At 54.4% G+C, this 114999-nt stretch carries 107 protein-coding genes, 2 tRNA genes, 3 other RNA genes, 2 pseudogenes and 1 other annotated feature (1 of these 115 cut by a window edge); of the genes and pseudogenes, 55 read left to right on the top strand and 59 right to left on the bottom strand.

What is annotated here, in order from left to right; all coding sequences use genetic code 11:
- Positions 1–40: 40 nt before the first annotated feature.
- The 3 genes from betA to betI are packed head-to-tail and all read right to left on the bottom strand — an operon-like array spanning position 41 to position 3827.
- Positions 41–1723, bottom strand: coding sequence for a choline dehydrogenase (betA, locus tag AC0T7J_RS03055; protein WP_473792067.1), 1683 nt, complete (start codon positions 1721–1723; stop codon positions 41–43).
- Between the two features lie 23 nt (positions 1724–1746).
- On the bottom strand, positions 1747–3219 hold the full coding sequence (gene betB / locus AC0T7J_RS03050) for a betaine-aldehyde dehydrogenase (protein WP_473792066.1): 1473 nt from the start codon (positions 3217–3219) through the stop codon (positions 1747–1749).
- 14 nt (positions 3220–3233) lie between these two features.
- Entirely contained in the window at positions 3234–3827 is a 594-nt protein-coding gene (gene betI, locus AC0T7J_RS03045; RefSeq protein ID WP_473792064.1) for a transcriptional regulator BetI, read from the bottom strand.
- A gap of 255 nt (positions 3828–4082) precedes the next feature.
- Here betI and AC0T7J_RS03040 point away from each other — a divergent pair, with 255 nt between their 5' ends.
- The 4 genes from AC0T7J_RS03040 (at position 4083) to AC0T7J_RS03025 (ending at position 8865) form a co-directional block, all read left to right on the top strand.
- Entirely contained in the window at positions 4083–6113 is a 2031-nt protein-coding gene (locus AC0T7J_RS03040; RefSeq protein WP_473792062.1) for a choline transporter, read from the top strand.
- Between the two features lie 141 nt (positions 6114–6254).
- A complete protein-coding gene (locus AC0T7J_RS03035; RefSeq protein ID WP_473792060.1) occupies positions 6255–7604 on the top strand; it encodes an MFS transporter in 1350 nt (449 codons plus the stop codon).
- A gap of 147 nt (positions 7605–7751) precedes the next feature.
- Positions 7752–7964, top strand: coding sequence for a DUF1272 domain-containing protein (locus tag AC0T7J_RS03030; protein ID WP_473792058.1), 213 nt, complete (start codon positions 7752–7754; stop codon positions 7962–7964).
- A gap of 253 nt (positions 7965–8217) precedes the next feature.
- Complete coding sequence (locus tag AC0T7J_RS03025; protein ID WP_473792056.1) at positions 8218–8865, top strand: metallophosphoesterase; 648 nt, start codon at positions 8218–8220, stop codon at positions 8863–8865.
- Between the two features lies 1 nt (position 8866).
- On the opposite strand, the gene rsmF is transcribed toward AC0T7J_RS03025, so the two are convergent.
- From rsmF to yebS, 3 genes are all read right to left on the bottom strand, one after another.
- Positions 8867–10294, bottom strand: coding sequence for a 16S rRNA (cytosine(1407)-C(5))-methyltransferase RsmF (gene rsmF, locus AC0T7J_RS03020; protein WP_473792055.1), 1428 nt, complete (start codon positions 10292–10294; stop codon positions 8867–8869).
- 289 nt (positions 10295–10583) lie between these two features.
- Positions 10584–13217: a PqiB family protein gene (locus tag AC0T7J_RS03015; protein WP_473792053.1), complete on the bottom strand. Its 2634-nt coding sequence runs from the start codon at positions 13215–13217 to the stop codon at positions 10584–10586.
- Positions 13186–14430 (bottom strand): membrane integrity lipid transport subunit YebS, encoded by a 1245-nt coding sequence (gene yebS / locus AC0T7J_RS03010; protein ID WP_473792051.1) that lies wholly within the window; start codon positions 14428–14430, stop codon positions 13186–13188. The genes AC0T7J_RS03015 and yebS overlap by 32 nt, the downstream gene beginning before the upstream one ends.
- A 214-nt stretch (positions 14431–14644) precedes the next feature.
- Between yebS and AC0T7J_RS03005 the strand changes: the two genes are divergently transcribed.
- The 4 genes from AC0T7J_RS03005 (at position 14645) to htpX (ending at position 19128) form a co-directional block, all read left to right on the top strand.
- Positions 14645–15145, top strand: a complete 501-nt coding sequence (locus AC0T7J_RS03005) for a GAF domain-containing protein (protein ID WP_010258773.1) — start codon at positions 14645–14647, stop codon at positions 15143–15145.
- A gap of 96 nt (positions 15146–15241) precedes the next feature.
- Positions 15242–15943 carry an RNA chaperone ProQ gene (gene proQ, locus AC0T7J_RS03000; protein WP_010258776.1) on the top strand — a complete coding sequence of 234 codons (702 nt, stop codon included), beginning with the start codon at positions 15242–15244 and terminating at the stop codon, positions 15941–15943.
- 19 nt (positions 15944–15962) lie between these two features.
- Positions 15963–18002, top strand: a complete 2040-nt coding sequence (gene prc / locus AC0T7J_RS02995; RefSeq protein ID WP_473792050.1) for a carboxy terminal-processing peptidase — start codon at positions 15963–15965, stop codon at positions 18000–18002.
- A 244-nt stretch (positions 18003–18246) separates the two neighbouring features.
- The gene (gene htpX, locus AC0T7J_RS02990) at positions 18247–19128 is read left to right on the top strand and encodes a protease HtpX (protein WP_003852678.1); all 882 of its coding nucleotides are present in this window, start codon (positions 18247–18249) and stop codon (positions 19126–19128) included.
- A gap of 262 nt (positions 19129–19390) precedes the next feature.
- Here htpX and AC0T7J_RS02985 read toward each other — a convergent pair whose 3' ends face one another.
- Positions 19391–20761: an MFS transporter gene (locus tag AC0T7J_RS02985; RefSeq protein ID WP_473792047.1), complete on the bottom strand. Its 1371-nt coding sequence runs from the start codon at positions 20759–20761 to the stop codon at positions 19391–19393.
- A gap of 187 nt (positions 20762–20948) precedes the next feature.
- Here AC0T7J_RS02985 and kdgR point away from each other — a divergent pair, with 187 nt between their 5' ends.
- A complete protein-coding gene (gene kdgR, locus AC0T7J_RS02980; RefSeq protein WP_062757806.1) occupies positions 20949–21740 on the top strand; it encodes a DNA-binding transcriptional regulator KdgR in 792 nt (263 codons plus the stop codon).
- A 29-nt stretch (positions 21741–21769) separates the two neighbouring features.
- On the opposite strand, the gene AC0T7J_RS02975 is transcribed toward kdgR, so the two are convergent.
- The gene (locus AC0T7J_RS02975) at positions 21770–22006 is read right to left on the bottom strand and encodes a YobH family protein (protein WP_010258788.1); all 237 of its coding nucleotides are present in this window, start codon (positions 22004–22006) and stop codon (positions 21770–21772) included.
- A gap of 212 nt (positions 22007–22218) precedes the next feature.
- Here AC0T7J_RS02975 and AC0T7J_RS02970 point away from each other — a divergent pair, with 212 nt between their 5' ends.
- From AC0T7J_RS02970 to rlmA, 5 genes and pseudogenes are all read left to right on the top strand, one after another.
- Positions 22219–22491: a YebO family protein gene (locus AC0T7J_RS02970; RefSeq protein ID WP_010258793.1), complete on the top strand. Its 273-nt coding sequence runs from the start codon at positions 22219–22221 to the stop codon at positions 22489–22491.
- Positions 22492–22509: 18 nt separating this feature from the next.
- Complete coding sequence (locus AC0T7J_RS02965; protein WP_473792045.1) at positions 22510–23520, top strand: MBL fold metallo-hydrolase; 1011 nt, start codon at positions 22510–22512, stop codon at positions 23518–23520.
- A 518-nt stretch (positions 23521–24038) separates the two neighbouring features.
- Positions 24039–24083 (top strand): annotated as a pseudogene (locus tag AC0T7J_RS02960) (DUF2627 domain-containing protein); the annotation flags it as partial.
- 81 nt (positions 24084–24164) lie between these two features.
- On the top strand, positions 24165–24374 hold the full coding sequence (cspE, locus tag AC0T7J_RS02955) for a transcription antiterminator/RNA stability regulator CspE (protein WP_003852684.1): 210 nt from the start codon (positions 24165–24167) through the stop codon (positions 24372–24374).
- A gap of 137 nt (positions 24375–24511) precedes the next feature.
- The gene (rlmA, locus tag AC0T7J_RS02950; protein ID WP_473792043.1) at positions 24512–25321 is read left to right on the top strand and encodes a 23S rRNA (guanine(745)-N(1))-methyltransferase; all 810 of its coding nucleotides are present in this window, start codon (positions 24512–24514) and stop codon (positions 25319–25321) included.
- Here rlmA and AC0T7J_RS02945 read toward each other — a convergent pair.
- The 4 genes from AC0T7J_RS02945 to manX form a co-directional block, all read right to left on the bottom strand.
- Positions 25318–25776, bottom strand: a complete 459-nt coding sequence (locus tag AC0T7J_RS02945) for a DUF986 family protein (RefSeq protein ID WP_473793170.1) — start codon at positions 25774–25776, stop codon at positions 25318–25320. The two genes, rlmA and AC0T7J_RS02945, sit on opposite strands and share 4 nt — an antisense overlap.
- A gap of 91 nt (positions 25777–25867) precedes the next feature.
- Positions 25868–26713 (bottom strand): PTS mannose transporter subunit IID, encoded by an 846-nt coding sequence (locus AC0T7J_RS02940; protein ID WP_031591381.1) that lies wholly within the window; start codon positions 26711–26713, stop codon positions 25868–25870.
- A 15-nt stretch (positions 26714–26728) separates the two neighbouring features.
- On the bottom strand, positions 26729–27529 hold the full coding sequence (locus tag AC0T7J_RS02935; RefSeq protein WP_010670765.1) for a PTS mannose/fructose/sorbose transporter subunit IIC: 801 nt from the start codon (positions 27527–27529) through the stop codon (positions 26729–26731).
- Between the two features lie 66 nt (positions 27530–27595).
- Positions 27596–28558 carry a PTS mannose transporter subunit IIAB gene (gene manX / locus AC0T7J_RS02930; RefSeq protein WP_473792042.1) on the bottom strand — a complete coding sequence of 321 codons (963 nt, stop codon included), beginning with the start codon at positions 28556–28558 and terminating at the stop codon, positions 27596–27598.
- Between the two features lie 507 nt (positions 28559–29065).
- Between manX and AC0T7J_RS02925 the strand changes: the two genes are divergently transcribed.
- Positions 29066–30646, top strand: a complete 1581-nt coding sequence (locus tag AC0T7J_RS02925; protein WP_473792040.1) for a TerC family protein — start codon at positions 29066–29068, stop codon at positions 30644–30646.
- 139 nt (positions 30647–30785) lie between these two features.
- Here AC0T7J_RS02925 and AC0T7J_RS02920 read toward each other — a convergent pair whose 3' ends face one another.
- From AC0T7J_RS02920 to pabB, 4 genes are all read right to left on the bottom strand, one after another.
- On the bottom strand, positions 30786–32348 hold the full coding sequence (locus tag AC0T7J_RS02920) for an EAL domain-containing protein (RefSeq protein WP_473792039.1): 1563 nt from the start codon (positions 32346–32348) through the stop codon (positions 30786–30788).
- A gap of 225 nt (positions 32349–32573) precedes the next feature.
- Entirely contained in the window at positions 32574–33938 is a 1365-nt protein-coding gene (locus tag AC0T7J_RS02915; RefSeq protein WP_010260538.1) for an L-serine ammonia-lyase, read from the bottom strand.
- 182 nt (positions 33939–34120) lie between these two features.
- Positions 34121–34684 carry a CoA pyrophosphatase gene (locus AC0T7J_RS02910; protein WP_473792037.1) on the bottom strand — a complete coding sequence of 188 codons (564 nt, stop codon included), beginning with the start codon at positions 34682–34684 and terminating at the stop codon, positions 34121–34123.
- Positions 34668–36047 (bottom strand): aminodeoxychorismate synthase component 1, encoded by a 1380-nt coding sequence (gene pabB, locus AC0T7J_RS02905; protein ID WP_473792035.1) that lies wholly within the window; start codon positions 36045–36047, stop codon positions 34668–34670. The genes AC0T7J_RS02910 and pabB overlap by 17 nt, the downstream gene beginning before the upstream one ends.
- Positions 36048–36157: 110 nt before the next feature.
- Here pabB and AC0T7J_RS02900 point away from each other — a divergent pair, with 110 nt between their 5' ends.
- On the top strand, positions 36158–36352 hold the full coding sequence (locus tag AC0T7J_RS02900) for a YoaH family protein (RefSeq protein WP_473792033.1): 195 nt from the start codon (positions 36158–36160) through the stop codon (positions 36350–36352).
- A 12-nt stretch (positions 36353–36364) separates the two neighbouring features.
- Here the strand turns inward: AC0T7J_RS02900 and AC0T7J_RS02895 are convergent, their stop codons facing one another.
- Together AC0T7J_RS02895 and AC0T7J_RS02890 are read right to left on the bottom strand one after the other, a co-directional pair.
- A complete protein-coding gene (locus AC0T7J_RS02895) occupies positions 36365–36757 on the bottom strand; it encodes a RidA family protein (RefSeq protein ID WP_473792032.1) in 393 nt (130 codons plus the stop codon).
- A gap of 18 nt (positions 36758–36775) precedes the next feature.
- Complete coding sequence (locus AC0T7J_RS02890) at positions 36776–37135, bottom strand: hypothetical protein (RefSeq protein WP_473792030.1); 360 nt, start codon at positions 37133–37135, stop codon at positions 36776–36778.
- Positions 37136–37485: 350 nt separating this feature from the next.
- On the opposite strand from AC0T7J_RS02890, the gene AC0T7J_RS02885 reads away from it, so the two are divergent.
- The 7 genes from AC0T7J_RS02885 to rnd all read left to right on the top strand — a co-directional run bounded on the left by AC0T7J_RS02885 (position 37486) and on the right by rnd (position 45697).
- Positions 37486–37653: a hypothetical protein gene (locus AC0T7J_RS02885; RefSeq protein ID WP_166673020.1), complete on the top strand. Its 168-nt coding sequence runs from the start codon at positions 37486–37488 to the stop codon at positions 37651–37653.
- Positions 37654–38296: 643 nt separating this feature from the next.
- Positions 38297–39034 (top strand): carbonic anhydrase, encoded by a 738-nt coding sequence (locus AC0T7J_RS02880; RefSeq protein WP_473792028.1) that lies wholly within the window; start codon positions 38297–38299, stop codon positions 39032–39034.
- A 241-nt stretch (positions 39035–39275) separates the two neighbouring features.
- A complete protein-coding gene (locus AC0T7J_RS02875; RefSeq protein WP_473792026.1) occupies positions 39276–41192 on the top strand; it encodes an ATP-dependent DNA helicase in 1917 nt (638 codons plus the stop codon).
- A gap of 44 nt (positions 41193–41236) precedes the next feature.
- Entirely contained in the window at positions 41237–41935 is a 699-nt protein-coding gene (tsaB, locus tag AC0T7J_RS02870) for a tRNA (adenosine(37)-N6)-threonylcarbamoyltransferase complex dimerization subunit type 1 TsaB (RefSeq protein ID WP_473792024.1), read from the top strand.
- A gap of 60 nt (positions 41936–41995) precedes the next feature.
- Complete coding sequence (locus tag AC0T7J_RS02865) at positions 41996–42592, top strand: Slp family lipoprotein (RefSeq protein WP_473792022.1); 597 nt, start codon at positions 41996–41998, stop codon at positions 42590–42592.
- A 208-nt stretch (positions 42593–42800) separates the two neighbouring features.
- Positions 42801–44477, top strand: coding sequence for a long-chain-fatty-acid--CoA ligase FadD (gene fadD / locus AC0T7J_RS02860; protein WP_010670758.1), 1677 nt, complete (start codon positions 42801–42803; stop codon positions 44475–44477).
- Between the two features lie 98 nt (positions 44478–44575).
- Positions 44576–45697: a ribonuclease D gene (gene rnd / locus AC0T7J_RS02855; protein WP_473792020.1), complete on the top strand. Its 1122-nt coding sequence runs from the start codon at positions 44576–44578 to the stop codon at positions 45695–45697.
- 53 nt (positions 45698–45750) lie between these two features.
- Here rnd and minE read toward each other — a convergent pair whose 3' ends face one another.
- From minE to minC, 3 genes are read right to left on the bottom strand one after another with little or no spacing between them, the layout of a single operon-like run.
- Complete coding sequence (gene minE / locus AC0T7J_RS02850; protein ID WP_008925314.1) at positions 45751–46020, bottom strand: cell division topological specificity factor MinE; 270 nt, start codon at positions 46018–46020, stop codon at positions 45751–45753.
- Between the two features lie 3 nt (positions 46021–46023).
- Entirely contained in the window at positions 46024–46836 is an 813-nt protein-coding gene (gene minD, locus AC0T7J_RS02845; protein WP_010260569.1) for a septum site-determining protein MinD, read from the bottom strand.
- Between the two features lie 33 nt (positions 46837–46869).
- Entirely contained in the window at positions 46870–47577 is a 708-nt protein-coding gene (gene minC, locus AC0T7J_RS02840) for a septum site-determining protein MinC (protein ID WP_473792018.1), read from the bottom strand.
- Between the two features lie 155 nt (positions 47578–47732).
- Between minC and AC0T7J_RS02835 the strand changes: the two genes are divergently transcribed.
- The 3 genes from AC0T7J_RS02835 (at position 47733) to AC0T7J_RS02825 (ending at position 49496) form a co-directional block, all read left to right on the top strand.
- Positions 47733–48008, top strand: coding sequence for a YcgL domain-containing protein (locus AC0T7J_RS02835; RefSeq protein WP_473792016.1), 276 nt, complete (start codon positions 47733–47735; stop codon positions 48006–48008).
- A 316-nt stretch (positions 48009–48324) separates the two neighbouring features.
- A complete protein-coding gene (locus tag AC0T7J_RS02830) occupies positions 48325–48984 on the top strand; it encodes a fumarylacetoacetate hydrolase family protein (RefSeq protein ID WP_400369993.1) in 660 nt (219 codons plus the stop codon).
- Positions 48985–49049: 65 nt separating this feature from the next.
- Positions 49050–49496, top strand: coding sequence for a YcgN family cysteine cluster protein (locus tag AC0T7J_RS02825; RefSeq protein WP_010260578.1), 447 nt, complete (start codon positions 49050–49052; stop codon positions 49494–49496).
- Between the two features lie 57 nt (positions 49497–49553).
- Here the strand turns inward: AC0T7J_RS02825 and dsbB are convergent, their stop codons facing one another.
- Entirely contained in the window at positions 49554–50084 is a 531-nt protein-coding gene (gene dsbB / locus AC0T7J_RS02820) for a disulfide bond formation protein DsbB (RefSeq protein WP_473792014.1), read from the bottom strand.
- A gap of 390 nt (positions 50085–50474) precedes the next feature.
- Between dsbB and fadR the strand changes: the two genes are divergently transcribed.
- Positions 50475–51194, top strand: a complete 720-nt coding sequence (fadR, locus tag AC0T7J_RS02815; protein ID WP_010670276.1) for a fatty acid metabolism transcriptional regulator FadR — start codon at positions 50475–50477, stop codon at positions 51192–51194.
- A gap of 42 nt (positions 51195–51236) precedes the next feature.
- Here the strand turns inward: fadR and AC0T7J_RS02810 are convergent, their stop codons facing one another.
- Complete coding sequence (locus tag AC0T7J_RS02810; RefSeq protein WP_473792012.1) at positions 51237–52772, bottom strand: SpoVR family protein; 1536 nt, start codon at positions 52770–52772, stop codon at positions 51237–51239.
- 504 nt (positions 52773–53276) lie between these two features.
- Between AC0T7J_RS02810 and AC0T7J_RS02805 the strand changes: the two genes are divergently transcribed.
- Positions 53277–54578, top strand: a complete 1302-nt coding sequence (locus tag AC0T7J_RS02805) for a D-amino acid dehydrogenase (RefSeq protein WP_473792010.1) — start codon at positions 53277–53279, stop codon at positions 54576–54578.
- 19 nt (positions 54579–54597) lie between these two features.
- Positions 54598–55668 carry a catabolic alanine racemase DadX gene (gene dadX / locus AC0T7J_RS02800; RefSeq protein WP_473792008.1) on the top strand — a complete coding sequence of 357 codons (1071 nt, stop codon included), beginning with the start codon at positions 54598–54600 and terminating at the stop codon, positions 55666–55668.
- Here the strand turns inward: dadX and AC0T7J_RS02795 are convergent.
- From AC0T7J_RS02795 to yeaG, 6 genes are all read right to left on the bottom strand, one after another.
- Entirely contained in the window at positions 55661–56854 is a 1194-nt protein-coding gene (locus AC0T7J_RS02795) for a multidrug effflux MFS transporter (RefSeq protein WP_473792006.1), read from the bottom strand. The genes dadX and AC0T7J_RS02795 overlap by 8 nt on opposite strands.
- 126 nt (positions 56855–56980) lie before the next feature.
- A complete protein-coding gene (gene wbaP, locus AC0T7J_RS02790; protein WP_473792004.1) occupies positions 56981–58447 on the bottom strand; it encodes an undecaprenyl-phosphate galactose phosphotransferase WbaP in 1467 nt (488 codons plus the stop codon).
- 376 nt (positions 58448–58823) lie between these two features.
- Positions 58824–59057, bottom strand: coding sequence for a DUF1480 family protein (locus AC0T7J_RS02785; RefSeq protein ID WP_013358069.1), 234 nt, complete (start codon positions 59055–59057; stop codon positions 58824–58826).
- A gap of 78 nt (positions 59058–59135) precedes the next feature.
- Positions 59136–60863, bottom strand: a complete 1728-nt coding sequence (locus tag AC0T7J_RS02780; RefSeq protein WP_473792002.1) for a potassium/proton antiporter — start codon at positions 60861–60863, stop codon at positions 59136–59138.
- Positions 60864–61111: 248 nt separating this feature from the next.
- Positions 61112–62389 (bottom strand): YeaH/YhbH family protein, encoded by a 1278-nt coding sequence (locus tag AC0T7J_RS02775; RefSeq protein WP_473792000.1) that lies wholly within the window; start codon positions 62387–62389, stop codon positions 61112–61114.
- Positions 62390–62478: 89 nt separating this feature from the next.
- On the bottom strand, positions 62479–64413 hold the full coding sequence (gene yeaG, locus AC0T7J_RS02770; protein ID WP_003852739.1) for a protein kinase YeaG: 1935 nt from the start codon (positions 64411–64413) through the stop codon (positions 62479–62481).
- A gap of 420 nt (positions 64414–64833) precedes the next feature.
- On the opposite strand from yeaG, the gene AC0T7J_RS02765 reads away from it, so the two are divergent.
- Entirely contained in the window at positions 64834–65583 is a 750-nt protein-coding gene (locus tag AC0T7J_RS02765; RefSeq protein WP_473791998.1) for a MipA/OmpV family protein, read from the top strand.
- Positions 65584–65655: 72 nt separating this feature from the next.
- Complete coding sequence (locus AC0T7J_RS02760) at positions 65656–66507, top strand: aldo/keto reductase (RefSeq protein WP_473791997.1); 852 nt, start codon at positions 65656–65658, stop codon at positions 66505–66507.
- Here the strand turns inward: AC0T7J_RS02760 and AC0T7J_RS02755 are convergent.
- Together AC0T7J_RS02755 and gapA are read right to left on the bottom strand one after the other, a co-directional pair.
- Positions 66504–67403 (bottom strand): D-hexose-6-phosphate mutarotase, encoded by a 900-nt coding sequence (locus AC0T7J_RS02755; protein WP_473791995.1) that lies wholly within the window; start codon positions 67401–67403, stop codon positions 66504–66506. The two genes, AC0T7J_RS02760 and AC0T7J_RS02755, sit on opposite strands and share 4 nt — an antisense overlap.
- Before the next feature lie 74 nt (positions 67404–67477).
- Positions 67478–68476, bottom strand: a complete 999-nt coding sequence (gapA, locus tag AC0T7J_RS02750) for a glyceraldehyde-3-phosphate dehydrogenase (RefSeq protein WP_003852747.1) — start codon at positions 68474–68476, stop codon at positions 67478–67480.
- Positions 68477–68818: 342 nt separating this feature from the next.
- On the opposite strand from gapA, the gene msrB reads away from it, so the two are divergent.
- A complete protein-coding gene (gene msrB / locus AC0T7J_RS02745) occupies positions 68819–69229 on the top strand; it encodes a peptide-methionine (R)-S-oxide reductase MsrB (RefSeq protein ID WP_179895588.1) in 411 nt (136 codons plus the stop codon).
- A 5-nt stretch (positions 69230–69234) separates the two neighbouring features.
- Positions 69235–69516, top strand: a complete 282-nt coding sequence (locus AC0T7J_RS02740; protein ID WP_003852750.1) for a YeaC family protein — start codon at positions 69235–69237, stop codon at positions 69514–69516.
- A 28-nt stretch (positions 69517–69544) separates the two neighbouring features.
- Here the strand turns inward: AC0T7J_RS02740 and pncA are convergent, their stop codons facing one another.
- The 3 genes from pncA to sppA form a co-directional block, all read right to left on the bottom strand.
- Positions 69545–70153, bottom strand: a complete 609-nt coding sequence (gene pncA, locus AC0T7J_RS02735; RefSeq protein ID WP_010260626.1) for a bifunctional nicotinamidase/pyrazinamidase — start codon at positions 70151–70153, stop codon at positions 69545–69547.
- A gap of 16 nt (positions 70154–70169) precedes the next feature.
- Entirely contained in the window at positions 70170–71183 is a 1014-nt protein-coding gene (gene ansA, locus AC0T7J_RS02730; protein WP_473791992.1) for an asparaginase, read from the bottom strand.
- A gap of 85 nt (positions 71184–71268) precedes the next feature.
- A complete protein-coding gene (gene sppA, locus AC0T7J_RS02725) occupies positions 71269–73131 on the bottom strand; it encodes a signal peptide peptidase SppA (RefSeq protein ID WP_473791990.1) in 1863 nt (620 codons plus the stop codon).
- 173 nt (positions 73132–73304) lie between these two features.
- On the opposite strand from sppA, the gene AC0T7J_RS02720 reads away from it, so the two are divergent.
- The 3 genes from AC0T7J_RS02720 (at position 73305) to AC0T7J_RS02710 (ending at position 76273) form a co-directional block, all read left to right on the top strand.
- Entirely contained in the window at positions 73305–73856 is a 552-nt protein-coding gene (locus AC0T7J_RS02720) for an NAD(P)H nitroreductase (RefSeq protein WP_473791988.1), read from the top strand.
- Positions 73857–74048: 192 nt separating this feature from the next.
- The gene (locus tag AC0T7J_RS02715; protein WP_473791987.1) at positions 74049–75965 is read left to right on the top strand and encodes a DNA topoisomerase III; all 1917 of its coding nucleotides are present in this window, start codon (positions 74049–74051) and stop codon (positions 75963–75965) included.
- Positions 75962–76273 carry a DUF1496 domain-containing protein gene (locus AC0T7J_RS02710; protein ID WP_033757861.1) on the top strand — a complete coding sequence of 104 codons (312 nt, stop codon included), beginning with the start codon at positions 75962–75964 and terminating at the stop codon, positions 76271–76273. Before AC0T7J_RS02715 ends, AC0T7J_RS02710 begins: the two co-directional genes overlap by 4 nt.
- A gap of 33 nt (positions 76274–76306) precedes the next feature.
- On the opposite strand, the gene xthA is transcribed toward AC0T7J_RS02710, so the two are convergent.
- The 8 genes from xthA to AC0T7J_RS02670 form a co-directional block, all read right to left on the bottom strand.
- The gene (xthA, locus tag AC0T7J_RS02705; protein ID WP_473791985.1) at positions 76307–77113 is read right to left on the bottom strand and encodes an exodeoxyribonuclease III; all 807 of its coding nucleotides are present in this window, start codon (positions 77111–77113) and stop codon (positions 76307–76309) included.
- A 159-nt stretch (positions 77114–77272) separates the two neighbouring features.
- A non-coding RNA gene (locus tag AC0T7J_RS02700) (RtT sRNA) lies at positions 77273–77400 on the bottom strand.
- 40 nt (positions 77401–77440) lie between these two features.
- Positions 77441–77568, bottom strand: a non-coding RNA gene (locus tag AC0T7J_RS02695) — RtT sRNA.
- Positions 77569–77609: 41 nt separating this feature from the next.
- A non-coding RNA gene (locus AC0T7J_RS02690) (RtT sRNA) lies at positions 77610–77737 on the bottom strand.
- Between the two features lie 40 nt (positions 77738–77777).
- A tRNA-Tyr gene (locus tag AC0T7J_RS02685) sits at positions 77778–77862 on the bottom strand.
- 38 nt (positions 77863–77900) lie between these two features.
- A tRNA-Tyr gene (locus AC0T7J_RS02680) sits at positions 77901–77985 on the bottom strand.
- A 144-nt stretch (positions 77986–78129) separates the two neighbouring features.
- A complete protein-coding gene (purU, locus tag AC0T7J_RS02675) occupies positions 78130–78978 on the bottom strand; it encodes a formyltetrahydrofolate deformylase (RefSeq protein ID WP_003852258.1) in 849 nt (282 codons plus the stop codon).
- A 56-nt stretch (positions 78979–79034) separates the two neighbouring features.
- Positions 79035–79490: a YchJ family protein gene (locus tag AC0T7J_RS02670; RefSeq protein WP_473791983.1), complete on the bottom strand. Its 456-nt coding sequence runs from the start codon at positions 79488–79490 to the stop codon at positions 79035–79037.
- A 96-nt stretch (positions 79491–79586) separates the two neighbouring features.
- Between AC0T7J_RS02670 and rssA the strand changes: the two genes are divergently transcribed.
- From rssA to AC0T7J_RS02645, 5 genes are all read left to right on the top strand, one after another.
- Positions 79587–80492, top strand: coding sequence for a patatin-like phospholipase RssA (gene rssA, locus AC0T7J_RS02665; RefSeq protein WP_473791981.1), 906 nt, complete (start codon positions 79587–79589; stop codon positions 80490–80492).
- A 99-nt stretch (positions 80493–80591) separates the two neighbouring features.
- Positions 80592–81608 carry a two-component system response regulator RssB gene (gene rssB / locus AC0T7J_RS02660; RefSeq protein WP_419138342.1) on the top strand — a complete coding sequence of 339 codons (1017 nt, stop codon included), beginning with the start codon at positions 80592–80594 and terminating at the stop codon, positions 81606–81608.
- Between the two features lie 193 nt (positions 81609–81801).
- The gene (gene galU, locus AC0T7J_RS02655; protein WP_008925296.1) at positions 81802–82710 is read left to right on the top strand and encodes a UTP--glucose-1-phosphate uridylyltransferase GalU; all 909 of its coding nucleotides are present in this window, start codon (positions 81802–81804) and stop codon (positions 82708–82710) included.
- A gap of 22 nt (positions 82711–82732) precedes the next feature.
- On the top strand, positions 82733–84073 hold the full coding sequence (locus AC0T7J_RS02650; RefSeq protein WP_031593141.1) for a UDP-glucose dehydrogenase family protein: 1341 nt from the start codon (positions 82733–82735) through the stop codon (positions 84071–84073).
- Positions 84074–84087: 14 nt separating this feature from the next.
- Positions 84088–85095, top strand: coding sequence for an NAD-dependent epimerase (locus AC0T7J_RS02645; protein WP_473791979.1), 1008 nt, complete (start codon positions 84088–84090; stop codon positions 85093–85095).
- 87 nt (positions 85096–85182) lie between these two features.
- On the opposite strand, the gene hns is transcribed toward AC0T7J_RS02645, so the two are convergent.
- Positions 85183–85590 carry a histone-like nucleoid-structuring protein H-NS gene (gene hns, locus AC0T7J_RS02640; RefSeq protein WP_473791977.1) on the bottom strand — a complete coding sequence of 136 codons (408 nt, stop codon included), beginning with the start codon at positions 85588–85590 and terminating at the stop codon, positions 85183–85185.
- A gap of 412 nt (positions 85591–86002) precedes the next feature.
- Here hns and tdk point away from each other — a divergent pair, with 412 nt between their 5' ends.
- Complete coding sequence (gene tdk / locus AC0T7J_RS02635; RefSeq protein ID WP_473791975.1) at positions 86003–86623, top strand: thymidine kinase; 621 nt, start codon at positions 86003–86005, stop codon at positions 86621–86623.
- A 68-nt stretch (positions 86624–86691) separates the two neighbouring features.
- On the opposite strand, the gene adhE is transcribed toward tdk, so the two are convergent.
- Complete coding sequence (gene adhE / locus AC0T7J_RS02630) at positions 86692–89379, bottom strand: bifunctional acetaldehyde-CoA/alcohol dehydrogenase (RefSeq protein WP_473791973.1); 2688 nt, start codon at positions 89377–89379, stop codon at positions 86692–86694.
- A gap of 460 nt (positions 89380–89839) precedes the next feature.
- Here adhE and AC0T7J_RS02625 point away from each other — a divergent pair, with 460 nt between their 5' ends.
- The 7 genes from AC0T7J_RS02625 to oppF all read left to right on the top strand — a co-directional run bounded on the left by AC0T7J_RS02625 (position 89840) and on the right by oppF (position 98448).
- Positions 89840–90487, top strand: coding sequence for a YchE family NAAT transporter (locus tag AC0T7J_RS02625; protein WP_010244367.1), 648 nt, complete (start codon positions 89840–89842; stop codon positions 90485–90487).
- A gap of 582 nt (positions 90488–91069) precedes the next feature.
- Complete coding sequence (locus AC0T7J_RS02620; protein ID WP_473791971.1) at positions 91070–92695, top strand: ABC transporter substrate-binding protein; 1626 nt, start codon at positions 91070–91072, stop codon at positions 92693–92695.
- A 154-nt stretch (positions 92696–92849) separates the two neighbouring features.
- Positions 92850–94490: an oligopeptide ABC transporter substrate-binding protein OppA gene (gene oppA / locus AC0T7J_RS02615; protein WP_473791970.1), complete on the top strand. Its 1641-nt coding sequence runs from the start codon at positions 92850–92852 to the stop codon at positions 94488–94490.
- 91 nt (positions 94491–94581) lie between these two features.
- Complete coding sequence (gene oppB / locus AC0T7J_RS02610) at positions 94582–95502, top strand: oligopeptide ABC transporter permease OppB (protein WP_337012790.1); 921 nt, start codon at positions 94582–94584, stop codon at positions 95500–95502.
- A 14-nt stretch (positions 95503–95516) separates the two neighbouring features.
- Positions 95517–96425 (top strand): oligopeptide ABC transporter permease OppC, encoded by a 909-nt coding sequence (gene oppC, locus AC0T7J_RS02605; RefSeq protein ID WP_031593133.1) that lies wholly within the window; start codon positions 95517–95519, stop codon positions 96423–96425.
- 11 nt (positions 96426–96436) lie between these two features.
- Positions 96437–97450 (top strand): ABC transporter ATP-binding protein, encoded by a 1014-nt coding sequence (gene oppD, locus AC0T7J_RS02600; RefSeq protein WP_010244386.1) that lies wholly within the window; start codon positions 96437–96439, stop codon positions 97448–97450.
- Positions 97447–98448 (top strand): murein tripeptide/oligopeptide ABC transporter ATP binding protein OppF, encoded by a 1002-nt coding sequence (gene oppF, locus AC0T7J_RS02595; protein WP_010244389.1) that lies wholly within the window; start codon positions 97447–97449, stop codon positions 98446–98448. Before oppD ends, oppF begins: the two co-directional genes overlap by 4 nt.
- Positions 98449–98496: 48 nt before the next feature.
- Here oppF and AC0T7J_RS02590 read toward each other — a convergent pair whose 3' ends face one another.
- Together AC0T7J_RS02590 and cls are read right to left on the bottom strand one after the other, a co-directional pair.
- Positions 98497–98820 carry an HI1450 family dsDNA-mimic protein gene (locus AC0T7J_RS02590; protein WP_275103035.1) on the bottom strand — a complete coding sequence of 108 codons (324 nt, stop codon included), beginning with the start codon at positions 98818–98820 and terminating at the stop codon, positions 98497–98499.
- Positions 98821–98865: 45 nt separating this feature from the next.
- Positions 98866–100326, bottom strand: coding sequence for a cardiolipin synthase (gene cls, locus AC0T7J_RS02585; RefSeq protein WP_473791967.1), 1461 nt, complete (start codon positions 100324–100326; stop codon positions 98866–98868).
- A 170-nt stretch (positions 100327–100496) separates the two neighbouring features.
- On the opposite strand from cls, the gene AC0T7J_RS02580 reads away from it, so the two are divergent.
- On the top strand, positions 100497–100670 hold the full coding sequence (locus AC0T7J_RS02580; protein ID WP_003853917.1) for a YciY family protein: 174 nt from the start codon (positions 100497–100499) through the stop codon (positions 100668–100670).
- Positions 100671–100724: 54 nt separating this feature from the next.
- Here AC0T7J_RS02580 and AC0T7J_RS02575 read toward each other — a convergent pair whose 3' ends face one another.
- Complete coding sequence (locus tag AC0T7J_RS02575) at positions 100725–100952, bottom strand: hypothetical protein (protein WP_473791965.1); 228 nt, start codon at positions 100950–100952, stop codon at positions 100725–100727.
- A 449-nt stretch (positions 100953–101401) separates the two neighbouring features.
- Here AC0T7J_RS02575 and ycgZ point away from each other — a divergent pair, with 449 nt between their 5' ends.
- On the top strand, positions 101402–101644 hold the full coding sequence (ycgZ, locus tag AC0T7J_RS02570; protein ID WP_473791964.1) for a regulatory protein YcgZ: 243 nt from the start codon (positions 101402–101404) through the stop codon (positions 101642–101644).
- 223 nt (positions 101645–101867) lie between these two features.
- On the opposite strand, the gene AC0T7J_RS02565 is transcribed toward ycgZ, so the two are convergent.
- Together AC0T7J_RS02565 and AC0T7J_RS02560 are read right to left on the bottom strand one after the other, a co-directional pair.
- Positions 101868–102053, bottom strand: coding sequence for a hypothetical protein (locus AC0T7J_RS02565; RefSeq protein WP_473791962.1), 186 nt, complete (start codon positions 102051–102053; stop codon positions 101868–101870).
- A gap of 77 nt (positions 102054–102130) precedes the next feature.
- On the bottom strand, positions 102131–102427 hold the full coding sequence (locus AC0T7J_RS02560; protein WP_473791960.1) for a YciI family protein: 297 nt from the start codon (positions 102425–102427) through the stop codon (positions 102131–102133).
- A gap of 197 nt (positions 102428–102624) precedes the next feature.
- On the opposite strand from AC0T7J_RS02560, the gene tonB reads away from it, so the two are divergent.
- A complete protein-coding gene (gene tonB / locus AC0T7J_RS02555; RefSeq protein WP_473791959.1) occupies positions 102625–103380 on the top strand; it encodes a TonB system transport protein TonB in 756 nt (251 codons plus the stop codon).
- 38 nt (positions 103381–103418) lie between these two features.
- On the opposite strand, the gene yciA is transcribed toward tonB, so the two are convergent.
- From yciA to AC0T7J_RS02535, 4 genes are read right to left on the bottom strand one after another with little or no spacing between them, the layout of a single operon-like run.
- Positions 103419–103841: an acyl-CoA thioester hydrolase YciA gene (gene yciA, locus AC0T7J_RS02550; protein WP_473791957.1), complete on the bottom strand. Its 423-nt coding sequence runs from the start codon at positions 103839–103841 to the stop codon at positions 103419–103421.
- Positions 103842–103899: 58 nt separating this feature from the next.
- Complete coding sequence (locus AC0T7J_RS02545; protein WP_425018958.1) at positions 103900–104439, bottom strand: septation protein A; 540 nt, start codon at positions 104437–104439, stop codon at positions 103900–103902.
- A 51-nt stretch (positions 104440–104490) separates the two neighbouring features.
- Positions 104491–105225 carry a YciC family protein gene (locus tag AC0T7J_RS02540; RefSeq protein ID WP_010244420.1) on the bottom strand — a complete coding sequence of 245 codons (735 nt, stop codon included), beginning with the start codon at positions 105223–105225 and terminating at the stop codon, positions 104491–104493.
- 27 nt (positions 105226–105252) lie between these two features.
- A complete protein-coding gene (locus AC0T7J_RS02535) occupies positions 105253–105669 on the bottom strand; it encodes a YkgJ family cysteine cluster protein (protein ID WP_086905917.1) in 417 nt (138 codons plus the stop codon).
- A gap of 250 nt (positions 105670–105919) precedes the next feature.
- On the opposite strand from AC0T7J_RS02535, the gene ompW reads away from it, so the two are divergent.
- On the top strand, positions 105920–106555 hold the full coding sequence (gene ompW / locus AC0T7J_RS02530; RefSeq protein ID WP_031593125.1) for an outer membrane protein OmpW: 636 nt from the start codon (positions 105920–105922) through the stop codon (positions 106553–106555).
- Positions 106556–106610: 55 nt separating this feature from the next.
- Here the strand turns inward: ompW and AC0T7J_RS02525 are convergent, their stop codons facing one another.
- From AC0T7J_RS02525 to AC0T7J_RS02500, 6 genes and pseudogenes are all read right to left on the bottom strand, one after another.
- On the bottom strand, positions 106611–106925 hold the full coding sequence (locus tag AC0T7J_RS02525; protein WP_473791953.1) for a BON domain-containing protein: 315 nt from the start codon (positions 106923–106925) through the stop codon (positions 106611–106613).
- Between the two features lie 149 nt (positions 106926–107074).
- Positions 107075–107878, bottom strand: a complete 804-nt coding sequence (gene trpA / locus AC0T7J_RS02520; protein WP_473791951.1) for a tryptophan synthase subunit alpha — start codon at positions 107876–107878, stop codon at positions 107075–107077.
- Positions 107878–109068, bottom strand: coding sequence for a tryptophan synthase subunit beta (gene trpB, locus AC0T7J_RS02515; protein WP_473791949.1), 1191 nt, complete (start codon positions 109066–109068; stop codon positions 107878–107880). The genes trpA and trpB overlap by 1 nt, the downstream gene beginning before the upstream one ends.
- A gap of 45 nt (positions 109069–109113) precedes the next feature.
- A complete protein-coding gene (gene trpCF, locus AC0T7J_RS02510) occupies positions 109114–110475 on the bottom strand; it encodes a bifunctional indole-3-glycerol-phosphate synthase TrpC/phosphoribosylanthranilate isomerase TrpF (protein ID WP_473791947.1) in 1362 nt (453 codons plus the stop codon).
- A 2-nt stretch (positions 110476–110477) separates the two neighbouring features.
- Positions 110478–112072: pseudogene (gene trpD / locus AC0T7J_RS02505) on the bottom strand (bifunctional anthranilate synthase glutamate amidotransferase component TrpG/anthranilate phosphoribosyltransferase TrpD).
- Positions 112072–113637 carry an anthranilate synthase component 1 gene (locus AC0T7J_RS02500; protein ID WP_473791945.1) on the bottom strand — a complete coding sequence of 522 codons (1566 nt, stop codon included), beginning with the start codon at positions 113635–113637 and terminating at the stop codon, positions 112072–112074. The pseudogene trpD and the gene AC0T7J_RS02500 overlap by 1 nt, the downstream one beginning before the upstream one ends.
- 23 nt (positions 113638–113660) lie before the next feature.
- Positions 113661–113762 (bottom strand) — a sequence feature (Trp leader region).
- 153 nt (positions 113763–113915) lie between these two features.
- Between AC0T7J_RS02500 and rnm the strand changes: the two genes are divergently transcribed.
- Both rnm and AC0T7J_RS02490 read left to right on the top strand, forming a co-directional pair.
- Complete coding sequence (gene rnm, locus AC0T7J_RS02495; protein ID WP_473791943.1) at positions 113916–114800, top strand: RNase RNM; 885 nt, start codon at positions 113916–113918, stop codon at positions 114798–114800.
- A 12-nt stretch (positions 114801–114812) separates the two neighbouring features.
- A protein-coding gene (locus AC0T7J_RS02490; protein ID WP_003853883.1) for an L-threonylcarbamoyladenylate synthase crosses the window boundary here: on the top strand, positions 114813–114999 show its start. It continues 434 nt past the right edge of the window; 187 of the gene's 621 nt are visible here — the first part of the coding sequence; the start codon lies at positions 114813–114815; its stop codon lies off the right edge, out of view.

The raw sequence follows: 114999 nt of genomic DNA, 5'->3' as shown, positions 1-114999 counted from the left end.
ACAGGGTTGCCCGGCTATTATTAAGTGACGGTGTCACGGTTTATTCCGCGCGCTGCGGAACCGTGCGAACGGGTGCATCACCCGCGACATAATAAGCGGCGGTGCTGCGCGGCAATGGATCGCGACCACGAATCTTATCGGCAATCTTCTCGCCAATCATGATAGTGGTGGCATTCAGGTTACCGGTGATGATCAGCGGCATTATTGACGCATCGACCACGCGTAAGCCTTCCAGTCCATGCACACGGCCTTCGCCATCAACCACGGACATCGGGTCATTACCCATCTTGCAGGTGCCGCACGGGTGATAGGCGGTTTCGCCGTGGTTACGCACGAACTCATCCAGCTGCTCATCTGTCTGGCAATCCATTCCCGGACTGATTTCACGGCCACGATACTTATCCAGCGCCGGCTGGTTGATAATCTGGCGCGTGATGCGAATCGCATCGCGGAACTCATGCCAGTCCTGCTCATGCGACATGTAGTTAAACAGAATGGCCGGATGACGACGCGGATCGCGTGACTTCAGGCGTACATGTCCGCGGCTTGGAGAGCGCATCGAGCCGACGTGACACTGGAAGCCGTGCGCATCGACCGCGTTGGAACCGTTGTAGTTAATCGCCACTGGCAGGAAGTGATACTGAATGTTCGGCCAGCTGAACTCTTCGCGGCTGCGGATAAAGCCACCCGCTTCAAACTGGTTGCTGGCGCCGATACCGGTGCCGTTAAACATCCACTCCGCACCGATTTTCGGCTGATTCCACCACTTCAGGGCCGGATAGATTGAGACCGGTTCTTTACACTCATACTGAAGATACATCTCCAGATGGTCCTGCAGGTTTTCACCCACGCCCGGCAGGTCGTGAACCAGCGGGATGTCGAACTGTTTCAGCAGTTCAGGCGAGCCTACGCCAGAACGCTGCAGGATCTGCGGCGAGGCAATAGCGCCGGCACACAGCAGCACTTCACGGCGCGCGGTCACTTTGTTAATGGTGTTGCTGTCGCCCTGCAGATACTCCACGCCAGTCGCGCGCTTGCCATCGAAGATGATGCGATCGGTGGTGGCATGCGTGATGATCTTCAGATTAGCGCGCCCTTTGCCCATATCAAGATAGCCACGGGCGGTGCTGGAACGGCGACCTTTCGGCGTCACGGTACGATCCATCGGACCAAAACCTTCCTGCTGATAGCCATTAAGGTCGTCAGTGCGCGGATAACCCGCCTGCACGCCCGCCTCAATCATCGCTTCGAACAGCACGTTGTTGCCCGCTTTAGGCGTTGCAACACTCACCGGGCCGTCGCCGCCGTGGAAATCGTTCGGGCCGATATCGCGGGTCTCTGCTTTACGGTAGTAGGGCAGGCAGTCCAGATAGCTCCAGTTCTCCAGCCCAGGTTCGCTGGCCCAGTTATCAAGGTCCATCGCGTTGCCGCGGATGTAACACATGCCGTTAATCAGTGATGAACCGCCCAGACCTTTGCCGCGTCCACACTCCATGCGGCGATTGTTCATGTAAGGCTCTGGCTCGGTTTCATAGGCCCAGTTATAGCGTTTGCCCTGTAACGGGAAGGCAAGGGCCGCAGGCATCTGGGTGCGAAAATCAAAGCGGTAATCCGGGCCGCCCGCTTCCAGCAACAGGACGCTCACGTTGCTCTCTTCGGTCAGGCGGGTAGCCAGAACGTTTCCTGCGGATCCGGCTCCAATAATAATGTAATCAAATTCCATTCATCGTTCCTCAGGTTAAGTGATTAAAAGACTGACTGAAAACGCGTCAGCTCAACCTGCACGGACTTCACCTGGGTGTAGCTCTGCAGCGTCATCAGGCCATTCTCACGGCCGATGCCGGAGTGCTTGTAACCCCCCACCGGCATCTCTGCGGCCGATTCGCCCCAGGTGTTAATCCAGCAGATACCTGCTTCGATCTGATGAATCACGCGGTGCGCCTTATTAAGATCCTGGGTCACCAGTCCGGCGGCCAGACCAAATTCGGTGTCGTTGGCGCGGCGGATCACTTCCTCTTCACTGTCGTAGCTCAGGATTGACATGACCGGTCCGAAGATCTCTTCACGCACAATCTTCATCTCGTCACGGCAGTCGGTGAACACGGTGGGTGCAACCCAGGCGCCCTGGTCGAAATCGCCACCGGTCAGACGTTTGCCGCCGCACAGTACGCGGGCGCCTTCAGCGATGCCGAATTCGATATAACGCATCACATTGTCGCGATGGCTGAAGCTGACCAGCGGACCAAAGTTGGTCGCCGGGTCACGCAGATCGCCTGCCTGAATGCGGGCGACGCGTTCGCTGATTTTCGCCTCGAAGGCGGCCTGCAGTTTTGCAGGAATAAAGACGCGGGTGCCGTTGGTGCAGACCTGACCGGAGCTATAGAAGTTCGCCATCATGGCGATGTCGGCGGCCAGATCGAGATCGGCATCATCAAAGATGATCAACGGTGATTTACCGCCCAGTTCCATGGTGACCTCTTTCAGCGTTGAACCTGCTGCATTGGCCATCACTTTTTTGCCGCTGACGACGCCACCGGTAAAGGAGACTTTATCGATGCCAGGATGTTCAGTAAGCAACTGACCGGTAACTGAACCGATGCCCGGCAGCACATTGAATACGCCATCCGGCAGGCCCGCTTCGGTGTAAATTTCCGCCAGCTTCAGGGCAGTGAGCGGGGTCATCTCACTCGGTTTGAAAATCATCGCATTACCCGCTGCCAGCGCAGGCGCGGATTTCCACAGGGCGATCTGAATCGGGTAGTTCCAGGCGCCGATACCGGCTACCACGCCCAGCGGTTCGCGTCGGGTGTAAACAAAGGAGGTGTCACGCAGTGGGATCTGCTGACCTTCCAGCGCCGGAACCAGACCGGCGTAATACTCCAGTACGTCTGCGCCGGTGACGATATCGACCGCTGAGGTTTCGCTGTAAGGCTTACCGGTATCGAGCATTTCCAGCTCTGCCAGCTCATCATTACGCTCACGCAGGATATCGACGGCGCGACGCAGGATACGCGAGCGCGCCATGGCGGTCATCGCGGCCCAGACTTTCTGGCCTTTTCTGGCGGCAGTAACGGCGCGATCGACATCCTCCTGGCCGGCGGCATGAACCTCTGCCAGCACTTCGCCGTTAACCGGATTAATCGTCTGGAACGTTTCGCCAGACGCTGCGGCAACATAAGCGCCATCAATATAGAGTTTCTGCTCGGTGAATCGGGACATGTTTTCTCCTTCCGTTATTCGTGCTCGCCAGCCAGTTGCTGACGGATGAATTGGGTGGTCAGTGTGCGGGCGATGATCGGGTTGAACGGCTTACCGCTCAGTGCAGCGCGTAGCCACAGACCATCGATCAGGGCCGCCAGGCCATGTGCGGCCAGGCGTGCCGTTTCCAGCGGCAGTTCGCGCCGGAACTCGACCACCAGCGTTGAGTAGAGCCGCCGGCTACTGACCCGCTCAAGGCGATTAAGCTGGGGCTGGTGCATACTGCTCGACCAGAAGTCGAGCCAGGCTTTCATGGCCGCGCTGTGCACCTGGGTTTCATCGAAATTCCCGTCTACGATGGCACATAGCCGCTGCTCTGCAGAGGCATCGGCCAGCGGTTGTAACCGCGCCAGCACCGCCTCTCGCAGTTGACGCGTCACATCACGCATCGTGGCTTCAAGTAAGCCGTTCTTATCTTTAAAGTAGTGACTGATGATGCCCGTAGATACGCCCGCCCGACGGGCGATCTGGGCAATCGTGGCATCATTAATCCCCACTTCATTAATTGTGCTCAGGGTCGCATCAATCAGTTGCCGACGACGTATCGGCTGCATCCCTACCTTTGGCATAGCTCCAGCTCCACCCTCAAATCGAGTCCCTATTAAAACTTTTTTTGATTGCACGTTCAATATAAAAAGAAACTTTGTTAGGATGCTGTTCTTTAAATGTAGCGAAAGCGAAACGGCAATGAGTGCTAAAATAGGCTGGTTTGTCAGAGCGATTAACAGGAGATAACAGAACGAAACAGGGCCGCACGGGCTGAAAACCGTGGGCGGCAATTTTTATCTATTGCGTATTTTCAGGACATTAACCAGAGGTAATCGATGAATAATCCACCTGCCGGTGAAAAAGACAGACTCAATCCCGTTGTATTTTATACCTCTGCCGGATTGATTCTGACGTTTTCACTTGTCACGATTCTCTACAGTGAACTGGCCGCGAGCTGGATCCTCAAGGCGGTCAACTGGGTTTCCGCCACCTTCGGCTGGTACTACATGCTGGCTGCCACACTCTATATCGTCTTTGTGCTCTACATGGCCTGCTCACGCTTTGGTTCGATCAAGCTCGGGCCGGAGCACTCCAAACCCGAGTTCAGCGTGCTCAGCTGGTCCGCCATGCTGTTTGCCGCGGGGATCGGTATCGACCTGATGTTCTTCTCGGTCGCCGAACCCGTGACGCAGTATATGCAGCCGCCGGAAGGCGCAGGGCAGACTCTGGAAGCGGCCCGCCAGGCGATGGTCTGGACGCTGTTCCACTACGGACTGACCGGCTGGTCAATGTATGCGCTGATGGGCATCGCGCTGGGCTACTTCAGCTATCGCTATAACCTGCCGCTTACCATCCGTTCCGCGCTCTATCCCATTTTCGGCAAACGGATTTATGGCCCGATTGGCCACACCGTGGATATTGCCGCCGTGGTGGGCACCATCTTTGGTATCGCCACCACGCTCGGCATCGGGGTCGTGCAGCTTAACTATGGCCTCAAAGTGCTGTTTGATATCCCGGAAGGCCTGACCGCGCAGGCCGCGCTGATTGTCCTCTCCGTGGTGATCGCCACGATTTCTGTGACATCGGGCGTCGATAAAGGGATTCGTATTCTCTCTGAGCTGAACGTGGTGATGGCGCTGGGTCTGATTCTTTTTGTGCTCTTCTTCGGCAACACCGAATTCCTGCTGAATGCGCTGGTGCTGAACGTCGGAGATTACATCAACCGCTTTATGGGCATGACACTCAATACCTTTGCGTTTGATCGTCCTACACAGTGGATGAACAGCTGGACGCTCTTCTTCTGGGCGTGGTGGGTGGCCTGGTCGCCATTCGTTGGTCTGTTCCTGGCGCGTATCTCACGTGGTCGTACCATCCGTGAGTTCGTACTGGGCACGCTGATTATCCCGTTCACCTTTACGCTACTGTGGCTGTCAGTGTTCGGTAATGCCGCGCTGTATCAGATCATCCACGGCAATACGGAGTTTGCGCAGGAAGTCATGAACCATGCGGAGCGCGGCTTCTACAGCCTGCTGGCGCAGTATCCGGCGTTCAAACTCAGTGCCTCGGTCGCCACCATTACCGGTATGCTGTTCTACGTCACCTCCGCGGATTCCGGCTCGCTGGTGCTGGGTAACTTTACCTCGCGACTGAAAGACATCAACAGTGATGCACCGAACTGGCTGCGTATCTTCTGGTCTGTGGCGATTGGCGTACTGACCATGAGCATGCTGATGACCAATGGTATTACTGCCTTGCAGAACACTACGGTGATCATGGGGCTGCCGTTCAGCTTTGTTATCTTCTTTGTCATGGCGGGGCTGTTTAAATCCCTGAAGATTGAAGATCACCGTCGGGCCAGCGCCACGCGCGACACCGCGCCTTATCTGGCTCATGCGACCGATCGTCTGACCTGGAAGAAGCGTCTGTCACGCCTGATGAACTACCCTGGCTCGCGTTATACGCAGCAGATGATGGAAAAAACCATCTATCCGGCGATGCAGGAAGTGGCGAAAGAGCTGGAACTGCGGGATGGCCGGGTCACGCTGGAGAGGGTTGAGGCGGATGAAAGCAACCCGATTGGCTATCTGGATCTGCGCGTCCATCTGGGTGAGGAGCAGGACTTTATCTATCAGGTCTGGCCGCAGCAATATTCGATTCCGGGCTTTACCTATCGTGCCCGCAGCGGTAAGTCGACCTACTACCGGCTGGAAACCTTCCTGATGGAAGGCAGCCAGGGTAACGACTTAATGGATTACAGCAAAGAGCAGGTGATCATCGACATTCTCGATCAGTATGAGCGACACCTGAACTTCATCCATCTCAACCGTGAAGCGCCGGGCAGCAACATCAGCTTCCCAAGCGCTTAAGTCAGGGCCCGTCAGTGAGCAATTGCTGGCGGGCTTTTTTTTCGCTACCGTCGTCATGAACAATACCGCTTCATCTGATGAAATCGACTATCTTTAGGGCTTTACTGGCCTGATGCCTGAAGGGTGTAGACAGGAAGTCATATGGGAAAAATATTCAGTACGTTTCTGCCGCTTTATACCACGACGCTGCTGATGCTGCTCGGTTCTGGTTTACTGACTACCTACGTCTCGTTACGGCTGGCCAGTGAGCAGGTCAACGGTGCGCTGATCGGGGCGATTATTGCGGCCAACTACATCGGGCTGGTGATCGGCGGCAAAGTGGGACACAACCTGATTGCCCGCGTCGGCCATATTCGCGCCTATGTGGCCTGTGCCGGGATTATTACCGCCTCGGTGATTGGTCACGGGCTGACGGACTTTATTCCGCTGTGGGTCTTTCTGCGTCTGATTATCGGGCTCTGTATGATGTGCCAGTACATGGTACTGGAGAGCTGGCTCAACGATCAGGCGGAATCTTCCCAGCGCGGCATGATTTTCGGTCTCTATATGGTCGCCACCTACCTTGGACTCAGTGGCGGACAGGTGATACTGAGCCTGCAATCGGGGTTTGGGGTGAGCACGCTGCTGATTGTGGCGCTCTGTTTCGCGCTCTGTCTGGTGCCGATTGCGTTGACCACCCGCACTCATGTCCGGCCCATGACGCCAGCGCCGATGGAGCTGGGCTATTTTATTCGCACAATTCCTAAACTGCTCGGCACCACCCTGGTGACCGGCATGGCGATTGGCGCGTTCTATGGCCTGGCGCCGGTTTATGGCAGCAGCAAAGGCTTCACCACCAGCCAGACCGGTTATTTTATGAGCCTCACGATTTTTGCCGGGCTGGTATCGCAGTTTCCGCTGAGCTGGCTCTCTGACCGCTATGACCGCCAGCGGCTGTTATTCATCATTGCCATGCTCTTTGCCGTGGCCTGCGTGCCGCTGGTGGTGCTGCCGCATCTCACCTTCCACTGGATGATTGGCATCGCCTTTGCCGCCAGCATGATGCAGTTTGCGCTCTATCCTTTGCAGGTGGCACTGGCCAACGATCAGGTCGCCGCCGATCGCCGTGTCTCGTTAACCGCCTGTCTGCTGATGGCGTTTGGTATTGGCGCCAGTATCGGCCCGCTGGTGGTCGGCGCGCTGATGCAGCCGCTGGGCAGCTATATGCTCTATCTCTTCTTTATGCTCTGTGCGCTGGTGATTGGCGGACTGAGTTATGTGCGTGCGCCGGGTCCGCTCCCGACGACCGAAGTACCGTTGCCGCATGTGGTGATGCCTGACAGTCTGGCGACCTCGCCACTGGGTGCCGCGCTGATCCCGACGCTGGAAGAGGAGGTGATTCATGCGTCGATGGGCGGTCAGGCGCCGGAAGAGGAGAGTGCTGAGTTCGATGGCACAGCGGACGAAGAGGATTTGCCCGATGACCTTCCTGAGGATCAACGGCAAAAATAGCAGCGGTAAAGCAGGATGCCATTCGCCGCTGACTGTACCGTTAAAGCAGGATGTCCGGATCTGACTCACTCTTGTCCGGTTGCTGGCTCGACATTTGGGTCAGCAACCGCGAAGCTGGCGCATACCGCTTTTTTAAGGAGTCACACCATGCTGGAACTTCGCCCCAATTGTGAACGCTGCGACGTTGATCTGCCGCCATCATCTCTGGCAGCACGCATCTGCTCGTTTGAATGCACCTTCTGCGCTGACTGTACTGAGCATCTCACTCATCTTTGCCCCAACTGCGGTGGCGAACTGGTGCGCCGTCCGGTGCGCCCGGTGGAGAAATTGCAAAAATATCCGGCTAAATTGCGCAGCTGATCCCAAATGACGACAAATATGATTTGGGCAGAATAGCCTGTCGTGCCTGATGTCGTTATCATAAGTTTCGTCCCTGACAGAGCTACCACCTTAACTGAGTGCCGGAGATAAGCGCCGGAAGGGACGCACCTTTCACCCACCGTTACTTTCTCTTTGCCCGATAGCCTTACACACTCTGCTTTCCCGTTCGTCCTGCCGGTTCAGCCCTGACTATACTCTGATGATGTTTTCAGCAGAGAGGTCGGGTGCATCAATGTATTACCACGTCCTGAATGGCGCAGAATGGCGACGAATCTGGGTGGTCGGCGATCTGCATGGCTGCCGCCGCGAACTGGATGCGCTGTTGCAGCAGCATCAGTTTGACCCGCAGCAGGACTTACTGATTTCGGTGGGTGACATCATCGATCGCGGGCCCGACAGTCGGGGTTGTCTGGCGCTGCTGGAGGAGCCCTGGTTTCGCTGCGTGCGGGGGAATCATGAGGAAATGGCGCTGTCGGCATTACAGGGGCAGGAAATGGCGCTCTGGCAGATGAACGGTGGCGACTGGTTCTTTCGGCTGCGTGGTGCAGCGCTGATTGCGGCGCGTCACGCGTTGCAGCGTTGCCGTGAGCTGCCGCTGATTCTCCACCTGCAGCTTGATGAGCGAATTATTGTGATTGCTCATGCTGATTATCCAGCCCGGGAATACGTGTTGAATAAGCCACTCGACTGGCAGCAGGTGGTCTGGAGCCGTCAGCGGCTGGAGGCAATAGAGTCAGGCGAACGGGCGGGCATCCGTGGCGCAGACGCCTTTTACTTCGGCCATACACCGCTGAAACAGCCGCTGACGATTGCCAATCTGCATTACATCGATACCGGCGCAGTGTCTGGCAATCATCTGACGATGCTGCAACTAAAGTAATTCAGCGGAACAGGCGTCCGTCGCGCACCAGCTCCCGGGGATAGCTGTTCTTGATGCGGCTGCCGACTTTTTTAGCCAGCCCCAGCGGCTGCTGCTGATAAGTCACAATCATCTCATTACGGGTGGGTTCCGTTTCCGGATAGATATCCCGGCCGCGATACCACTCTTCCGCCTCTGCTGCGGTGAGCTCAAAAGTCTGTGCCGCATCGGGTTTTGCCAGCGCAATCACCGCTTCATGCTGCCAGCGATAGCCTTTAGCAAAAGTTTCTGCCAGCTTCAGGCCGATACGCGAGAAACGTACTTTGCCCAGCAGCGGAGTGACGGCCTTCGGGAACAGCCAGATCTCTTTGTCACGCTGCCACAGCTCCAGCGACGTATCCCATTTTATGGAGACAGCGGCGGCGGCCTGGACTATCTCACTTTCCAGCTTGCGGCTAAGGTGGGAGAAGGGCAGTTTACCCACTTTGTAGCCCGGCAGCGGTAAGGGCTCAACCGACGCGGTTTTACGCAGTCGGGCAACGAAAAAGCCTTCGCTGTCGAACATCTGCGGGAAGACATGCAGATAGCCCTCGGGCGTCGCGGCCTGTCCGGCACCCTCAAACAGCCCATTGAGCGGAATGACCTCCACCGCATCCGGATAGCGCTCCAGCAGCCAGGCGATCACCTGCTGATTCTCAATCTGATTCAGGGTGCAGGTGGAGTAAACCAGCGTGCCGCCGGGTTTGAGGGCGTGGAAGGCACTGTCGAGCAGATCGCGCTGGGTCGCGGCGATCTCATGCGTACTCGCCAGCGACCAGTTTTTCAGCGCATCAGCATCTTTGCGAATTACCCCTTCGCCGGAGCAGGGCGCGTCGAGCAGGATGGCGTCGAACTGTTCCGGCAGGGCTGGCCCGAAGACCCGCGCGTCAAAGTGCGTTAAGGCACTGTTGCTGACGCCACAGCGGCTGATATTGGCATGCAATACTTTTACCCGGCTGGAGGAGAATTCGTTAGCCAGGATAACGCCCTGATTGCCCATCCGCGCAGCAATCTGGGTTGTTTTAGAACCCGGTGCCGCCGCCATATCCATCACAGCGCTGACCTCTGACTGAGCATCAAACAGCGCGGTCACCGGCAGCATGGAGCTGGCCTCCTGAATGTAGAACAGGCCGCTGAGATGCTCAGCTACGCTGCCCAGCGGCAGGCTCTCATCTTCCCGGATGATCAAGAATCCCTCTTCGCACCACGGCACCGGCGTCAGCTGCCAGTCATAATTAGCGGTCTGACTCAGAAAGTCAGCCACGCTGATCTTCAGGGTATTGACGCGAATACTGCGGCGCAGGGGTTGCTGACTGTACGCAATAAATTGCGCGAGGCTCGCCTCATCGGGCAGGCTCTGGCGCATTAATGAGAGAAAATCGGCGGGGAAAAGCGAAGAAGCATCTGACACGGGCACATTCCAGTTAAGGCAAAGGCGGCAGTGTACCATGAGGAAAGGAAACGGGCAGCCAGGCTGCCCGTTTGAGGGAGTGAATAGGGTGTTGGCTCGTATTGGCCGCGCGTAATCCGCTTTTTCAGACGGCTCAAAACGCAAAGCGATGGGCGCATACGCCTGGAGTAAAGCATCGCGGGCCAGGGATGACGTCTTTTGCGTCTTTGCGGAAGGCGTATGTTCCCTGAGCCGGTGCTCACTTTAAACGCTCAAACGGGCAGAACAGCCTGCCCGTTTGAAATAGCCTTTAGCGCGGAGACGGGATCGCCGTTCCCCAGTTACGCCACTCTTTCGGCGCTTCATCCTGCAGCAGGAAGTGTTTATCCGGATTCGCCTGCGGCGCCAGCGGCACCGTCGGCGGCGTCGCAAACTGAATGCCACCGCGAATAAACTGCTGGAAGGTCCCGGTTTTCACTACGCCACCCACCAGACCGAAGTCCAGGTTATAGCCGGATGCCAGCCAGAACACCGAGTTATTACGCACCAGATGCTGGTACTTCTTACTGATGCGCAGGGCGATCTGCACGCGATCCGCCATCGTACCCAGTGAGGTGCCGGTCACGGTACCCACTTCCACACCACGGAACAGCACCGGCGTACCCAGCGACAGTGAACCGGCCTCAGTGGCATCAACATAAATGTTCAGACCATTAAGGTAGCGGGAGTCGGTAATGGTGCTCTCCTGCAGTTCAAACGTGCGCGCGGCGCCACCTTTACCTGGATCCACGTTGACGTAAGGCTGCAACAGGGTTTCCAGATGATTCACACCAGTGGCGGAAATCTCCGGTGAGACCACCGAGAAACGGCTGCCGAGACGGGCGAAATCGTTGACATACTCCGGATAGAGAACGGCTTTCGCCACCACCTGATTGTTATCTTTGCTTAACGACAGTGACTCCACCTGACCGACATTAATACCCAGGTAACGAATCGGCATTCCGGCAGAGAGCTTGCTGGCGTCATAGGTGTGCAGCGTAATCTGGCTACCCACCGCGCGGGCAGCCGTTTCAGAAGGATAGAGGACGCGTTTGGCCCCTTTGCCCGACTGTGCACCACTCATATTGTCGAAACTGATCGCGCCTTTCAGCGCGCGGTTAAGCGGCGATGCCTGCACCGTCAGACCGCTGCCGTTGAGGCTGACGCGTGCGCCACCCTCAGCCCAGAACACGCTTTCGCTGGTCAGCAGCTTGCGATACTCCGGCTGGATATGTACCGCAATATCAAAGGCGTCAGCACGCGGCGTGACTTTAACAATCTCACCCACCTGATATTTGCGGTAAAGCACGACAGAGCCAGTCTGCACATCAGGCAGACTGGTAGCGGTCAGCATCAGCGTGGTAGAAGGGCCATCGCCGGTAATGCCTTCTTCCGCTTTTTCAGCATCGGAAAACAGCGGATAGGCACTTTTTGGCTCACCCTTTTTGCCCGGGTCCAGCCGGATACCGCCATCCACCCATTCACGGGCGCTGGCCCCTAATACCTGCATGCCATCAAGGCCGAACTTCACATCAAGCCGACTGTTAACGATAAATTTGCTGTCGCCATGCACCAGATTACGATGTTCAGGATTGACCGCCACGACGAAATTCACGCCATTTTCATCCAGCGAACGCGACATCACCTGACCAATCTGCATACCGTGCAGCATCAGCGGCTGGCCCTGATCGATACCATAGCTCTCCGGCGCGCTGAGTTTTACCGTCAGCACATTGGGTTTCTGCAGCAGAGTTTCATTGGATGCCAGCACGGTGTAGTGCTGCTGCGGCTCGCCTTCGCCCGGTACCAGTTCCAGCGTGTTACCGGTCAGTAACGCGCTGAGGCTGGTATCCGTCAGGCTGATTTTCGGGCTGTGCATCTCAATGCGGGTGCCGCTGCGCATCAGATCGACGACAGAAGGGTCAATGGTCAGCTCGCCGGTGACTTTGCCACCATCCAGCAGATTCAGTTTGGTCAGCGTGCCGACTTCCAGTCCCTGATACATCAGCGGAGTGCTGCCCGCCTTAAGATTGTTGCCGTTGGGCAGATCCAGCGTGATCTGCACGCCGCGCTGACTATGCGCCAGATCGGGATAGAGCCGGTAATTCTGCTCAGCTTTGGCCGTTTCCGCACCCTGTGGTGAGTCAAATGCGATCGCGCCATTGACCAGCGCCGCCAGACTCTCCAGCTGCACTTTAGCCCCGCTCAGGCTGACGTCAGCATTCATGCCTGACACATTCCAGAAACGGCTGTTGGTTTTCACCAGATTGATAAAGCGGCGGTCAATCAGCACATCAATCGACACGCCATCTGATTTGCTGTTTATGCTGTAGTCATAGACCCGGCCAACCGGAATTTTGCGGTAATAAACCAGCGAGCCGGTGTTGAGTGAGCCGAGATCGGGCGCATTCAGATGGATCATCAGTTCGCCGGTATTCACCCGATATTTAGGCTGCGTATCCAGCGCGGTAAACGACTCGCTGGGTTTACCTTTACCTGGCATCATCCCGATGTAGTTACCCCCGACCAGCGCATCCAGCCCCGACACACCCGCCAGCGAAGCTTTAGGCGTTACCAGCCAGAACTGCGTATCTTCGCGCAGCGCATCGCGCATGTCGCTCTTGATGCTGGCTTTAATCTGAATGCTGCGATAATCATCACTGAGATTAATGCCCTGCACGGTGCCCACTTCCACGCCCTGATACCGGATCGGGGTACGACCCGGCACGATACCATCTGCCGTCTGGAAATTGATGGTGATGGTGGTGCCGCGCTCCTGATAATTGGTCCAGAGCAGCCAGCAGGCAATCAGCATCGCAATGATCGGCAGCAGCCAGAAGGGCGAAATTTTACGCTTATTGCGCAGCGTTGCGTTAGTCGGTGTAGTCGGCGTTTCCTGTTGCATGTGCATCCCAGAGCAGGCGGCTGTCCAGCCACTCAACAGACATAATGGTCAGGATGACGGCCGCGCCAAAAAACAGCGCCGCCGGTCCCATGGTAAAAGCCAGCAGCTGATCACGGTTGACCAGCGACATGGTTAACGAAATGACAAACAGATCGAGCATTGACCAGCGGCCAACCCAGGTGACAAACCGCAGTAACCGGATGCGGGTTCTCAGTCCCTGTTCACAGCGAAAATGAATGCTGAGCAGCAGAGTCAGCATTACCAGTACCTTGATAAACGGCACCAGAATACTGGCGATAAAAACAATCGCCGCCACCGGGATATTGCCTTCAGCCAGTCCCAGAATGCCGGAGAAGATGGTGTCCTCGCGCCGGGAACCGTTAAGGTAAACCACGGAGATCGGCATCAGATTTGCGGGGATCAACAGCACAATTGATGCAATCAGGGCGGCCCAGGATTTCTGCAGGCTGTGACGGCGCCGGAAGTCGAGTGGCGTGTGGCAGCGCGGGCAGCGGCCCCGATCATCGGGTATGCCGGTGTTGTGGCAGTTCAGGCAGACCTGCATATCATCACGGGCCATATTACCGGGGGTTTGCGGATAGAAATGCTCCCATAGCTGCTCCATATTCAGATGGATCAGCGTCAGCACGCTCAGCACCGTCAGGGCAATGTAAGCCGCCAGCCCGTAGCCAACCTCCAGCGAAGCATAGTCCTGCACTTTAATCGACGCCACGGCAATGCCGATCAGATAGATATCGAGCATCACCCACTCTTTCAGCTTCTCCAGCATCAGCAGCACGGGACGCAGGTTCATGCCCAGCCGGTGGCCGATACCGAGATAACAGATACCCGCCACCAGTGTTACCGGCGCGCCGATGGTGCAGAACGCCACCATTGAGGCCGTCAGTACATCACCCTGCTGGGTCATCTGGATGATGCCTTCCAGTACGCTGGCATTAATGCGCATGCCAAGCAGCCGGATATCTACCAGCGGCAGGGAGAAAGCAAAGGGCATTAACACCATCATGGTGGCGGCCATCGCCATAAGACGGGTCATCGGCCAGTCGCGACCACTGAGAATTTCGGCGTTACAGCGTGGGCAATGTGCCGACTGATGAGATTTCACATCCGGTAAGGAAAAAAGGGTATCGCATTGCGGGCAACGCTGATAACGTGCGTGAGGCAATGTCTGGCTGATAGCGTGAATTTTCATAGGGTGATGCAATCTTCGCTCTTCAGAAGTAACAAATATCGGTCATTAAGACATTGTCTGTGTGCCTGTCTCGGGCATCACGCTTCGATCCACAGAATGCTAAGGGTATAGCAACTAACGCTATGATTCACCTTGTGGCTCTGGATATTTAAAACTTATTTTTAACGAACGGTCTCTAATGCCCCGTTCAGATGTCATTGGTAACGGTTAAATAATGAACAAAACTGCCTTTTACGCCGATTTGAATCGCGATATGCGCGCCTTACTGGCGGGAGAAACGGCGTTCCTCGCCGCGATGGGAAACTTTAGCGCGCTGCTGTACGAACGTCTCGATGGCGTGAACTGGGCAGGTTTCTACCTGCTGACGGAAGCGGATACGCTGGTGCTGGGCCCGTTCCAGGGCAAAATCGCCTGTGTGCGCATTCCGGTCGGTAAAGGTGTGTGTGGCACGGCGCTGGCAGAAGAAAAAGTGCAACGCGTAGATGATGTGCATGCCTTCCCGGGCCACATCGCCTGTGACGCTGCCAGCAATGCTGAGATTGTGATTCCTCTGAAAGTGAATGGCACTGTGGTTGGGGTGCTGGACATCGACAGCGTGGCGTACAATCGCTTTGACAGCGACGACGAATCGGGGCTGGTCACACTGACTGATGGGCTTTGTGAAGTGCTTGCGAACAGCGACTTAGAAAAATATCTGCAGCTGACGCGCAGCTAATCGACTGGATCACATGGCATTTAGCGATGTTGTCATTATAATGTCGCCTGTTCATGCCTGCGCTGGTCGGCAAACCCGTTGTAATCAGGAAATTTCATGGAAAATCAACCTAAGTTGAATAGCAGTAAAGAAGTCATCACTTTTCTGGCGGAGCGCTTTCCGCACTGCTTTAGCGCTGAAGGTGAAGCGCGTCCGCTCAAAATCGGTATCTTTCAGGATCTGGTCGAGCGTGTTCAGGGCGAAATGGGTCTGAGCAAAACACAGCTGCGTTCCGCGCTGCGTCTCTATACGTCAAGCTGGCGTTATCTGTACGGCATCAAAGCCGGTGCTATCCGTGTCGACCTCGACGGTAACGCCTGTGGCGTGCTGGATGAGCAACACGTTGAGCATGCACGCAAGCAACTGGAAGAAGCGAAAGCACGCGTCCAGGCGCAGCGTGACCAGCAGCGCGCCGCGCGTCGTGAAGCAGGCGAAAGCGAAGAGGGCGCGGCACCGCGTCGTCCACGCAAGCCCGCGGCACGTAAGCCTGCAGAAGGCGAAGCCGCGCGTAAACCGCGTCCGCAGACCACTGCACCGCGTGCGACCGCCTCACAGCATCGCAAGCCAGCCCCACGTCCGGAGCAGGAAGCCCGACCCATCACTGATACCTCAACTTTGCAACCCGGCCAGAGTATTAAAGTTAAAGCAGGCAAAAGTGCGATGGACGCGACGGTTCTTGAAGTATCAAAAGACGGCGTTCGGGTCCAGCTCGCTTCCGGCATGGCAATGATTGTGCGCGCAGAACACTTGCAGTTCTGAAACGGAGGCTAACCCCGGCATGAACACCCTTTTTAAAGTTGGACTTATTGCGGGCCTGCTATTAGCAGGCCCTACCTTCGGCGCAGAGAACATCACACGCGCCGATCAGATTCCCCAGCTTCACGAAGATGCGCAGGATCCAACGGTCAGTGAGCGCGTAACCTCGCGCTTTACCCGTTCTCACTATCGCCAGTTCGACCTGGATCAGAACTTTTCAGCGAAAATTTTTGATCGCTATCTGAACATGCTCGACTACAGCCACAATGTGCTGCTGGCGTCAGATGTGGCGCAATTTGCCAGTAAAAAAACCACGGTCGGCGATGAGTTGCGCAGTGGTAAGCTGGATCTCTTTTACGATATTTATAATCTGGCGCAGAAACGCCGTTTTGAGCGCTATCAATATGCGCTGACGGTGCTGGCTCGTCCGATGAATTTCAGCGGCAATGACACTATCGACATTGACCGCGCGAAAGCGCCGTGGCCGAAAGATCAGGCTGAACTGAATGCGCTGTGGGATGCCAAGGTCAAATATGACCAGCTGAGTCTGAAGCTGGCAGGTAAAGACGATAATGAGATTCGCGACGTTCTGACCAAGCGTTACAACTTCGCGATCCGTCGTCTGGCTCAGAGCAACGGTGAAGATGTTTTCCAACTGGTGATGAACGCTTTCGCCCGCGAAATCGATCCGCACACCAGCTATCTCTCGCCGCGTAATACCGAGCAGTTTAACACCGAGATGAGCCTCTCCCTGGAAGGCATCGGTGCGGTACTGCAGATGGATGACGACTATACCGTGATCAACTCGATGGTTGCAGGCGGCCCGGCCGCGAAAAGCAAAGCCATTACTGTTGGTGATCGCATCGTGGGTGTCGGTCAGCCAGGCAAGCCGATGGAAGATGTGATCGGCTGGCGTCTGGATGATGTCGTGGCAAAAATTAAAGGACCGAAAGGCAGCAAAGTGCGCCTGGAAGTTCTGCCAGCCGGTAAGGGCACGAAAACCCGTACCGTGACGCTGACGCGTGAGAAAATCCGTCTGGAAGATCGCGCGGTTAAATTGACCATCAAAAATGTCGGCAAGCAGAAAGTGGGCGTGCTCGATATTCCTGGTTTCTATGTCGGGCTCACCGACGACGTGAAAGTCCAGCTGCAGAAACTGCAGAAACAGAACGTCGACAGCGTGGTGATCGATCTGCGTACCAATGGCGGCGGCGCGCTGACCGAAGCAGTCTCGCTTTCCGGTCTGTTTATTCCGAGTGGGCCGGTGGTTCAGGTACGCGACAACAATGGCCGGGTGCGTGAAGACAGCGATAACGACGGCGTTGTCTACTACAAAGGACCGCTGGTGGTGCTGGTCGATCGCTTCAGCGCCTCAGCCTCTGAGATCTTTGCTGCCGCGATGCAGGATTACGGTCGCGCGGTGATTGTCGGCGAGCCAACCTTTGGTAAAGGCACCGTTCAGCAGTATCGCTCTCTGAACCGCATCTACGATCAGATGCTGCGTCCGGAGTGGCCTGCGTTAGGCTCCGTTTCTTACACTATTCAGAAGTTCTATCGCATTAACGGCGGCAGTACACAGCGTAAAGGCGTCACGCCAGATCTGCTGATGCCAACCGGCGTTGAAGCGGCTGAAACCGGTGAGAAATTTGAGGATAACGCACTGCCGTGGGACAGCATCAAAGCGGCAACCTATGTCAAAACCGGTGATGTTAAACCGCTGGTTGCGCAGCTGACGAAGCAGCATGCTGACCGCATCGCTCAGGATCGCGAGTTCCAGTACATTATGAAGGACATTGCCCGTTACAATGCCCTGAAAGACAAGCGCAACATCGTGTCGCTCAATCTCGCTCAGCGCGAGAAAGAGAACCACGAAGATGATGCGTCTCGTCTGGAGCGAATCAACGCGCGCTATCAGGCCGAAGGCAAAAAACCGCTGAAAAACCTGGATGAGCTGCCGAAAGATTATAAAGAGCCGGACCCGTATCTTGATGAGACGGTGAAGATCGCGAATGATCTTGCGCAACTGGAGAAATCCCAGCCGGACGTGCCAGCGGCTAAATAATCCGCTGTTGCCAGAAAAAGCACCGCTCAGCGGTGCTTTTTTTTATACTCAGAAAAGTTTCCAGTAAGCAATGATTAGCACGGGTGAAGGTGCCTGAAGGCTGGGCTCCTCTTCAGGCGTGTCAGAATGTAAAGTTATGTCTTTTTAGGCACTTAAACGTTAAGGTCGCTTGAAAAGCCGCCCAATGCCCATAGGATATGGATCCGCGTATAGGCGCGTGAACTACTGAGGAAGATTAACAAAAATGATGCGTATTGCTCTTTTCCTGATGACCAACCTGGCTGTGATGTTGGTATTCGGGCTGATTCTCAGCCTGACAGGGATCCAGTCAAGCAGTGTTCAGGGCCTGATGATCATGGCAGGCCTGTTTGGCTTCGGCGGTGCGTTTGTTTCACTGCTGATGTCGAAGTGGATGGCACTGCGATCGGTTGGCGGTGAAGTGATTGAACAGCCACGCAACGAAACCGAGCGCTGGCTGGTGGATACTATTGGCCGTCAGGCTCAGCAGGCGGGTATTGCGATGCCACAGGTGGCTATCTATCACGCACCTGACATCAACGCCTTTGCGACTGGCGCACGGCGTAACGCCTCACTGGTTGCTGTTTCAACCGGTCTGCTTCAGAACATGAGCCGTGATGAAGCGGAAGCGGTGCTGGCACACGAAGTGTCACACATCGCCAACGGCGACATGATCACCATGACGCTGATCCAGGGTGTGGTGAACACATTTGTGATTTTCGTTTCACGTATTCTGGCGCAGATCGCGGCGGGCTTTATGTCCGGCAACCGTGATGGTGAGGAGAGCAGCAACGGCAATCCGCTGGTCTATTTTGCGGTGTCGATGGTGCTGGAACTGGTGTTTGGTATTCTCGCCAGCATCATTACCATGTGGTTCTCCCGTCACCGTGAGTTCCATGCTGATGCCGGTTCAGCGAAGCTGGTGGGGCGTGAGAAGATGATTGCGGCGTTACAGCGCCTGAAAACCAGCTACGAACCCCAGGAGCCGAGCAGCATGATGGCGTTCTGTATCAACGGTAAAGGTAAATCGTTCAGCGAGCTGTTTATGTCGCATCCGCCGTTAGATAAGCGTATTGAAGCACTGCGCAGCGGTCAGTATCTGAAGTAGCGTTCAGCAGAGCAAAAAAGGCGACCCTGGGTCGCCTTTTCTGTTTAGAAACCATAATCAGACTGAATCTGACAGCAATATCTTAGCTCAACATGTAGGGAACCCGTGCAGAGGAGGAAAGCGTCCCGCGCCATGGATGGTGCGGGCCGACCGTCATGGATGACAGAAGTCTTTCCGATCTGACCGGGTTCCCTGTGAAGGCTCGGCCTTACAGCGAATCGGGTCACACTCTGTCAGGTGGTCGCCTTTTCTGTTTCTGCCATCAGGCGCGAGTCTGCGTCATCCGCGACACACTGACCAGCGCGGCCACGGCGGCAAAGCTGCCCGCCAGCAGCAGTGAAGCGTGCGTCCCGTGTTCATCAAACAGATTAAACATCAGCGCGACCAGCGCGGCCCCCATACTCTGGCCCAGCAGGCGGGCGGTGCCCAGCATACCGCTGGCGCCGCCGCTGCGATGACGTGGAGCGGAAGTGACGATAGTGTGGTTGTTGGGTGACTGAAACAGCCCAAAACCGGCACCGCACAGCATCATGCGCCAGATAATATCGCCATCACCCGGGTTTGCCGGAAGCCAGGCGAGCAGAAACAGCCCCAGGGCGAACATGGCCAGCCCGATGCCGCCCAGCAGCCCGGCATGTACCCGTTCAATCAGCCGGCCGGCAATCGGCGCAAACACCATGGTTGCCAGCGGCCAGGGCGTCAGCAGTAAACCGGTTGCCACCTCATTACGATGCAGGACGTTTTGCAGAAAGAAGGGCAGCGAGACCATCGCCAGCATCTGCGCGCAGAACGAACAGACCGACGTCCCCATCGACAGGCTGAATACCGGGATACGCAGCAGATCAACCGGCAGCAGCGGCACCGCCATATTTAACTGACGACGAATAAAGAACCAGCCCACAACCAGCAGAGCAATGACCTCCGACAGCACCAGCAGATGACTCTGTCCCTGTGCAAATCCGCTCAGCGCAGAGATGATGAGACCAAAGAACAGGGCGTTCATGATCGCGCTGGGAACATCAAATTTCTGTGCCGTCGCTTTCTGCGGATTATCAGGCAGTGTGCGCAGCGCCAGCCAGAGCGCAATGGCACCCAACGGAACGTTAATCAGAAACAGCCATTTCCAGCTTGCCACCGAAAGAATCGCTGCGGCGGCCGTCGGGCCTGCCGCGGTTGAAACCGCCACGACCAGCGAGTTTATCGCCATGCCGCGTCCCAGATGACGCTGCGGATAGATAATGCGTATCAGCGCGGTATTTACACTCATCAGCGCTGCACCCCCTAATCCCTGCAGCACGCGGGCAAAAGTCAGCATGGTCAGCGTGGTGGAGAAAGCGCAGAACAGCGAGGTGGCAATAAACAGCGCCAGGCCCGCCTGATAGACGCGGCGATAACCCAGCATGTCGCCCAGAAAGGAGAGCGACAGCAGCGAGACGATAATCGCAATCTGATAGGCATTCACTATCCAGATCGACTGCGCCGGGCTGGCATTAAGTTCACGCGAGATAGTGGGCAGGGCGACATTGGCAATCGCGCCATCCAGCACCGCCATGGTGATGCCCAGTGCAATGGTCACGATTGCCATATAGCGCTGACGCGCGGGTAATCCATCCTGAGGAGGAGAGAGAGTCATAAGTTAATTACTAAAGAGAGTGAATATCATCATGCTAATGAAATTAACGCTGAAATACAGCGATCAGACGGATAAAAAACTGTCTTTAAATATGACGTAATGGTTAAAGCATTGCTGCCTTCGTGTGCCTCACTCTATACTGACAGTCCGTTCCATTTTTTTTGAAACAGGTTTAACAAGGTGCGCGATGTCCTCTGCTGAAAATGATAAACAGCCCGATTCCGTCTCTTCGGTACTTAAAGTGTTCGGCATCCTGCAGGCGCTGGGTGAAGAGCGCGATCACGGTATTACTGAGCTCGCGCAGCGCGTGATGATGTCAAAAAGCACCGTCTATCGTTTCCTGCAGACCATGAAGTCGCTGGGTTATGTCACGCAGGAAGGTGAGAGCGAGAAGTACTCACTGACACTGAAGCTGTTTGAACTGGGCGCTAAGGCACTGCAGAACGTCGATTTAATCCGCAGTGCGGATGTACAGATGCGGGAGCTTTCGCGCCTGACCAAAGAGACCATCCATCTTGGGGCGCTGGAAGAGGACAGCATTGTCTACATCCACAAAATCGACTCACTCTATAACCTGCGTATGTATTCGCGCATTGGCCGTCGCAATCCGCTGCATACCACTGCGATTGGAAAAGTTTTGCTCGCCTGGCGCGATCGCAGCGAAGTCGAGGAGATCCTGCGGGATGTCGAGTTCAAACGGAGCACGGCTAATACGCTGTTAAGTGCGGAGGCGCTGATTACGGCGCTGGATCAGGTGAGAACGCAGGGCTATGGTGAAGATAACGAAGAGCAGGAAGAGGGCTTACGCTGCCTCGCTGTACCGGTATTTGACCGTTTTGGCGTGGTGATTGCGGGACTGAGTATCTCTTTTCCCACCATTCGCTTTTCAGAAGATGCCCGACAGGATTACGTGGCCATGCTGCATCGGGCGGCCCGTTCGCTCTCCTCAGAGATGGGCTATCACGACTACCCGTTCTGAAAACAGCGGGCCTGTGGCCCGCTGTTTTGCTAATTATCGATCACTTCTCCGCTTTTTTTCAGCAACGGACAATCAGTCACGCCAACTACACCACTGTCAGTATGCAGATACTGCGCGCTGATCACGCCGCGGGCGGTCAGATAGCTGCACTGCAGGCCGAGTCCGGCGGCATTTTTAGTACTGCCGGTTAATACGCCATAGCCGGTAAACAGCATCGCCAGCCAGATCACCGCCAGCAAGCCTACCGTACGAATAAACAGTTTCATCATGTCTCCTTGTGAAAGATAACTCAGCGCTCCACCTGGTGTCGCCGGTCATGATGATATCAGCATGCCTCGCTTTTCTGGTGGGATCGATCAGAGATAACTGAAACGGCAAAATCTGCATTGATGTTAACCCCATTATCTTTTGCGATGGCTACAGGTAGAATGAGCAGTTGCCATGTTCTGGCATTTCCACTGAGTTTTACGAGGCAGTTATGAATGAGTTAGCCGCAAATTCGGGCCCACTGGTCAGCTATGGCCTGCTGGTCATAATTTTGATTGTGGCGTTTATCGCCTGGTTCTTTGTTAATCGTGCCAGCGTGCGCGCCGGTGAGCAGATCCGCTTACTGGAATCGTTGCTGGAAGAGCAGAAGAAGCAGAATCAGCTGCTGCGCCGTCTGATTGAGATGCAGCCAGGGGCAGAGAGTAAAAAAACCGATGACGATCGGGAGAAACGCGACTTTATCCGGTTGATTCCGGAACGATAATCACAGCAGAGAGGCGGGATGGTCTGGAAAAATCCGTGGTATGACAGCAGCAAAGCGCATCACACGCCCGAGGGATTCTGCAATCCTGAACCGGAACGGCGCAAGCCGGGTGATCTGCAGCGCTGGCGCAGGGAGCGCAAAGCACAGGGGCTGCCTCTGCCGCCGCAGCAGGGCTACGGGGCTTTCACCGACCAGTGGTGGCAGCCCGCCGATATCAGCGGCAGTGATGATCGCATCTGGTGGCTGGGACATGCCGCCGTGCTGCTGCGGCTGAACCAGCAATATATTCTGATCGATCCCGCACTCTCGTCACGCGCCTCGCCGCTCTCGTTTGCCGGGCCGCAGCGAAAAACGCCAGCGCCGCTCCGCATCGCTGATCTGCCGCGTCTGGATGTCGTGCTGATTTCACATAACCATTATGATCATCTTGATCGGCCGACGGTTAAAGCGATCGTCCGGCGTTTTCCGCAGGCGACCTTTATCGTGCCGCTGGGCCTGGCTAAATGGTGCAGGGCGCAGGGCGTCAAACAGGTCCATCAGCTCGACTGGTGGCAACCGTTTATTGTCGGCGACCTCTGTTTTGATGCGGTGCCGGCCCGTCACTGGAGTATGCGAACGCCGCGCGATCGAAACCGTTCGCTCTGGTGCGGCTGGGTTGTGCGTTCTGCGTCCGTACGTTTCTGGTTCTCGGGCGACAGCGGTTACAGTGATAGCCTGCTGGAGATTACAGCCCGACTTGGGCCATTCAGCCTGGCGGCGTTGCCGATTGGCGCTTATGCACCTGAATGGTTTATGGCGGGGCAGCATATGAACCCCGATCAGGCGGTGGCGCTGTGGCAGGCAGCAGGCAGGCCGCTGACGCTGCCCATTCACTGGGGCGTATTCGAACTGGCCGATGAATCGCTGGATGCGCCACCGAAAGAACTGGCGGATGCACTGCTGCGGGCAAACGAGAGAAATAGCAGTTTCGCACCCTGGCGAATAGGCGAGAGCCGCGGGCTGAATAAGTGTACCCAGGAATTATCTTAAAGAGCCCCGGGATAAACATAAGCCCGATTTTTATTATCTGATATCAATTTTTTAAATCAAAAGTTAAATTCTTAATAAGTAAAACCAGCTTCGTTGCTTTTATTTGGAGCAAGGCTGGTGCCGGGCTCCTGCTTTTGGTGCACAAAACGTGTTATTTGTACGAAATAAAACGCGCTGTACAGGATTGACACCGGATTGTTGATATCTTTAGCTTTTAGCGCTTCGCTTATTCATTCTGTTATTGCCATATTTGTGAAATATTAATTTCTTATGGTATCCATTGGGTTAGACCCGACAACAGAGGCCAGAGAGGGTGCTGGTCGCGCTTGGGCTTTATTTGTACGGGCATTTGTAAACGCCACAGAACAGGCAATGTGAGCCTTCTGGCAATTATGTGCGCAGGCTCGCTGAGGTCATTAAAAATGGCTTGCCATTATTTTTAGGATATGTGATAACAAATCCTGAGTTAAACGAGGTACAGCTCTGTTTATGCATGGCATCTTCAGTAAAGAAGGACGAGTAAAGACGTTGACGTTGAATACCGCTTCCTTGCCGAACCTTAATTAGTGCCTCATGCAGTAATGTCTCTGGTTTTTCTGTAAGACAGCCTCCGGGCTAAATAAACATCTAAAGGAATTTGCAAAATGGCAAAGATTAAAGGTCAGGTTAAGTGGTTCAACGAGTCTAAAGGTTTTGGTTTCATCACCCCTGCTGACGGTAGCAAAGATGTGTTCGTACACTTCTCAGCTATTCAGGGCAATGGTTTCAAAACCCTGGCTGAAGGCCAGAGCGTCGAGTTCGAAATTCAGGACGGCCAGAAAGGCCCGGCAGCTGTTAACGTTACAGCTATCTGATTCAACTCCGCCTCGGTGCATTGCACCCTGACATGAAATCTCAAAGCCCTGGCTTCTCAGCCGGGGCTTTCTTTATGCTTCCGATGCGTAAACGTTAAGGTTACACTGCGCCGCGTTATCTGATGCCGGAGCACTCTATGTCGTTGATTTGCCCTCTTTGCCACACGCCTCTCACCTTCACTGCGCGCAGCTGGTGCTGCGAGAATCGCCATCGGTTTGATCAGGCGAAAGAAGGGTATGTCAATCTGCTGCCCGTTCAGCATAAACGGTCGCGTGAACCGGGTGACAGTGCAGAGATGATGCAGGCACGACGTGAATTTCTTGAGGCAGGCTACTACCAGCCGCTGCGTGATCGGGTCGTCAGCCTGCTTGCGCCCGCGCTGAGCCAGCCGGCGTGTAAAATCCTGGATATCGGCTGTGGCGAAGGTTACTACACCGCCGCACTGGCTGACGCGGCAGGCGAGGCCGGGCAGGTCTATGGACTGGATGTCGCCAGAATGGCGATCCGGCTGGCAGCAAAGCGCTATCCGGCGGTGCGCTTCTGCGTCGCCTCCAGCCAGCGCTTACCCTTTGCCGATCACGCCCTGGATGCGGTTGTCCGAATTTACGCACCCTGCAATGAAGCGGAACTGGCCCGCGTGCTGAAGCCGGGTGGCCTGGTACTGACCGTGACGCCGGGCCCGCATCATCTGCAGCAGTTCAAGGCGCTGATTTACCGCGAAGTGCAGTTGCATGTGCCGGAACAGAAAGAGTATCCCGGATTCCGGCAGGTGGCTCAGCACGCGCTGCGTTACCCGATGGCATTAACCGGCGCAGCCGCGACGACCCTGCTTCAGATGACGCCGTTCGCCTGGCGGGCGCGGGAGGAGGTCTGGCAGACCCTGCAGCAGAGCGAGCAGTTCAGCTGTGATGCTGACTTTACCCTGACTATGTGGCAGCGCGACTAACGCGCCTCCACCAGGGTGTTATAGATGCGCTCCAGATCGTCGAGTTGCTGCACTGCGATCAGCAGCCGACGCTGTTCCAGCTGAATGACCAGAATGCCATCCTCTGAGAGATTCATGCTCTGAATCCGCCGGTAATCGATCCAGATACCGGCGTAAAATAACCCCTCACTTTTCATCAGCAGCGTGGGCTTTCGCAGCCAGAATAACCAGAACGCCAGAAAACTCAGCACCATCAGCAGCGAGGTGGTGAGCTGCGGGCCGTGATGGCTGACGTTGTTCCACAGCAGGATCAGCAGCAGGCCGATGAAAATCAGGCTATCCAGCTTATGCTGCCTGCGCAACGCAACCCGTAAGCGGGTCGGACCGTGACGACGCGGCAGAATCGCCTCATGATAAATGGCAAACCCCATCAGGGCGGCAATACAACACGCAATCAGCGCATCGGTTAATGACATCATATCTACCTCAAACAGGGTGAGCTCAGCCGGTTGTGGCTCAGCTCACCACGCTTAAAAGCCGGGAGCGCAGGCTCCCGGCCGGGTGAAATTACAGACCGAGCAGGCCGATCCAGTAACCAAAGATACCGATGGCAAAGAAGCCGACGATAATCCACAGCGCATTCACTTTACGGCGTAACAGCCACATACAGCCAAAGGTCAGCAGCAGCGGCACCACGCCCGGCATCAACTGGTCGAGGATCGACTGTACGGTGGTGACGGTGGTTTTACCGGTCGAGTCGGTAATACGTGACACCACCAGCGGGATGTTAACGTGTGTCCACTTGTTGACCAGCGCCCCCATGACAAACAGGCCGAGAATCGACGCGCCCTCCGTGAGTTTCTGCAGGAAACCGCCGCCCATATCACTGACGATATCGATCCCTTTGCGATAGCCATAGGCCACGCCGTAGTAGCGGGTCAGCAGGCGTGCCAGGTTAAACAGCACAAAGAAGAGCAGCGGACCCAGCAGACTGCCACTCATGGCGATACCGGCGCCCAGCGCGGCAAACACCGGGCGCACGGTGCCCCAGAAGATCGGGTCGCCGACACCAGCCAGCGGCCCCATCAGGCCAACTTTAAGGCCGTTAATCGCGCCATCGTCAATCGGTGCGCCGTTTGCACGCTGCTCTTCCATCGCCATAGTAACGCCCAGGACGGGCGCAGCCACATAAGGATGGGTATTAAAGAACTCCAGATGACGCTTGATCGCCTGCTTACGCTCATCATTGTTCTCAGGATAGAGACGGCGGATCACTGGCACCATTGAGAAGCAGAAGCCCAGCGCCTGCATGCGTTCAAAGTTCCATGACCCCTGGAACAGGTTAGAGCGCAGAAAGACGGCGCGAACATCACCGGGTGTCAGTTTCTTTTCGACTTTCGTAATATCAACCATGTGCTCACCTGTTCCTTAATCGAGTTCGTTATCAAGATCGTTTGCGGTCGCAGCACCTGTTGGTGCGCCCGCCACACGGTTGTATTTCGGGCTGAGCTGAATGTAGAGCACCGCCATGACCACGCCAATGACGCCCAGCGCCACCAGGTTAAAGTTGGTGAAGGCCGCGGTGACGAAGCCAAGGTAAAAGAACGGCATCAGGTAGCCTGCGCGCATCATGTTAATGACCATCGCGTAACCGACCACCACAATCATGCCTCCGGCGATATTCAGGCCGTTGGTAACCACGTCCGGAATAGAGCTGAGTAAGGCGTGAACCGCACTGGTGCCAACCGAAATCGCCACAATCAGCGCCGGGATGGCGATACGCATCGCCTGTAACAGCAGGGCAGAGACATGGATCCAGGAGATGGCCGTGAGGTTACCTTTTTCGGCGGCTTTGTCAGCCGCATGCTGGAAGGCGACGGTCAGCGTACGCACGATAATGGTCAGTACCTGTCCGGCGGCGGCCAGCGGAATCGCCAGCGCAATACCGGCACCCACACTTTGACCGCCAGCGATAACCAGGATGGTAGAGATAATGGAGGCGAGGGCGGCATCAGGGGCAACGGCGGCACCGATGTTCATCCAGCCCAGCGCAATCATCTCCAGCGTACCGCCGATAATAATGCCGGTTTTCATGTCACCCAGCACCATGCCAATCAGGGTACAGGCCACCAGCGGGCGGTGAAACTGGAACTCATCCAGAATCGACCCCATACCGGCAATACAGGCGACAATAAAAATCAAAATAATTTGTAGCGAGGTTATTTCCATCATACTTCTTGTCCTCAGCAGGATAACAAAAACGAGCCCGGAAACGCAGGCGCAGAAGTGCTTCTGTTACGCGTTAACTTTCGCGATCAGATCCATCATTTTCAGTTTCTGGTCACTGGAAACTTTACGCACTTCCAGTTCAATATTGCGTTCATTGAGTTTGCGGAATGCGGCGATATCTTTTTCATCGACCGAAACCGCATTGTTGACCTGGGTTTTCCCCTGGCGGAACGCCATCCCGCCGATGTTGACGGTTTTAATGTCGACACCCTGTTCCACCACGCGCAGGACATCGGTAGGGTTGGTAAACAGCAGCATTACGCGATCCTGACCATACTTCGGGTTGTTCCACACCCGCACCATCTTATCGACATCCACCACATGCGCCGTAACGCCGGGTGGGGCGACCTGCGTCAGCAGGGTTTTGCGCACATGGTCGTTGGCCACTTCATCGCTGACCACGATAATGCGCTGAACGTTGGTCTCTTTTGTCCAGCGTGTCGCCACCTGCCCATGAATCAGGCGGTCATCAATGCGCGTCAGCCCGATTTTCATGTGGTCGCCGGGCGCCATCGGCTTAGCCGGTTGCACCGCAGCAACTGGTTTCACCGCGGCTGGCGCTGGCGCTTCTTCTTTGGCTTTCAGGGCCTTGACCCCTTCACGGCCGGTCTCCACCGCTACGGCGACCAGCTCGTCAAAACCGGGATTGTCATCGCGCGCCATCAGGGTTTCGACCAGCATCGGGATATTGACCCCGGCGATGACCTCATACTGCGGTTTGTCGACCACAATGCGACTGGCCGCATTAAACGGACTGCCACCCCAGGTATCGACTAAAAACAGGACTCCCTGCGTCGTATCCAGTTCGGCCAGTCGTGTCTGATATTTTTCAATCAGCGTTTCTGCATTTTCACCGGGGACAAAATCTATCCAGCCGACATTGTCCTGCTCGCCTAACAGCATTTCTGCTGTTTTCAGCAGTTGTTCCGCTGCCCAGCCGTGTGTACCAATTACTATCGCAATGGTCACGTGCTACCTCCGTTCGCTAGAGATGCTCATCTGAGTAAATGAACTGTGTTGAATTGCTTTGATGATCTGTTTAACCGGATGATTCGAATTATGGGTATAGCGTCGAAAAAACATGGGTTAACGACGTCAAGGCGATAAAGTCGCGATTTATTTTAGTGATCGAAAAAATAAATTATGTGATGGCTGTCAGCTATTCATCTTGTGAAGCGGCCAGTTACCTTTTTTATGCGCCTGATCATCTGACAGGCAGATTGTAAAAATAGGAAAATTTTTTGACGCACTTCGCCGACCTGATACATTAACGTTCTGTTTATTACTCAGGAGTAACGGGCTTCAGCCCACCTTTATGGATCGTCACCGACGTCGCTTAATCTGTTCTTTGCGCCTGCTGGCGCGTCACCCTTCGCCTCACGGCGTTTTCACCGCTTTCCCGACTACCTGCATGTCACGCTTTGCTGCGCTGATGAGCAGCACCGCGATCTGTTCCCTGTTCTGGAGTCATAAATAATGGAATTTTTATTCGACCCCTCAATCTGGGCAGGTTTACTGACGCTCGTGGTGCTGGAAATCGTGCTGGGCATCGATAACCTGGTGTTTATTGCCATTCTTGCCGACAAACTGCCGCCGAAGCAGCGTGATAAAGCACGCCTGATTGGCTTGTCACTGGCGCTGGTCATGCGTCTGGGTCTGCTGTCGCTGATCTCCTGGATGGTAACGCTGACAACGCCTCTCTTTAGCGTAGGCGGTTTCAGCTTTGCCGGTCGTGATTTAATTCTGCTGGCGGGTGGTCTGTTCCTGTTGTTTAAGGCGACGATGGAGCTGCACGAGCGGCTGGAGAACCGGCAGCTCGACGGATCCGGTAATCGGGGATATGCCAGTTTCTGGGCTGTCGTGACGCAGATTGTGGTACTGGACGCCGTCTTCTCGCTGGATGCCGTGATTACCGCCGTGGGTATGGTGAACCACCTGCCGGTGATGATGACCGCCGTGGTGATTGCGATGGGTGTGATGCTGCTGGCGTCTAAGCCGTTAACCAATTTTGTTAACGCACATCCGACCGTGGTGGTGCTCTGTCTGAGCTTCCTGCTGATGATCGGTCTGTCGCTGGTGGCAGAAGGCTTTGGCTTCCATATTCCTAAAGGCTACCTCTATGCGGCGATTGGCTTCTCGATTCTGATTGAGCTGTTCAACCAGGTTGCACGTCGTAACTTTATCCGCCATCAGTCAAATCGCCCGATGCGTGAGCGCACCGCCGAAGCGATTTTACGCCTGATGGGGGGCCGCAACCGTGCTCAGACCGCCAGCAATGGCAACACCAGCAGCAGCGAAGAGGCTGCGCTGGCGGAAGCGATGCCGCAGGAAGCGTTTAAAGATGAAGAGCGCTATATGATTAATGGCGTGCTGACGCTGGCTTCCCGCTCGATTCGCAGCATCATGACGCCACGCGGTGAAATCTCCTGGGTCGATGCGAATCGTCCGGTAGATGAGATTCGCGGTCAGCTGCTTGATACGCCACACAGCCTGTTCCCGGTCTGTCGGGGTGAACTGGATGAAATTGTCGGCGTAGTGCGAGCCAAAGAGTTGCTGGTGGCGCTGGAGCACGGTGTGGATGTGGCAACGTTTGCGGCCAATACACCGACTATCGTGGTGCCGGAGACGCTGGATCCGATCAACCTGCTTGGCGTACTGCGTCGTGCCAAGGGCAGTTTCGTGATTGTCACCAATGAGTTTGGTGTGGTTCAGGGTCTGATTACCCCGCTGGACGTGCTGGAAGCGATTGCGGGTGAATTCCCGGATGAAGATGAAACACCCGATATCATTGCGGATGGCGATGGCTGGTTAGTAAAAGGGGGGACCGATCTGCACTCGCTGCAGCAGTTGCTCGACTTCCATGAACTGGTCGATCCGGCTGAAGACCACGCCTCGCTGGCGGGCCTGTTGATTGAGCAGAAAGGGCAGTTACCGCTTCCTGGTGATGTGATTGATATCACTCCGCTGCATTTCCAGATTATCGAAGCGACCGACTACCGCATCGATCTGGTGCGTGTCACTAAAGATAAACCGCATGACGAGGATGAAGAGGGTTAATCGTTCTCGTTGAGGCAGAGGCGCTGCCGGGTTGACCGGCCCCGCTGAATTTCTCCGACAGCCGCTGGCTTAACGCCGCGGCTTTTTTTATCTGTGGCGCAATGTCATCAGGCAAGGCGAAACGGGGCTCAGGCTACTGTCACTTGCGCGCATCCGCCTGATGCTGCGCCAGCCACGCCGGGAAGTCCTGTAGCGGCATCGGTCGGGCAAAATAGTAGCCCTGCAGATGATCCACGCCGCGTTCGCGCAGATAGGCCGCCTGCTCAGCCGTCTCCACGCCTTCGGCCACCAGACTGATATTCAGGCGCTGGGCCAGCGAAATCACCATATCCGTCACCGTGGCATTAATCGCGTCAGTGCCGATGGCTGCGGTGAAAATCTTGTCGATTTTCAGCACATCCGGCTGAAGATCTTTCAGGTAGGAGAGGGAGCTGTGACCAGTGCCAAAATCATCAATCGCCAGCCGGACACCGATGTCGTGCAGTTGCGCAATCACCGACTGGTCCACGACCGGCAGGGCATCCCGCTCGGTAAGCTCCACCACCAGTTTCGGCACCGGATGGGCAGGCCACCACAGGTTTTGCAAATCCTCAAGAATGGCACGGTCGCGGAAATGGCTGGCAGCAACGTTAATGGCGATATGGAAAGCGGGATCATCAGGCAGCTGCGGTAGCTGTCTCACCACCTCATTCAGCACAAACCGTGTCAGTGGCTTAATCAGATTCTGTCGCTCGGCCAGCGGAATAAAGACATCCGGCGCAATCCAGCCCTGGCGGGCATTATGCCAGCGCAGCAGTAACTCTATACCGTCGCACTCGCCACTTTTGGTGTTGATCAGTGGCTGGCAATAAACCATAAACTCACGGGCCGTAATGCCATAACTGATTTGCCAGCTCAGGCTCATGCGATTTGCGGTCGCCAGCCAGACGATGTAACCCATAAGCAGACTCAGCAGCAGCGCCAGCGGAAGCTGTGAGGGAAGCGTTGCCAGTGCCAGCCGGGTCGGGGAGGGGCCATAGAGCGTCAGCGTGAACGGGTAGCGCAGCGAGCCCTGCTCATAGCCCACTTCATCATCTGCCGGTACCGTTGACTCTATCAGGGGATTACCATACTCCAGGCTCTCCCCGTTGACGTTAAAGACGGCGCGCTCTACCCAGGGCAACTGCGGCTCCAGCAGATAGTTGCTCATCATTTCAATATTGATTACCTGCAAAATCCCGGAGCGGTTATCCAGGCTCTTTGGCGTCCACAGTAGTAAAATGGGCGAGCCTTTCAGCAGATAATCATCGGTTGCCAGGGTCATGCGCTGACTGTTAAAGGCTAAGTCGGGGTAGGTCTGGCTAAACGCGATGGTGCGCGATCCATAGATACTGGAGCAGTAGAGCACGTCGTTATCCACCAGCAGGATCGCCCGGACTGTCTGCAGTGAAGATATTTTTTCAATGAGTGGAAAGCGAACATCCTGACAGGGGACGCCGACCAGACCCAGCGTATTATTGGCTGAAACCTCAAGCGGTGAAAACATCCGGTCAAACCGCATAATCGCTTTATCGGCGAAATCCATCGCCTGCTGCTCAATACGAGACTTCTCTTCGATATAGCGAAAGGCCAGGGTTAATATCAGCACCACGGTGGCGATCGACAGTGCTATCAGCAAACGCTTGCGCCTGAACTGTCCAACATATTGCTGGGCCATAAACATCAGTGTCCACCTTCCCAAAAAGCCAGTAAAAAGCAAAACATAACGGGGTGAGTATCGGCACGGTCAGATCAACATTGAGGCCGGGATGCAGAAAAGCGGGTCTGGAAAGTTGCGCAAGCCGGACGGCTGCGCGGAAATCACTCTACCGGTTAAACCTGCGCTGAGATAGCGCAGGAGGCGGATTTTATTACGTTTGCCCGTTTTTTAGACAGTCAATCGTTTCGATTAATCACACTGAACTTTAATCGCCAGGCCACCACGTGAAGTTTCACGGTATTTGGCGTTCATATCTTTGCCGGTTTCATACATTGTCTCAATGACCTTATCCAGCGAGACGCGGGGTTCGCTGGTGCGACGAAGTGCCATTCGCGCCGCGTTAATCGCTTTAACCGAGGCGATAGCATTACGCTCAATGCAGGGCACCTGAACCTGACCGGCTACCGGGTCACAGGTCAGTCCAAGGTTATGTTCCATGCCGATTTCAGCCGCCACGCAGACCTGCTCCGGACTGCCGCCCAGCAGTTCAGCCAGACCGGCCGCCGCCATAGAACAGGCGACGCCCACTTCACCCTGGCAGCCCACTTCCGCGCCTGAAATAGAGGCGTTCATTTTATACAGCACGCCGATGGCGCCAGAGGCGAGGAAATAGCGCAGGAAAATATCGGGTGTCACCGGCTCAATGAAGTGATCGTAGTAAGCCAGCACCGCAGGCACGATACCGCAGGCACCGTTAGTTGGCGCGGTGACCACCCGGCCGCCCGCGGCGTTCTCTTCGTTGACGGCCAGCGCATACATATTGATCCAGTCGATAACAATCATCGGGTCGCTGGAGTGTTTGTCGGAAGAGGTCAGCAGGCGACGCAGGGAGGCGGCGCGGCGCGGCACGCGCAGTGGCCCCGGCAACACACCTTCGGTATTCAGACCGCGGTCGATACAGGCCTGCATCGTCTGCCAGATGTTAGTGAAATAGGCATGGATCTCGTCACGGCTGTGCAGCGCCAGCTCATTTTTCATCACCAGACCTGAGAGTGACAGGCCGGTTTCACGACAGTGAGCCAGCAGATCTTTGGCGGAGTGGAACGGCCAGGGCACAGAGACTTCATCCAGTGCCGACTGCCCGAAGTGCTCTTCATCAACAATGAAACCGCCGCCAACGGAGTAATAGGTTTTTGACAGGATCAGCAGGTCGCCGGCAAACGCGAGCAGGCGCAGGCCATTTTCATGTAGCGAGAGGTTCTCACTGCGAAATACCATGCCGCCTTCGCGCGGGAAATCCACCTCATGCGCGCCTTTCGCCAGCAGCAGGCGCTCGCGCTGCTCAACATCTTTAATAAAGGCGGGGATCGCATCAATATCCACCGTGTCCGGCGATTCGCCCGCCAGACCCATAATAATGGCGATATCAGTGTGGTGGCCTTTGCCGGTCAGAGAGAGAGAACCGTAAACATCCACGGCGATCCGGGTGACCTCCTGCAGCTTTTCCTGTTCGCACAGCAAATCCACAAACTGTTTACCTGCTTTCATCGGGCCGACAGTATGCGAACTTGAGGGGCCGATGCCCACTTTGAACATGTCGAAAACACTAATCACAGGTGACACTCCTCACAATTATTCTCAGTCTGCCGGGGCAGTTTATGGCGCTAATAGTAATGGTCATGCACCAGGAAAGAGCAGCTTTTCGCATGAAATAAACTTATTAAAACCGATAGAAAAAATTATAGCGCAGCGCGTCAGTAACCTGACGGGCCGGAGAGAGAAAAATGCGAAAGGTTTCAGAATGCGATCTGAGAACTCAGTGATCGGATAATACCCGCGGTCATGCCCCACACCAGATAATCCTGATAACGCGACAGCCAGACCGGGTGGCGAATGCCAGCCCGATGCACCTCCAGCGCGCTGTAGCGGCTGAGCTGTAATGCCTCGGCCAACGGCATCTCAAAGGCGCTGCTGACTTCATCCGGATTAATCGTTAACTGCAGATCGGCCGGAATGATCCCCAGTACCGGCGTTACCTGAAAGCCGGTGCTGCTGGTCACGGCGGGCAGCGCGCCCAGTATCTCGACCTGATGTGGCCCGATGCCAACCTCTTCATGCGCCTCACGCAGTGCCGTGGCGATGAGCGATGCGTCAGTGTCATCCTGCATCCCGCCGGGAAAGGCGACCTGTCCGGCGTGTTTTCGCAGAGCGTGTGAGCGCTGTGTCAGCAACAGACCCGGTTCTGGCCGTGCCACAATCGGCACCAGCACCGCTGCATGGCGTCCGGATAGCGACTGCGTGCTGCGGGCTGGCTGCTGTAACAGAAAACGGCTGCGAAAATCATCAAGCGTCAGGGCCAACTGAACCTCCGGTCTGTTCCAGTGCCGGTAAGATCCGGCTGACTTTGTCGAGTGTTTCCTGATACTCGGCGGCGGGATCGCTGTCTGCCACAAGCCCGCCGCCCGCCGCACAGTAGAGCTGCTGACCTTCGGCGATCAGCGTGCGAATGGTAATACTGGTATCCATCCGGCCACACAGGCTGAGGTAACCGATGCTGCCGCACCAGGCATTGCGCCGCTGCGGCTCCAGTTCATCAATAATCTCCATCGCCCGAATCTTGGGCGCACCGGTAATCGAGCCGCCCGGAAAACAGGCGCGCAGCAGATCGGTCGCCTGCAGGGTATCAGGCAGCAGCGCCCGCACCGTGCTCACCAGGTGGTGCACGGCGGGGAAGGGTTCAACCACAAACAACTCCGGCACAGTGACTGAGCCGGGTAGTGCGACGCGGCCAATATCGTTGCGCAGTAGATCGACAATCATCAGGTTTTCGGCCCGATCTTTTTCCGCATGGCGCAACGACTCAGCCTGTTGCGCATCAGCAATCGGGTCGTCACAGCGTGGCCGGGTGCCTTTGATCGGCCGGGCTTCGATCTGTTTATTATTCAGCGACAGAAAACGTTCTGGCGACAGACTGAGGATGGCACTCTCAGGCAGACGCAGAAAAGCGCTGAACGGCGCGCGGTTAGCCGCATTGAGTACACTGAACGCCTGCCACTCATCCCCCTGATAACTGGCCTGAAAACGTTGCGCCAGATTAACCTGATAACAGTCACCCGCCTGAATATAGGCCTGAACCGCGGCAAAGCGCACAGCGTAATCGGCATAGCTCAGGTTGGAGCGCCAGCGGCTGGTCAGTGAAAAGGGCACGGCCTCGCGCGCCGGCCATTGCGCCAGCCAGGCGGCGCGATCTTCAGCGCTATTTAACGCTACCAGCGTCAGGGTTTGCTGATGATGATCGGCAATCAATGCCCAGTCATAGATACCCACCGCCATGTCAGGCGTGGTGAGATCGGCTGCGGCCTGCTGAGGCAGCGACTCAAACCGGCGGCCCAGATCATAACCAAACAGGCCCAGCGCACCGCCCTGAAACGGCAGTGCATCGCTGGCAGCCGGCGTCACACCCAGCGCGTCACACTGCTGCTGCACCAGCAACAGGGGATCGGCGGTCGATTCGGTCGTACCGGTCGCGTCGCTGACGGTAGTGACTGCACCACGGGTCACCAGGGTCGCGCGGGGGGCGGCGGTCAGAATATCAAAGCGGTTGTCGCTGTGGTTCGCCTGTGCAGAGGAGAGCAGCATTGCCCAGGGCAGATGGGCAAGCGGGGCAAAACGCTGAGTCAGCGCATCCGGGGTATAATCAAGACTGAGGGTTTCAACAATCATCGGGCAGAGAAATCAGAGAGCAAAGAGGCGGTCAGACTGCCATATTTTTTCATGACTGGCACCTGTTAGTTCCGCGTGGGATACTGTCTGCCCCAAAGCAGGAGTGAAACATGTTTATAGGAATACCGGCTCTCTCACATGAGCAGCAGCAGCAGGCCGTCGAACGTATTCAGGAATTGATGGCGGGTGGTTTGTCGAGCGGTGAAGCGATTACTCAGGTGGCACAGGAGATCCGACAAAATCACAAGGGCGAACGGATTCGGGCGCTATTCGAAGACGAAGATGAAGAAAACGAAAAAGAATAACGCCCGGCCTGCTTAACGTGCAGCGATAATTTTAATTTCGATTTTGTACTTCGGGTTCAACAGGCCGGCCTGAACCGTGCAGCGCACTGGCGCATTACCTGGAGAGACCCATGCGTCCCATGCGCGGTTCATGGCAGGGAAATCGGCCTTATCCACCAGAAACAGCGTTGCATCAAGGATTTTGCTTTTATCGCTACCGAGCCGTGTCAGAATCGCATCAATTACTGCCAGCGCATTGGCTGTCTGCGCTTCTGCGTCGGCATCCAGATTCTCAGGCACACTGGTGTAATAGATCGTGTCGTTGTGGATTACGGCTTCGGACATGCGATGTTCCGGATCAATGCGGGTAATACTCGTCGGTTTCTCCCTGGTTAATTGCGCCTTAGCCTGACACACTCCTGACATCGCTGTCACCTGTTAGCCTTACAGGCAGCGCTCAACAATTCCTTGTCTGTCCGCCATCACCTGAGGCGCCATCCTGAACGTCGTGAAATATTTCACATCCGCTCCTTTACGGTGGGGTGAAATATCCGCAAAAATCGAATCTTCCCAGGTAAAGACGCTGATCCCGCTGCCATCAGGCTGGGTGTGGGTGGTGTTATCTCTGGCAATGACGCTGGTGGTGGACCAGCCGCGATAAATACAGTCGCTGAGCTGAGGGACGGTGCGGGTACTTTGACCCTGAAAAACAGGCTGCTGCAGACGAGCCTGATCAGGCGTGGGTGCCTGGCAGCCGCAGAGCAGCAGCACGCCAGCCACAGAGCCGATGCGGAAATAGTTCATACATTCCTCCGCCTGAGTCAGGCAGTCGGGTTAGGGCCATCTGCTTAACACTGCCTGAACAGCGGCAATGTTAAACCCGTCTCAGCACGTCAGCCTACGAGTGCCACACCCCAACGGTAAGCTGATTTAATCATTATAATCCGCGCGTTTATTTACTCGCTGCGTTCCTCTGCATTTGCTAACTGCATCACACTGTCACACTGTCACGCTGACCGCGTTTAGATGGGTGTTCCTGACCTTGTCTGCAAATGGCGTTAACCGGCGGGCAGTGCCACAGAATTGAGGACACTGCCAGCTTAAAAATGTTATAAATCAGCCGAAGGTTAGCGCCACAGGATGAGGATTAGAGCATGGCGAATACGCAGTATCTGTTTTGGGTTATGGCTGGCGCACTGACGCTGCTGTTTATTGTGATTGCGGCGTTTGTGGGTTTGTCCAAAGGCACTAAGCAGGGAGTAATCACCTTTGCGGTGTTGTTCATCATCATGCTGGCAGGCGCACTTTACATACACCATTAGTGTTGCGCGGTGAGGTCATTTTCAGTCTCTTACAGCAATTTTACGTTTGGCTCACATTTCAGGCGAAAAATATGCGACCGGTATGACGGTTAACTATGCTCAGTTGAAATAGCAGCACTGCTATTTATCACCGGAGGTAATTATGTCTGAACGTCCTGATTACGATGAACCGCTGCCAGATGATGCTGAGATCTATCCGGAAGATGAAGAAGAGGATGAGGAGAACGAGCCGTCAGAAAAGGATGTTTAGCCGCCTGTAACGGCTGACTGACGAAGTGTCTGTCTTCTGAGTTAATCTTACACCGCAAAACCGCCAGTCGCGCAGTTTTGCGGTTTCTCACATTATGCGCCTTCACTTCGCCTCTCTTTGCGCTGTTTCAGCCTTAAACCGCTGATGGCACCGTAGCTTAAATTGACGATCCCTGAATTTCAGCAGGCAGATCAATTTCCTCAGATAAACGTCACAGATAATCCGCTTAATTACAGTAATTTAATCAAAAATGTTAATTAAATTAACATCGATGAAAATTATAAACTCTTTATTCATTCTGATTTTGATTAACCGCATTTTGTCACCTTGCTGACTCAGCAGTGAGCGGAATAGTATCCCTGCCGTCAATAAGCTGATAAAGCAGGGATAAAAATGAAATTACCAAAAATGTTAAGTCTGGTTGTGGCGCTTTCTACCCTCAGCGTAGCCGATGCGGCGGAACCGCACTGGACGTACGAAGGCAAAGCTGGCCCGGAACACTGGAGCGAACTGACCAGTGATTTCCACATCTGCCACGAAGGTAAGTCCCAGTCGCCAATCAATATTAAAGACCCGATTGAGGGACATTTACAGGCACTCGATCTGGCCTACCATACGTCTGCTGAGAAGGTGATCAACAATGGTCACACGATTCAGGTGACCGTTGACGAAGAAGATGATTTTGTACTGGATAGTGAAAAGTTCACGCTACGTCAATATCACTTCCATACGCCGAGTGAGAACCAGATTAATGGGCACACCTTTCCCCTTGAAGCCCACTTTGTCCACAGCAAAGAGGATGGCGATCTGGCCGTGGTTGCGGTGATGTTTGAGGTCGGTAAAGAGAACCCGGCGCTGGCGCCATTGATAGCGGCTATGCCGAAAAAGGAAAACCAGCAGGTCACCATTAATCGCCAGGTGAATTTACGCGATCTCTTTCCGGAAGATCTGCACTATTATCGTTTCAGCGGCTCTCTGACGACGCCGCCCTGCAGCGAAGGGATTCGCTGGCTGGTGATGAAACAGCCGGTTACGCTCTCTCAGGCGCAGCTCGACGCTTTTAAACAGGCGCTGAAAACCACCAACAATCGTCCGTTGCAGCATCTCAATGGGCGCATGATTGTAGAGTAGTTACAGCGATTTCTGCTTCCTTTCGTTGTGCGACTCTCCATCAGGCATCCCGGTGCAGCGAGCGCTTCTCTTCAGGCGGCCACGTGCCGCCTTTTTCTCATCTTTAAGACGCGATCCTGATTCACTGACTGCCACACTCATAACGGGTAAAAATAGATAAAGCATTGATAATTATCAATTTTGCTTTGTTGATCCAATACTGACATAATTACAGTGTTTTTGCCGTTCTTAGTGAGGGTATGTGGCAGACGATTTTGCAGTGGATGGCGCGCTGGCGCTGGCGATCGCAGGCTTTAAGCCGCGTGAAGCACAGCGTGAGATGGCGCAGGCGGTATCTGAAGCCGTAAAACAGCAGGGAGAACTGGTGGTCGAGGCCGGTACCGGCACCGGAAAAACTTATGCTTACCTGGCTCCCGCTCTGCGGGCCGGTAAAAAAGTAATTGTCTCCACCGGATCCAAAGCGCTGCAGGATCAGCTCTATGGCCGCGATCTGCCTACGATGATCAAGGCGTTGAAGTTCAAAGGCAAAACTGCCTTGCTGAAAGGGCGCTCCAACTATCTCTGTCTGGAGCGCATGGAACAGCAATCGATGGCGGGCGGCGATCTCACCGCGCAGGGGCTGACCGATCTGGTGACGCTGCGCAGCTGGTCGTCACAGACGGAAGATGGCGACATCAGCAGCTGCGCGGGCGTGACCGAAGACAGCCCGGTCTGGCCGCTGGTCACCAGCACCAACGATAACTGCCTCGGCACTGACTGCCCGCGCTATAAAGAGTGTTTTGTGGTCAGGGCGCGTAAACGCGCTATGGACGCCGATGTAGTAGTCGTGAACCATCATCTTTTTCTCGCCGACCTGGTGGTGAAAGAGGGTGGCTTTGGTGAACTTATTCCCGAAGCTGATGTGATGATCTTCGACGAAGCTCATCAGTTACCCGATATCGCCAGTCAGTATTTTGGTCAGCAGCTCTCCAGCCGCCAGTTACTCGATCTTGCCAAAGATATTATTACCGCCTACCGCACCGAAGTGCGTGATGCCCAGCAGCTGCAGAAATCTGCTGACCGTCTGGCGCAGTGCGCGCAGGATTTTCGCCTGTCATTAGGCGATCCCGGCTATCGCGGTAACCTGCGTGAACTGCTGAGCGATAACAACATCCTGCGGATGTTTACGCTGCTGGATGATGCGCTTGAGCTCTGTTACGACGTTATCAAACTCTCACTGGGCCGTTCAGCCCTGCTGGATGCCGCCTTCGAGCGCGCCGCGCTCTACCGCGGACGGTTAAAACGGCTGCGGGCGATTAACGAGCCAGGCTACAGCTACTGGTATGAATGTACTTCACGTCACTTTATCCTGGCGCTGACGCCGCTCTCGGTGGCAGAACGCTTCCGTGAAGTGATGGATAATCGTAAGGCTGCCTGGATCTTCACCTCAGCCACCCTGGCGGTGGATGAGAAAATGGCCCACTTCGCCGAACGGCTGGGTGTGAATGCAGCAAAAAGCCTGATTCTGAACAGCCCGTTCGATTTTGCGAAGCAGGCGTTGCTCTGCGTACCGCGCAATCTGCCTGAGCCTAACCGTCCCGGCGGCGCACGCCAGCTGGCCGCCATGATGAAGCCGCTAATTGATGCCAATAAAGGCCGCTGTTTCTTTCTCTGCACGTCACACCTGATGATGCGTGAGCTGGCCGCAGAATTCCGCGCCTCAATGACGCTGCCGGTACTGGTGCAGGGTGAAACCAGCAAGGGGCAGTTGCTGAAACAGTTCATCGATAAAGGCAATGCCCTGCTGGTGGCGACCAGCAGTTTCTGGGAAGGCGTGGATGTGCGGGGTGATGCGCTGTCGCTGGTGATCATCGATAAACTGCCGTTTACCTCACCGGAAGACCCATTATTAAAAGCCAGAATGGAAGATTGCCGGATTCGTGGCGGCGATCCCTTTACGGATGTGCAGCTGCCGGATGCGGTGATCACCCTGAAGCAGGGCGTGGGACGTTTAATCCGCGATACAGACGATCGTGGCGTACTGGTCATTTGCGATCAGCGTCTGGTTTCACGTCCTTATGGCGCACTGTTTCTCAATAGTCTGCCGCCGACGCCGCGCACCCGGGACATTGCCCGTGCCATCGCCTTTATCCGCCAGCAACCCGAAACAGACGCGTAATTTTATGCTAAGATGCGCGCCGTTTTCTTTCTTCTGAGGTAGTCATGTCAGCCCGAATTTTAGCGCTGGATACGGCGACAGAAGCCTGTTCAGCCGCCTTGCTGAATCAGCAACAGATTGATGCCCGATTCGAAATTGCCCCGCGCGATCATACCCAGCGTATTTTACCGCTGATCGAAGAGCTACTGCTGGCGCAGCAGCTGGAACTGACCGATCTGGACGCGCTCGCCTTTGGTCGTGGCCCTGGCAGTTTTACCGGCGTGCGGATTGGTATTGGTATTGCGCAGGGCCTGGCACTGGGCGCTTTATTGCCGATGATCGCGGTTTCCACGCTGGCAACGCTGGCGGAAGGCGCATGGCGTCTGCACGGCGCTACCCGGGTATTAACCGCTATTGATGCGCGGATGGGCGAGGTCTACTGGGCCGAATATCAGCGTGATGAACAGGGTGCCTGGCAGGGTGAGGCCAGCGAAAGCGTGCTGTCGCCCGAAGCGGCACTGGCACGGATGCAGGCGCTCTCTGGCGAATGGATGACCGCAGGCACCGGCTGGCCGGCTTATCCTGCCCTGCAGCAGGGGCACGAGCTAACCCTGAACGCCAGTGACGTTACGCTGCCCGCTGCAGAAGATATGCTGCCGCTGGCGACCCTTGCTCTGGCGCAGGGGAAGACGCTGTTGCCGGAAACGGCGGAGCCCACTTATCTGCGTAATGAAGTCGCCTGGAAAAAATTACCTGGCCGGTAAAATGCACGCAACTTATTGTTATGCGTCCAGTCTAACTCTTTACCTAACGGGAGAACGTCTATGTCGTCAATGTGTGGTAAAGGGCTTTCAGGTCTGTTGGTGACCTGTGTGCTGGCGTTAACCGGTTGTGTCTCCATTCCTGACACGCTGCAGGGCAGCTCACCTCAGCCGCAGCAGGATCTGTTGCGGGTCATGAGCGATCCTTCGCTCTTTGTCGGGCAGGAATCGCGCTTTGGCGGCAAGGTAGTGAATGTCACTAACCTGAACGGCAAAACCCGGCTTGAGATTGCTGCACAGCCGCTGGATGATAGCGCCAGACCGCGTCTGGGTGCGGCCTCGGTCGGTCGGATTTATGCCGATATCCGCGGTTTTGTTGATCCGGTGGATGTCAGAAATCAGTATGTTACGGTTCTGGGTACCCTGAAAGGGACAGAGCAGGGCAAAATTGGCGAGGCGGATTACAAATTTGCGGTCATTGATGTGCGTGGTTATCAGCGCTGGCGACTCACCCAGCAGGTGACAGCACCCCCCCAGCCGATGGATCCCTGGATCTGGTATGGTCCGACCCGCCATCGCGGCGGATACTGGGGCCCGAACCCTTACTGGGGAATGATGAACAGTGGGCCGGCAGAGGTGCAGACCATTCTGACTGAGTAAGTCCAAAAACTTTTAATTATCAGCCCGGTCGCGGTGCTCGCTGCCGGGCTTTTTATTTGCCTGTTTTATCAGCACGAAATTTAGTGATGCACTTCGCAACCTCAACATGCCAAAACAGGCAAGCTGGTACAATCAGTTAAAATATTGTTAACAAACCAGATTGGCTGAGGCAGCGATGGAAATACAACATAATTATCGGGGTGGATCCTTGAATAAGGTTTGGCTGAAACGCTACCCGGCAGATGTGCCTGCCGAAATAAGTGCAGATCGTTACACCTCACTGGTGGATCTGTTTGAGCAGGCCGCAAAACGCTACGCCGATCAACCCGCGTTCCTGAACATGGGTCAGAAGATGAGTTATCGTCAGCTGGAAGAGAAGAGCCGCGCTTTTGCCGCCTATCTTCAGCAGCAGCTGGGCCTGAAAGCGGGTGACCGGGTGGCACTGATGATGCCGAATTTACTGCAGTATCCGGTGGCCCTGTTTGGTGTGTTGCGTGCGGGTATGGTCGTGGTCAATGTCAATCCGCTCTATACGCCGCGCGAGCTGCAGCATCAGCTCAATGACAGTGGGGCCAGTGCGATTGTCATTGTCTCAAATTTTGCGCACACGCTGGAAAAAGTGGTTGCGAAAACCGCTGTGCGGCACGTTATCCTGACCCGGATGGGCGATCAGCTGGCACCGATCAAAGCGACGCTGGTTAACTTTGTCGTTAAGTATGTGAAGAAGCTGGTGCCCAAATACCATCTGCCCGGGGCAATCTCATTTCGCCACGTACTGGAAGTCGGCGAAACGCTCAATTATCAACGCCCGACGGTTTCCAATGACGATCTCGCCTTCCTGCAATATACCGGTGGCACTACCGGCGTGGCCAAAGGGGCGATGCTGACCCATCGCAACATGCAGGCGAATCTTGAACAGACCCGGGCGACCTACGGCAAAGTGCTGCGCGACGGTAAAGAGTGTGTCGTCACCGCGCTGCCGCTTTACCACATCTTCGCTTTAACGGTGAATGGCCTGCTTTTTCTGGAGCTGGGCGGTCAGAATCTGTTGATTACCAATCCGCGCGATATCCCCGGCTTTGTAAAAGAGCTGGGGAAATTTCCATTTACCGCTATTACCGGCGTGAACACGCTGTTTAACGCGCTACTCAATGATGAGCAGTTCAATAAACTCGATTTTTCAACGCTGCGTCTTTCTGCCGGTGGCGGAATGGCGGTGCAGAAAGTGGTGGCCGAGCGCTGGGAAAAACTGACCGGACACTATCTGCTGGAAGGCTATGGCCTGACAGAGTGTTCTCCGCTGGTGTCAGTCAATCCCTATGACATCAGCTGTCATACCGGCAGTATCGGTCTGCCGGTGCCCTCGACCGATGTGCTGATTCTGGATGATGCCGGTAATGAAGTCCCTCCCGGTGAACCGGGCGAACTTTGCATCAGCGGCCCGCAGGTGATGCTGGGCTACTGGCAGCATCCGGAAGCGACAGCGGAAGTGCTGAAAAATGGCTGGCTCCACAGCGGTGATATTGTTACCGTTGACCAGGAAGGCTTTATTCGCATCGTTGACCGCAAAAAAGATATGATTCTGGTATCAGGTTTTAATGTCTATCCGAATGAAATCGAAGACGTGCTGATGCAGCATCCTAAAGTGCGTGAAGCCGCGGCTATCGGTGTGCCCAGCGATCTTTCTGGCGAAGCGGTCAAAGTCTGCATCGTGAAAAAAGATGCATCGCTGACCAAAGAAGAGGTGCTCGATCACTGTCGCCGTCAGCTGACCGGTTACAAGGTGCCGAAAATCATTGAGTTTCGTGATGAGTTGCCTAAAACCAACGTCGGCAAGATCCTGCGGCGAGAGCTGCGCGACGAGGCGAAACCCGGCGCGAGCTGAATCCGGGCAGAAATTGAGGTTGAACGCCGGCATGTCCGGCGTTTTTATTGTTTTTAACATGGAGCGCCGCGCGTTGTTGGCTGCGGTGGAAATCAGACGTGAACTATTCCCTTATCGACCAGGATGATCAACTGGCAGACGTGTGTCAGAAAGCGCGCCAGCACGCGGCGGTGGCCCTGGATACCGAATTTGTCCGCACCCGCACTTACTACCCTCAGCTTGGCCTGATCCAGTTGTTCGACGATCAGCAACTGGTGCTGATTGACCCGCTGAATATCCGTGACTGGTCACCCTTTATTGCCTTGCTGACCGACACCCGCGTTACCAAATTCCTGCATGCCGGTGGTGAAGATCTGGAAGTCTTCCTGCACCGTTTCGGCGTGCTGCCGACGCCCATGATCGATACGCAGATTCTGGCGGCATTCTCTGGCCAGCCGCTCTCCTGGGGTTTTGCCTCAATGGTGGCACATTTCACTCAGGTCGAACTCGATAAAAGTGAATCACGCACGGACTGGCTGGCACGCCCGCTGACCCAGCGTCAGTGCGAGTATGCGGCGGCGGATGTTCACTATCTGCTGCCGATTGCCCGTCAGCTGATGATCAATACGGAAGAGGCTGGCAACATGGCGGCGGCACTCAGTGAGTGCGATAACCTGTGTCAGCGTCGTCTGGATAGCCTGTCGCCGGATGAAGCCTGGCGGGAGATTACCAATGCCTGGCAGTTGCGCCCGCGTCAGCTGGCGGCGTTGCAGCGACTGGCGGCCTGGCGTCTGAAGCTGGCGCGTGAAAAAGATATGGCGGTGAACTTTGTGGTGCGCGAAGAGCACCTGTGGAAAGTGGCGCGCTTTATGCCAGGCTCACTGGGCGAGCTGGATCATCTGGGGCTGTCAGGCCACGAAATTCGTTTCCACGGCAAAGCGCTGGTGGCGCTGGTGGCAGAAGCTGAGGCGCTGGATGAGAGCGAACTGCCGGCTCCGCTGGGCAATCTGATTGACCATCCGCACTACAAGCCGGTGTTTAAAGCGATGAAAGCGCTGGTGCAGCAGGTGAGCGAGCAGAGTGGATTCAGTCAGGAGTTACTGGCGTCACGACGTCAGATTAATCAGGTATTGAGCCAGCACTGGGGCCTTAAGCCGCAGGGACGTCAGCCGGAGTTACTCACCGGATGGCGGGGTGAACTGCTTAAACCCGGCATTGAGGAGATTCTGGCGGGTTGTTAACCGGTTAAATTTCCCCTGCCAGAGCGCAGGGGAAATTCAGCAAACGGTCAGCGTCATTTAGTCACTTCATCCGTTTCCGGCAGTGTGACGTTCAGTTCCAGAATTGAGATATCATCACCTTTCTGATCAAGCTGCACCGTCACCATTTCTGGATCGATCTTCACATATCTGCAAATCACTTCCAGAATGTCGCGCTTAAGTTGCGGAAGATAATGGGGCTCACTGTCGCCCCTTCTCCGTTCTGCCACGATAATTTGCAGCCTTTCCTTGGCTATGTTGGCAGTGTTCTTCTTCCGGGATAAAAAGAAATCAAGTAATGCCATGGTTTATCCCCCGAACAGGCGTTTCAGGAAACCCTTCTTCTCTTCTTCGATAAAGCGGAAGGGGCGTACTTCACCGAGCAACCGTTCAACGGTATCGGCATAGGCTTTGCCAGCATCAGATTCGCCGTCAAGAATCACCGGTTCGCCCTGGTTAGAGGCACGTAACACCGATTGATCTTCAGGGATCACGCCGACCAGAGGAATGCGCAGGATCTCCAGCACATCTTCCATGCTCAGCATATCGCCACGGTTTACCCGGCCAGGGTTATAGCGGGTCAGCAGCAGATGCTCCTTCACCGGGTCCTGACTGTTTTCAGCACGACGGGATTTGGATGAGATGATGCCAAGGATGCGGTCGGAGTCGCGGACAGAAGAGACTTCCGGGTTGGTGGTAATAATCGCTTCATCGGCAAAGTAGAGCGCCATCAGTGCGCCGGTTTCAATTCCTGCCGGTGAGTCACAGACGATGAAATCGAACTCCATCTTAGCCAAATCGTTCAGCACTTTTTCGACACCTTCACGGGTCAGCGCATCTTTATCACGGGTCTGCGACGCAGGCAGAATGTAGAGCTGCTCCGTGCGTTTGTCGCGAATCAACGCCTGGTTCAGTGTGGCATCGCCCTGGATCACATTAACGAAGTCGTAGACTACACGGCGCTCACAGCCCATGATCAAATCCAGGTTACGCAGACCGATATCAAAGTCGATCACAACCGTCTTTTTGCCTTTCTGCGCTAAACCGGTGGCGATGGCCGCGCTTGACGTGGTCTTACCAACGCCCCCTTTACCGGATGTAACTACAATAATGCGTGCCATAAATGTTGATTTCCTTAACAAAAGAAAAGGGGCCTAATTAAGTGTCTGGATAGTCAGCGCGCCATCCTGCAGGCACAGACGCGCGGCTTTACCAAAAAATTCTTGCGGGATCTGATCCATGATCCAGTACTCTCCGGCAATCGAGACCAGCTCGGCCGCCAGGCTGGTACAAAAAATCTGGCAGTTGCGATCACCGCTGGCACCTGCCAGGGCGCGACCGCGCATCATGCCGTAAATATGAATATTGCCATCGGCGACCAGTTCAGCGCCGGCGCTGACGCTGCTGGTGATAATCAAATCGGCGTCACGTGCATAAATCTGCTGGCCGGAGCGCACCGGAGTGTTCACGATGCGGGTTTTTGTTGCTGCCGTTTCGGTTACAACCGGCTGAGGTTCAGGTATCGGCTGCGGTGCGGCGGCTTGCGGTCTGGCTTCTTTACCTTCTGCCAGCACGGGCAGGCCAGCACGCGAGATCATACGTTTCAGCGCATCATCTTTGCAGCCGCTTACGCCAACGATGCGTAAACCGGTGGCGAGAACCGCCTGTTGCAGTTGTTTCCAGTTAACATCGGCACTGAGCGTTGAGACGTTAAGTACCACCGGCGCGTTTTTCAGGAAATCTGGAGCCTGGTCAATCTTGTCCTGGAGTGCCTTGCGAATCACCGCAGGGTCATGGTGATGCAAATGGACGACAGACAGGGTGAAACTGCTACCTTTGAATTCGATTGGCGTTTGCGACATCTGTCCCGACTCAGTCCTGTTTTCACTACCGTTAGCCTGGCGATGATAAAATCATCGTTGAAGCGCTAACGGTGAATATTCGAAGTTCTGCAAGCATGTTATAGTTACAGCTATATTCAGACAAGCCTCAACGCCGGTTAATTCGAGTAAAATATATGTTTTGTGTGATCTACAGAAGCCCGCTACGTGACCAGACTTATCTCTATGTTGAAAAAAAGGACGATTTCTCGCGCGTTCCGGAAGAATTGCTGAAAGGTTTTGGCAAGCCGCAGCTGGCGATGGTGCTAAAGCTGGCGGGGCGGGACAGGCTGGCTAATGCGGATATCAATAAAGTTAAGCAGGGTTTGAGCGAGCAGGGCTTTTATTTACAGCTCCCTCCGCCTATTGAAAGTCTCCTCAACATTCATTTACAGGCCGATAAAAAAGTTTAACTCGGATTCCTCTGTAAATATAAATCCTGTCGGCGCGATCCTGTCAGGATAATATTGCCCTGATGCTGCGCAAAATTAACGGCGCAGCTTATCTGTTTCACCCCTTTTTAAATTCCCTGCTCAATTTTTTCTCCTGATTTGTACGATTATTCAGCACTTCTGCGCCTGCATTTACGCTTTTTGACAAATTGCGCACCCCGGAAGGTTAAAAGGATCTTATTATCACGTCATGAGGTTGGCATTTCGATCAACGCACCAGCAAACACCAATCCGCCAGCAGCGCTGGCATCACACCTAACCTGAACAGGGGATGAGCATGTATCAGCATCGTAACTGGCAAGGCGCTCTGTTAGATTTTCCGGTCAGCAAAGTGGTTTGCGTCGGGAGTAATTATGCAAAACACATTAAAGAGATGGGCAGCGCAACCCCTACTGAGCCGGTGATCTTCATCAAGCCGGAAACGGCGCTGTGTGATTTGCGTCAGCCACTCTCTATTCCCGACGCGTTTGGCGAAGTCCATCATGAAGTTGAACTGGCGGTGCTGATTGGTGCGACTCTGAAGCAGGCGACCGATGCACATGTGGCTAAGGCGATTGCAGGTTATGGCGTGGCGCTGGATCTGACGCTGCGTGACCTGCAGTCCGGGCTGAAAAAAGCGGGACAGCCGTGGGAAAAATCCAAAGGTTTTGATAACGCCTGTCCTGTCTCCGGTTTTATTCCGGTGACGGAATTCAGTGGCGACCCGCAGAACGTCGAGCTTAAATTGCTGGTGAACGGTGAAGTACGTCAGCAGGGCAACACCGCGGATATGATTCATAAAATCCTGCCGCTGATTGCCCATATGAGCCACTATTTTACCCTGCGTGCAGGCGATGTGATTCTGACCGGTACGCCAGAAGGGGTGGGCCCGATGCGTTCGGGTGACCAGCTGGAAGTTTCACTGGCGGGTCACGGCATCAGCACGCGCGTACTCTAAAAACTTGCATCACCGCCGCATAGGCTTTATAAGGTGCGGTTTAGGCACAATCCGGACAAATCATCATGACTGACACCCCTTTCTGGCAACAAAAACGCCTGGCACAAATGAGCGATGAGGAATGGGAATCCTTGTGTGATGGTTGTGGACAGTGTTGCCTGAACAAGTTGCAGGACGCCGACACCGATGAGATCTACTTCACCAATGTCGCCTGTGATCAGCTCAATATTAAAACCTGCCAGTGCCGTAACTATGAGCGCCGCTTCGAGCTTGAAGAGGATTGCATCAAGCTGACGCGCGAAAATCTGACGACCTTTAACTGGCTGCCGCGCACCTGCGCCTACCGGCTGCTGGGTGAGGGCAAAGATTTACCCGTATGGCATCCGCTGCGGGCCGGTTCGAAAACAGCGATGCATGCGCAGCGTATTTCGGTGCGGTATATAGCGGTGCGTGAGAGTGAAGTGCGGGACTGGGAAGATCACATTATTGATCGACCCGATCGCAACGGCTAAGCGCCGCGCTATCAGTCGGAATAGAAAAAAGGCTGCCAGTGGCAGCCTTTTTTGATCTCAGCGACCAAAGAGATCGCGGCGTTTAGGTTTCAGCGGCTGCGCAATCAGCACCAGCGCTGCGACCAGCAGATAACCAGCGAACACCCCAATCATCCACTGCGGCATGCTGAGCGTCAGGAATGTCCAGCTGCGTTCTGCGCAGTCGCCGCTGGCCAGAAATACCGACGGCAGCCACTTATCCAGGGGTAATCCGCTGGGAAAGCGGGCAGCAAAATCACAGGTGGTGAACGGGTTAGGGTGCAGCTGAATCATGGTATGTTCATAAGAGAGACGCAGACCTTCCCAGGCACTGTAAATCCACAACGCCAGCGCCGCCAGACGCAACGGCGATTTCGGCGCAATCGCACCCACCAGACCCGCGCCTAACACTCCAAACAGCGCATTGCGCTCATAAATACACATTACGCAGGGCTTCAGGCCCATCACGTGCTGAAAAAAGAGTGCCGTCAATTCCAGTGCAAGCGCAGTCAGGGCCAGTAATAACCAGGCTCCGCGACCCCGTGAACATTGATTCAGATATCGCAACATAGTGCATTCCCTGTAAACGTTAATGCCACGCAGTGTAAACCAAAAGCGTTTACAAACCAGCCAGGGACGGGGAAAAATCGTATGCAAACATGACCTGATTCTGATCCAGAACAGGTCAGATGAGAATAAGCGCAGACTTTCACTCTGAATGCCCGGTCGGCTAAGAGAGAGAATATCCGAAGCGGCGACAGAGCTGATTGCGCCAGGCAGTAAGCGAAACGACAAATCGGTCAGACCGTCCGCAATTATGAAGCCGCTGATATCGCGGTCAGCCATTCTGAAATATGCGCTTGCGCCCGGTTTTAATGGTTACGCAGGCTATATCCGCTATAGGGCGTCTGGTATGATGAGTGCCCATCATGATTAGAAAAGCAACGAGAACACATTGCTATGGTTATAAAGGCTCAGAGTCCAGCGGGATTTGCTGAAGAGTATATTATTGAAAGCATCTGGAACAGTCGCTTTCCGCCAGGGTCGATTCTTCCTGCTGAGCGTGAGCTTTCTGAATTGATTGGGGTGACGCGTACCACCTTGCGTGAAGTGCTGCAGCGTCTGGCGCGCGATGGCTGGCTGACCATTCAGCACGGCAAACCGACGCGGGTAAACGATTTCTGGGAGACCTCCGGCCTCAATATTCTGGAAACGCTGGCCCGTCTCGATCACGACAGCGTTCCGGTGCTAATCGATAACCTGCTTTCAGTCCGCAGTAATATCTCATCGATCTTTATCAGCCGTGCGCTGCGCCATCATCCGGACAAAGCGCGCGAAGTGCTGGAAACGGTCAGCGCGGCTGCCGATCAGGCTGATGCCTATACTGAGCTCGACTACCGGGTGTTCCGCGGTCTGGCGTTTGCGTCAGGTAACCCGATTTACGGTCTGATCCTGAATGGCCTGAAAGGACTCTATACCCGCGTTGGCCGCCACTACTTCTCTAATCCGGAAGCCCGTCAGGTCGCGCGCGATTTCTATCTCAAACTGCTGGAACTGTGCGACAAAGAGCCCGGACAGGATGAGATTGTGGACGTGGTGCGCAACTACGGCCGCCGCAGCGGAGAAATCTGGCACAGTATGCAGAAGAATCTGCCCGACGATCTCGGCAGTAAGCGTTGAAAAAAAAACCGGACATCGCGTCCGGTTTTTTGTTTTATCCCATCACAGTGATGAACCGCGTGGTGGGTTACGATCCAGCAACTCTACGCTGCCATCCTCGTTCTGCTGTTCCAGAATCACATCAAATCCCCACAGACGATGCACATGCTTCAGCACCTCGCGACGGCTCTTATCCAGCGGTGTGCGGCTCTGCGGCACATAGCGCAGGGTCAGCGAACGGTCACCGCGCAGATCGACGTTATAGACCTGAATATTCGGTTCGAGATTACTCAGGTTGTACTGCGCGGAGAGCTGCTGGCGAATCGCCCGGTAGCCCGCCTCATCGTGGATCGCGGCGATTTCGAGATAGTTGTTGCGGTCATCATCCAGTACGGTAAACAGGCGGAAATCACGCATGACTTTCGGTGACAGGAACTGGCTGATAAAGCTCTCATCCTTGAACTCGCGCATCGCAAAATGCAGCGTTTCCAGCCAGTCGGAACCGGCGATATCCGGGAACCAGTAGCGATCCTCTTCGGTCGGCGACTGACAGATACGCTTGATATCCTGCATCATCGCGAACCCTAAGGCGTAGGGGTTAAGGCCGTTATACCACTGACTGTTATAGGGCGGCTGAAACACGACGTTGGTGTGGCTGTGCAGGAACTCCATCATAAAGCGTTCCGACACTTTGCCTTCATCGTAGAGATGATTAAGGATGGTGTAGTGCCAGAACGTCGCCCAGCCTTCATTCATCACCTGAGTCTGTTTCTGCGGATAGAAATACTGGCTCACTTTGCGCACAATTCTCAGGATTTCACGCTGCCACGACTCCAGCAGCGGGGCGTTTTTCTCCATAAAATAGAGCAGGTTTTCCTGCGGCTCAGAGGGATAGCGCGCGGCTTCAAAGGTCACGGTCTCTTTCTCACGCCGTGGCAGCGTTCGCCACAGGGTATTCACCTGACTTTGCAGATACTCCTCACGGCTTTTCTGCCGTGCCTTCTCCTCCTGCAGAGAGATCTTCTGCGGGCGTTTGTAGCGATCGACACCATAATTCATTAACGCATGGCAGGAGTCGAGCAACCGCTCAACCTCTTCGACGCCATAGCGCTCTTCGCAGTCACTGATATAGTTTTTGGCGAACAGCAGGTAATCGACAATCGACCCGGCATCCGTCCAGCTGCGGAACAGATAATTATTTTTAAAGAACGAGTTGTGACCATAGCAGGCATGCGCCATCACCAGCGCCTGCATGGTCATGGTGTTCTCTTCCATCAGGTAGGCAATGCAGGGATTGGAATTGATGACAATCTCATACGCCAGACCCTGCTGACCATGCTTATAGCGCTGCTCGGTCTCGATAAACTTTTTGCCGAATGACCAGTGTGAATAGTTGATCGGCATGCCGACGCTGGAGTAGGCATCCATCATCTGTTCAGAGGTAATCACTTCGATTTGGTGCGGGTAGGTATCAAGCCGGTAGAGTTTAGCGACCCGGTCGATCTCTGCTAAATAGACGTCAAGCAGTTCGAATGTCCAGTCTGGTCCGTCATTGAGTCGTTTGCTGTCTCTGATGGCTTCGTCAAAGATTGTCGTCATAGCGCACCTCTTTTTTGCAAACCGGCTGACCCGAAAGACAACCCGTTCTGGTTATTTAAGGCTTCGTCCTGAAAAAGGGAACCCGAAAAAAACTGAGCGAACACAACAATGATAGCCCACTGTCGCCTATCCGAAATGCGAACTCAAACGAATTCTTTGGCACAAAATCATTAAGAGTGGTGCGGCAGAGAATTTAACAGCCTTTAATTCGACATTCGTTATTTACTTTAGTGTTTAATCCTGTTTATAAGTGGAATGTATGGGGTTGAATGATTCTCCTGCAACAGGAAGATTTAACTGCCTCCGTTGTCATTTATTTCTGTGTTTAAGGATTAAGACGCATAAAGCGCTGAAATTGGCCGCCCGACAAGATTTTAGTTACCTGAAAAGTAAAAAAGATGTGAAATAGAAGGTGAAATTCCATGATGGTGTCCGCTATGTGAATCCGCTGACTATCATCAGTTGAACAGTGAATTATGCTTTTACAGGTCGGGTGGGGGAGCTATGCACGTTGTAATTCTTGGAAGTGGTGTGGTTGGAGTGGCAAGTGCCTGGTACCTGGCGCGTGCCGGACATCAGGTGACGGTCATTGATCGTCAGCCCGCCGCAGCGATGGAGACCAGTGCGGGGAATGCCGGTCAGATCTCTCCGGGTTATGCCGCACCCTGGGCGGCCCCCGGCGTGCCATTGAAAGCGGTGAAGTGGATGTTTCAACGCCACGCGCCGCTGGCAATCCGGCTGGATGGCAGTAGTTTTCAGCTGGAGTGGATGTGGCACATGCTGCGCAACTGCGACATCAATCACTATCAGCAGAACAAAAGCCGCATGGTGCGGATTGCCGAATATAGTCGTGACTGCCTGAAAGCGTTGCGCCGTGAAACCGGCATTGCCTATGAGGGCCGTCAGGGCGGGACGCTACAACTGTTCCGAACCCAGCAGCAGTTCGACAGCGCCAGCAAAGATATTGCGGTGCTGCGCGACGCGGGCGTGCCCTATGAACTGTTGCAGGCGAACGAACTGTCTCGCGTTGAACCGGCACTGGCGGCAACCCAGCATAAACTTACCGGCGGATTACGCCTGCCCAATGATGAAACCGGCGACTGTCAGCTCTTTACTCAGCGGCTGGCAAAAATGGCCGAAGAGGCGGGCGTAGTCTTCCGCTTTAACACCCCGGTCGATCACCTGCTGCGCGATGGCAATCGTATCTATGGCGTAAAATGTGGTGATGAGATCATCAAAGCGGACAGCTATGTGGTGGCGTTTGGTTCTTACTCGACCGCGCTGTTAAAAAACGTGATCGATATTCCGGTCTATCCGCTGAAAGGCTATTCGCTCACGATTCCGATTAAAAATCCTGACGCTGCGCCAGTTTCGACCATCCTGGATGAGACCTACAAAGTGGCGGTGACCCGGTTTGACGATCGTATTCGTGTTGGCGGGATGGCGGAAATTGTTGGTTTTAACACCAAACTCACCGAAGCGCGGCGGGAAACGCTGGAGATGGTGGTCAGTGATCTCTATCCTGAAGGCGGTCATCTCGCGCAGGCGAGTTTCTGGACCGGTCTGCGTCCAATGACGCCAGACGGTACGCCGATTGTGGGTGCCACACCGATCTCTAATCTCTGGCTCAATACCGGTCACGGTACGCTGGGCTGGACGATGGCGTGTGGTTCAGGTCAGTTGCTGGCCGATCTCATCTCCGGTAAAAAGCCGGCCATTGCGGCGGATGACTTAGCGGTGTTCCGCTACTTACCCGGTTTCGCGGCGACCTCATCGCCGCTGCGTAACGCCAACGCAACTCGTTAAGTATTCAGGGAGAGAGAGGATGTCACGTCCGATTGTCGCTACCATCAACCAGCAGGCGTTACGTCATAACCTGACTGTTGTTCGCCAGGCGGCACCCGCATCCCGCGTCTGGTCAGTGGTGAAAGCTAATGCTTATGGCCACGGCATTGATCGCGTGCGCGAGGCGTTATCTGCCACCGACGGCTTCGCGCTTCTTAATATGGAAGAGGCGATCCAGTTGCGCGAGCAGGGCTGGAAAAAACCGATTCTGCTGCTGGAAGGTTTCTTCCAGCCAGAGGATCTGCAGCTGATTGACCGTTATCGCCTCACCACCAGCGTACACAGTAACTGGCAAATCAACGCGCTGGCCAGCGCCAGACTTGCAGCACCGGTAGATATCTATCTCAAAATGAACAGCGGGATGAACCGACTGGGTTTTCGCCCGGAGCTGGTTTTCAGTGCATGGCAAAAGCTGCGGGCGCTGAGCACGGTAGGTGAGATGACGCTGATGGCCCATTTTGCCGATGCGGAAAATCCGCAGGGCTTGATTGCGCCACTGCAGCGCGTCGAGCAGGCGGCTGAGGGGCTGAACTGTCCGCGATCCCTCTCTAATTCCGCCTGCACCCTGTGGCATCCTGAGGCGCACTTTGACTGGGTTCGTCCCGGCATCATTCTGTATGGCGCCTCGCCCAGCGGTGACTGGCAGGACATTGCAGGCAGTGGCCTGAAACCGGTGATGACCTTAAGCAGTGAGATTATTGCGGTCCAGCAGCTACAGCCGGGCGATGGAGTGGGTTACGGCTACCGCTATCACGCCAGCACGGCGCAGCGGATTGGCGTGGTGGCCTGTGGCTACGCGGATGGCTATCCACGGCATGCCCCGACAGGTACGCCCGTCTGTGTCGATGGCGTGATGACTCAGGTGGTTGGTGCGGTGTCGATGGATATGATCACCGTGGATTTAACCCCCTGTCCCCAGGCCGGTATTGGCTCAGCCGTGGAGCTGTGGGGTGAGCAGGTGAAAATCGATCAGGTGGCAAAAGCGGCCGGAACGGTAGGGTACGAGCTGATGTGTGCGCTGGCACCCCGCGTTCCGGTCACGGTTATTTAAGCGCGGTCAGGCTGCCGCGCATCTTTCTGCTGCAGCGCCAGGCAATGAATGCCAGCGCTGCACCCAGCAGCATCATCAGACTCAGCGACAGCTTCTCCGCCACTGGCAGTGCGACAATCACCAGGCTGCCTGCTGCACCCCCGGCCATCTGAATGAATCCCTGCAAGGCGGACGCCACGCCCGCCTGTTGCTGATAGGGCTCCAGCGCATAGCTGGTGGCCGGTCCCACCGTAAAGGCCAGCCCGGCAACTGAAACGGCCACCGGGAACATATAGAGCGCCCAGTGCGTCTGCATCTCCGCCGGGAAGATCTGCATCCCCGCTACCAGCAGCACCGCGCCCAGCAGCATAGTGAAAAATCCCATCGCCAGGCAGAAAGGGCGACCCGCTTTGCGAATCGCTTTATTGACGAACATGCTGACAAACATGATCCAGAAACCGTTGGCGCCAAAAGCAAAAGAGAACTGGATCGGCGTCAGTCCGCCTTCGGTCATTAATACCTGCGGTGCCAGCGACACGTAGGTCAGCACCATGCCCAGCGCCCCGGCATTGGCGAACGCGAACGCCAGAAAGCGCGGCTGACGCAGGATCGCGATATACTGTTTAATCGGTAATCCTTTCACCCGCAGGGTATCCGCCGGACGCGTCTCTGGCAGCCAGATAATCACCAGCAGCGTAATCAGCACGCCGTAGGCGCAGAGAAACCAGAAGGGCGCGCGCCAGTCAAAGGCGCTGGCCAGCAAACCGCCCAGCAGCGGAGCCAGGGCCGGAACGATGTTTAATGCGCCATTCAGGAAGCCATACGCACGGGCGGCATCATCACCGCTCAGGCGGTCACGCACGCCGCTAAAGGCCACGACCGCGCTGCAGCAGACGCCACAGCCCTGCACCAGGCGGGCAAGGACGAACAGCGGGAATGAGGTGGCGGTGGCGGCGATGGCACTCCCCGTGATGTAAAGCGCCAGGCCCAGCAGGGCAATCGGCTTACGGCCATAGTTGTCCACCAGCGGGCCGGTCACCAGTTGTCCCAGCCCCATGACCAGCAGAAACAGGGGAATGGTGGTCTGCACCAGATTAACCGGCGTATCCAGCCCTTCTGCGATTTGTGGCAGCGTGGGCAAATAGAGATCGATGCCTAAGGGTGCCAGCAGCACCAGGCTTAATAACAGCAGAGTAAATTTTTGCATAACAACCAGAGGGTAAGCGTTCTGTTAAAAAACGATCGCAGAGGGTAATGATTCAGCGGCAAAAAAGATAGAGGAAGTCGTGCGGAAAGTGCGATGCCTGCTGTAAACAGGCATCGCATCAGGGATTTAGTAAGCGCCGTCGCGACGTAACACCACGCCTGCGGTTTTGAACAGGATCGCGATATCGGTCCAGAGCGCCCAGTTCTTGACATACCAGGAGTCAAAATAGACGCGGGTGTCGTAGTCGATATCGTTACGTCCGCTGACCTGCCACAGACCGGTCATACCCGGCTTGGCCATCAGGTAGTAGTCGACATCACCGGCATAACGCTCCAGCTCAGCTTCAATTACCGGACGCGGGCCAACCAGGCTCATCTCGCCACGAATCACGTTCCACAACTGCGGCAACTCGTCCAGGCTGGTTTTACGCAGGAAACTACCAATGCGGGTCACGCGCGGGTCATTCTTCAGTTTGAAATCTTTGTCCCACTCAATCCGGGCCTCTTCGCTGGTCGCCAGTAATTTCTCCAGCACCTCTTTGGAATTGGTCACCATGGAACGGAATTTCAGACATTTGAATTTTTTGCCATTCTGGCCCACACGCTCGTGACCATAAATGGCATTGCCGCCATCACGTTTCACCATGTAACAGAGCAGAGCGAAGATGGGGCCGAGGAACAGCAGCAGCATCGACGCCACTACGATATCAAAGGCACGCTTCATGAAACGGGAGGAGTGTTTCGCCAGGTTGTTGCTGACGCGCAGAATCATCACTTCATGGCTGAAGATAAAGGACATGTCCGTGCCGTAAAGCGGCACGCCGCGCAGCGTCGGGATGACTGAAACTGAACGGCAGTTCATCTTCGACAGGAATTTCAGCCAGCGATCGCGCATCGGCTGCTGCTCATACTCCATGGCCACAATAAACTGTACGTTGTCACGGTCAATGGTCTGCCAGTTGATATCTTTCCAGGTCATCACCGGCACGCCATTCACGCTCTGCTGAGCCGGGACATCATCGACCGAGATAAAGGCCTGCACGTTGTAGCCCAGGATTTCTTCACTCTGCAGCGCCGCGTAAGCTTCGGTGGCGTTTCTGCCGGAGCCAATAATGATGGTCTCTTTCTGCCACTGACCCGCCTTGTGAATGGCACGTTTAACCAGAGCACGCATCAACGGCAGCAGCAGCAAGGCATATGTCCAGCTGAAGACCCACACCATGCGGGAGAAGTCCCACTTAGAGAAGGCGATCAATGCGAGGTCGAGCAGCGAGAAAACAAATAATGTTTTAACGATCTCTTTCAGCTCAAACCAGAAGGGTTTGCGATAGGTATAGTGACGCAGGCGTACCCAGAACCAGCCGGTACACATCACGGACATAATAAACTGTGCTACGAAACGATATTCAATTTGATGGGGTGGAATAAAGGTATCCAGCTCGCCCCAAATACCCTGTATCGTCGCGGCAGATAAAAACAGTGCCAGGTTAAGTGCAATCAGATCGGAAAAGCTCAGGGCGAATTTCACGATGATATTTTTACGCGTGCCGCTCCATGAGCGGCTCGGGCTATTCATTATCAATGTACTTGCCATAAAACCTGCTCTCTTTCTCAAGTAAAAGATGGCCTGACCAGAATCATGTACGCGCTCAGGAGTGGGCTTCTGAAAAATTAAAAAATAATTTTCAGTCTGTTACAGTCAGTAAAGCCAGGGCAGCTGCAAAAAAGATAACGATTAAAGCGTGATGGTACTCACGAAATGTTGCAGCATTGAGAATGAGTATGCAGGAGTTATTTGACAGAGTTAATACGGAAAAAATCTGAAAACATCAAAAGTGATTAAACTTTTAAATTGATAAGTCGTGGTTTTAATTAGATAAAATAAGGGAGGTGGTGGTTATAACCAAACTGTTTAAGACGCTTTTTAGGAATTACCGCCGAATCTTACGACTGGCGGTAGTGATAAAGGCTCAGGCAGGTTTCTTTAAAATCCAGCGGTCCTGCTGTTTATCGTAATGACCGATCTGCAGATTCACCGGTTCCCCGTCAATCCATGCCGGAACGCTGGTATCGCGATCCCAGCCATCAAGTTGGGTGATCAAGCCGGGATTGGTGTGACAGGGGATACTGACGGTGTCGGCGTTCTCACTGTCAAGATCGGCATCAACAATCTCATAACGACCAATTTTAACCACGTGTCCCATTTATTTCTCCCGTTTTTACTGACGTAGATAGTTAAGCTTAGCGTATTGAGAGAAAATAACGTGGCAGAATGATTAGGATTATTCCTTCTCTTCAGCCGGACGGACACCAATCTTCACGATGCGGTTATCCTCTTTCTCGGCGACGGTCCAGGTCAGCTGATTCCACTCAACCTGATCACCCACCACCGGTGCGCCGCCCAGCATACTCAGCACCAGCTGTCCCAGCGACTGCTGATCATTGGTGTTCTCATCCAGTTCCAGTCCGTAAATCTGCGCAATATCGCGCAGGCGAGCTTCCGCATCCAGAATAAAGTCACCAAAGAAACGCTGGTCGAGAGAAACCGGCGGCGACTGGCTGAACATTCTACCCAGCGCCGGCAGATCGCGCTCCCGGCCAATCACGCAGATCACGTCGTTCTCCCTGAGCCGCGTCCCATCATTCGGATGCATCAGCACATTGTCACGGAACAGCGCGGCGATGCGGGTCTCACGCGGCAACTTCAGATCACGCAGAGCGGCACCGACGCACCACTTGTCAGCGCTGAGCTGGTAGACAAACTGCTCCCAGGGATTTTCGGGGTGGATATCCAGACCGATACGGCTGATAGGCGATGCGGTAGGCGGCACCACCACTTTGGCTTTTTTGGCCGCAAAGCCCAGCGAGGTACCCTGCAACATCAGGGAGACCAGCACTACAAAGAAGGCGATATTAAAATAGAGCGATGCGTTTTCTAATCCTGCCATCATCGGGAAGACCGCAAGGATAATCGGTACTGCGCCGCGTAAACCGACCCAGCTGATAAAGACGCGTTCGCGGGTAGTAAAACTGCGGAACGGCAGCAGACCAATAAAGACCGACAGTGGGCGCGCTACCAGAATCAGCCACAGCGAGAGGATCATCGCCGGAACCGCGATATGCCACAAATCAGAGGGTGTCACCAGCAGTCCCAGCACAATGAACATGCCAATCTGACTCAGCCACGCCATGCCGTCAAAGGTCTGCAGAATGCCGTGACGGTTACGAATCGGGCTGTTGCCCAGTAAAAAGCCGCAGAGATAGACTGCCAGGATGCCGCTGCCCTCTAATACCGTCGTCAGGGCGAACACCAGAATGCCGCCACTCAACGCCAGCAGCGGATAGAGTCCTCCGGCCAGACTGATACGGTTAATCAGTTGCTGCAGCGCCCAGCCGCCGCCCAGGCCCAGCACGATACCCAGACCAAACTGCTGCACCAGGTGCACCAGGAACATCCAGTCAAGGCCGCTGCGGCCCTGTTCGATCATCTCAATCAGCGTGATAGTCAGGAACACTGCCATCGGATCGTTACTGCCCGATTCAATCTCCAGCGTCGAGCTGACGCGCTCATTCAGGCCTTTGTCACCCAGCAGTGAGAAAACGGCGGCAGCATCTGTAGAGCCGATAATCGCGCCAATCAGGAAACCCTGCATCATATCCAGGTTAAATAACCACGCTGCGACCACACCGGTTAAGCCTGCGGTAATCATGACCCCGACGGTCGCCAGCGACAGCGCTGGCCCCAGGGCGACTTTAAATGAGCTGGCTTTGGTCCGCATGCCGCCATCCAGCAGGATAATCGCCAGCGCCAGGTTTGAGATTAAGTAAGCCGCCGGATAGTTATCAAAGGCGATGCCGCCGATACCATCAACCCCGGTCAGCATGCCCAGAGCCAGGAAGATCACCAGAATGGGGATACCCAGTCTGGATGAGAAAGAGCTGAGCAGAATGCTCGATGCGACCAGCACGGAACCGATGATAAACAGACTGTAGACGATAGTGTGGTTCAAACCCGATCTCCTGAGATATGGCAGTGCGGTGCAGCAACTGATGACAAATATCCATGCTATCTCTGAAAGATAATGTTTTATCAAGGAGTTGTCATTGTGAAAGTGATCATTATACGAATTGCTTAACCGGGTATGGAATCAGATTAATGTGAAGAATGAGGGGGTTGGCAGGCAAGCGGCAGAAAACAGACTGTTTTAGCAGGTTATTCGGAAGATAAAAAAAGCCGGCGATTAGCCGGCTTAGTACATCAGGCTTCCGTTGCCTGTTTATGGAACAGCGATCGGAACACCGGGTAGATATCTTCTGGTTCACGTATGTGTTCGATAGCAAAGTTATCGAACGTCGCCTGCAGATGCTCATATTCACGCCACAGTGTCTGATGCGCACGGCGGGTAATCTCGATATAGCTGTAATAACGCACCACCGGCAAAATATGCTTCGCCAGTATCTCGTGACAGAGCGGTGAATCGTCGGCCCAGTTATCGCCATCCGACGCCTGTGCAGCATAGATGTTCCACTGCGCCGGGTCATAGCGCTCTTTCACCACCTCATCCATGAGTTTCAGCGCACTGGAAACGATGGTGCCACCGGTCTCCTGCGAGTAGAAGAACTCCTGTTCATCCACCTCTTTGGCCTGCGTGTGATGACGAATATAAACCACATCGACATTCTTGTAGGTGCGGCTCAGGAACAGGTAGAGCAGGATATAGAAGCGTTTCGCCATATCCTTGGTGGCCTGATCCATCGATCCGGACACATCCATCAGACAGAACATCACCGCCTGGCTGGAAGGCTCCGGCCGTTTCTCAAAGTTTTTGTATCGCAGGTCGAAGGTATCGATAAAAGGCACCCGTTCGATACGCGCCCGCAACTCGGCGATCTCTTTACGCAGCCGTTCTTCTTCAAGAAGCTGAGCGGGTTCAGCGTTCTCAACCTCGAGCAGCGTTTCTTCCAGTTCGTGCAGCATCCGGCGTTTACCCGCCGTCATCGCCGTGCGACGCGCCAGCGAGTTCTGCAGCGAACGTACGACGCTGATATTGGCTGGCACACCGTTAGAGGTGAAACCGGCACGGTGGGTTTTGTATTCATTCAACTGACGATGCTGGTTCCGACGCAGGTTAGGCAGGGCGAGATCTTCAAACAACAGGTCAAGATACTCATCTTTCGAAATCTGAAAGACAAACTCATCCTGACCTTCACCATCCTGACTGGCATTGCCCTGGCCACTGCCGCCACCGCCGCCGCCACCCTGCGGTCGTTCAACGCGGTCATTCTGCACAAAATGATCGTTGCCCGGATGGACGCGATGGCGATTGCCGCCGCGACCCTGATGGAAAATCGGTTCATTGATGTCGTCAATCGGGATAGAGACAGACTCACCGCTGCTTACATCGGTCACCGAGCGTTTATTGATGGCCTCGGAGATCGACTGCTTAATTTGCGACTTATAACGGCGCAAGAAGCGCTGGCGGTTTACCGCGCTCTTGTTTTTGCCGTTGAGTCGGCGATCGATGAAATAGGCCATGGTATTCCCCCAAACTACATTGTAAGCAGGCCGGGCGAACCCGACCCTGTCAGACCGGTATCACTTACCGGCAAGCTTACAGACTCTTATCAGGACGATTTACGCACACGCAAATACCATTCGCATAGCAGGCGAACCTGTTTGCGGGTATAGCCTTTTTCCATCATGCGATCGACAAAATCATCATGTTTTTTCTGCTCATCGGTAGAGGTCTTGGTATTAAACGAGATCACCGGCAGTAACTCTTCCGTATTCGAGAACATTTTCTTCTCGATCACGGTGCGTAATTTCTCGTAACTGGTCCAGTTCGGGTTGCGGCCGTTATTGTGTGCCCTGGCGCGCAGCACGAAATTGACGATTTCGTTACGGAAATCTTTCGGGTTACTGATGCCAGCGGGCTTCTCGATTTTCTCCAGTTCGGCATTGAGCGATTCACGATCAAACAGCTGTCCGGTGTCGGGATCACGATACTCCTGATCCTGAATCCAGAAGTCAGCATAGGTTACATAGCGGTCAAAGATGTTCTGACCATATTCAGAGTAAGATTCCAGATAAGCGGTCTGAATCTCTTTGCCGATAAACTCCGCATATTTGGGGATCAGATAGCCTTTGAGATGCTCAAGGTATTTCTCAGCCTGATCCTGTGGGAACTGTTCGCGCTCAATCTGCTGCTCCAGTACATAGAACAGGTGCACCGGGTTGGCCGCCACTTCGGCGTGGTCAAAGTTGAACACCCGTGACAGAATCTTAAAGGCAAAACGGGTCGACAGGCCGTTCATCCCCTCATCCACACCAGCGTAATCATGATATTCCTGCCAGGATTTCGCCTTAGGGTCGGTATCTTTCAGGCTTTCACCATCATAGACCCGCATTTTAGAATAGATGCTGGAGTTCTCCGGATCCTTGAGGCGTGACAGGATAGAAAAACGAGCCAGTGTTTCCAGCGTACCCGGTGCGCAGGGCGAGGTCGCCAGCTCACTGTGATTAAGCAACTTGTCGTAGATTTTGATCTCTTCAGAGACCCGCAGGCAGTAGGGCACCTTGACGATATAGACACGGTCAAGGAACGCCTCATTATTCTTGTTGTTACGGAACGTCACCCACTCTGATTCGTTGGAGTGGGCCAGAATAATGCCGTTAAACGGCAGTGCCGAAATCCCCTCGGTGCCGTTGTAGTTTCCTTCCTGCGTTGCTGTCAGTAACGGGTGCAACACCTTGATAGGCGCTTTGAACATCTCAACGAATTCCATGATGCCCTGGTTCGCACGGCAGAGTGCGCCGGAGTAGCCGTAAGCATCAGGATCGTTTTGCGCATGGTTTTCCAGTTTACGGATATCCACTTTACCCACCAGCGCAGAGATATCCTGGTTGTTCTCATCACCGGGCTCAGTTTTGGCGATCGCCAGCTGTTCCAGGATGGACGGCCAGACTTTCACCACTTTGAAACGTGAGATATCGCCGCCAAAGTCGTGCAGTCGCTTAGCGGCCCACGGTGACATAATCGTGCCGAGATAACGGCGCGGCACGCCATATTCCTTTTCAAGTATGTGCGCATCTTCCTGCGGATTAAACAGGCAGAGAGGATGGTCATTAACCGGGCTGCGTTCCCCGTCGGCGCTCAGTACATAGATGGGTACGCGCTGCATCAGCGACTTAAGCCGTTCCGCCAGTGAGGATTTACCGCCACCTACCGGCCCCAGCAAATAAAGGATCTGTTTCTTCTCTTCCAGTCCCTGAGCGGCATGTTTCAGGTAGGAGACGATCTGTTCAATCGCTTCCTCCATGCCGTAAAACTCCTCAAACGCCGGATAGCGTCCCATCACACGGTTGGAGAATATTCTGGAAAGGCGTGGCTCCTGAGCAGTATCGACCATTACCGGCTCTCCGATAGCCATTAACAGTCGCTCTGCAGCGTTGGCGTATGCACTGCGATCCTGCTTACAGATAGCAAGAAATTCCTGCAGTGTGAACTCTTCGTCCTTGGCAGCTTCATAACGCTGACGATAGTGATCGAATATATTCATAGCGATGCCCGTCCTTTCGTTTTTAGCACAGGTAAGGAGCGTAATTAGAGGCTTATAGCAGCTCCCGGAAGATATTCTCTGTTGAGTACAGCAACCCTTATGCCAACCTGATCTTTCTTATCGGGATACACAACTTTTGTGGTTACTCTGCTCGTACAAAATGTATGCTGTTACTTCTAACTGTAGATGGCTTCTAGGAAATTTCCTCCACGGCTTTGGGTTAATGAGGGGAAGATCAACTGTACAGCGGGTCTGTTGTGAGAAGCGTTCATAGGGGTGATGCTTTAACTTAACGTGTTTTTAACCTTTAATGCCACTTTCATCGGTTGGTCACTTAAAGGATTTCGATATAAGTTAATCCAGTCGTAAAAAAACGTTAGACTTGCTGTTTGATTGTTATATTTATGGAATGAATAAATTGTGAACCAATTCAAATTTAAGACGCTTGTTGCACTTCTGCCCTGTTATTTACTGGCTACACACGCGAATGCCGCGCCGCTTTCCATCGGCGCGTCGGTCATCTATGCCGAATCACCCTATCGTGGCGGCCAGGACCGGTATATCCCGGTTCCCGTTATCAATTATGAGGGTGAAGACTTCTGGTTCCGCAGCCTGCAGGGCGGCTACTACCTGTGGAAAGATCCCCAGAACCAGCTGTCACTGACCCTGCTGGGGTCACCGCAGGAGTACAAACCCAGCGACAATGACCTGGGCGACATGAAAGGGCTGGATAAACGCCGCATGACGCTGATGGGTGGCGCAACCTATCGTCACACTGCGGACTGGGGGATTGTCCGTACCTCATTACTGGGTGATGTGCTCAATAACAGCAACGGGATAATCTGGGACCTGACATACCTCTATCGCTTCCAGATGGGTGACTTCAGCCTGACGCCGGGCATCGGGGCCACATGGAACAGCGCCAATCAAAACCGTTATTACTATGGGGTATCCGGGCATGAAAGCGCCCGTACCGGCATCAGCAGTTACAACCCGGATGACAGCTGGTCGCCTTATGTGGAACTGAGCGCCAGCTATCAGATTGCGCCGCAGTGGAATGCCAGCGTTATGGGACGTTACACCCGTTTTGACAGCGAAATCAAAGACAGCCCGATGATTGATAAAAGCGGGCAGGCCTTAATCTGGACAGGTGTCAGCTACAGCTTCTGATAACGCACCAAAAGAGGGCATTTAATGCCCTCTGTTCTTTTACAGGGCCTCAGAATGGGGCGGGAGAGCAGAATGCGTAACACGATTAACTTTGCCGGTTTTAGCGATCTGCCTGTTATTGGTCAGGGCACCTGGTATATGGGTGAAAATCCGGCGCAGCGGGCTGGTGAAGTCGCTGCATTGCAGGCGGGTCTTGAGTGTGGCTTGCAGCTTATCGATACCGCTGAAATGTATGCAGAGGGCGGAGCAGAAGAGGTGGTCGGGCAGGCACTGCTGGGCCGTCGCGATCGGGCGTTGCTGGTCTCTAAAGTCTATCCGTGGAATGCGGGCGAAGTGGATGCCATTGCAGCCTGTGAGCGCAGCCTGCGCCGTCTGCAAACCGATTATCTCGATCTCTACCTGTTGCACTGGCGCGGCAATATCCCACTGGAAGAGACACTGCGCGCCATGGAACGCCTGCAGCAACAGGGCAAAATTCGTCACTGGGGCGTATCGAATTTTGATACTGACGATATGGCTGAACTGTGGGATGAAGAGAAGGGCGAGGCCTGTGCGACCAATCAGGTTCTCTATCATCTGGCTTCACGCGGTATTGAATTTGATCTGCTGCCGGCGTGTCAGCAGCGTGGCGTACCGGTCATGGCCTACTGTCCGCTGGCACAGGCCGGACGGCTACGTGACTCACTCTTCACCGATCCTCAGCTGACTCAGATTGCACAGCAGAAGGGCATCAGCGTGGCGCAACTCCTGCTGGCCTGGGTGATTCGTCAGCCAGGGGTCATTGCCATTCCTAAAGCCAGTTCCGTGGCGCACGTTCAGGAAAATGCGGCGGCGCTGGAGGTGGAACTGACCGATGAGGATTTGCAGCTCATCGATCGCGCCTGGCCAGCGCCACAGCATAAGTTGCCGCTGGATATTGTTTAGCCTTTAACGTTATCGCTGGCTGCGGCTTTCTTTTTAAGGCGGAACGTCGTGGCCAGCCGTGCCGGCTTTTCACCCGCGCTGCGTAACGGTTTGCTGATACGCGCTGTCTCCACACAGACCATAGTCTTGTAACCCTCATTCGCCATATCCGTCATGCTGCAGGAGAGTTCCACACCCGGATTCCACGTGACAACGTCACTATGATGATGGTGGTACACCTCGATCTGCCGCTCGCCCGCAGTATCTTTGATGACCGAGCAATCTTCCGCAGCGGTAAAGATACGATCGATTCGTCCAGGATAACGCTGTTTGCCGTCGCTGCTGGCCGTCTCGCCATTATTCACCTTATCGATATAGCTGTTGCCCAGACCTGAGACTTCCACACCGTTGATGTCGCTGACGGTAAAGTAGCTGTGCAAAGCCGCCGTTGCTTCAAAGTCACCATAGGCTTCCAGCTCAATCTCACAATGCTGGCCCAGGCGGTAGCGGGCAATCAGGGTAAATTCGTGCGGCCAGAGCTTCAGCGTCTGTGCGTTGCTCTCCAGCACCAGCGTCAGCATGACGCCATCTTCATTTTCATCATGGGCTGTGAGCTTCCACGGCTGAACCCGGGCAAAGCCGTGTGCCGGTTCGCCCGCCGGGCCGAACCACGGCCAGCAGATCGGGACGCCGCCACGAATTGCCTTACCCGGTGCAAAGAGACTCTTATCACTCAGCCAGAGTACCGGCTTTTCGCCGCTGGGTTGCCAGGCGATCAGGTGCGCGCCCTGAAGCGTAATGGCTGCCCGCACTTTGGGGTGACTCACAACAATGGCGGGGAGTTCGCCAATCTGGCGCTGGGTGAGGTAAGGGGAGATCTGCGTGACCACCGGCAGAGAAAACAGTTTATCTTGCATGTTCGATTCCTTCCTGTGCGGATCAAAAAAAGGGCGACCGAAGTCGCCCTTATTCTCAATGATGTCTGGCTGCCTTATTTAGCAGAAACCAGTGCAATCAGGTCGAGAACTTTGTTTGAGTAGCCAGTTTCGTTGTCGTACCAGGAAACCAGTTTTACAAAGTTGTCGTTCAGCGCGATACCGGCTTTAGCGTCAAACACTGAAGTCAGGATTTCGCCGTTGAAGTCGGTAGAAACCACGTCATCTTCAACGTAGCCCAGCACGTCTTTCATCTCACCTTCTGCAGCCGCTTTGATTGCAGCACAGATTTCTTTGTAAGAAGCCGCTTTTTCCAGACGCACGGTCAGGTCAACAACGGAAACGTTAGGGGTTGGTACACGGAATGCCATACCGGTCAGTTTGCCGTTCAGCTCTGGCAGAACTTTACCAACGGCTTTAGCTGCGCCAGTTGATGAAGGAATGATGTTCTGCGATGCGCCGCGGCCGCCGCGCCAGTCTTTATGAGACGGGCCATCAACGGTTTTCTGGGTAGCAGTAGTGGCGTGAACAGTGGTCATCAGACCTTCAACGATGCCGAACTTGTCGTTGATCACTTTTGCCAGCGGTGCCAGGCAGTTAGTGGTACAGGATGCGTTAGACACGATATCCTGGCCATCGTATTTGTCGAAGTTTGCACCACGAACAAACATTGGGGTGTCATCTTTAGACGGACCGGTCAGAACGACTTTCTTAGCACCTGCGGTGATGTGTTTACGCGCGGTTTCGTCGGTCAGGAATATACCGGTTGCTTCAGCAACAACGTCAACGCCCACTTCATCCCATTTCAGGTTTGCCGGATCACGTTCAGCGGTAACACGGATTTTTTTACCGTTAACCACCAGCGCGCCATCCTGAACTTCTACGGTGCCGTCGAAACGACCGTGAGTAGAGTCATACTTCAGCATGTACGCCATGTAATCCGCGTCCAGCAGGTCGTTGATAGCAACGATTTCGATGTCAGAACGCTTTTGAGCAGCACGGAAAACGATGCGACCGATACGGCCGAAACCATTGATACCTACTTTGATAGTCATATATTCCACCAGCTATTGGTTAGTGAATAAAAGGTTGCCTGTAAAATTACAAAAACCTTACCAGGCGTCAAGCGGAATCGTGTCAATTGTTGCGACAAATCAATTCGCCTGATAGGAATAATTCGATGCGCAACCGCTTGCGAGCCGCCAATGATATCGCGTTTCGTCGAATCAATCGCCGAATATATAGGGATGCCCGGGATAAAAGGTGATCGAAGTCACAAATACGCTTTGCAATGGATGGCATGAAAGGGTGAGCACAAAAAAAGACCCGGTTATGTTGATCATTTGTTAGAATAATAGTCGAAATTTTCAGAATGGCACTGCCCCGGAATCCTAAAAATGGCTAAAGACACCGCACCCGACGCAAAAATCGCCGAGCTGACAGAAATGCAGCGTTATGTGACACAGCAGCGCGGAACGGAACCGCCTTACAGCGGCGCACTGCTGCACAACAAGCAGGAAGGGATCTACCACTGTCTGGTTTGTGAGGCGCCACTTTTTCTCTCTGAGACGAAGTATGACTCTGGCTGTGGCTGGCCCAGTTTCTATCAGCCGGTCAGTGACGATGCAATTCGCTATATTGAAGATGATTCACACGGTATGCAACGTGTTGAAATCCGTTGCGGCAGTTGTGATGCGCATCTGGGGCATGTCTTCCCTGATGGCCCGCAACCGACCGGTGAACGCTATTGTGTTAACTCCGCCTCGCTGAATTTTACCGACGAGCAGGGCGAACAAACCAAAGGGTAAAGGCGATGAAGGAACAGCTTGAAGCAATGCTCGCGTCGATGACGCCTGAAGTTTATCAGCGTCTTGCCACGGCGGTTGAGATTGGTAAATGGCCGGATGGGGTGGCACTGACCCAGGAGCAGCGCGATAATTGCCTGCAGCTGGTCATGATGTGGCAGGCGCGGCACAACGACGCGCCGCAGCACATGACCATCGGCAAAGGTGGCGAAATGGTGATGAAGTCGAAAAAAGAGCTTAAAGAAGAGTTTGGAATTGACCCTGACGTGACCCGCATCCATCTGCATTAAAAAAAGCTGGCGTCATGCCAGCTCCATTTTAAATCAGAATCGCGCCCTGAGCGGTCATCTGAGCAAAGGCGATTTCACTGTCTTCGGGATTCAGATTGACGCCGCGGCAGCCCTCTTTTACCACCTCAACGTGATAACCGAGCTCCAGCGCATCCAGCACGCTGTATTTTACGCAATAATCCGTCGCCAGCCCCAGCATCACCAGATGAGTGATCCCACGCTCACGCAGCCAGCTGTCCAGCTCCGTCTTACGGCGATGACCATTGTCAAAAAAGGCGCTATAGCTGTCGACATCCTGGTCCTGGCCCTTATGGAACGTCGCATCGAACAGAGAGCGATCCAGACCGGGATGAAAGTCAGCGCCAGTGGAGCCCTGAATGCCATGATCAGGCCACCAGATCTGTGCCAGGCCATTTAACTCGCCCAGCGTGTAGACCGGCTCGCCGGAAACCGAGGCAAAACTGCCGTGGTCAGCCGGATGCCAGTCCTGCAGCGCCAGTACGCATTCACCGTTTTCACGGAACAGTCGCGCATAACGATTTGCCACTTCGACCGTATGGTCGCCCTCATGGACTGCCATCGGGCCGCCGGGGCAAAAATCGTTCTGAATATCAATAATGATGAGTGCCCGCTTCATTACATATCGCTCCGTTTCAGTCTTCAGTCAGTTCGCCACGCAAATTCTGCTGCATTCTGGCTCGGATTTGATCGGCCGAAAGCTCCTGACTGAGTAAAAAGTGTAGCTTTGTCAGCGCCGCTTCCACCGTCAGGTCAAATCCGCTGATCACACCAGCATGTTCCAGCGCATTGCCGGTAGCGTATCCGCCCATATTAACCTTGCCTGAAATACACTGGGTGAGATTTACCACCACGATGCCACGCTCGCTGGCCTGCTGCAATTCTGCCAGAAATTCTTTGTCCTGCGGTGCATTACCCACACCATAGGAGCGCAGAATCAGTGCCTTGACTGGCTGACGCAGAAAGTTACGCACCACGTCTGCTGAAATTCCGGGATAGATGGTGACCACACCAATGGGCTGAGGCGTAATGGTGTGAACCTTCAGTTCGCCCTGACCGGCTGGGGCAGGCGGAGTATTGAGGCGACGAATATGAATGCCCGCTTCCAGCAGGGCAGAAAGGTTGGGCGAAGCAAAGGCGTTGAAGCCGTCGGCATGTGCCTTGGTGGTCCGGTTACCGCGATAAAGCGTGTTATTGAAAAACAGCGACACTTCGCTGATTGGATAGTTGGCCGCCACATAGAGCGAATTTAAGAGATTCTGCTGACCATCTGAACGTAATTCCGCTAACGGAATCTGCGAGCCCGTGACGATGACCGGCTTGGCCAGATTTTCCAGCATAAAGGAGAGTGCTGAGGCGGTAAATGCCATGGTGTCGGTGCCATGCAGAATCACAAAACCATCATAGCGATCGTAGTTCTGACGGATATCTTCTGCGATAGACTGCCAGTCCTGCGGGGTCATGTCGGAAGAGTCGATCAGCGGCTGATACTCATGAATAGTGAAATCAGGCATCTCAGGGCGATGGAACTCCGGCATGTTAGCCAGCTGTTGCTGCAGGTGTCCGGAGACGGGAATATAACCCTGCGCCGAACGCTGCATACCGATCGTCCCGCCCGTGTAGGCTACGTAGATGTTTTTCTTTTGCATTAGAGAACTCAGACTCGCCATAAAACGCGCAGTATAAGGGGAATAGCGGGGAAAAGCAGCCCGACCAGCGGCCGGGCTGCGAGGTTTATCGCACTTCGCCGCAGTTCAGGCAGAATGCATAACGGTTCTGAGGATCGTTCTGCTTGTCGAACAGACCAGGCTGGGCTTTCATGGCACTCATCACATCCAGCATCGGTGCTGGCAGCCAGGCTTTCAGCGTATCAGGCAGGACAGCCTGCACCGACGCGTTCATCTGACTCAGCATCATATCCAGGAAGCTCGGGTCATCCTGATACCAGCTCAGCTGCGGCTTGCTGACTTTCGCCAGCTCGCCCGCCTTCTTCACGGCATCATCGAAGTCACCCAGCGCATCAACCAGACCATTGGCTTTCGCATCGCTGCCGGTCCAGACGTGGCCCTGTGCAATGGCGTCAATCTGCTCTGGCGTTTTGTGACGCGACTTCGCTACCAGACCGACAAAGTTGCGATAGCCATTTTCGATGGTCAGCTGCATCAGCTGCTGCACTTCCGTTGGCAGCGCTTTGGTGGTTGAGATATCTGCCAGCGGGGAAGTCGCGACACCATCAGTGTGCACGCCGATACTGTCCAGACTGTTCTCCAGCGTATTGATCACGCCGAAGATACCAATCGAGCCGGTCAGCGTGCTGGGGTTCGCCACAATGTAGCTGGCAGGCGTTGAGATCCAGTAACCGCCGGAAGCCGCCATGCCTCCCATCGAGACCACAATCGGCTTACCGGCCGCCTGCGCTGCCGCCAGCTCTTCACGAATCGCTTCCGAGGCGGTGACACTGCCACCCGGGCTGTTCACCCGCAGAATAATCGCTTTGATTTTCGGATCGAGACGCGCATCGCGGATCTGAGCTGCCGTCGTGTCGCCACCGACGTTGCCTGGCGTCTCTTCACCATCCATGATGGCACCGCTGGCCATGACTACCGCGATGTTACCATCCTGCTGTGTGGCGGTGGTTTTCACGCTGTAGTCATAGATGCTGACGCTACGGTAATCGTTGCTCTGCTTATCCAGACCAAAAGTTTTCACCAGCTCCTGATCGGCTGCCGCTCGTGAACCCAGGGCATCGACCAGCTTGTTATCCAGCGCATATTGCGCGGTATCGCCTTTCACGGCGTTTAATCCGGCAATAATCGCAGCTGCACCGGGGAAGAGTTGCTCCGGCGTAATCTGGCGATTCGCTGCCACGGTGTTCAGGTAGTTCTGCCACAGCTGACCGACCCAGCGGCTGTCAGCATCCCGTGCGGCAGGGGACATGTCGTCACGCAGGAACGGCTCAACCGCTGATTTGTAGGTCCCGACACGGAAGACGTGTGAGGTGACTTTCAGCTTCTCCAGCAGGGTTTTGTAATAGAGTCCGTTGGTGGCGAAACCATGCAGATCTACAGTGCCCTGTGGCGACAGATAGATTTTGGTGGCGTAACTGGCAAGGTAATACTGCGCCTGGCTGTAGCTGTCGCCCAGCGCATAAATTGGCTTGCCGCTGTCGAGGAATTCGCGCAGCGCTTTACCGACATATTGCAGTGAAGGCTGATCGCCACCGGCAAATTCGCGTAAATCGAGCACCATACCTTTGATGTTGCTGTCATCTTTTGCCTGACGAATCGCGTCGACCACATCAAACAGCGAATTTTCCTGTAAACGGTCACTGCTGGCACCCAGCAGCTGGCGGCCAATTTTGCTCAGACGATTGCTTACCGACGGTTTATCCACCAGCACACCGCTGAGATCCACTTTCAGTGCGCCTTGCTGAATCGGCGCTGAACTGCCGCCCGACCCGCTGACCTGCAGCCAGATCCCAACACCCACCACAATCAACAAGATCAGGAAAATATTCAGAATAAATTCCCTGATAAAATTCAGTACCCGCCAGCTCCAGCGGAACAGACCTGCAATTATTCGCCACAATGTGCGCATCAGACTCTCCATAAATATGTAGCAGGAAGTGGCCGCCGCGCGGACCAGACTTCCCCGACGAGCTCATCCTAAAGAGCGGCGTGTTAAAAGTCAGCAGGAAATCACTGCGCACTGTTACAAAAAATCTGCCTGTGCCAGGATAACTGCAACATTACAGAGATCGGGAGAGAAAGATGGACGCACTGGAGTTACTGGTCAACCGACGTTCGGCTTCACGCCTGACTGAGCCGGCACCGGCGGGTGAGGCACTGGAAAATATCCTGCGGGCTGGCATGCGCGCCCCGGATCACGGCACGCTGCAACCCTGGCGCTTTATCATTGTGGAGAATGAGGGGCGTGATCGGCTGAGTCAGCTGCTGGAGCAGGCAGCACGCGATAAACAGCTGGATGAAAAGGCGATTAACAAAGCGAGTCAGTCACCGTTTCGGGCACCGATGATCATTACGGTGGTGGCACATTGTGAAGAGCACCATAAAGTGCCGCGCTGGGAGCAGATCGCCTCGGCCAGCTGTGCAGTGATGGCCATGCAGATGGCGGCCGTCGCTCAGGGTTACAACGGTATCTGGCGCAGTGGTCCCTGGACCGATGACGAGCAGGTACGCCAGGGGTTTGGCTGCCGCGAACAGGATGCCATCGTCGGCTTTCTCTATCTGGGCACCCCGCAACTGAAATCCAGCACTACGGTGCTCCCACCTGACACGGCACCGTTCGTGCGTTACTTCTGATCTGCCTGTCCGGTTCCGGCAGGGTGCTTTTCAGCCCTGCCTTTTGCACGGTTCCTGTGCGAACGATCGCTAACACCGCGCATCACACTTACGCCAGCGGGCCTGCCAGGCTAACATAGCCCCAGGATTCAAACCGACAGCGGACAACTGGTTATCACTGCGTTCCCCTGATGTTAAGGATTACCTGATTCAATGCGTTTGTTTATTGCGGAAAAACCGAGCCTGGGGCGTGCTATCGCAGATGTGCTGCCGAAACCGCATCGACGCGGTGAAGGATTCATAGCCTGCGGCAACGATCAGATCGTCACCTGGTGCGTAGGCCATCTTCTTGAGCAGGCGCAACCCGACAGTTATGACAGCCGTTATGCGCGCTGGTCGCTGGCGGATTTACCGATCATTCCGGAGAAGTGGCAGCTAAAACCGCGTCCCTCGGTCGCTAAGCAACTGAAAGTGGTTGAGGGCTTGCTGGCGCAGGCGAATGAAGTGGTGCATGCCGGTGACCCGGATCGGGAAGGGCAGTTGCTGGTGGATGAGGTACTCGACTACCTGAACCTGCCGGCTGAAAAACGCAGCAAGGTGCAGCGCTGTCTGATTAACGATCTCAATCCTCAGGCGGTGGACCGGGCAGTGAACCGCCTGCGTGAAAATCGCGAGTTTATCCCGTTGTGCGTCTCGGCGTTGGCCCGCGCCCGGGCGGACTGGCTCTACGGCATTAATATGACCCGTGCCTGGACGCTGCTGGGACGCAATGCAGGCTATGATGGCGTACTGTCGGTGGGGCGGGTGCAGACGCCGGTGCTTGGGCTGGTGGTCCGGCGCGATGAAGAGATCGAAAACTTCGTACCGAAAGATTACTTCGAAGTGAAAGCGCACATCCTCACCCCTGACGGCGCCCGATTTATCGCCAGTTGGATCCCCAGCGAAGCCTGTGAGCCGTGGCAGGATGAAGAGGGCCGCCTGCTCAAACGCGCGCTGGCCGAGCATGTGGTGGCGCGTATTACGGGCCACCCAGCGATCGTCACCGCTTACAGCGATAAGCGCGAAAATGAGGTGGCGCCGCTGCCCTTTTCCTTATCCAGCCTGCAGATCGAGGCCGCTAAACGTTACGGGCTGAGTGCGCAGACGGTGCTGGACACCTGCCAGCGGCTTTATGAAACCCATAAACTGATCACCTATCCCCGTTCGGACAGCCGCTATCTGCCTGAAGAGCATTTTGCCGGTCGTCATGCGGTGTTAAAGGCGATACAGGCGCATCAGTCACAACTGACCCCACCGGCAGATTTCGATGCCGATCGCAGAAATCGCTGCTGGGATGATAAAAAAGTGGATGCTCACCATGCCATTATTCCAACGGCCCGCTCCAGCGCGGTGAAGCTCAGTGAAAACGAGCAGCATATCTATGAACTGGTGGCGCGCCAGTATCTGATGCAATTCTGCCCGGATGCGGTATTCCGTAAATGTGTCATCGATCTCGATATTGCCGGCGGGAAATTCGTGGCGAAAGCGCGCTTCCTGGCCGAGGCAGGCTGGCGCGCGCTGCTGGGCAACAAAGAGCGGGATGAAGAGAACGACGGCATGCCGTTGCCGGTGGTGGCGAAAGGGGATGAGCTGCTGTGTGAGCGTGGAGAGGTGCTGGCGAAGCAAACCCAGCCGCCTCGCCCGTTTACCGATGCCACTATTCTTTCTGCGATGACCGGCATTGCCCGTTTCGTTCAGGATAAAGAATTAAAGAAAGTACTGCGTGCGACCGATGGTTTAGGAACGGAAGCCACACGCGCCGGCATTATCGAATTACTGTTTCGTCGTGGCTTCCTGGTGAAGAAGGGCCGCTATATCAATTCTACGGATGCCGGTCGCGCCCTGATTCACTCCCTGCCCGATCTGGCAGCACGCCCGGATATGACGGCGCAGTGGGAATCGACACTGACGCGTATCAGCGAAAAGGCCTGCCGCTATGATGAGTTCATGCAGCCGCTGGTGCAGACCTTAACCGGTCTGATTCAACAGGCGCGACAGCAGCCTGCGGCACATGCATTTCGGGGATTACCGTCCACCGGACAGAAACGTCCGGTGCGCAAAAGCAGGCGTAAAGTGAAGGAGACGGAATGAGGCGTTATTCAGTATTACTGGTCGTGGCCCTGTCGCTGGCGACCAGCGTGGCGCAGGCCAACAGTCGTTATCAGTCGATGCCACAGCAGGGCAGCAACGGTGGCAACACCGATGTCGTGGTGGATATGCCACCCGAAGCATGGACACAGGCAGAGAGACGTCAGCCAGACTGTCTCCGCTGCTGTATTTTTGAGAACCGTAACTACACGGAAGGCGCGGTGGTAAAATCAGAGGGGGTGTTGCTGCAATGTGCCCGTGATGAACACTCCATCGGCACCAATAACCTGATCTGGAAAATAGTAAAATAGCCGTCGCGTGGCGCTCTGCCACGCGACCGTCAGTTAAAAGCGGAAGGTTGACCAGATGGGCGCGTGGTCAGACGGTTTTTCCATGCCCCGGATCTCATAATCAATGCCGGTCTCAACGCAGTGCGACGCCAGGGTTTTGCTCGCCAGCACCAGATCGATGCGTAACCCGCGATTATCATCAAACCCTTTCGAACGGTAATCGAACCAGGAAAAGCGATCCGCCACCTCCGGATTGTGCTCACGCCAGGTATCAACCAGACCCCAGCCCAGCAGGCGTTCCATCCACTCGCGCTCTTCCGGCAGGAAGGAGCATTTGCCGGTGCGCAGCCAGCGCTTGCGGCTCTCCTCACCAATACCAATATCCCGATCGGTGCTGCTGATATTCATGTCGCCCATAATCAGAACCGGTTTATCAGCAGGCAGATCCTCGGTCAGCAGACGTTGCAGATCGCGATAGAATTTCTCTTTAGCCGGAAACTTGGTGGGATGGTCGCGGCTTTCGCCCTGCGGAAAATAGCCGTTAATTACCGTGATATCGCCAATCGGGCTGGGAAGTTCCGCGATGATCAGGCGGCGCTGGGATTCTTCGTCATCACCCGGGAAACCCCGGCTCACTGACACAGGCTCAGCTTTGGTTAACAGGGCAACGCCGTAGTGACCTTTCTGTCCATGATAGAAGACGTGATAGCCGAGCTTTGACACCTCTTCCAGCGGGAACATGTCGTCATGGACCTTGGTTTCCTGCAGACCGATAACATCGGGCTGATGTTGTTCGACAAGTGCCTGAAGCTGATGCGGGCGGGCACGCAACCCATTGATGTTAAATGAAATAAATTTCATGAGATCGACCATTGTTCAGAAATGTCAGGCGGAGATGGTAGCGATTTTTGCTGAAAAAGTCATGGCGGAACAGGTTGAGATTGTGCGAAAGAGGGCAGGAACGTAGGGGCGAACAGGAAGCTTAGGTATTATTTTGGGGATTGAGTGCGACATACGAAATGGTGGTGGGAGAAGGATTATTCGGCGCGATGCGCCTCACCCTGCGGGCCGCGCTGAAGCGCGTTGTCTCGCGATGCTCGACCCGAACCTTGATCGAAGGTTCTCATACCTCTCCCCGCAGAACAGGAAGCTTAGGTATTGGTCTGGGATGGAGTGCAACATACGAGATGGTGGTGGGAGAAGGATTATTCGGCGCGTTGCGCCTCACCCTGCGGGCCGCGCTGAAGCGCGTTGTCTCGCGATGCTCGACCCGAACCTTGATCGAAGGTTCTCATCCCTCTCCCCGCAGAACAGGAAGCTTAGGTATTATTTTGGGGATTGAGTGCGACATACGAAATGGTGGTGGGAGAAGGATTATTCGGCGCGATGCGCCTCACCCTGCGGGCCGCGCTGAAGCGCGTTGTCTCGCGATGCTCGACCCGAACCTTGATCGAAGGTTCTCATCCCTCTCCCCGCAGAACAGGAAGCTTAGGTATTGGTCTGGGATGGAGTGCAGCATACGAAATGGTGGTGGGAGAAGGATTCGAACCTTCGAAGTCTGTGACGGCAGATTTACAGTCTGCTCCCTTTGGCCGCTCGGGAATCCCACCTGGGATAGTGATGTGGCTTAAGATGATTCAGATTCAGATGGTGGTGGGAGAAGGATTCGAACCTTCGAAGTCTGTGACGGCAGATTTACAGTCTGCTCCCTTTGGCCGCTCGGGAATCCCACCATGGCCTGAATCTTTCTCTCTTAAAGCGGGGCGCATCATACCAAATGCGATAAAGGTGTAAAGCGCCCACTGGCAAAACCGCATCTGTTTGCCCACTTTTTACGCGTAGCGCTGAATCGGCAAGCAATTCAGCGCACTGGCTGATTAAAGAATAATCGTGCGGTTGCCGTAAACGAACACGCGCTGACCCAGCACTTTGTACAGTGCGTTGCTCAGGACATTCTTTTCTACGTCGCGACCGGCGCGCATCATCTCATCGGCGGTGTAGCTGTGATCAACGTTAATCACATCCTGCATGATGATGGGGCCTTCATCGAGATTGTCATTCACATAGTGCGCGGTAGCACCGATGATCTTCACGCCACGTTCATAAGCCTGATGATAGGGGCGGGCACCGATAAAGGCGGGCAGGAAGGAGTGGTGAATATTGATAATCTGGTTCGGATAACGCTGCACAAAGGCGGGCGTCAGGACGCGCATATATTTCGCCAGCACCACGTAATCGGGCTGATAGCGGTCAATTTCTTCGACCATGCGGTTATCGTGTTCTTCCCGCGTCAGACCCTCGTGACTCACCAGCACAAAAGGAATGTCGAAACGCTCAACCAGCGAACGGAGGGTGTCATGGTTACCCACGACCGCTGCAATTTCCATATCCAGGCCGCCAAACGCGCTCTTCATTAACAGATCGCCCAGGCAATGCGCCTCTTTAGTGACCAGAATCACCACGCGACGACGACCAGCGCTGTGCAGTTCCCGTACTGACCCCTGGGGGAGGGCGCTGTCGAGGTCGGCGAGCAGGGTATTGTCGTTGAAAATCCCTTCCAGCTCGGTACGCATGAAAAAACGCCCGGTGCGGTGATCAACAAACTCATTGTTCTGCACGATATTAAGTTCGTGCTTGTAACAAATATTGGTGATTTTGGCGATCAGACCTTTTGCATCGGGACAAATGGTTCGTAAAACTTTTCTTTGCATGGTTTGCGCTTGCATCTCAATCAGAGTCCTGTCAAAGCATTAAGGGTAAAACCGCTGGGGTAGCCGTCAGCTTAACCACAACATTTTTTGTATTTTTTGTCACTACCGCACGGGCAGCGATCGTTACGCACTACGGGCGGTGCTGTACCGTCAACATAGTACCAGCGTTGATCCTCGCGAAGAAAGCGTGAACACTCATGAATGGCCTGAATGTTGCTTTTCTCGCGGTATCGCGCAAAAAAGGTAACGAAAGCTTCGTTCTCATGGCTTCCATGATTACAACGGGTTACATTCAGGCTAAGCCAGACGGTTCCCGGAAAACTTTCAGATAAAAGCCCTGACAGGCCCGGATGACGCTTCTCAGGATGCCAGGTCGCAACCAGATAGTCCGCATTATGCTGAACATAAGCGCAATACCGGGATCGCATAAGTTGTTCAGCTGTAACAGGAATCTGGTTACCCTGAAGAAAGGGCTCGCAACATACGCTATACTGCACTCCGCTACAACATGGGCAGGTTTCTGACACATTATCTCCCGGGAATGATGGGTCGATTTTACAAGCACGCTATGTTAGCTGACCCCACGTTGTGATGCTATGTATTGACGGCAGGACCAGATACAAATGAGAAAGGTAAAAATTGGATTGGCTCTGGGATCTGGAGCGGCCAAAGGATGGGCGCATATCGGCGTAATCAACGCGCTGGAGCGTGCAGGTATTGAGATCGACGTTGTTGCGGGCTGCTCTGTCGGGGCATTAGTTGGATCTGCTTATGTGAATAACCGCCTGCCGCTGATGGAAAAATGGGTCAGTGCATTTCGCTACTGGGATGTGATTCGCCTGATGGATGTCTCCTGGCAGCGTGGCGGACTATTACGCGGTGAGCGGGTGTTTAACCATGTTCGTCAGTTGATCCCGAATGAGGCGATAGAGCACTGTAATAAGCCCTTTGGTGTAGTGGCGACCAACCTCAGTACTGGCCGTGAACTCTGGCTGACCGAGGGCGATCTGCATCAGGCAGTACGTGCATCCTGCAGTATGCCAGGTTTATTACCGCCGGTGGGCTACAATGGGTATTGGCTGGTGGATGGTGCCGTAGTCAACCCGGTGCCGATTTCACTTACCCGCGCCCTGGGGGCAGACATTGTTATCGCCGTTGATTTACAGCATGACGCGCATTTAATGCAGCAGGATCTCTTTTCCGTTACACCTCAGAATAGCGAAGAAGAAGCCGCCGCAGCGGCATTGAGCTGGGGTGGGAAACTGCGACAGCGCCTGGTGAATTTCAGCCAGCGCCGTGCGTCTCAGTCACCCGGTGCGATGGAGATAATGTCCACCTCTATCCAGGTACTGGAAAATCGCCTGAAGCGGAATCGCATGGCAGGTGATCCGCCCGATGTTTTGATTCAGCCGGTCTGTCCGCAAATTTCGACGCTGGACTTTCACCGTGCTGAAGAAGCCATTGAAGCCGGCAAGGCCGCCGTAGAGAAGAAAATGGATGAACTATTACCACTGGTCCGTGGCAGATAATCAGGTTGTTCATTCAAAGCGGTGACTTCGGCCAATTCTTAAAGGCGCAACTGCGTTTTATGAACCACTATTGAAATATCTGGTACGCAGGGGGAAAGAATGGAAAAACCACTACTCGGCAAAAAGATACTCATTGTCGAAGATGAGGCTGTTTTCCGTTCGTTGCTGGACCAATTTTTGTTATCGATGGGTGCTGTGACGTTACAAGCGGAAGATGGTCTGGAAGCAATTGCACAATTACAACAGCATACTGTCGACCTGATTATCTGCGATCTGGAAATGCCCCGTATGAGCGGCATCCAGTTCGTTGAACACATTCGTACCCGCGGCAACGTCGTGCCGATTTTAATCATCTCCGCCACCGAGAACATGTCTGATATCGCGCATGTATTGCGTCTCGGGGTGCAGGATGTGTTGCTTAAGCCACTGAAAAACTTCGAGCGCTTCCGTGAAGCGGTCTATGAGTGTCTTTATCCCTCTATGTTCACTTCGAAAGTGGAAGAGGATGAACAACTGTTCCAGGACTGGGATGCGCTGGTTCGTGATCCTAAAGCGGCTGCTAAGCTGCTCAAGCAGCTCCAGCCTCCGGTGCAACAGACTATTGCCAACTGCCGGGTTAACTATCGTCAGCTGACGATGGCCGAGCAGCCTGGGCTGGTGCTTGATATCGCGGCGCTCTCCGATAAAGATCTGGCGTTCTACTGCCTGGACGTGACGCGTGCCGGTGACAATGGCGTGCTGGCAGCATTGCTGCTACGGGCGCTGTTCAATGGTCTGCTGCAGGAGCAACTGACCGGGCAAAAACAGCGTCTGCCGGAGCTTAATGGGCTGCTCAGACAGGTCAATCTGTTACTGCGCCAGGCGAACCTCAGCGGCCAGTTCCCGTTACTGGTTGGGTACTATCATCGCGGATTAAAGAACTTAATCCTGGTTTCGGCCGGATTGAACGCCACACTCCATGTTCATGCCCATCAGATTCAGCTCAGCAATGGTGTCCCACTTGGCACTATGGGCAGCACCCATCTTAACCAGATCAGTCAGCGCGCAGAAAACTGGCAATGCCACGTCTGGGGCGCGGGCGGGCGTATCCGGCTGATGTTATCGACGGAAGAATAAGCCGTAAAAACACAGGAATTCTGGCGCTGAGGACAGGGCCAGAGTTTAGCTTTACAGTTGGGTAATAGTCTTAATTTCGACGGTTTGATGCCTTCCAGGATAAATCCGTTCGATACTAACTGATATACTCATTTCCGATTTTAAACCGACATATCAAGTATTAACTTGAACGGCCTATAAGAGAGGTATCTTAATGTCTGCCAATAATACCAAAGTAAAAAAAGCGGTAATCCCGGTAGCGGGTTTGGGTACGCGTATGCTCCCGGCTACCAAAGCGATTCCTAAAGAAATGTTACCGCTGGTTGATAAGCCGTTAATCCAGTATGTCGTTAACGAGTGTATCGCTGCTGGCATCAACGAAATTGTGCTGGTAACGCATTCATCAAAAAATGCCATCGAAAACCACTTTGATACCAGCTTCGAACTGGAATCAATGCTGGAAAAACGCGTTAAGCGTCAGCTGCTGGATGAAATCCAGTCAATCTGCCCGCCACACGTCACCATCATGCAGGTTCGTCAGGGTATCGCTAAAGGTCTGGGTCACGCTGTCATGTGTGCACACCCACTGATCGGTGATGAGCCGTTTGCGGTTATCCTGCCAGACGTCATCATCGACGAATATGAATCTAACCCAACCAAAGATAACCTGGCAGAGATGCTGAGCCGTTATGAAGAGTCTGGCCGCAGCCAGATCATGGTTGAGCCGGTTGCCGATGTGACGGCCTACGGTGTTGTCGATTGCCAGGGCGCAGAACTGAACCCAGGCGACAGCGCACCAATGGTCGGTGTGGTTGAGAAGCCTAAAGCGTCAGAATCCCCATCAAACCTGGCCGTAGTAGGTCGTTATGTTCTCTCTTCAGAGATCTGGCCACTGCTGGCTAAAACGCCTCCAGGTGCAGGCGGCGAAGTTCAGCTGACTGACTCCATTGCGATGCTGATGGAAAAAGAGACAGTTGAAGCATATCACCTGAAAGGCGTCAGCCATGACTGTGGTAACAAACTGGGCTACATGCAGGCTTTCGTTGAGTACGGTGTTCGTCATCCGGTATTGGGCAAAGATTTTTCTGAATGGCTCGATGGCGCAGTTGGCAACAAAAAGTAATTCATAAACACAGGATAACTCGATGAAAGTCACTGTATTTGGTATCGGCTATGTCGGTCTGGTTCAGGCTGCGGTGTTAGCCGAAGTCGGACATGACGTTCTCTGCATTGATGTCGACGAAAACAAAGTCGAAAATCTGAAAAAAGGCATCATTCCTATTTTCGAACCAGGTTTAACGCCGCTGGTAATGTCCAATTACGAAGCGGGTCGTCTGAAGTTCAGCACTGATGCTGAGATGGGCGTAAACCATGGTGTTATGCAGTTTATTGCAGTGGGTACTCCACCAGATGAAGACGGCTCTGCCGATCTGAAATATGTGACCGCCGTAGCGCGCACCATTGCGCAGCATATGAACGATCACAAAGTGGTTATCGACAAATCAACCGTTCCGGTTGGCACAGCAGACAAAGTTCGTGCAGTAATGACGGAAGCGCTGAAAGCGCGTGACGCCAACATCACCTTTGATGTGGTATCTAACCCGGAATTCCTCAAAGAAGGTGCTGCAGTCAATGACTGTATGCGTCCGGAACGTATCGTTGTCGGTACTGACAACGACGACGTGGTAGAACTGTTACGCGAGCTCTATGAGCCGTTTAACCGTAACCACGATCGTATGATCATGATGGATATCCGCAGCGCAGAGCTGACCAAGTATGCAGCAAACTGCATGCTGGCCACCAAAATCAGCTTTATGAATGAGATGTCTAACCTGGCTGAACGTTTAGGCGCGGATATTGAAAAAGTACGCCAGGGCATCGGTTCTGATCCCCGCATTGGCTACCACTTTATCTATCCTGGCTGTGGCTACGGCGGCTCCTGCTTCCCGAAAGATGTGCAGGCGTTGATCCGTACTGCTGAGTCAATTGGCTATCAGCCACGCCTGTTGCAGGCCGTGGAAGATGTGAATGACAACCAGAAAAACAAGCTGCCTACTTTTATCAAGCGTCATTTTGGTGACGATCTGAAAGGTAAAACGTTTGCACTCTGGGGCCTGTCATTTAAGCCGAATACTGACGACATGCGTGAAGCCTCCAGCCGTGTGCTGATGGAAACGCTGTGGGAAGCGGGCGCATCTGTCCAGGCGTTTGACCCGGAAGCGATGGATGAAGCACAGCGCATCTACGGTCACCGCAGCGATCTTAAGCTGATGGGTACCAAAGAAGCAGCATTGCAGGGCGCTGACGGCCTGGTCATCTGTACGGAGTGGCAAAACTTCCGTGCGCCTGACTTCGACATCATCAAAAATGCACTGAAAGAAGCCGTGATTTTTGATGGTCGTAACCTGTATGATCCAGAGCGTATCAGCAAACGCGGTTTCGTTTATTATGCAATCGGCCGCGGAGCGTCTATTCAAACTGCATAATTAACGAGGGATTTATGAACTTTCTGGTCACCGGCGCCGCAGGTTTTATTGGTTTTCATGTCAGCCAGCGTCTGCTGGCCGCCGGTCACCAGGTTGTCGGTATCGACAACCTGAATGATTATTACGACGTAAATCTCAAGCATGCCCGCCTCAATTTAATTAAGGCCGATCCTGGCTTTACTTTTATTGAGATGGATCTGGCGGACCGTGACGCAATGGCGTCACTGTTCGATCAGCAAAAATTCCAGCGCGTTATCCATCTTGGCGCTCAGGCTGGTGTCCGGTATTCCATTGAAAATCCTCATGCCTACGCAGACTCCAATCTGACTGGTCACCTCAATATCCTTGAAGGTTGCCGTCATCATAAAATTGAACATCTGCTCTACGCCTCATCCAGTTCAGTCTATGGTCTGAATCGCAAGATGCCGTTCTCAACCGAAGATAGCGTTGATCATCCGGTTTCTTTATATGCCGCGACCAAAAAAGCCAACGAGTTAATGTCACACACTTACTCGCATCTCTATCAGCTGCCGACCACAGGATTGCGCTTCTTTACGGTCTATGGCCCGTGGGGCCGTCCGGATATGGCGTTATTCAAATTCACCCGTGCAATGATTGCCGGTGAAGCGATTGACGTTTATAACCAGGGCCAGATGAAACGCGACTTTACCTATATTGACGATATTGCTGAAGCCATTGTTCGCCTGCAGGATGTTATTCCACAACAGGACGACAACTGGACGGTTGAAACCGGATCGCCGGCAACCAGTTCAGCGCCTTATCGTGTTTATAATATTGGAAACAGTCAGCCTGTCACGTTGATGAGCTATATCGAAGCGATTGAAAAAGCCCTCGGCATTACTGCGAAGAAAAATCTGATGCCAATGCAGCCTGGAGATGTACTGGAAACCAGTGCGGATACCGCAGCGTTGTTTAAGGCAATTGGATTCAAACCGCAGACCGGGGTCGAAGAGGGCGTTAAAAACTTTGTGGACTGGTACCGCGATTTTTACCGCGTCTGAATATCTGATTAAAAGAAAAAAAGGAAGCACCGGCTTCCTTTTTTATTGCGCATCAGGCTGCCAGGAAGGCAGTCACACTGCGGGTTTTTACAGTAAAAAATCGTCCAGCTTTTTACCCTGTTCTTCAAGCGCTTTTTTAATCACGGCCGGTGTGCGGCCCTGACCGGTCCAGGTTCTGGACTCGCCTTTTTCATCGGTGTAACCATATTTAGCCGGACGAACCGAGCGTTTACCTTTTGGCGCAGTCCGTGTGTCGGCCAGCGTGTTAATCAGTTCATTCGGGTCAATACCATCAGCCAGTAGCATTTCACGATACTGATTAAGCTTACGCGTGCGTTCTTCATTTTCTGCCTGAAAATGAGACTCTTCTTCGCGGCGCTCTTTTACTACTACGTCCAGCTTTTCCAGCATCTCTTCCAGTATTTCAACGGAATACTCTCTGGCCTGGGCGCGCAGCGTACGGATATTATTAAGAACTTTTAGTGCTTCGCTCATTGTCCTGGTCTCTGAATAAGGGAAAAGTGGTGTTGCCCGCTAATAGTAGTGGCGACATAAAATAACTGCAATCATAAAAATGTGTATATCACTAATTACCCTGGTGACTAAAATTACGCTTAGCCAGAAATTTTTGCAGTTATGTTCAATAAAAAGTATTTCTCTTAAGTCTGATATCAAATAAATTTAATGTATTTTGGGGCGGTAACAAAAATGTCATTCCTTTTGGTGCGGATAAAATAAGTAAGATTTATCCCGTCCGGCAGTGCACATAGCAGGCGCTGGAAACTGCATGCAGAGGAATAAACGGCCAGCCGTTACACTTTAATTCATTCATCAACCGCACCGTATTGCCGAAGCTTTGTGGTAATATGCGCGCCATTCCATTCAGTCCTGATGAAGATACGCGCCGATGGCTCAACTCTATTTCTATTACTCTGCCATGAATGCAGGGAAATCGACCGCACTGTTACAATCCTCCTATAACTATCATGAGCGTGGCATGCGTTCACTGGTTTACACTGCTGAAATCGATAATCGCTTTGGTGCCGGGCAGGTGAGTTCCCGTATCGGATTGTCGTCACCGGCCTTGCTATACAACGCAGAGACATCACTCTACAGTGATATCGCTGCTGAACATGCTGTTCAGCCTGTCCACTGTGTGCTGGTTGATGAGAGTCAGTTCCTGACCCGCGAGCAGGTTAAAGCACTGTCAGATGTTGTAGACAATCTTGATATTCCGGTGCTCTGTTATGGCCTGCGAACGGATTTTCGCGGTGAACTGTTTGTTGGTAGTCAGTATCTGCTGGCGTGGGCAGATAAGCTGGTTGAACTCAAAACTATTTGTCACTGTGGTCGCAAGGCCAGTATGGTTCTGCGGCTGGATAGCGAGGGCAAACCTTTCAGTGAGGGTGAACAGGTGGTGATTGGCGGTAACGAACGCTATATCTCAGTCTGCCGTAAACATTATAAACAGGCGATAGAGCAGGGATCGTTGCAGGCGATCCACGGCGCTCAGACTCCGCTGAATTAACCCTATTGTTCAGGCAATAAAAAACCCGCCGGGGCGGGTTTTTTTATCAGACAGTCAGAACGGCACTATCAGACTTTTTTGGCTTTCTTCTCAAGTTTAATACCTTTTACCGGCTGCTCAGCAATGGCTTCGGCTACGCTTGAGAACGGTTCGGTGAATTCACGACCGTAATAGGTATCGAGCATAATCTGTTTCAGTTCAGCAATCAGCGGATAACGTGGGTTAGCACCGGTACACTGGTCATCAAACGCATCATCGGCCAGTTTATCGACTTTCGCCAGGAAGTCCGCTTCCTGCACACCCGCCTCACGGATAGAGGTCGGAATACCAAGTTCAGTTTTGATCTCATCCAGCCAGGCGAGCAGCTTCTCAATTTTCTGCGCGGTGCGGTCGCCCGGTGCGCTCAGACCCAGATGGTCAGCAATCTCGGCGTAGCGACGGCGCGCCTGAGGGCGATCGTACTGGCTGAAAGCGGTCTGTTTAGTCGGATTGTCATTCGCGTTGTAGCGAATAACGTTAGAGATTAACAGGGCGTTGGCCAGGCCGTGTGGGATATGGAACTCTGAACCCAGCTTGTGCGCCATTGAGTGACAAACCCCGAGGAAGGCGTTGGCAAACGCAATACCGGCGATAGTGGCGGCATTGTGTACGCGCTCACGCGCCACCGGATTTTTGGCTCCTTCAGCATAGCTGGCTGGCAGATTCTCTTTCAGAAGCTTCAGTGCCTGCAGCGCCTGTCCGTCAGAGTATTCATTCGCCAGCACTGAAACATACGCTTCCAGCGCGTGAGTCACCGCATCCAGACCGCCGAAGGCGCAGAGTGAACGCGGCATATCCATCACCAGGTTGGCATCGACAATCGCCATATCAGGCGTCAGCGCGTAGTCAGCGAGCGGATATTTCTGACCCGTCGCATCATCGGTCACTACAGCAAACGGCGTGACTTCAGAACCGGTACCGGATGTGGTGGTGATGGCAACCATGCGCGCTTTGACACCCATTTTCGGGAACTTGTAGATACGTTTACGGATATCCATGAAACGTAACGCCAGCTCTTCGAAGTGAGTTTCCGGATGTTCGTACATCACCCACATGATTTTCGCGGCATCCATCGGTGAGCCACCGCCGAGCGCGATGATGACATCCGGTTTGAAGCTATTCATCTGCTCTGCACCTTTACGCACGATGCTCAGCGTCGGGTCAGCTTCAACTTCGAAGAACACTTCCGTTTCAATGCCGTGTGATTTCAGCACGCGGGTCACCTGGTCGGCATAGCCGTTATTGAACAGGAAGCGGTCAGTGACGATAAAGGCACGTTTCGCGCCATCCGTTGCCACTTCTTCCAGCGCAATTGGCAGTGAACCCCGACGGAAGTAGATGGATTTAGGAAGTTTATGCCACAACATATTCTCAGCTCGCTTGGCGACAGTTTTGGTATTGATCAGATGTTTCGGACCGACGTTCTCTGAAATAGAGTTCCCGCCCCACGAACCACAACCCAGCGTCAGAGACGGTGCCAGTTTAAAGTTGTAGAGGTCACCGATACCGCCCTGCGAGGCGGGGGTGTTAATCAGAATACGCGCGGTTTTCATTTTGTCGCCGAAGTAGTGAACGCGTTCGGTCTGGTTATCCTGATCGGTATAGAGACAGGAGGTGTGGCCGATACCGCCCATGGCGACCAGTTTTTCTGCTTTCGCGACCGCATCCTGGAAATCTTTCGCCCGATACATCGCAAGGGTTGGTGAGAGTTTTTCATGGGCGAACGGCTCAGACTCATCCACCAGTTTAACTTCGCCAATCAGAATCTTAGTGCTCGGTGGCACGCTGATACCGGCCATCTCCGCAATTTTAAATGCTGGCTGGCCTACGATGGCCGCATTCAGGCCGCCGTTTTTCAGAATGATATTCTGCACCGCACTCAGTTCGGCGCCCTGCAGCATATAACCGCCGTGGCTGGCGAAACGTTCACGCACCGCGTCATAGACTGAATCGACCACAATCACCGATTGTTCAGAGGCGCAGATAACCCCGTTATCAAAGGTTTTCGACATCAGAATCGACGCAACGGCACGTTTCAGATCGGCGGTTTCATCAATCACGACGGGCGTATTACCGGCACCGACACCAATAGCAGGTTTACCGGAACTGTAAGCCGCTTTCACCATGCCTGGACCGCCAGTGGCGAGAATCAGGTTGATGTCAGGGTGATGCATCAGTTGATTTGACAGCTCAACGGAAGGTGCGTCGATCCAGCCGATAATATCTTCTGGCGCACCAGCAGCAATTGCGGCCTGCAACACGATATCTGCAGCTCTGTTCGTCGCATCTTTCGCACGTGGATGGGGTGAAAAGATGATCCCGTTACGGGTTTTAAGGCTGATTAACGCTTTGAAGATGGCGGTTGAAGTGGGGTTAGTCGTCGGGACGATACCACAAATCAGACCAATGGGTTCAGCGATGGTAATGGTGCCGAAAGTGTCGTCAGTGGCTAACACACCACAGGTCTTTTCATCTTTATACGCGTTATAGATATATTCTGAAGCAAAATGGTTTTTGATCACTTTGTCTTCGACGATGCCCATACCGGATTCGGCAACGGCCATCTTGGCAAGCGGGATTCGGGCGTCTGCGGCGGCGAGGGCGGCTGCACGGAAGATAGCGTCGACCTGTTGTTGAGAAAAGTTGGCATATTCACGCTGGGCTTTTTTTACACGTTCAACCAGTGCATTAAGTTCGGCGACATTGGTTACGGCCATGGTGTTCTCCTGAAGGAAGTTAAACTTTTTTAGTAAACAATCCTGCGCCCTGAGTATAGTCACGTTGCCATAAGGCGTTGGACTGGGTCAGAACGCCCGGATTTTCAACTGTTTACTGAACTAGTCTTCTGTTGCAGTCAGTGAGATTTTCTTCGCTGCCGCTAATACTTCCGTTGCGAAAAGATTACCTGGTTTGGGGTAGAGCAATTTTGATGCAGATCAATTTAACCGCAAGCTGACACCTTTCAGCTCCCCTTTACGCTCTTTGTTTATCAAATTGGTTACCTCTCCACGTCATCAGTCTGGTAGCGGCTAAATCCAGTCACTTTTTAATCTCTGGGGTAAAGCGCTGGATACTCCGTCATTCAACAGTTTAAATAGCTGAGTCAGCATCTGGCGTCCGTGCCTGTTTTCACATACATTAGGCGCGTTTTCCCCCCCTGTGGTACGGAGTAAAGTCGTGAACCCTGCGCTGTTAGATTTATCAGGCTATATAAAATTTTTTGTCGGGCTCTTTGCGCTGGTTAATCCGGTGGGAATTATTCCGGTCTTCATCAGCATGACCCGTTATCAGGGGGTGGCTGAGCGTAACAAAACCAACCTCACTGCCAATCTGGCGGTGGCTATTATTCTCTGGACCTCTCTGTTCCTTGGGGATGCGATTCTGCATGTGTTTGGCATCTCGATTGACTCCTTCCGCATCGCGGGTGGGATCCTGGTCGTCACCATTGCGATGTCGATGATCAGCGGCAAGCTTGGCGAGGATAAGCAGAATAAGCAGGAGAAGTCAGAAACGGCGATTCGTGAAAGTGTGGGGGTTGTGCCGCTGGCGTTGCCTCTGATGGCGGGGCCGGGTGCTATCAGTTCAACCATCGTCTGGAGCACCCGCTACCACAGCTGGATAAATTTGCTGGGGTTCACCCTGGCGATTGCCATCTTCGCATTCTGTTGCTGGTTACTCTTTCGGGCCGCGCCGTTAATGGTGCGTATTCTTGGCCAGACCGGCATCAACGTTATTACGCGTATTATGGGTCTGTTACTGATGGCCCTAGGGATCGAATTTGTTGTCACCGGCATGAAGTCCATTTTTCCCGGCTTACTCAATTAAACGCTCACTTATTTCAGAGAGTGAAGCGAAATAATGATCCGTAATGGTGCAGTAGGGGCATTTTATGCACCATTACGATGCAAGTATTCGTTGTGCTTAACAGAATCAGGCAATTATAAATTTCATTACTGCGCGCTGGCTCACAGACTTTTTTCTGCGAAATAATGTCACTATTTTCACACGATATTCTGCTCTCTATTTTCGTATCAGCCCCACAAATTGCCAGAATAATCACGCTATCTTAAATTTCATCACGCTGAAGCCAGATTACCCAATATAAGTGCCAAAAAAGAGGCCGTTTGCCGCTGCTTTCTGCTCTTAAGAGGGATTTCCAGCTAAATAGTCTATTTTTCATATCGATATAATATTTTCAGGACGAAAATTAACACTTCCGCTGCCTGACTTCTCATGATAAAAGAGAATTAGTTAACATTTTAGCTATTTTGCTTTGGCGCGCCTTCGCGGCTTCTGATAATTTTTGGCCCAACGTAAAATTTTTTCTCCGAAAGCCCAAAGTGAGAACGCTTTTTGCTTAAGCCTGTCGGGATACTTAATTTAAGGTTGGCGTTTCGCATGATTGGGATGAAGAACTTACAGCAGCCGCGGTCAACACTCGCAGTCGTTTTGTTAATGGCTTTTTCGCCGGCCTATGCCGCCACGGTGCCGCCGGGTACAACACTGGCCGCGCAGCAACAGATTGTGATCAATAACGGCAATGAAGACTCCTCGCTGGATCCGCATAAAACCGAAGGCGTGCCGGAATCCAATATTATTCACAACCTGCTGGACGGCCTGGTCAATACCGATAACAGCGGGCAGGTCGTTCCTGGCGTCGCTAAAAGCTGGGAAAACCCGCAACCTGCCGTCTGGATTTTTAATCTGCGGGAGGATGCGAAGTGGAGCAACGGTGAGCCGGTTACCGCCGCTGATTTCGTCTACAGCTGGCGCCGTCTGGTGGATCCGAAAACCGCGTCGCCTTACTCCAGCTATCTGCAGGCAGCCCATTTTGCCAATATTGATGCCATCCTTGCCGGTAAAGCGTCACCCGATCAGCTGGGCGTGAAGGCGCTGGATGCCCATCGGCTGCAAATTACCCTGAGTGAGCCTGTTCCTTACCTGGTGGCGATGTTAGCGCATACGGCGATGAAGCCGGTTTATGCGCCTGCCATTAAGCAGTGGGGCGAAGCCTGGACCCGCCCGGGTCACTACATCGGTAACGGCGCCTACACGCTGAGCGACTGGGTAGTGAATGAAAAAATTGTCGTGAAGCGCAATCCTCGCTACTGGGATAATGCGCACACGGTGATTGAGCAGGGCACCTTCCTGCCGATCGCTTCTGAAAACAGTGATATCAATCGCTACCGCAGCGGCGGCACGGATATTACTAACAGTGCGGTGCCACCAGAGATGTTTGGCAAGCTGCGCAAAGAGCTGGGCGATGAAGTGAAGGTCAGCCCGCTGCTCTGCACTTTCTACTACGAGATTAACAACAAAAAGCCGCCGTTCACCGATGCACGGGTGCGTGCCGCGCTGAAAATGACCCTCGATCGCGAGGTGATAGCCAATAAGATCATGGCCCAGGGGCAGATTCCGGCTTACAGCCTGACGCCACCTTTCACCGCCGGTATCAAACTCACGCCACCTGCCTGGTTTACCTGGACGCAGGCGCAGCGTAATGAAGCCGCGAAGAAGCTGCTGGCCGGGGCCGGTTTTGATGCAGCCCATCCGCTGACCTTTACGCTGCTGTATAACACTTCCGATCAGAACAAACGACAGGCGATTGCGGCCGCGTCGATGTGGCAGAAAAACCTGGGTGCTAAGGTGACACTGCAAAATCAGGAATGGAAAACCATGCTGGAGACCCGGCATCAGGCACAGTATGACGTGGTACGCGCCACCTGGTGTGCCGATTACAATGAACCCTCAACCTTCCTGAACATGCTGATCAGCAACGCCTCGATCAACACCGCCTTTTACAGTAGCGCGACCTTTGATCGTCTGATGGCGGAGACACTGACGGCGGGCAGCGAGGCACAGCGTGCCGACCTGTATCAGCAGGCTGAAACACAACTCGACAAAGACTCACCAATTGTGCCAGTTTACTACCGCGTAAGTGTGCGCCTGGTGAAGCCCTGGGTTGGCGGCTTCACGGGCAAAGACCCGCAGGACATGACAGACCTGAAGTACTATTTCATCAAACAACACTGATCTGATCGCCCGTTCGGCGAGACAGTCGGGAAACGCATCAGCGTACAGACCATTTTGGGGTCAATCTCCCTGGTAACAGGCCGGGGAGCCCGGAGACGGGGGACGCCGGGGCAGAGCATCGCCACGGTGACGATAATAAAACTGGAGTGTAATAATGAACAACATCACGAAAAAAAGCCTGATAGCAGCGGGCGTTTTCGCCGCAGTAAGTGCCCTGGCAGGTAATGCGGCTTTCGCGGCAACCGTACCTGCGGGCGTTGAGCTGGCGGCAAAACAGGAACTGGTTCGCGGCAATGGCGATGAAGTACAATCGCTGGATCCGCACAAAATTGAAGGCGTGCCGGAAGATAACGTGGCGCGCGATCTTTACGAAGGTCTGCTGGTCAATGACAGCACCGGCAAACCGGTTCCCGGCGTGGCGGAAAGTTACGAAAACAAAGATTTCAAAGTGTGGACTTTCCACCTGCGCAAAAATGCGAAGTGGTCTAATGGCGAGCCGGTAACGGCGCAGGATTTCGTTTACAGCTGGGAGCGTCTGGTCGATCCTAAAACGGCTTCACCTTACGCCAGCTATCCGCAATATGGTCATATCCTGAACGTCGATGACATCATCGCCGGTAAAAAGCCCATTACCGATCTGGGCGTCAAAGCCATTGATGATCACACGCTGGAAGTCACCCTGAGTGAGCCGGTTCCCTATTTTGATAAGCTGCTGATTAACTCCGTCATGTCACCGGTCTACAAACCGGCGATTGAGAAGTTTGGCGATCAGTGGACTCAGCCACAGAACTGGGTCGGCAACGGCGCCTTTAAGCTGGACGCGCACGTGATTAACGAGCGTATCACTCTGGTGCGTAACCCGAACTACTGGGACAACGAACACACCGTCCTGAACAAAGTCACTTTCCTGCCAATCAGTTCTGAAGTCAGCGACGTTAACCGTTACTTCTCCGAGAACGGCAGCGACATGACCTATAACAATCTGCCGATTGAGCTATTCAAAAAGCTGCAGCGTGACAACGGTAAAGAACTGCACGTCGATCCTTACCTCTGCACCTACTACTACGAAATTAACAACCAGAAAGCGCCATTTACCGATCCGCGCGTGCGCGCCGCCCTGAAGCTGGGTCTGGATCGTGACATCATGGTCAATAAAGTGCTGGCGCAGGGTCAGATCCCGGCCTATAGCTACACGCCACCAGCGACCGACGGCATGGACATTCTGCCGCCAGACTGGTTCAAATGGCCGCAGGAAAAACGTAATGCCGAGGCGAAAAAGCTGCTGGCTGAAGCGGGATACACTGCCGACAAACCACTGACCTTTAACCTGCTTTATAACACCTCCGATCTGCACAAGAAGCTGGCAATTGCCGCCTCGTCGATCTGGAAGAAAAACATCGGCGTGAACATCAAGCTGGAAAACCAGGAGTGGAAAACCTTCCTGGATACCCGTCATCAGGGTAACTTCGATGTTTCGCGCGCGGCCTGGTGTGCGGACTATAACGAACCGACATCCTTCCTGAATACCATGCTGTCCAACAGCAGCAGTAACACCTCGCACTATAAGAGCGACGCTTACGACAAAGTGGTGCGTGGCGCGATTAAAGCACCTGATGAAAAAGCCCGTGCGGCGGAGTATCAGAAAGCCGAGCAGATCCTGGATAAGGACAGCACCATCGTACCGGTTTACTACTACGTGAATACCCGTCTGGTGAAACCTTATGTCGGTGGTTATAACGGTAAAGATCCGCTGGATAAAACGCTCGATAAAAACTTCTACATCATCAAACACTAATAGCATTCAGGCTATCAGCAGTGGCGGTGCCTCTGGCGCCGCCTTTTAATTTTTTTATATGTTGTGAAGCAACAGCCTGGTAGGTACGGCAATGTTAAAATTCATCCTGCGTCGCTTGCTTGAAGCGCTCCCGACGCTGTTCGTCCTGATTACCATCTCCTTCTTTATGATGCGACTGGCACCCGGCAGCCCGTTTACTGGCGAGCGCACCCTGGCACCGGAAGTGATGGCAAACATTGAGGCGAAATATCACCTCAACGATCCTATCGGTAAGCAGTATGTCGATTACCTGGTGCAGCTGGCGCACGGCGACTTCGGCCCATCTTTTAAATACAAAGATTATTCGGTCAACTACCTGGTCGCGCATGCGTTCCCGGTCTCGGCCAAACTTGGCCTGGCCGCGTTTCTGCTGGCGGTGGTACTTGGCGTCACGGCCGGGGTTATCGCAGCGCTCAAACAGAACAGTTTATGGGATTTTGCGGTGATGGGGGTGGCAATGACCGGCGTGGTGATACCCAGCTTCGTGGTCGCACCGCTGCTGGTTCTGCTGTTCGCCATCACCCTGAAATGGCTGCCGGGCGGCGGCTGGAACGGCGGGCAGTGGAACTACATGTTGCTGCCGATGGTGGCGCTGTCGCTGGCTTATATCGCCAGTATCGCGCGTATCACCCGTGGGTCGATGATTGAAGTGATGCACTCCAACTTTATCCGCACCGCGCGCGCCAAAGGGTTACCGCTGCGCCGCATTGTGCTGCGTCATGCGCTGAAACCTGCGCTGCTGCCGGTGATCTCCTACATGGGACCGGCGTTTGTCGGCATCATCACCGGGTCGATGGTGATTGAGTCGATCTACGGTCTGCCGGGCATCGGTCAGCTGTTTGTCAACGGCGCGCTGAACCGTGACTACTCGCTGGTAATGAGCCTGACCATTCTGGTTGGTTTGCTGACCATCGTATTCAACGCGATTGTTGACGTGCTCTATGCCGTTATCGATCCCAAAATTCGTTACTGATTGCGGAGTTCGCCATGATGTTAAGTAAGAAAAACAGCGAAGCTCTTGATGCGTTCAGTGAGAAGCTGGAAGTAGAAGGGCGTAGTCTCTGGCAGGACGCGCGTCGTCGTTTTATTCATAACCGCGCTGCCTCCATCAGCCTGCTGGTGCTGTTCCTGATCACCCTGTTCGTAATCTTTGCGCCGATGCTGGCGCAGTTCACCTACGACGATACCGACTGGGCCATGATGTCCTCGCCGCCCGATACCACTTCTGGCCACTGGTTCGGCACTGATTCTTCAGGTCGTGACCTGCTGGTACGTGTGGCTATCGGTGGCCGCATCTCGCTGATGGTGGGCGTGGCTTCTGCGCTGATCGCGGTGATTGTCGGGACGCTCTATGGCTCGATTGCTGGCTATCTCGGCGGCAAAACAGACTCGGTGATGATGCGTATTCTGGAAATCCTTAACTCCTTCCCGTTTATGTTCTTCGTGATCCTGCTGGTGACCTTCTTTGGTCGCAATATCCTGCTGATTTTTGCCGCTATCGGCATGGTTTCGTGGCTCGATATGGCGCGTATTGTGCGTGGCCAGACGCTGAGCCTGAAGCGCAAAGAGTTTATCGAAGCGGCCCATGTGGGCGGGGTATCGACCTGGAAAATCGTGGTGCGCCACATCGTGCCGAACGTGCTGGGCGTGGTAGTGGTTTACGCCTCGCTGCTGGTGCCGAGCATGATCCTGTTTGAATCCTTCCTGAGCTTCCTGGGACTGGGTACGCAGGAGCCGCTGAGCAGCTGGGGCGCACTCCTCAGCGACGGGGCAAACTCGATGGAAGTGTCGCCGTGGCTGCTGCTCTGGCCGGCAGGCTTCCTGGTGGTTACGCTGTTCTGTTTCAACTTTATCGGCGATGGCCTGCGTGATGCCCTCGACCCGAAAGATCGTTAAGGAGTTTCCCGATGACTATTCATGAATTCCAGCCAGCAATGGCGGCCCGCGCGGGAAGCGAACAGCTACTTACGGTCAAAGATTTACGCGTCACCTTTGGCACGCACGATGGTGATGTTACCGCCGTTAACGATCTGAACTTCTCGCTGCGCGCCGGTGAGACGCTGGGCATTGTCGGTGAGTCCGGTTCCGGCAAGTCACAAACCGCCTTTGCCCTGATGGGGCTGCTGGCGAAAAATGGCCGCATTGGCGGTTCGGCGATGTTCAATGGCAAAGAGATCCTGAATCTGCCCGAGAACAAGCTCAATAAACTGCGCGCCGAACAGATTGCGATGATCTTCCAGGACCCGATGACCTCGCTGAACCCCTATATGCGGGTGGGCGAGCAACTGATGGAAGTGCTTAAGCTGCATAAAGGGATGAACAACGCGCAGGCGTTTGAAGAGTCGGTGAGAATGCTGGATGCGGTGAAAATGCCGGAAGCGCGCAAGCGGATGAAGATGTACCCGCATGAGTTCTCCGGCGGTATGCGTCAGCGCGTCATGATCGCCATGGCGCTGCTGTGCCGTCCTAAACTGCTGATTGCCGACGAGCCGACCACCGCGCTGGATGTTACCGTCCAGGCGCAGATTATGACGCTGCTCAACGACCTGAAGCGCGAGTTCAACACTGCTATTATCATGATCACCCACGATCTGGGTGTGGTGGCGGGGATCTGCGACAAAGTACTGGTGATGTATGCCGGACGCACCATGGAGTATGGCCGTGCCCGCGATGTCTTTTATCAGCCGTCACATCCTTACTCGATTGGTCTGCTTAATGCGGTGCCGCGTCTGGATGCGGAAGGGGAAAGTCTGACGACGATTCCGGGTAATCCACCCAACCTGCTGCGTCTGCCGCAGGGCTGCCCGTTCCAGCCGCGTTGTCCGCACGCTATGGATATCTGCACCCAGGCACCACCGCTGGAACCCTTTGGCGAAGGCCGTCTGCGCGCCTGCTTTAAGCCGGTGGAGGAGTTAGTATGAGCACCGTAGCTGAAAAAAGAGTGTTACTGGAAATCGCCGACCTCAAGGTGCATTTCGACATCAAAGATGGCAGGCAGTGGTTCTGGCAGCCATCAAAAACCCTGAAAGCAGTCGATGGTGTCAGCCTGCGGCTGTATGAGGGGGAAACCCTGGGTGTGGTAGGCGAGTCTGGCTGTGGTAAATCGACCCTGGCGCGCGCCATTATCGGGCTGGTCAAGGCGACCGAAGGTCGGGTCGCCTGGTTAGGCCGTGATCTGCTGGGGCAAAGTGAAGAGGAGTGGCGCAAGGCGCGAAGCGATATCCAGATGATATTCCAGGATCCGCTGGCGTCGCTGAACCCGCGTATGACCATCGGCGATATCATCGCAGAGCCACTGAGAACCTATCATCCAAAAATGGCGCGTCAGGAAGTGAAAGACCGCGTCAAAAATATGATGATGAAAGTGGGGCTGCTGCCTAACCTGATTAACCGCTATCCGCACGAGTTCTCGGGCGGTCAGTGTCAGCGTATCGGTATCGCCCGCGCGCTGATTCTTGAGCCTAAGCTGATTATCTGTGATGAGCCGGTCTCTGCACTGGACGTCTCGATTCAGGCCCAGGTGGTTAACCTGCTGCAGCAGCTGCAGCGTGAAATGGGCTTATCGCTGATCTTCATTGCGCACGATCTGGCGGTGGTGAAACATATCTCTGACCGGGTACTGGTAATGTATCTGGGGCATGCGGTGGAGCTGGGCACCTACAAAGAGGTCTACAGCAATCCTCAGCATCCTTACACCCGTGCGCTGATGTCCGCGGTGCCGATTCCCGATCCGGACAAGGAGAAGAACAAGCAGATTCAGCTGCTGGAGGGGGAGCTGCCGTCGCCGATCAATCCGCCATCAGGCTGCGTGTTCCGCACCCGTTGTCCGATTGCCGGTCCGGAGTGTGCGAAAACCCGGCCGCTGCTGGAAGGCAGTTTCAACCACGCGGTCTCCTGTCTGAAAGTCGATCCGCTATAATGCAAAACGCCGGGCAATCGCCCGGCGTTTTCTTATCAAATCTGACGCTTACTCACGCCACAGGATATGACAGAGTTTGTGGTCTTTCTCGCGGCACAGCAGCACGCGAGCAAAGACGTCGGTGATCGGTTCACCGTCCGCTTCACCCAGCCCAATCACCACCTCGGCGAAGAAGTCCGGGTTCAGGTCGAAATCGACATGATCTTTCCAGTCGTCAGACGGATCAAACAGCTCTGCGCCACCGCGCTCTTCGAACTGCAGATTGAAGAGGATGACGTCTGCCGGGTCAAGATTGTCGACTGCCAGTTCGAGAAAAATATCGTAGGCTTGTTCCAGCGTTTCATCTTCGGTAAGGCGATTATTTAAATCCATAGTCTGTCCTGTCGGCCTGCGGCCATTTACACAATCTGGCTCGTTTTACAGTAAAGGACTGAAGAAGTAAAACAGTCGTTCGACGATGCGTTGCCACCAGGCACGTTTTGCCCAGCGCTTGCCATCCAGCAGGCGGGAACGGGCGATATAGTCATCCTGCACACAGGCGAGATCGCTGCCAAATCCCGCATCATCAACCACCAGCGTCACTTCAAAATTCAGCCATAAACTGCGCATATCGAGGTTCACGGTTCCCACCAGGCTCAGTTGTCCGTCGACCAGCACGCTTTTGGTGTGCAGCAGGCCATCTTCAAACTGATAAATTTTCACGCCCGCTTCCAGCAACTCACTGAAGAAGGAGCGGCTGGCCCAGCCAACCAGCAGCGAGTCATTGTGACGAGGCACAATCACGCTGACATTGACGCCACGCTGCGCCGCCGTACAGATAGCATGCAGCAGATCGTCGCTCGGCACTAAGTAGGGCGTGGTCATGATCAACTGTTCACGTGCCGAATAGACCGCAGTCAGCAGCGCCTGATGGATCATATCTTCCGGGAAGCCGGGGCCGGAGGCGATCACCTGCACGGTGTGGCCGCTCTCCTGTTCAAACGGCATAATGTTGCGATCGGGCGGCGGCGGTAAAATGCGTTTGCCGGTCTCTATCTCCCAGTCGCAGCTGAAAACAATCCCCATCGCCGTCGCCACCGGGCCTTCCATTCGCGCCATCAGGTCAATCCACTGACCGACACCCGCGCTCTGTTTAAAGAAGCGCGGATCGACCAGGTTCATGCTGCCGGTATACGCGATGTAGTTATCAATGAGTACGATTTTGCGGTGCTGACGCAGATCCATCCGTCGCAGGAAGACGCGCAGCAGGCTGACCTGCAACGCTTCCACCACATCGATTCCGGCATTGCGCATCATGCCGACCCACGGACTGCGGAAAAAGGTAACACTGCCCGCAGAGTCGAGCAGCAGACGGCAATGAACGCCACGGCGTGATGCCGCCATCAGCGATTCCGCAACTTCATCCGCCAGACCGCCGGGATGCCATATGTAGAACACCATCTCAATGTTGTGGCGGGCCAGCTGGATATCCCGAATCAGCGCCTGCATCACGTCGTCGGCGCTGGTGAGCAGCTGCAGCTGGTTCCCCTTGACCCCGGCGATGCCCTGACGGTGGTAGCAAAGCTCAAACAGCGAACGCGCAACGTCGCTGTGTTCGGTGGCAAAAATTTCACGGCACTGCTTAAGGTCAGCGAGCCAGCGGGCAGTGGATGGCCACATGGTGCGGGCGCGCTCCGCACGACGTTTACCCAGATGCAGTTCGCCAAAAGAGAGATAAGCGATAATCCCTACCAGAGGCAGAATATAGATCACCAGTAGCCAGGCCATCGCGGATGTCACAGCCCGTCGCTTCATTAACACGCGCAGCGTCACCCCGGCGATCAGCAGCCAGTAACCAAACACCAGCAACCAGCTGATCAGGGTATAAAAAGTGGTCATAAAGTGGACATCCCGTTCGCGCTTTCGTCCGGCAAGTTTACGTGCAGATGCCGGCTAACGGAACCCTTTATCCCGGACATCCTCGATGAAGGATCCGATTTGGCATTACCGCAGAGATCTCTATAATGCCCTCGCGTATATCTCGTGTGTATGACGTCAGAGAGGAAGTGATGAAACGAAGCAGAAATGAAGTGGCGCGCTGGAGAATGTTACGGCAGGTGCATCGCCGCCGCTCACGCTGGCTGGAAGGGCAGTCGCGGCGGTATAAGCGTATCCACTGCATTCGCCATCAGCTGGCACAACAGCAGCGTCGTTCGATTCTGTTTATTACGCAGATAATATAGCGAAAGCCCGGTGAATTCAGCCTGTCGGACAAAGCAGGCTATTCAGACTTCAAATCAGGCTTCAAAAAAAACCAGTTCTGCCATCGCCTGTCGCGCCATCGAGTGTTCCTGGCGCGACGCGCCGCGATCGTTAACCTCACGCATCAGACATTCCATTGAGCTGCCCAGCTCAGCCGGCCTGTGGTAACCCACACGATCATACCATTCGTAAGACCATTGACGCGATTTACGTTGATAATAGACGGTGAGCCACACTGAGCAATTAGCAGGGTAACCACTCATGACTTCTATTTTAGGGTCAACAATAGCCAGGAGCCGGGATAACAGCGGATTGAGCAATGTAAGAGACTGGCCAGAATAAGTTTTATGCATAATATGCCCGCGACTGTGCTGCGCATCCGTGCAGAGGTTCAACTCACAAGGGATAAATGTAGACAGATCTGCCCGATAATTCCTCTTTAATGCTAAAAAAATGGCGGAAAGATCATTTTTTAAAGAGTAAACCAGGGCATTCAGGCGCGGACAAAAGAGGGAGTATTAACAGGATAAAAACAGCAGGCTAAAAAGTTGTACAACTTTACATTATTGTAATGTGCTGTTATTTAAGAACTTGTTGTCATTAAATCATGACGGTCTTATTTTTTAAGCTAAATATCTGTACAGATGGCACATTGTTGTATAACTTTATTGCATCGGTTAGTAATCTTAAATGAATTCTATGAGGGTCAACCATGCAGGCTAACGTTCGTATTCCCGCTTCAGTCTCTGACATCTCCGCCTATTTACACAGCGCAGCGCAGCCCTCGCAACAGGCCATTCTTGGCTCCGTCGTGACGGAAATTATCAGTTCGGGTCGTAGTCTGAACCGTAAAGCGATCTGCTCAAAACTAATCGGCCGTTTACAGCATGTCACCAGTCCGGAAGAAGAGCAGAACTATCACGCACTGATTAGCCTGATTCTGGACCGCGGTTAATTCATCGCTGAAAATATGCCAGTGAGTAGTGGGAAAATAAATAGCTGGTTTCACTGAGCGACCTGGCTGACGTAATACCGGTGTCGTTAAGTGCAACGCCTTATTAAATAAAATAAGTTGATCGCCGCGTTTATTTACGCGGCATTAGCAGGATGTTCCGACTGGCGAAACGCTGTCACAGAGATTGACTGACTGTACATCGCAACAAAACGTTGCGCGATGCTCAACCAGCGAGACGCTGTGTAGACATCATCAGCGTAACATTGACCAGTTGCACTGCCGCCGCCAGCACGATCAGCATGACAATCCACTGCTTTTTATTACGCCAGCCCTGAGTTCGCCAGAGATAAACCGCGCTGCCGATCAGTAAAACGATAATGGCCAGTAGCCCCAGAATGATTATCTGCATCTTTTCTCTCTTACACGGTCAAAATAAAAATGGCTTCTGTGCCTGGCACAGAAGCCATTTTTACGGCTGATTCACGATCAGAAGACGCGCTTAAACGGCTTGACCGCTACCTGCTTATAAACGCCCGCCGCGAAGTAGGGGTCATCCTGTGCCCAGGATTGCGCTTCTTCTAATGACGGGAATTCAGCAATCACGGTTGAGCCGGTAAAGCCAGCCACGCCAGGATCGTTGCTGTCGACAGCAGGCATCGGGCCTGCAATGATCAGGCGTCCCTCTTCCTGCAGCAGTTTGAGCCGTGCCAGATGGGCAGGGCGCACGGCATTACGTTTTTCCAGTGAATCTGCAGTATCTTCTGCATAAATGACGTAAAGCACTAAGGAACTCCCATTAACCAGAATTTCGCAACACGTTAAGGGATTGCCGATCAGAGTGCAAACGAAACCTCAGAGCGGTTACTGGCTCAGCATAAAGGGCTAAAAAGCGCTTTTCTTCAGGCCGGATGGCGGGAGTTATTGAAACTGATTGCTATTTGCATTTAAAATCGATGCTTCATTCAATCACTGCGACTGTTATGACCACGCTGACTATGCCATTACCTAAACGCACGCCTGTCTCCATGTTGTTGTCTGTTGCTTTGCATGGGGCCGTGATTGCCGGAATTCTGTATGCTTCATTCCAGCAGGTGATTGACGTGCCTAAAGCGTCGCAGCCCATCAGCGTCACCATGGTCGCCCCTGAAGTCCAGCCTGAGCCTGCACCCGCCATCGTGGAGCCGCCTGCGCCGCAGCCCGAGCCGCAGCCAGAACCTGAGCCGGTGCCGGAACCTCAGCCTGTACCCGAACCGCCGAAAGCGGAGCCAGTGCCAATTCCCAAACCTGAACCTAAGCCAAAGCCCAGACCGAAACCAGAGCATAAGCGGGAGCAGCCAAAACGCGACGTGAAACCGCGTCAGGAGAGCAAACCGCAGGCCAGCCCGTTTAAGCAGGAAACGCCGGCGACGCAGACCAAACCGACCGCGGCGCCAAAATCCACGCCGTCACCCACCTCATCGGCGTCAAACGGCCCAAAAGCACTGAGTGTGAGCAAGCCAGGCTACCCACAGCGCGCTTTTGCACTGCGTGTTGAGGGCCGGGTACGGGTGAAGTTTGATGTGGATAGCGAAGGACGAGTGGATAACATCCAGATCCTCTCTGCGGAGCCACGCAATATGTTCGAGCGGGAAGTTAAGCAGGCGATGAAAAAGTGGCGCTATCAGAGCGGACGGCCAGGGCAGGGTCTGACCATGAATATCGTGTTTAAGATTAATGGTGGGGCCAGCCTGGAATAAAGTGTCAGGTCAGGCTGAAAAAGCCTGACCTGTTTTGTTTATTCAGCAGGCAGTTGATTTGCGCGACCGGCTGGCAGAGGACGGGAATTACCCTCACTGTCGACCGCCACATAAATAAACACCGCTTCCGTTGCAATGTAAGTTTGTCCAATCGGCTCAGACGACACTTTTTTGATCCACACTTCCACATTAATCGTCATGGAGCTGTTGCCGGTACGAAGACAGCTCGCATGGCAGCTCACCACATCGCCCACTGCGACGGGCTTCATAAATGACATGCCGTCGACGCGAACCGTCACTACGCGTCCTTCAGCGATCTCTTTCGCCAGGATAGCGCCACCCATATCCATCTGTGACATCAGCCAGCCACCAAAAATATCGCCGTTGGCGTTGGTGTCTGCTGGCATGGCGAGCGTACGCAGCACCATTTCGCCTTTCGGCAATGTATGTTTTTCGCCCATTGCTTCCACTTCTATGCAGGTGAATGCTAAAAAAAAGCCCGGCGGACCGGGCAGATGATTATTTTTGTTCCTGCGGCGGCATCTGTCGCCAGATGTAAAGCCCGCTGAGCAGGGTAAACAGTAAGGTCAGACCGGAGAGACCGAACACTTTAAAGTTAACCCAAAACGCCTGAGATAACCAAAAGGCGACATAGATGTTCACCAGGCCGCAGATAAAGAAGAACAGCGCCCAGGCAACGTTGAGCCTGCGCCAGACCGCGTCGGGCAACTGCAGCTCTTTGCCCAGCATGCGCTGAATCAGCGTCTGCTCCATAAACCACTGGCTGTAGAGCAGGGCGGCGGCAAACAGGCTGTAGATAACCGTGACTTTCCACTTAATGAACTCATCGTTGTGGAACACCAGCGTCAGGGTGCCAAAGACCGCCACCAGCACAAAGGTGAAAATCGTCATCTTTTCCAGCTTGCGATAGAGCACCCAGCTGACGACCAGCGCCAGACCGGTCGCAACAATTAGTGCGCCCGAGGCGACGAAAATGTCATACAGCTTGTAGAAGATGAAAAAGACCACCAGGGGAAGAAAGTCGAGAAGCTGCTTCATAGTTTTTCCATTCAGAGTTGGCTGCAAATGTGCCCGAAGGCACACCGTCAATCAACGTAACAGCATATAGAGCCGATAAAGATAGATAATCAACATTGCTGAAACCACGTTACCTGCCGCGGTAAAAATCACCGACGAGACGTTCAGCGGTAAAACCGTCAGCGAAGAGAAGAACAGCATCACCACCACTTTGGCCAGCAGCCAGAGCAGAATAGCGGGAGCAATCAGCTTCACATTCTTCCACGCCATCCGCATGCTGGCCCGCATGGCGGCAAAGACACCCATCTTCTCACTGGCCACCATCACCGGTGCCAGCGACAGCAGAATCGTGAGCAGAATGCCCGGCACCACCAGCACCATAAAGCCCAGTTGCGCCACCAGCGTCATCAGGAAGGTGAGCAGCAGCAGCTTTGGCAGCAGCGGCGCTGAAGCACCAATCGCCCGCAACGCACTGACACGCTGGCCGGAAGAGACCATCGGGATCAGATAGAGCATTCCGCCAAGCAGCAGCGTGTTCCCCATCAGCGCAGCAAAGGTGCTGGCCGCCGAGGCGCGCAGCAGCACCTGCTGCTGTTCCGGTGACATATTCTGCACCATCTCAAACAGCGAACCGGCGCTATCGTCACCCTGTTGCAGGAGGGCCATCTGATCGGCACCCGGCGTCAGCACATGCACCAGCATGACGGTGATAAAAGCGGCCAGCAGCGACATCAACAGCACCGTAGCCAGTTGATGGCGCGCGAAATTTCCTGTGTCACGGTATAACGAGCTTGCCGTGATAGACATGTACACTCCTTTGAGGAACCGGGTTAATTAACCCGGCGATTGTACATGTTCTGGCAGCTCGCGGGCACCCGCTGCGGCATAACTTTCTGTCATGACAGGTAAAGATGGAGAAAAAAGGGCGGGAAGGCCATACCGGGCGCGGGCGCGATCGCAGGCTTCATTGTGGATACCCGCTTCGCCCGACATCGAAAATTCCCGACAGGGCGTCGGACGTTGTTCGTAAATTCCGCAGGAGACACAGCCGCCAATGTCGCCCTCAAGGGCAACGCAGCGCGGGGCGCGATCGTTCGTGCCACGCATATTGCGCATTAACAGGCTTAGCGGTTCGGTTAATGCGGTCGGCACCGGGCCGCCTGCATCATCGGCTTCGGCCCAGTAAAATGAGACGCGGAAATGGGCGCAGCAGGCGCCACAGCTGACACAAGGGTTAGTTATTTCACTCATTTGATCACCCGCCCCTCCCAGGGCATCGAACCAAAATCACCAGAGAAGATAAGCAAAATAGGCCCGGCGAAATTATTCAGCAAGGGGAATTTTGCTGCGCCAGCCTGAGCCGAAATTGATCTAAATCAATCCATTGTTTTTTAAGTAATTTATCTGAAGGGTACAGAGTGCAATTTTCTGTAAATCACGTTAAATATTTGCCAGCAAAAAAGCGATGACGTTCGCGACATTAACATTAAGCAAAGGAGTGATGATGAAACTGGCAAAATGCGCGATGCTGCTGGCTCTGGCTTTACCCCAGCTGGCAATGGCCCACGAAGCAGGCGACTTCTTTATGCGTGCCGGCAGTGCCACCGTCCGGCCCACCGAAGGTTCCGATAATGTGTTAGGGATGGGCGAGTTCAGCGCATCCAACGACACGCAGCTGGGCCTGACCTTTACTTACATGGCAACGGACAACATTGGTGTCGAATTACTGGCCGCCACACCGTTCCGTCACAAAGTGGGCCTTGGCCCGACCGGGACACTGGCAACGGTACGCCAGTTACCGCCTACGCTGATGGCGCAGTACTACTTTTTTGACAGCAAGAGCAAAGCGCGTCCTTACGTTGGCGTAGGTATCAACTACACCACCTTCTACGATGCCGATTTCAATCAAACGGGCCGCGATGCGGGTCTGACCGATCTCAGCGTGAAGGATTCGTGGGGTGTGGCGGGTCAGGTCGGTCTGGATTATCAGATTAACCGTGACTGGATGCTGAATGCGTCGGTGTGGTACATGGATATTGATACTGAAGTGAAGTTTAAAGCGGGTGGCGAGCAGCAGAATATCAATATGCGCATCGATCCCTGGGTCTTCTTCTTCGGTGCGGGTTACCGTTTCTGATGATGAAGATGATAAAAGGCCGCTGAATCAGCGGCCTTTTTTGTCTGTTAAGACGTTATTTGATCTGCATATTGTTTACCACGGACTTCACGCCCGCCACGCTGCGCGTAACCTGAACAGCACGGTTAGCCATCTGTGGTGATGAAACAAAACCGCTCAGCTGAACTTTACCTTTAAAGGTTTCTACGTTGATTTCAGTTGATTTCAGCGCATCATCTTTCAGCAGTTCACCTTTAACTTTTGTGGTCACCACGGTGTCATCAATATAGCCACCGGTTCCCTCTTTGGTTGCGGTGGGCGCACAGGCGCTCAGTGTCAGCGCAACCACGCCCGCCAGTACAGCACCTGTCAGCAGTTTAACGAATTTCATTGCTTTCTCTCCCTGTCACAAAATGGATGCGACGTTACCGTAACGGCGCATTGTCATTGTGGTGCAGATTTTGCAAAAAGGGCAAATGGGGGAGTGAAAAAAAAGGAAACAAATCATGCCTTATCGCGCGATAAGGCATGCTGGCAGGATTAACGGCTGGCGGCTTTAAGGCGGCTGACAAAGTTCTTCAGCTCGCTCAGCATCACCTCAGGCTCTGAATGATGTTTTTCGATGATTCTGACAATTGCAGAGCCGGAGATCGCGCCTGCAGCGCCCGCAGCGATCGCTTCCTTCACCTGTCCAGGCTCAGAGATACCAAAACCCTGCAGCGGCGGGGCTGCATGGTATTCACGCAGCTTGTCGATCAGATGCTGCAACGGCAGGCTGGCGCGGTTTTCAGCACCAGTAACGCCCGCGCGCGACAGCAGGTAGGTGTAACCCCGTCCGTGTGAAGCGATCTCACGCAGTAGCTCATCGCTGGCGTTAGGCGGACAGATGAAGATGGGTGCAACGCCATGACGCAGTGCCGCCTGACGGAAGGGCGCTGACTCTTCAACGGGCACATCCGCTACCAGCACCGAATCCACACCTGCCTCTGCACAACGTGCATAGAACTCATCCACGCCGTTGGTGAAGACCAGATTGGCATACATCAGCAATCCAATCGGCAGATCCGGATACTTACGGCGGATAGTGGCCAGCATTTCAAAGCATTGGCTGGTGTTGGTGCCCGCCGCAAAGGCGCGTAACGTCGCGTTCTGAATGGTCGGGCCATCCGCCAGAGGATCGGAGAAGGGAATACCCAGCTCCAGTGCATCCGCGCCCCCTTCAACCAGGGCGTCAATCACGCTCAGTGAAAGCTCCGGGGAAGGATCGCCCAGCGTAACAAAAGGAACGAAAGCGCCTTCGTTATTCGCTGACAGACGGGTAAAAAGTTGATTGTAACGTTCCATCAGATTTCTCCCTGCGCTGTCAAAATGTCATGAACGGTGAAAATATCTTTGTCGCCACGGCCAGAGAGATTGACCACAATCAACTGCTCCTTTTCCGGCTCAGCGTGAATCATCTTCATGGCGTGCGCCAGGGCGTGAGATGACTCCAGCGCCGGAATAATACCTTCCGCACGACACAGCAGTTTAAAGGCGTCCATCGCTTCGTTATCGGTAATGGAAACATATTCCGCCCGACCGATGCTGTTCAGGTGCGCATGCTGCGGGCCTACCGACGGGAAGTCGAGGCCGGCAGAGATCGAGTAAGACTCTTCAATCTGGCCATCATGGGTCTGCATCATCGGCGATTTCATACCGAAGTAGATGCCGACGCGACCGTGCTTGAGTGGCGCGCCATGCTCGCCAGTTTCAATGCCGTGGCCCGCAGGCTCTACGCCGATCAGCTTCACGCTGGTCTCATCGATAAAGTCGGCAAACATGCCGATGGCGTTGGAGCCGCCGCCCACACAGGCGAGGATCGCATCGGGCAGACGACCCTCTCTTTCCAGAATCTGATTTTTAGTCTCTTCGCCGATCATGCGCTGGAACTCACGCACAATGGTCGGGAAGGGATGCGGACCCGCTGCGGTGCCGAGCATATAGTGTGATGTTTCGTAGCTGCCAGACCAGTCGCGCAGTGCTTCATTACAGGCATCTTTCAGCGTGGCGGAGCCGCTGTGAACCGGGATCACTTCTGCGCCCATCAGACGCATACGGAATACGTTGGGTGACTGACGCTCTACATCTTTCGCGCCCATATAGATGCGGCATTTCATACCCAGCAGCGCACAGGCCAGCGCTGAAGCCACGCCGTGCTGACCCGCACCGGTCTCGGCAATGATCTCGTTTTTGCCCATGCGTTTGGCTAACAGCGCCTGACCCAGCACCTGGTTGGTCTTATGCGCGCCACCGTGCAGCAGATCTTCACGCTTAAGATAGAGGCGGGTTTTGGTGCCTTTGGTCAGGTTTTTGCACAGCGTCAGGGCAGTTGGACGACCCGCATAGTTCTTCAGCAGGTCGGTAAACTCGGCCTGAAACTCAGGATCTTTCTGGGCGTCGACAAACGCCTGTTCCAGCTGGCGCAGGGCTGGCATCAGGATCTGCGGAACATACATTCCGCCAAATTCGCCAAAGTAGGGATTCAGTAACGTCATTTTTATCTTCCTTTCTCGGGCCCGCCGTTGAGCAGGCCAGGCAAATCAGTAGGCACGCAGTGTCTGAAACACAGCGGCAATTTTACGGGCATCTTTGATGCCAGGCGCGCTTTCCACGCCTGAGTTGAAGTCCAGTCCGGCACAGCCCAGCTGCGCGGCTTCAACACAGTTATCTGCGCTCAGGCCACCGGCCAGCAATACATTGTTCAGGTTCTGACCCTGTAACAGTGACCAGTCGAAACGCTGTCCGGTTCCGCCGTCGCCATTATCAAATACATAACGGTCAACATGCGGCCAGTCGCGCGCCGGTACGGAGCCTTCAATGCGCAGCGCCTTCCAGATTTGAATCTCTGCTGGCAGAGCCGCACGCAATTCAGCCACAAACTCCGGCGTCTCATGGCCATGCAGCTGTACCGCAGAGAGTGAAAGCGCAACGGCCTGCGTGACAATGTCACTTATAGCCGCGTTGCGGAACACGCCGACGTAGCGCAGCGGTGCCGCAGCAATCACGGTCTGCGCCGTGGCGGTGTCAATCTGACGCGGTGAACCTTCGGCAAAAATCAGCCCGCCATAGATTGCCCCGGCTTCATAGGCGGCCCGCGCATCTTCGTCACGGGTCAGGCCGCACACTTTATTGCTGCCCAGCGTAACCCGACGCACCGCTGCGGTCAGGTCGGCCTCTTCCATCAGTGCAGAACCAATCAGGAAGCCATTAGCAAAGTGGCTCAGCTCGCGGATGTCGGCATAACTGTTGATGCCTGATTCGCTGATCACCGTGACGCTGTGCGACAGGCGTGGTGCAAGCTGACGCGTGCGGTTAAGATCGATAGAGAGGTCACGCAGGTCGCGGTTGTTGATACCCACAACTCTGGCCTGCAGCGCGATAGCCCGCTCCAGTTCCTCTTCATTACTCACTTCAGTCAGAATACCCATCTTCAGGCTGTGCGCCACGGCGGCCAGCTGACGATACTGCTCATCATCCAGCACCGACAGCATCAGCAAAATCGCATCAGCCTGATAGTAACGTGCCAGATAGATCTGATAAGGGTCGATGATAAAATCTTTGCACAGCACCGGCTGGGTGATGGCCGCGCTGACAATCGGCAGAAAGGCGAAGTCGCCCTGAAAATATTTCTCATCGGTCAGCACTGACACCGCGGAAGCGTAGTGGCGGTAGACCCCGGCAATGGCGGCTGGATCGAAATCCTCACGAATAATGCCTTTCGAGGGAGAGGCCTTTTTACACTCCAGGATAAACGCGGTTCTTGCCCCCTGCAGCGCGTCGTAGAAATGACGGCTGGCAGGTTCAATGCTGTTCTGAAAGGTAGAGAGAGGCTGCTGCTGCTGACGGGCTTCAACCCAAATCGCTTTGTCCTGAACAATTTTTTCTAACACGGTGCCTTTCATGATTATCCTCTTGCTGCCAGTGCGACAACACGCTCATAAGCCTGTCCGCTGCGGATGGCGTTAAGCGCCTGCTGTGCGTTTTCACGCAGATCTTCCTGACCGAATACCTTAAGCAACATCGCCACGTTGACGGCGACGGCCTCCTCATGGGCCTGCTGGCCATTACCCTGGAGTAAAGAGGTCAGAATGTCACGATTTTCTTCCGGCGTGCCGCCCGCCAGCGCCTCTTTGGGATGGAAGCCAAAACCAAAGTCCTCTGGCGAGAGCTGATAGCGGGTAATTTCACCTTCACGCAGTTCGGCCACATGGGTTACATCGTGCAGCGCCACTTCATCCATTCCGCCACCGTGCACCACCGCCGCGCGCTGATAACCCAGCACTTTCAGCGTCTGGGCAATCGGCATTACCAGTTCCGGGCTGTAAACGCCAATCACCGCCAGTGGCGGGCGTGCCGGATTGATCAGCGGGCCCAGCACGTTAAACAGCGTCCGGGTCTTAAGCTGCTGGCGGACCGGCATCGCGTGGCGAAATCCGGTGTGATACTGCGGCGCAAACAGGAAGCAGACATTCAGATCGTCCAGTGCCTGACGCGCCCGGTCAGCGGGCATATCAAGATTGATGCCAAAGGCGGCCAGCAGATCGGATGAACCCGATTTGCTGGAGACGCTGCGGTTGCCGTGCTTCGCCACTTTCAGACCGCAGGTCGCGGCGACAAAGGCGCTGGCCGTCGAGATATTGATGCTGTTACTGCCATCGCCGCCGGTGCCCACAATGTCGGCAAACGCATAATCAGGGCGGGGAAAAGGTTTGGCATCTTCCAGCAGCGCGGTGGCGGCTCCGGCGATCTCTTCCGGCGTTTCACCGCGCACTTTCATGGCGATCAGCGCGGCGGCGAGTTGCGTTGGCTCCAGCTGTCCGGTAATGATGGCGCTGAAGAGCTGATGACTCTCAGCCTGATTCAGCGTCTGCGCCTGGTAAAGTTTTTCCAGTGTCTGTTGCATCGTTATTCTCCCTGTTACTTCGCCAGCGCCCAGGCCAGCGTCTGCTCAAGCAGGCGCGCGCCCTGAGAAGTCAAAATCGATTCAGGATGGAACTGAAATCCGCATACGCGATCGGTTTCATGGCGAACGGCCATCACCATCCCGTTGTAACTGGCGTTCACCGTCAGCTCATCCGGCGTGTTGCTGCCCACCAGCGAGTGGTAGCGCGCCACCGGCAGCGGATTGCTCAGACCGGCAAACATCGCCTCGCCGTCATGGTCGATTGAAGAGGCTTTGCCATGCAGGATCTCGCCTGCCTGGCCCACATGGCCGCCATAAGCTTCGACAATCGCCTGGTGACCCAGACAGATGCCGATAATTGGCAGACGACCACGCAGCACCCGCAGCAGCTCCGGCATACAGCCAGCATCTTTTGGCGCGCCGGGACCAGGAGAGAGCATCAGCACCGGGTTCTCCATCCGCTGCAGCTGTTCAATTAACAGTTCGGCAGGCAGGTTGTTGCGATAGATCACCACGTTGTGACCAAAGGTCCGCAGCTGATCAACCAGGTTATAGGTAAAAGAGTCGATGTTATCGAGCAGCAGAATATCGGCCATCAGAAGATCTCCTTGCAGTGATGGGCAGTCGCGATAGCGCGCAGTACGGCGCGCGCTTTGTTACGGCTTTCATCAGCTTCAGCCTGCGGATTAGAATCCAGCACCACACCTGCGCCCGCCTGAACGGTGGCGACGCCATCTTCGACATAGGCCGAACGAATAACGATACAGGTATCGAGATCGCCCTGAGCGGTGAAGTAACCGACTGCGCCGCCGTAGCTACCGCGACGGGTGCGTTCAGCCCCGGCAATCAACTGCATGGCGCGTACTTTTGGCGCACCGCTCAGCGTGCCCATGTTCATACAGGCACGATACGCGTGCAGAACATCAAGGTCGGCGCGCAGCGTGCCCACCACGCGGGAAACCAGATGCATCACAAATGAGTAGCGGTCGACTTTGGTCAGGTCAGCTACATAACGGCTGCCGGGCACACAGATACGCGCCAGATCGTTACGCGCCAGATCCACCAGCATCAGATGTTCAGCCAGCTCTTTATGGTCGGTACGCATCTCCAGCTCAATGCGGCTGTCGAGATCGCGGTCCAGTGAGCCATCGGCATGGCGGCCACGCGGGCGGGTACCGGCAATCGGATAGATCTCAATCTGACGGGAGGTGGCGTCATACTTCAGCGAACTCTCCGGCGACGCGCCAAACAGCGAGAAATCCTGATCCTGCATGAAAAACATGTAGGGGCTGGGATTGCTGTTTTTTAGCGTTTCATAAGCAGCCAGCGGCGACGGACACGGCAGCGAGAAGCGACGTGACGGCACAACCTGGAAAATTTCGCCGATGCGAACCGCCTGTTGCAGGGTACGTACCACGTCGCAATACTCTTCATCACTCTGGCTGGTGGTCAGCGTCATCTGTTCAACCGGCTGGACCGGCAGAGCCGGAGCCGGCTGCAGCATCTGGCCGTGCAACTGCTCAATGCGGCGCTGCAGGCGCTGGAACTCGCTGGTGGACGGGCAGAACAGGCTGGCCTGCAGACGCGCATTGCGGGTCTGGTGATCGATCACCAGTAAGGTCTCTGCCAGATAAAAACAGTAGTCGGGGCAGCGTTGCTGATTATCCAGTTCCGGCAGGGTTTCAAAACCGGCAACCAGATCATAAGCAAACAGGCCACCCAGTAGCACGGCTTCGCGCTCATCGGCCGGGGAGTTGACCAGTTGTGGAATCAGGCGCAGTGCATCAAACACCGACAGTGCCTTGAGGCGGGAATCTTCATCCTGCTGATGTTCGGTACTCTGCGGGAACGTCAGCTCACGTCCATCGGGACGTACCTGATTTCTGACCGACGCAGGCAGGGCCTCATCCAGCAGCGGCAGCAGGGCCCGGCCATTTTCTGACAACGCCTGAACGGTGACAGTATTGCCCATTGCGCTGACGCGTAGCGCGCTGTCGACAATCAGCAGGCTTTTTAGATTGCGCTTGCTGTCGATGTCAGCGGATTCAAGCAGCAGGGTTGCCGGACGTGCGCCGCACAGCTGGTGAAACACTGCGGCCGGATCTTCGCGGTAGGGTGCGGTGCCGGTAATCAACTTCACTGTAGGTTTCGCATTTGGCATGATGATTTCTCTGAATTTCGCTCAAAAAAAAGCCCGCTCGGTGGCGGGCTCAGGTATTAGCACAGCGTTTACGCAAAGTGTGCACGACCCTGTCGCCCGTTTTCGGGAACATCGCGCCAACCGTTTAAATGCGTGATTACAACAGCCATGATTGAATACCCGTTACGTGTGAACTTGTGTACTAGTTAACGGGTTCGGGGCGGAAATGTCAATACACTTTTTCACTGACCGTGAAAATCGTTATCATGCTGGCCGGTTTAGTTTTTGCAGGAGTTCTCTTGAGCGATATCGCCCGTTTCCCGGTTTATGATTTACACAGCCACACGCGTGCCTCCGATGGCTTACTGACGCCAGCAGCCCTGGTGCAGAGAGCGGTTGAGATGCGCGTCGGCGTACTGGCGATCACCGATCACGACAGCGTTGCAGGGGTAGATGAAGCGCAGCAAACGGCAATCGATCACGATTTACCGATAAAAGTGCTGGCCGGCGCAGAAATCTCCACCTTGTGGGAAAATCATGAGATTCACATCGTGGGGCTGAACATTGATATCCGCCATCCGGCGATGGTGTCGTTTCTGGCCGGACAACATGCCTGTCGGCAAGCACGTGCAGAAGAGATTGGTGAGCGACTGGCGAAGGCACGAATCCCGGATGCGCTGGCGGGAGCAATGCGACTGGCTGATGGCGGCATCATTACCCGCGGTCACTTTGCCCGCTTCCTGATTGAGCAGGGTAAAGCAGAGAATATGGTGCAGGTGTTCAAAAATTATCTGGCGCGTGGCAAAACCGGTTACGTGCCGCCACAATGGTGTACAATTAAACAAGCTATTGATGCGATTCATCATTCTGGTGGCTGCGCCGTGCTGGCGCATCCTGGCCGTTACGGTTTATCGGCAAAGTGGCTCAAACGGCTGGTCGCCCATTTCCGCGAAGCGGGTGGCGATGCGATGGAAGTCGCGCAGTGCCAGCAGCCACCCAATGAGCGCACGACGCTGGCGCAATACGCCAGAGATAATGAACTGGCCGCATCACAAGGTTCTGATTTTCATCAACCCTGTCCGTGGATTGAATTGGGCCGCAAACTCTGGCTGCCCGCGGCGGTTGAGCCGGTCTGGGAACGCTTCCCGGATCTGGCTCCCGGCCTGGCAATCACGGAAAGGTGACACGAGGTTTCTATGAGTCAATTGTTTCATATTCATCCGGATAACCCGCAGCCTCGCCTGATTAATCAGGCGGTCGACTACCTGAACAAAGGCAGCGTCATTGTTTATCCAACCGATTCCGGCTATGCGCTGGGCTGTCGGCTGGAGGAGAAGGGCGCGATGGAGCGTATCTGTCGTATCCGTCAGCTCGACGGACATC

The sequence above is a fragment of the Pantoea sp. E956-1 genome, from assembly GCF_982223955.1.
Note: the sequence above shows the minus strand (reverse complement) of the source record. Positions and strands in the feature narration are given on the sequence as shown.

Excerpts from the sequence above, each read along its gene's own strand:
- yeaG (WP_003852739.1), bottom strand. The coding sequence starts at position 64,413 with ATGAATATATTCGATCACTATCGTCAGCGTTATGAAGCTGCCAAGGAC.
- trpB (WP_473791949.1), bottom strand. The coding sequence starts at position 109,068 with ATGACGTTACTGAATCCCTACTTTGGCGAATTTGGCGGAATGTATGTT.
- AC0T7J_RS02620 (WP_473791971.1), top strand. The coding sequence starts at position 91,070 with ATGAAGAACTTACAGCAGCCGCGGTCAACACTCGCAGTCGTTTTGTTA.
- AC0T7J_RS02720 (WP_473791988.1), top strand. The coding sequence starts at position 73,305 with ATGGACGCACTGGAGTTACTGGTCAACCGACGTTCGGCTTCACGCCTG.
- fadR (WP_010670276.1), top strand. The coding sequence starts at position 50,475 with ATGGTTATAAAGGCTCAGAGTCCAGCGGGATTTGCTGAAGAGTATATT.
- betB (WP_473792066.1), bottom strand. The coding sequence starts at position 3,219 with ATGTCCCGATTCACCGAGCAGAAACTCTATATTGATGGCGCTTATGTT.
- AC0T7J_RS03005 (WP_010258773.1), top strand. The coding sequence starts at position 14,645 with ATGAACAAAACTGCCTTTTACGCCGATTTGAATCGCGATATGCGCGCC.
- AC0T7J_RS02940 (WP_031591381.1), bottom strand. The coding sequence starts at position 26,713 with ATGGTTGATATTACGAAAGTCGAAAAGAAACTGACACCCGGTGATGTT.
- betA (WP_473792067.1), bottom strand. The coding sequence starts at position 1,723 with ATGGAATTTGATTACATTATTATTGGAGCCGGATCCGCAGGAAACGTT.
- minC (WP_473792018.1), bottom strand. The coding sequence starts at position 47,577 with ATGTCGCAAACGCCAATCGAATTCAAAGGTAGCAGTTTCACCCTGTCT.
- proQ (WP_010258776.1), top strand. The coding sequence starts at position 15,242 with ATGGAAAATCAACCTAAGTTGAATAGCAGTAAAGAAGTCATCACTTTT.
- tonB (WP_473791959.1), top strand. The coding sequence starts at position 102,625 with ATGACCACGCTGACTATGCCATTACCTAAACGCACGCCTGTCTCCATG.
- hns (WP_473791977.1), bottom strand. The coding sequence starts at position 85,590 with ATGAGCGAAGCACTAAAAGTTCTTAATAATATCCGTACGCTGCGCGCC.
- AC0T7J_RS02500 (WP_473791945.1), bottom strand. The coding sequence starts at position 113,637 with ATGCCAAATGCGAAACCTACAGTGAAGTTGATTACCGGCACCGCACCC.
- yebS (WP_473792051.1), bottom strand. The coding sequence starts at position 14,430 with ATGAAAATTCACGCTATCAGCCAGACATTGCCTCACGCACGTTATCAG.
- galU (WP_008925296.1), top strand. The coding sequence starts at position 81,802 with ATGTCTGCCAATAATACCAAAGTAAAAAAAGCGGTAATCCCGGTAGCG.
- AC0T7J_RS02545 (WP_425018958.1), bottom strand. The coding sequence starts at position 104,439 with ATGAAGCAGCTTCTCGACTTTCTTCCCCTGGTGGTCTTTTTCATCTTC.
- AC0T7J_RS03015 (WP_473792053.1), bottom strand. The coding sequence starts at position 13,217 with ATGCAACAGGAAACGCCGACTACACCGACTAACGCAACGCTGCGCAAT.
- tsaB (WP_473792024.1), top strand. The coding sequence starts at position 41,237 with ATGTCAGCCCGAATTTTAGCGCTGGATACGGCGACAGAAGCCTGTTCA.
- AC0T7J_RS02985 (WP_473792047.1), bottom strand. The coding sequence starts at position 20,761 with ATGACTCTCTCTCCTCCTCAGGATGGATTACCCGCGCGTCAGCGCTAT.
- AC0T7J_RS03040 (WP_473792062.1), top strand. The coding sequence starts at position 4,083 with ATGAATAATCCACCTGCCGGTGAAAAAGACAGACTCAATCCCGTTGTA.
- AC0T7J_RS02565 (WP_473791962.1), bottom strand. The coding sequence starts at position 102,053 with ATGCAGATAATCATTCTGGGGCTACTGGCCATTATCGTTTTACTGATC.
- AC0T7J_RS02785 (WP_013358069.1), bottom strand. The coding sequence starts at position 59,057 with ATGGGACACGTGGTTAAAATTGGTCGTTATGAGATTGTTGATGCCGAT.
- dadX (WP_473792008.1), top strand. The coding sequence starts at position 54,598 with ATGTCACGTCCGATTGTCGCTACCATCAACCAGCAGGCGTTACGTCAT.
- AC0T7J_RS02805 (WP_473792010.1), top strand. The coding sequence starts at position 53,277 with ATGCACGTTGTAATTCTTGGAAGTGGTGTGGTTGGAGTGGCAAGTGCC.
- AC0T7J_RS02880 (WP_473792028.1), top strand. The coding sequence starts at position 38,297 with ATGAAATTACCAAAAATGTTAAGTCTGGTTGTGGCGCTTTCTACCCTC.
- AC0T7J_RS02810 (WP_473792012.1), bottom strand. The coding sequence starts at position 52,772 with ATGACGACAATCTTTGACGAAGCCATCAGAGACAGCAAACGACTCAAT.
- trpCF (WP_473791947.1), bottom strand. The coding sequence starts at position 110,475 with ATGAAAGGCACCGTGTTAGAAAAAATTGTTCAGGACAAAGCGATTTGG.
- rssA (WP_473791981.1), top strand. The coding sequence starts at position 79,587 with ATGAGAAAGGTAAAAATTGGATTGGCTCTGGGATCTGGAGCGGCCAAA.
- cspE (WP_003852684.1), top strand. The coding sequence starts at position 24,165 with ATGGCAAAGATTAAAGGTCAGGTTAAGTGGTTCAACGAGTCTAAAGGT.
- AC0T7J_RS02925 (WP_473792040.1), top strand. The coding sequence starts at position 29,066 with ATGGAATTTTTATTCGACCCCTCAATCTGGGCAGGTTTACTGACGCTC.
- AC0T7J_RS03035 (WP_473792060.1), top strand. The coding sequence starts at position 6,255 with ATGGGAAAAATATTCAGTACGTTTCTGCCGCTTTATACCACGACGCTG.
- AC0T7J_RS02710 (WP_033757861.1), top strand. The coding sequence starts at position 75,962 with ATGAGGCGTTATTCAGTATTACTGGTCGTGGCCCTGTCGCTGGCGACC.
- pabB (WP_473792035.1), bottom strand. The coding sequence starts at position 36,047 with ATGATTGTTGAAACCCTCAGTCTTGATTATACCCCGGATGCGCTGACT.
- AC0T7J_RS02895 (WP_473792032.1), bottom strand. The coding sequence starts at position 36,757 with ATGTCAGGAGTGTGTCAGGCTAAGGCGCAATTAACCAGGGAGAAACCG.
- AC0T7J_RS02965 (WP_473792045.1), top strand. The coding sequence starts at position 22,510 with ATGGTCTGGAAAAATCCGTGGTATGACAGCAGCAAAGCGCATCACACG.
- oppB (WP_337012790.1), top strand. The coding sequence starts at position 94,582 with ATGTTAAAATTCATCCTGCGTCGCTTGCTTGAAGCGCTCCCGACGCTG.
- trpA (WP_473791951.1), bottom strand. The coding sequence starts at position 107,878 with ATGGAACGTTACAATCAACTTTTTACCCGTCTGTCAGCGAATAACGAA.
- AC0T7J_RS02920 (WP_473792039.1), bottom strand. The coding sequence starts at position 32,348 with ATGTTTATGGCCCAGCAATATGTTGGACAGTTCAGGCGCAAGCGTTTG.
- AC0T7J_RS02590 (WP_275103035.1), bottom strand. The coding sequence starts at position 98,820 with ATGGATTTAAATAATCGCCTTACCGAAGATGAAACGCTGGAACAAGCC.
- yciA (WP_473791957.1), bottom strand. The coding sequence starts at position 103,841 with ATGGGCGAAAAACATACATTGCCGAAAGGCGAAATGGTGCTGCGTACG.
- adhE (WP_473791973.1), bottom strand. The coding sequence starts at position 89,379 with ATGGCCGTAACCAATGTCGCCGAACTTAATGCACTGGTTGAACGTGTA.
- AC0T7J_RS02645 (WP_473791979.1), top strand. The coding sequence starts at position 84,088 with ATGAACTTTCTGGTCACCGGCGCCGCAGGTTTTATTGGTTTTCATGTC.
- AC0T7J_RS02575 (WP_473791965.1), bottom strand. The coding sequence starts at position 100,952 with ATGAGTGGTTACCCTGCTAATTGCTCAGTGTGGCTCACCGTCTATTAT.
- AC0T7J_RS02970 (WP_010258793.1), top strand. The coding sequence starts at position 22,219 with ATGAATGAGTTAGCCGCAAATTCGGGCCCACTGGTCAGCTATGGCCTG.
- AC0T7J_RS02535 (WP_086905917.1), bottom strand. The coding sequence starts at position 105,669 with ATGAGTGAAATAACTAACCCTTGTGTCAGCTGTGGCGCCTGCTGCGCC.
- AC0T7J_RS02835 (WP_473792016.1), top strand. The coding sequence starts at position 47,733 with ATGTTTTGTGTGATCTACAGAAGCCCGCTACGTGACCAGACTTATCTC.
- ansA (WP_473791992.1), bottom strand. The coding sequence starts at position 71,183 with ATGCAAAAGAAAAACATCTACGTAGCCTACACGGGCGGGACGATCGGT.
- purU (WP_003852258.1), bottom strand. The coding sequence starts at position 78,978 with ATGCAAGCGCAAACCATGCAAAGAAAAGTTTTACGAACCATTTGTCCC.
- AC0T7J_RS02865 (WP_473792022.1), top strand. The coding sequence starts at position 41,996 with ATGTCGTCAATGTGTGGTAAAGGGCTTTCAGGTCTGTTGGTGACCTGT.
- AC0T7J_RS02830 (WP_400369993.1), top strand. The coding sequence starts at position 48,325 with ATGTATCAGCATCGTAACTGGCAAGGCGCTCTGTTAGATTTTCCGGTC.
- gapA (WP_003852747.1), bottom strand. The coding sequence starts at position 68,476 with ATGACTATCAAAGTAGGTATCAATGGTTTCGGCCGTATCGGTCGCATC.
- oppC (WP_031593133.1), top strand. The coding sequence starts at position 95,517 with ATGATGTTAAGTAAGAAAAACAGCGAAGCTCTTGATGCGTTCAGTGAG.
- AC0T7J_RS02540 (WP_010244420.1), bottom strand. The coding sequence starts at position 105,225 with ATGTCTATCACGGCAAGCTCGTTATACCGTGACACAGGAAATTTCGCG.
- AC0T7J_RS02740 (WP_003852750.1), top strand. The coding sequence starts at position 69,235 with ATGAAGGAACAGCTTGAAGCAATGCTCGCGTCGATGACGCCTGAAGTT.
- sppA (WP_473791990.1), bottom strand. The coding sequence starts at position 73,131 with ATGCGCACATTGTGGCGAATAATTGCAGGTCTGTTCCGCTGGAGCTGG.
- oppA (WP_473791970.1), top strand. The coding sequence starts at position 92,850 with ATGAACAACATCACGAAAAAAAGCCTGATAGCAGCGGGCGTTTTCGCC.
- htpX (WP_003852678.1), top strand. The coding sequence starts at position 18,247 with ATGATGCGTATTGCTCTTTTCCTGATGACCAACCTGGCTGTGATGTTG.
- xthA (WP_473791985.1), bottom strand. The coding sequence starts at position 77,113 with ATGAAATTTATTTCATTTAACATCAATGGGTTGCGTGCCCGCCCGCAT.
- minD (WP_010260569.1), bottom strand. The coding sequence starts at position 46,836 with ATGGCACGCATTATTGTAGTTACATCCGGTAAAGGGGGCGTTGGTAAG.
- oppD (WP_010244386.1), top strand. The coding sequence starts at position 96,437 with ATGACTATTCATGAATTCCAGCCAGCAATGGCGGCCCGCGCGGGAAGC.
- rssB (WP_419138342.1), top strand. The coding sequence starts at position 80,592 with ATGGAAAAACCACTACTCGGCAAAAAGATACTCATTGTCGAAGATGAG.
- prc (WP_473792050.1), top strand. The coding sequence starts at position 15,963 with ATGAACACCCTTTTTAAAGTTGGACTTATTGCGGGCCTGCTATTAGCA.
- AC0T7J_RS02650 (WP_031593141.1), top strand. The coding sequence starts at position 82,733 with ATGAAAGTCACTGTATTTGGTATCGGCTATGTCGGTCTGGTTCAGGCT.
- AC0T7J_RS02795 (WP_473792006.1), bottom strand. The coding sequence starts at position 56,854 with ATGCAAAAATTTACTCTGCTGTTATTAAGCCTGGTGCTGCTGGCACCC.
- AC0T7J_RS03030 (WP_473792058.1), top strand. The coding sequence starts at position 7,752 with ATGCTGGAACTTCGCCCCAATTGTGAACGCTGCGACGTTGATCTGCCG.
- msrB (WP_179895588.1), top strand. The coding sequence starts at position 68,819 with ATGGCTAAAGACACCGCACCCGACGCAAAAATCGCCGAGCTGACAGAA.
- rlmA (WP_473792043.1), top strand. The coding sequence starts at position 24,512 with ATGTCGTTGATTTGCCCTCTTTGCCACACGCCTCTCACCTTCACTGCG.
- AC0T7J_RS02935 (WP_010670765.1), bottom strand. The coding sequence starts at position 27,529 with ATGGAAATAACCTCGCTACAAATTATTTTGATTTTTATTGTCGCCTGT.
- cls (WP_473791967.1), bottom strand. The coding sequence starts at position 100,326 with ATGACCACTTTTTATACCCTGATCAGCTGGTTGCTGGTGTTTGGTTAC.
- AC0T7J_RS02975 (WP_010258788.1), bottom strand. The coding sequence starts at position 22,006 with ATGAAACTGTTTATTCGTACGGTAGGCTTGCTGGCGGTGATCTGGCTG.
- AC0T7J_RS02945 (WP_473793170.1), bottom strand. The coding sequence starts at position 25,776 with ATGTCATTAACCGATGCGCTGATTGCGTGTTGTATTGCCGCCCTGATG.
- AC0T7J_RS02890 (WP_473792030.1), bottom strand. The coding sequence starts at position 37,135 with ATGAACTATTTCCGCATCGGCTCTGTGGCTGGCGTGCTGCTGCTCTGC.
- AC0T7J_RS02775 (WP_473792000.1), bottom strand. The coding sequence starts at position 62,389 with ATGGCCTATTTCATCGATCGCCGACTCAACGGCAAAAACAAGAGCGCG.
- AC0T7J_RS02825 (WP_010260578.1), top strand. The coding sequence starts at position 49,050 with ATGACTGACACCCCTTTCTGGCAACAAAAACGCCTGGCACAAATGAGC.
- AC0T7J_RS02760 (WP_473791997.1), top strand. The coding sequence starts at position 65,656 with ATGCGTAACACGATTAACTTTGCCGGTTTTAGCGATCTGCCTGTTATT.
- dsbB (WP_473792014.1), bottom strand. The coding sequence starts at position 50,084 with ATGTTGCGATATCTGAATCAATGTTCACGGGGTCGCGGAGCCTGGTTA.
- kdgR (WP_062757806.1), top strand. The coding sequence starts at position 20,949 with ATGTCCTCTGCTGAAAATGATAAACAGCCCGATTCCGTCTCTTCGGTA.
- betI (WP_473792064.1), bottom strand. The coding sequence starts at position 3,827 with ATGCCAAAGGTAGGGATGCAGCCGATACGTCGTCGGCAACTGATTGAT.
- AC0T7J_RS02755 (WP_473791995.1), bottom strand. The coding sequence starts at position 67,403 with ATGCAAGATAAACTGTTTTCTCTGCCGGTGGTCACGCAGATCTCCCCT.
- minE (WP_008925314.1), bottom strand. The coding sequence starts at position 46,020 with ATGGCATTACTTGATTTCTTTTTATCCCGGAAGAAGAACACTGCCAAC.
- AC0T7J_RS02715 (WP_473791987.1), top strand. The coding sequence starts at position 74,049 with ATGCGTTTGTTTATTGCGGAAAAACCGAGCCTGGGGCGTGCTATCGCA.
- ompW (WP_031593125.1), top strand. The coding sequence starts at position 105,920 with ATGATGAAACTGGCAAAATGCGCGATGCTGCTGGCTCTGGCTTTACCC.
- ycgZ (WP_473791964.1), top strand. The coding sequence starts at position 101,402 with ATGCAGGCTAACGTTCGTATTCCCGCTTCAGTCTCTGACATCTCCGCC.
- AC0T7J_RS02525 (WP_473791953.1), bottom strand. The coding sequence starts at position 106,925 with ATGAAATTCGTTAAACTGCTGACAGGTGCTGTACTGGCGGGCGTGGTT.
- wbaP (WP_473792004.1), bottom strand. The coding sequence starts at position 58,447 with ATGGCAAGTACATTGATAATGAATAGCCCGAGCCGCTCATGGAGCGGC.
- AC0T7J_RS03025 (WP_473792056.1), top strand. The coding sequence starts at position 8,218 with ATGTATTACCACGTCCTGAATGGCGCAGAATGGCGACGAATCTGGGTG.
- AC0T7J_RS02900 (WP_473792033.1), top strand. The coding sequence starts at position 36,158 with ATGTTTATAGGAATACCGGCTCTCTCACATGAGCAGCAGCAGCAGGCC.
- oppF (WP_010244389.1), top strand. The coding sequence starts at position 97,447 with ATGAGCACCGTAGCTGAAAAAAGAGTGTTACTGGAAATCGCCGACCTC.
- AC0T7J_RS02885 (WP_166673020.1), top strand. The coding sequence starts at position 37,486 with ATGGCGAATACGCAGTATCTGTTTTGGGTTATGGCTGGCGCACTGACG.
- pncA (WP_010260626.1), bottom strand. The coding sequence starts at position 70,153 with ATGAAGCGGGCACTCATCATTATTGATATTCAGAACGATTTTTGCCCC.
- tdk (WP_473791975.1), top strand. The coding sequence starts at position 86,003 with ATGGCTCAACTCTATTTCTATTACTCTGCCATGAATGCAGGGAAATCG.
- AC0T7J_RS02580 (WP_003853917.1), top strand. The coding sequence starts at position 100,497 with ATGAAACGAAGCAGAAATGAAGTGGCGCGCTGGAGAATGTTACGGCAG.